Source organism: Sanguibacter sp. TS_SC_8 (assembly GCF_055361235.1).
The window spans coordinates 570,970-686,312 of the sequence record NZ_CM143955.1 but is presented as its reverse complement, the minus strand read 5'-3'; the positions used below and the strand labels follow the sequence as shown (position 1 = coordinate 686,312).

At 71.1% G+C, this 115,343-nt stretch carries 92 protein-coding genes and 3 pseudogenes (2 of these 95 only partly in view); 38 read left to right on the top strand and 57 right to left on the bottom strand.

Annotated elements, in window-relative coordinates; translation table 11 throughout:
- Both ACWA15_RS02990 and ACWA15_RS02985 read left to right on the top strand, forming a co-directional pair.
- A protein-coding gene (locus tag ACWA15_RS02990; protein ID WP_464057977.1) for a tRNA (cytidine(34)-2'-O)-methyltransferase crosses the window boundary here: on the top strand, positions 1-131 show its final stretch. 358 nt of this gene lie to the left of the window's left edge; the window shows 131 of its 489 coding nt (coding positions 359-489); its start codon lies off the left edge, out of view; it ends in the stop codon at positions 129-131.
- Positions 132-1,244, top strand: coding sequence for a glycerate kinase (locus ACWA15_RS02985; protein WP_464057976.1), 1,113 nt, complete (start codon positions 132-134; stop codon positions 1,242-1,244).
- 156 nt (positions 1,245-1,400) lie between these two features.
- Here the strand turns inward: ACWA15_RS02985 and ACWA15_RS02980 are convergent.
- Positions 1,401-1,652 (bottom strand): annotated as a pseudogene (locus ACWA15_RS02980) (NAD(P)-dependent oxidoreductase); the annotation flags it as partial.
- Positions 1,653-1,726: 74 nt separating this feature from the next.
- Positions 1,727-2,104, bottom strand: a pseudogene (locus ACWA15_RS02975) (hypothetical protein); the annotation flags it as partial.
- Between the two features lie 322 nt (positions 2,105-2,426).
- On the opposite strand from ACWA15_RS02975, the gene ACWA15_RS02970 reads away from it, so the two are divergent.
- Positions 2,427-3,779: an L-fuconate dehydratase gene (locus tag ACWA15_RS02970; RefSeq protein WP_464057975.1), complete on the top strand. Its 1,353-nt coding sequence runs from the start codon at positions 2,427-2,429 to the stop codon at positions 3,777-3,779.
- Between the two features lie 93 nt (positions 3,780-3,872).
- Here ACWA15_RS02970 and ACWA15_RS02965 read toward each other — a convergent pair whose 3' ends face one another.
- The 9 genes from ACWA15_RS02965 to ACWA15_RS02925 all read right to left on the bottom strand — a co-directional run bounded on the left by ACWA15_RS02965 (position 3,873) and on the right by ACWA15_RS02925 (position 12,234).
- Positions 3,873-4,625, bottom strand: a complete 753-nt coding sequence (locus tag ACWA15_RS02965; RefSeq protein WP_464057974.1) for an SDR family oxidoreductase — start codon at positions 4,623-4,625, stop codon at positions 3,873-3,875.
- On the bottom strand, positions 4,622-5,689 hold the full coding sequence (locus tag ACWA15_RS02960; RefSeq protein WP_464057973.1) for a zinc-dependent alcohol dehydrogenase: 1,068 nt from the start codon (positions 5,687-5,689) through the stop codon (positions 4,622-4,624). Before ACWA15_RS02960 ends, ACWA15_RS02965 begins: the two co-directional genes overlap by 4 nt.
- A gap of 1 nt (position 5,690) precedes the next feature.
- On the bottom strand, positions 5,691-6,698 hold the full coding sequence (locus tag ACWA15_RS02955) for a C-terminal binding protein (protein ID WP_464057972.1): 1,008 nt from the start codon (positions 6,696-6,698) through the stop codon (positions 5,691-5,693).
- 55 nt (positions 6,699-6,753) lie between these two features.
- Positions 6,754-7,542, bottom strand: a complete 789-nt coding sequence (locus ACWA15_RS02950; RefSeq protein ID WP_464057971.1) for an SDR family oxidoreductase — start codon at positions 7,540-7,542, stop codon at positions 6,754-6,756.
- A 45-nt stretch (positions 7,543-7,587) separates the two neighbouring features.
- Positions 7,588-8,394, bottom strand: a complete 807-nt coding sequence (locus tag ACWA15_RS02945) for an IclR family transcriptional regulator (RefSeq protein ID WP_464057970.1) — start codon at positions 8,392-8,394, stop codon at positions 7,588-7,590.
- Between the two features lie 34 nt (positions 8,395-8,428).
- Entirely contained in the window at positions 8,429-9,268 is an 840-nt protein-coding gene (gene kduI / locus ACWA15_RS02940) for a 5-dehydro-4-deoxy-D-glucuronate isomerase (RefSeq protein WP_464057969.1), read from the bottom strand.
- A gap of 64 nt (positions 9,269-9,332) precedes the next feature.
- A complete protein-coding gene (locus ACWA15_RS02935; RefSeq protein ID WP_464057968.1) occupies positions 9,333-10,643 on the bottom strand; it encodes a TRAP transporter large permease in 1,311 nt (436 codons plus the stop codon).
- Between the two features lie 13 nt (positions 10,644-10,656).
- Entirely contained in the window at positions 10,657-11,163 is a 507-nt protein-coding gene (locus tag ACWA15_RS02930) for a TRAP transporter small permease (RefSeq protein WP_464057967.1), read from the bottom strand.
- A 30-nt stretch (positions 11,164-11,193) separates the two neighbouring features.
- Positions 11,194-12,234 carry a TRAP transporter substrate-binding protein gene (locus ACWA15_RS02925; protein WP_464057966.1) on the bottom strand — a complete coding sequence of 347 codons (1,041 nt, stop codon included), beginning with the start codon at positions 12,232-12,234 and terminating at the stop codon, positions 11,194-11,196.
- Positions 12,235-12,430: 196 nt separating this feature from the next.
- Between ACWA15_RS02925 and ACWA15_RS02920 the strand changes: the two genes are divergently transcribed.
- From ACWA15_RS02920 to ACWA15_RS02905, 4 genes are read left to right on the top strand one after another with little or no spacing between them, the layout of a single operon-like run.
- Complete coding sequence (locus ACWA15_RS02920; protein ID WP_464057965.1) at positions 12,431-13,387, top strand: DUF4862 family protein; 957 nt, start codon at positions 12,431-12,433, stop codon at positions 13,385-13,387.
- 59 nt (positions 13,388-13,446) lie between these two features.
- The gene (gene nhaA / locus ACWA15_RS02915; protein WP_464057964.1) at positions 13,447-14,688 is read left to right on the top strand and encodes a Na+/H+ antiporter NhaA; all 1,242 of its coding nucleotides are present in this window, start codon (positions 13,447-13,449) and stop codon (positions 14,686-14,688) included.
- A gap of 22 nt (positions 14,689-14,710) precedes the next feature.
- Complete coding sequence (locus ACWA15_RS02910; protein WP_464057963.1) at positions 14,711-15,751, top strand: LacI family DNA-binding transcriptional regulator; 1,041 nt, start codon at positions 14,711-14,713, stop codon at positions 15,749-15,751.
- Between the two features lie 57 nt (positions 15,752-15,808).
- Complete coding sequence (locus ACWA15_RS02905) at positions 15,809-17,881, top strand: beta-galactosidase (protein WP_464057962.1); 2,073 nt, start codon at positions 15,809-15,811, stop codon at positions 17,879-17,881.
- A gap of 158 nt (positions 17,882-18,039) precedes the next feature.
- Here the strand turns inward: ACWA15_RS02905 and ACWA15_RS02900 are convergent, their stop codons facing one another.
- Positions 18,040-19,134: a LacI family DNA-binding transcriptional regulator gene (locus tag ACWA15_RS02900; RefSeq protein ID WP_464057961.1), complete on the bottom strand. Its 1,095-nt coding sequence runs from the start codon at positions 19,132-19,134 to the stop codon at positions 18,040-18,042.
- Between the two features lie 276 nt (positions 19,135-19,410).
- Here ACWA15_RS02900 and ACWA15_RS02895 point away from each other — a divergent pair, with 276 nt between their 5' ends.
- The 4 genes from ACWA15_RS02895 (at position 19,411) to ACWA15_RS02880 (ending at position 24,879) form a co-directional block, all read left to right on the top strand.
- Entirely contained in the window at positions 19,411-20,376 is a 966-nt protein-coding gene (locus ACWA15_RS02895) for a carbohydrate ABC transporter permease (protein WP_464057960.1), read from the top strand.
- On the top strand, positions 20,373-21,317 hold the full coding sequence (locus ACWA15_RS02890) for a carbohydrate ABC transporter permease (protein ID WP_464057959.1): 945 nt from the start codon (positions 20,373-20,375) through the stop codon (positions 21,315-21,317). Before ACWA15_RS02895 ends, ACWA15_RS02890 begins: the two co-directional genes overlap by 4 nt.
- An 87-nt stretch (positions 21,318-21,404) precedes the next feature.
- Positions 21,405-22,760: an ABC transporter substrate-binding protein gene (locus tag ACWA15_RS02885; RefSeq protein ID WP_464057958.1), complete on the top strand. Its 1,356-nt coding sequence runs from the start codon at positions 21,405-21,407 to the stop codon at positions 22,758-22,760.
- Between the two features lie 64 nt (positions 22,761-22,824).
- Positions 22,825-24,879, top strand: a complete 2,055-nt coding sequence (locus ACWA15_RS02880; RefSeq protein ID WP_464057957.1) for a beta-galactosidase — start codon at positions 22,825-22,827, stop codon at positions 24,877-24,879.
- A gap of 20 nt (positions 24,880-24,899) precedes the next feature.
- Here ACWA15_RS02880 and ACWA15_RS02875 read toward each other — a convergent pair whose 3' ends face one another.
- The 4 genes from ACWA15_RS02875 to ACWA15_RS02860 all read right to left on the bottom strand — a co-directional run bounded on the left by ACWA15_RS02875 (position 24,900) and on the right by ACWA15_RS02860 (position 29,136).
- The gene (locus tag ACWA15_RS02875) at positions 24,900-25,634 is read right to left on the bottom strand and encodes a glycosyltransferase (protein ID WP_464057956.1); all 735 of its coding nucleotides are present in this window, start codon (positions 25,632-25,634) and stop codon (positions 24,900-24,902) included.
- Entirely contained in the window at positions 25,631-27,055 is a 1,425-nt protein-coding gene (locus ACWA15_RS02870; RefSeq protein ID WP_464057955.1) for a PIG-L family deacetylase, read from the bottom strand. The genes ACWA15_RS02875 and ACWA15_RS02870 overlap by 4 nt, the downstream gene beginning before the upstream one ends.
- A complete protein-coding gene (locus ACWA15_RS02865; protein ID WP_464059391.1) occupies positions 27,052-28,164 on the bottom strand; it encodes an acyl-CoA dehydrogenase family protein in 1,113 nt (370 codons plus the stop codon). The genes ACWA15_RS02870 and ACWA15_RS02865 overlap by 4 nt, the downstream gene beginning before the upstream one ends.
- Positions 28,165-28,293: 129 nt before the next feature.
- On the bottom strand, positions 28,294-29,136 hold the full coding sequence (locus ACWA15_RS02860) for an aldo/keto reductase (RefSeq protein WP_464057954.1): 843 nt from the start codon (positions 29,134-29,136) through the stop codon (positions 28,294-28,296).
- An 87-nt stretch (positions 29,137-29,223) separates the two neighbouring features.
- On the opposite strand from ACWA15_RS02860, the gene ACWA15_RS02855 reads away from it, so the two are divergent.
- The 3 genes from ACWA15_RS02855 to ACWA15_RS02845 all read left to right on the top strand — a co-directional run bounded on the left by ACWA15_RS02855 (position 29,224) and on the right by ACWA15_RS02845 (position 32,239).
- Positions 29,224-30,249: a hypothetical protein gene (locus tag ACWA15_RS02855; protein WP_464057953.1), complete on the top strand. Its 1,026-nt coding sequence runs from the start codon at positions 29,224-29,226 to the stop codon at positions 30,247-30,249.
- A gap of 130 nt (positions 30,250-30,379) precedes the next feature.
- Positions 30,380-30,670 (top strand): YtxH domain-containing protein, encoded by a 291-nt coding sequence (locus ACWA15_RS02850; protein WP_464057952.1) that lies wholly within the window; start codon positions 30,380-30,382, stop codon positions 30,668-30,670.
- A gap of 405 nt (positions 30,671-31,075) precedes the next feature.
- Positions 31,076-32,239, top strand: a complete 1,164-nt coding sequence (locus ACWA15_RS02845) for a Gfo/Idh/MocA family protein (protein WP_464057951.1) — start codon at positions 31,076-31,078, stop codon at positions 32,237-32,239.
- Positions 32,240-32,260: 21 nt separating this feature from the next.
- Here the strand turns inward: ACWA15_RS02845 and ACWA15_RS02840 are convergent, their stop codons facing one another.
- Entirely contained in the window at positions 32,261-32,623 is a 363-nt protein-coding gene (locus ACWA15_RS02840; protein ID WP_464057950.1) for a hypothetical protein, read from the bottom strand.
- Positions 32,624-32,738: 115 nt separating this feature from the next.
- Between ACWA15_RS02840 and ACWA15_RS02835 the strand changes: the two genes are divergently transcribed.
- Complete coding sequence (locus ACWA15_RS02835) at positions 32,739-33,194, top strand: GNAT family N-acetyltransferase (protein ID WP_464057949.1); 456 nt, start codon at positions 32,739-32,741, stop codon at positions 33,192-33,194.
- Positions 33,195-33,197: 3 nt separating this feature from the next.
- Here the strand turns inward: ACWA15_RS02835 and ACWA15_RS02830 are convergent, their stop codons facing one another.
- The 6 genes from ACWA15_RS02830 to ACWA15_RS02805 form a co-directional block, all read right to left on the bottom strand.
- On the bottom strand, positions 33,198-34,055 hold the full coding sequence (locus ACWA15_RS02830; protein WP_464057948.1) for an ABC transporter ATP-binding protein: 858 nt from the start codon (positions 34,053-34,055) through the stop codon (positions 33,198-33,200).
- Positions 34,034-35,107, bottom strand: coding sequence for a FecCD family ABC transporter permease (locus ACWA15_RS02825; protein ID WP_464057947.1), 1,074 nt, complete (start codon positions 35,105-35,107; stop codon positions 34,034-34,036). The genes ACWA15_RS02830 and ACWA15_RS02825 overlap by 22 nt, the downstream gene beginning before the upstream one ends.
- A complete protein-coding gene (locus tag ACWA15_RS02820; protein ID WP_464057946.1) occupies positions 35,104-36,144 on the bottom strand; it encodes a FecCD family ABC transporter permease in 1,041 nt (346 codons plus the stop codon). The genes ACWA15_RS02825 and ACWA15_RS02820 overlap by 4 nt, the downstream gene beginning before the upstream one ends.
- Positions 36,144-37,199 (bottom strand): iron-siderophore ABC transporter substrate-binding protein, encoded by a 1,056-nt coding sequence (locus tag ACWA15_RS02815; RefSeq protein ID WP_464057945.1) that lies wholly within the window; start codon positions 37,197-37,199, stop codon positions 36,144-36,146. Before ACWA15_RS02815 ends, ACWA15_RS02820 begins: the two co-directional genes overlap by 1 nt.
- A gap of 144 nt (positions 37,200-37,343) precedes the next feature.
- Positions 37,344-39,530 (bottom strand): FAD-binding protein, encoded by a 2,187-nt coding sequence (locus ACWA15_RS02810; protein ID WP_464057944.1) that lies wholly within the window; start codon positions 39,528-39,530, stop codon positions 37,344-37,346.
- Positions 39,531-39,578: 48 nt separating this feature from the next.
- The gene (locus tag ACWA15_RS02805; RefSeq protein ID WP_464057943.1) at positions 39,579-40,373 is read right to left on the bottom strand and encodes a 3-ketoacyl-ACP reductase; all 795 of its coding nucleotides are present in this window, start codon (positions 40,371-40,373) and stop codon (positions 39,579-39,581) included.
- Positions 40,374-40,601: 228 nt separating this feature from the next.
- On the opposite strand from ACWA15_RS02805, the gene ACWA15_RS02800 reads away from it, so the two are divergent.
- A complete protein-coding gene (locus ACWA15_RS02800) occupies positions 40,602-41,507 on the top strand; it encodes a sugar phosphate isomerase/epimerase family protein (protein ID WP_464057942.1) in 906 nt (301 codons plus the stop codon).
- Between the two features lie 105 nt (positions 41,508-41,612).
- Here ACWA15_RS02800 and ACWA15_RS02795 read toward each other — a convergent pair whose 3' ends face one another.
- The 7 genes from ACWA15_RS02795 to ACWA15_RS02765 form a co-directional block, all read right to left on the bottom strand.
- Complete coding sequence (locus tag ACWA15_RS02795; RefSeq protein ID WP_464057941.1) at positions 41,613-45,134, bottom strand: hypothetical protein; 3,522 nt, start codon at positions 45,132-45,134, stop codon at positions 41,613-41,615.
- Between the two features lie 43 nt (positions 45,135-45,177).
- Positions 45,178-46,347: a glycoside hydrolase family 1 protein gene (locus tag ACWA15_RS02790; RefSeq protein ID WP_464057940.1), complete on the bottom strand. Its 1,170-nt coding sequence runs from the start codon at positions 46,345-46,347 to the stop codon at positions 45,178-45,180.
- A gap of 58 nt (positions 46,348-46,405) precedes the next feature.
- A complete protein-coding gene (locus ACWA15_RS02785) occupies positions 46,406-48,133 on the bottom strand; it encodes an ABC transporter ATP-binding protein (RefSeq protein ID WP_464057939.1) in 1,728 nt (575 codons plus the stop codon).
- A complete protein-coding gene (locus ACWA15_RS02780) occupies positions 48,130-49,086 on the bottom strand; it encodes an ABC transporter permease (RefSeq protein ID WP_464057938.1) in 957 nt (318 codons plus the stop codon). The genes ACWA15_RS02785 and ACWA15_RS02780 overlap by 4 nt, the downstream gene beginning before the upstream one ends.
- Positions 49,083-50,063, bottom strand: a complete 981-nt coding sequence (locus ACWA15_RS02775) for an ABC transporter permease (RefSeq protein WP_464057937.1) — start codon at positions 50,061-50,063, stop codon at positions 49,083-49,085. Before ACWA15_RS02775 ends, ACWA15_RS02780 begins: the two co-directional genes overlap by 4 nt.
- Positions 50,064-50,170: 107 nt before the next feature.
- A complete protein-coding gene (locus ACWA15_RS02770; protein ID WP_464057936.1) occupies positions 50,171-51,832 on the bottom strand; it encodes an ABC transporter substrate-binding protein in 1,662 nt (553 codons plus the stop codon).
- Positions 51,833-51,988: 156 nt separating this feature from the next.
- Positions 51,989-53,086, bottom strand: a complete 1,098-nt coding sequence (locus ACWA15_RS02765) for a LacI family DNA-binding transcriptional regulator (RefSeq protein WP_464057935.1) — start codon at positions 53,084-53,086, stop codon at positions 51,989-51,991.
- 188 nt (positions 53,087-53,274) lie between these two features.
- Between ACWA15_RS02765 and ACWA15_RS02760 the strand changes: the two genes are divergently transcribed.
- The gene (locus tag ACWA15_RS02760; protein WP_464057934.1) at positions 53,275-54,219 is read left to right on the top strand and encodes a hypothetical protein; all 945 of its coding nucleotides are present in this window, start codon (positions 53,275-53,277) and stop codon (positions 54,217-54,219) included.
- An 18-nt stretch (positions 54,220-54,237) separates the two neighbouring features.
- On the opposite strand, the gene ACWA15_RS02755 is transcribed toward ACWA15_RS02760, so the two are convergent.
- Positions 54,238-54,894: an SGNH/GDSL hydrolase family protein gene (locus tag ACWA15_RS02755; protein WP_464057933.1), complete on the bottom strand. Its 657-nt coding sequence runs from the start codon at positions 54,892-54,894 to the stop codon at positions 54,238-54,240.
- Positions 54,895-55,075: 181 nt separating this feature from the next.
- Between ACWA15_RS02755 and ACWA15_RS02750 the strand changes: the two genes are divergently transcribed.
- Entirely contained in the window at positions 55,076-55,528 is a 453-nt protein-coding gene (locus ACWA15_RS02750) for a MarR family winged helix-turn-helix transcriptional regulator (RefSeq protein WP_464057932.1), read from the top strand.
- 25 nt (positions 55,529-55,553) lie between these two features.
- Positions 55,554-55,976, top strand: a complete 423-nt coding sequence (locus ACWA15_RS02745; RefSeq protein WP_464057931.1) for an organic hydroperoxide resistance protein — start codon at positions 55,554-55,556, stop codon at positions 55,974-55,976.
- 74 nt (positions 55,977-56,050) lie between these two features.
- Here ACWA15_RS02745 and ACWA15_RS02740 read toward each other — a convergent pair whose 3' ends face one another.
- The gene (locus tag ACWA15_RS02740) at positions 56,051-57,598 is read right to left on the bottom strand and encodes an FGGY family carbohydrate kinase (protein WP_464057930.1); all 1,548 of its coding nucleotides are present in this window, start codon (positions 57,596-57,598) and stop codon (positions 56,051-56,053) included.
- Positions 57,598-58,782, bottom strand: coding sequence for a xylose isomerase (gene xylA / locus ACWA15_RS02735; protein WP_464057929.1), 1,185 nt, complete (start codon positions 58,780-58,782; stop codon positions 57,598-57,600). The genes ACWA15_RS02740 and xylA overlap by 1 nt, the downstream gene beginning before the upstream one ends.
- A 104-nt stretch (positions 58,783-58,886) precedes the next feature.
- Here xylA and ACWA15_RS02730 point away from each other — a divergent pair, with 104 nt between their 5' ends.
- Positions 58,887-60,098, top strand: coding sequence for an ROK family protein (locus ACWA15_RS02730; protein WP_464057928.1), 1,212 nt, complete (start codon positions 58,887-58,889; stop codon positions 60,096-60,098).
- Positions 60,099-60,114: 16 nt separating this feature from the next.
- On the opposite strand, the gene ACWA15_RS02725 is transcribed toward ACWA15_RS02730, so the two are convergent.
- Positions 60,115-61,551 carry an MFS transporter gene (locus tag ACWA15_RS02725; protein WP_464057927.1) on the bottom strand — a complete coding sequence of 479 codons (1,437 nt, stop codon included), beginning with the start codon at positions 61,549-61,551 and terminating at the stop codon, positions 60,115-60,117.
- A 77-nt stretch (positions 61,552-61,628) separates the two neighbouring features.
- Here ACWA15_RS02725 and ACWA15_RS02720 point away from each other — a divergent pair, with 77 nt between their 5' ends.
- Positions 61,629-62,213, top strand: coding sequence for a helix-turn-helix domain-containing protein (locus ACWA15_RS02720; protein ID WP_464057926.1), 585 nt, complete (start codon positions 61,629-61,631; stop codon positions 62,211-62,213).
- Here the strand turns inward: ACWA15_RS02720 and ACWA15_RS02715 are convergent.
- Entirely contained in the window at positions 62,210-62,572 is a 363-nt protein-coding gene (locus ACWA15_RS02715; RefSeq protein ID WP_464057925.1) for an STAS domain-containing protein, read from the bottom strand. The genes ACWA15_RS02720 and ACWA15_RS02715 overlap by 4 nt on opposite strands.
- A gap of 168 nt (positions 62,573-62,740) precedes the next feature.
- On the opposite strand from ACWA15_RS02715, the gene ACWA15_RS02710 reads away from it, so the two are divergent.
- From ACWA15_RS02710 to ACWA15_RS02690, 5 genes are all read left to right on the top strand, one after another.
- A complete protein-coding gene (locus ACWA15_RS02710; protein WP_464057924.1) occupies positions 62,741-63,184 on the top strand; it encodes an ATP-binding protein in 444 nt (147 codons plus the stop codon).
- A gap of 22 nt (positions 63,185-63,206) precedes the next feature.
- Positions 63,207-64,169 (top strand): DUF2207 family protein, encoded by a 963-nt coding sequence (locus ACWA15_RS02705; protein WP_464057923.1) that lies wholly within the window; start codon positions 63,207-63,209, stop codon positions 64,167-64,169.
- Positions 64,170-64,194: 25 nt separating this feature from the next.
- Positions 64,195-66,054: a DUF2207 domain-containing protein gene (locus tag ACWA15_RS02700; RefSeq protein ID WP_464057922.1), complete on the top strand. Its 1,860-nt coding sequence runs from the start codon at positions 64,195-64,197 to the stop codon at positions 66,052-66,054.
- Between the two features lie 63 nt (positions 66,055-66,117).
- Positions 66,118-66,627, top strand: coding sequence for a sigma-70 family RNA polymerase sigma factor (locus ACWA15_RS02695; protein ID WP_464057921.1), 510 nt, complete (start codon positions 66,118-66,120; stop codon positions 66,625-66,627).
- The gene (locus ACWA15_RS02690) at positions 66,624-67,712 is read left to right on the top strand and encodes a hypothetical protein (protein ID WP_464057920.1); all 1,089 of its coding nucleotides are present in this window, start codon (positions 66,624-66,626) and stop codon (positions 67,710-67,712) included. Before ACWA15_RS02695 ends, ACWA15_RS02690 begins: the two co-directional genes overlap by 4 nt.
- Positions 67,713-67,843: 131 nt before the next feature.
- Here the strand turns inward: ACWA15_RS02690 and ACWA15_RS02685 are convergent, their stop codons facing one another.
- Together ACWA15_RS02685 and ACWA15_RS02680 are read right to left on the bottom strand one after the other, a co-directional pair.
- The gene (locus ACWA15_RS02685) at positions 67,844-68,563 is read right to left on the bottom strand and encodes a ThuA domain-containing protein (RefSeq protein WP_464057919.1); all 720 of its coding nucleotides are present in this window, start codon (positions 68,561-68,563) and stop codon (positions 67,844-67,846) included.
- A 4-nt stretch (positions 68,564-68,567) separates the two neighbouring features.
- Entirely contained in the window at positions 68,568-69,581 is a 1,014-nt protein-coding gene (locus tag ACWA15_RS02680; protein ID WP_464059390.1) for an aldo/keto reductase, read from the bottom strand.
- Between the two features lie 703 nt (positions 69,582-70,284).
- Here ACWA15_RS02680 and ACWA15_RS02675 point away from each other — a divergent pair.
- Positions 70,285-71,280 carry a ParA family protein gene (locus tag ACWA15_RS02675; protein ID WP_464057918.1) on the top strand — a complete coding sequence of 332 codons (996 nt, stop codon included), beginning with the start codon at positions 70,285-70,287 and terminating at the stop codon, positions 71,278-71,280.
- The gene (locus tag ACWA15_RS02670; RefSeq protein ID WP_464057917.1) at positions 71,277-72,140 is read left to right on the top strand and encodes an SIR2 family protein; all 864 of its coding nucleotides are present in this window, start codon (positions 71,277-71,279) and stop codon (positions 72,138-72,140) included. Before ACWA15_RS02675 ends, ACWA15_RS02670 begins: the two co-directional genes overlap by 4 nt.
- 391 nt (positions 72,141-72,531) lie before the next feature.
- Here the strand turns inward: ACWA15_RS02670 and ACWA15_RS02665 are convergent.
- Together ACWA15_RS02665 and ACWA15_RS02660 are read right to left on the bottom strand one after the other, a co-directional pair.
- Positions 72,532-73,915, bottom strand: a pseudogene (locus ACWA15_RS02665) (IS1380 family transposase).
- A 119-nt stretch (positions 73,916-74,034) separates the two neighbouring features.
- The gene (locus tag ACWA15_RS02660; RefSeq protein ID WP_464057916.1) at positions 74,035-74,700 is read right to left on the bottom strand and encodes a class II aldolase/adducin family protein; all 666 of its coding nucleotides are present in this window, start codon (positions 74,698-74,700) and stop codon (positions 74,035-74,037) included.
- 260 nt (positions 74,701-74,960) lie between these two features.
- Here ACWA15_RS02660 and ACWA15_RS02655 point away from each other — a divergent pair, with 260 nt between their 5' ends.
- From ACWA15_RS02655 to ACWA15_RS02640, 4 genes are all read left to right on the top strand, one after another.
- Positions 74,961-76,595, top strand: a complete 1,635-nt coding sequence (locus ACWA15_RS02655) for a peptide chain release factor 3 (RefSeq protein WP_464057915.1) — start codon at positions 74,961-74,963, stop codon at positions 76,593-76,595.
- A gap of 89 nt (positions 76,596-76,684) precedes the next feature.
- Entirely contained in the window at positions 76,685-78,355 is a 1,671-nt protein-coding gene (locus ACWA15_RS02650) for a ribonuclease J (RefSeq protein WP_464059388.1), read from the top strand.
- 203 nt (positions 78,356-78,558) lie between these two features.
- Positions 78,559-79,371 (top strand): AzlC family ABC transporter permease, encoded by an 813-nt coding sequence (locus ACWA15_RS02645; RefSeq protein WP_464057914.1) that lies wholly within the window; start codon positions 78,559-78,561, stop codon positions 79,369-79,371.
- Positions 79,364-79,702 carry a branched-chain amino acid transporter permease gene (locus tag ACWA15_RS02640; protein WP_464057913.1) on the top strand — a complete coding sequence of 113 codons (339 nt, stop codon included), beginning with the start codon at positions 79,364-79,366 and terminating at the stop codon, positions 79,700-79,702. Before ACWA15_RS02645 ends, ACWA15_RS02640 begins: the two co-directional genes overlap by 8 nt.
- Positions 79,703-79,978: 276 nt before the next feature.
- Here the strand turns inward: ACWA15_RS02640 and ACWA15_RS02635 are convergent, their stop codons facing one another.
- From ACWA15_RS02635 to ACWA15_RS02615, 5 genes are all read right to left on the bottom strand, one after another.
- Positions 79,979-80,479 carry a GNAT family N-acetyltransferase gene (locus ACWA15_RS02635; RefSeq protein ID WP_464057912.1) on the bottom strand — a complete coding sequence of 167 codons (501 nt, stop codon included), beginning with the start codon at positions 80,477-80,479 and terminating at the stop codon, positions 79,979-79,981.
- A gap of 176 nt (positions 80,480-80,655) precedes the next feature.
- A complete protein-coding gene (locus ACWA15_RS02630; RefSeq protein ID WP_464059386.1) occupies positions 80,656-82,272 on the bottom strand; it encodes a rhamnulokinase in 1,617 nt (538 codons plus the stop codon).
- 96 nt (positions 82,273-82,368) lie between these two features.
- Positions 82,369-84,453, bottom strand: coding sequence for a bifunctional aldolase/short-chain dehydrogenase (locus tag ACWA15_RS02625; protein ID WP_464057911.1), 2,085 nt, complete (start codon positions 84,451-84,453; stop codon positions 82,369-82,371).
- 1 nt (position 84,454) lies between these two features.
- Positions 84,455-85,630 carry an L-rhamnose isomerase gene (gene rhaI / locus ACWA15_RS02620; protein ID WP_464057910.1) on the bottom strand — a complete coding sequence of 392 codons (1,176 nt, stop codon included), beginning with the start codon at positions 85,628-85,630 and terminating at the stop codon, positions 84,455-84,457.
- A 62-nt stretch (positions 85,631-85,692) separates the two neighbouring features.
- Positions 85,693-86,049 carry an L-rhamnose mutarotase gene (locus ACWA15_RS02615; protein ID WP_464057909.1) on the bottom strand — a complete coding sequence of 119 codons (357 nt, stop codon included), beginning with the start codon at positions 86,047-86,049 and terminating at the stop codon, positions 85,693-85,695.
- Positions 86,050-86,214: 165 nt separating this feature from the next.
- Here ACWA15_RS02615 and ACWA15_RS02610 point away from each other — a divergent pair, with 165 nt between their 5' ends.
- The 6 genes from ACWA15_RS02610 to ACWA15_RS02585 all read left to right on the top strand — a co-directional run bounded on the left by ACWA15_RS02610 (position 86,215) and on the right by ACWA15_RS02585 (position 93,878).
- A complete protein-coding gene (locus ACWA15_RS02610; protein ID WP_464057908.1) occupies positions 86,215-87,258 on the top strand; it encodes a LacI family DNA-binding transcriptional regulator in 1,044 nt (347 codons plus the stop codon).
- A 31-nt stretch (positions 87,259-87,289) separates the two neighbouring features.
- Positions 87,290-88,522: a Gfo/Idh/MocA family protein gene (locus tag ACWA15_RS02605; protein ID WP_464057907.1), complete on the top strand. Its 1,233-nt coding sequence runs from the start codon at positions 87,290-87,292 to the stop codon at positions 88,520-88,522.
- A gap of 11 nt (positions 88,523-88,533) precedes the next feature.
- A complete protein-coding gene (locus ACWA15_RS02600) occupies positions 88,534-89,643 on the top strand; it encodes a family 43 glycosylhydrolase (protein ID WP_464057906.1) in 1,110 nt (369 codons plus the stop codon).
- Positions 89,640-92,258 (top strand): glycoside hydrolase family 78 protein, encoded by a 2,619-nt coding sequence (locus ACWA15_RS02595; protein WP_464057905.1) that lies wholly within the window; start codon positions 89,640-89,642, stop codon positions 92,256-92,258. Before ACWA15_RS02600 ends, ACWA15_RS02595 begins: the two co-directional genes overlap by 4 nt.
- An 88-nt stretch (positions 92,259-92,346) precedes the next feature.
- Entirely contained in the window at positions 92,347-93,150 is an 804-nt protein-coding gene (locus tag ACWA15_RS02590) for an alpha/beta fold hydrolase (RefSeq protein ID WP_464057904.1), read from the top strand.
- Positions 93,147-93,878 carry an esterase/lipase family protein gene (locus tag ACWA15_RS02585; RefSeq protein ID WP_464057903.1) on the top strand — a complete coding sequence of 244 codons (732 nt, stop codon included), beginning with the start codon at positions 93,147-93,149 and terminating at the stop codon, positions 93,876-93,878. The genes ACWA15_RS02590 and ACWA15_RS02585 overlap by 4 nt, the downstream gene beginning before the upstream one ends.
- Positions 93,879-93,894: 16 nt before the next feature.
- Here the strand turns inward: ACWA15_RS02585 and sigJ are convergent, their stop codons facing one another.
- The 13 genes from sigJ to ACWA15_RS02520 all read right to left on the bottom strand — a co-directional run.
- A complete protein-coding gene (gene sigJ / locus ACWA15_RS02580) occupies positions 93,895-94,785 on the bottom strand; it encodes an RNA polymerase sigma factor SigJ (protein ID WP_464057902.1) in 891 nt (296 codons plus the stop codon).
- Positions 94,782-95,930, bottom strand: a complete 1,149-nt coding sequence (locus tag ACWA15_RS02575) for an NAD(P)/FAD-dependent oxidoreductase (RefSeq protein WP_464057901.1) — start codon at positions 95,928-95,930, stop codon at positions 94,782-94,784. The genes sigJ and ACWA15_RS02575 overlap by 4 nt, the downstream gene beginning before the upstream one ends.
- A gap of 69 nt (positions 95,931-95,999) precedes the next feature.
- Complete coding sequence (locus ACWA15_RS02570) at positions 96,000-98,351, bottom strand: transglutaminase TgpA family protein (RefSeq protein ID WP_464057900.1); 2,352 nt, start codon at positions 98,349-98,351, stop codon at positions 96,000-96,002.
- Positions 98,348-99,583, bottom strand: coding sequence for a DUF58 domain-containing protein (locus ACWA15_RS02565; RefSeq protein ID WP_464057899.1), 1,236 nt, complete (start codon positions 99,581-99,583; stop codon positions 98,348-98,350). The genes ACWA15_RS02570 and ACWA15_RS02565 overlap by 4 nt, the downstream gene beginning before the upstream one ends.
- 1 nt (position 99,584) lies before the next feature.
- Positions 99,585-100,580 carry an AAA family ATPase gene (locus ACWA15_RS02560; protein WP_464057898.1) on the bottom strand — a complete coding sequence of 332 codons (996 nt, stop codon included), beginning with the start codon at positions 100,578-100,580 and terminating at the stop codon, positions 99,585-99,587.
- 66 nt (positions 100,581-100,646) lie between these two features.
- The gene (locus tag ACWA15_RS02555) at positions 100,647-106,745 is read right to left on the bottom strand and encodes an Ig-like domain-containing protein (protein WP_464057897.1); all 6,099 of its coding nucleotides are present in this window, start codon (positions 106,743-106,745) and stop codon (positions 100,647-100,649) included.
- Positions 106,742-108,661 (bottom strand): serine/threonine-protein kinase, encoded by a 1,920-nt coding sequence (locus ACWA15_RS02550; protein ID WP_464057896.1) that lies wholly within the window; start codon positions 108,659-108,661, stop codon positions 106,742-106,744. Before ACWA15_RS02550 ends, ACWA15_RS02555 begins: the two co-directional genes overlap by 4 nt.
- Positions 108,658-109,884 carry an FHA domain-containing protein gene (locus ACWA15_RS02545; RefSeq protein WP_464057895.1) on the bottom strand — a complete coding sequence of 409 codons (1,227 nt, stop codon included), beginning with the start codon at positions 109,882-109,884 and terminating at the stop codon, positions 108,658-108,660. The genes ACWA15_RS02550 and ACWA15_RS02545 overlap by 4 nt, the downstream gene beginning before the upstream one ends.
- On the bottom strand, positions 109,881-110,735 hold the full coding sequence (locus ACWA15_RS02540; RefSeq protein WP_464057894.1) for a PP2C family protein-serine/threonine phosphatase: 855 nt from the start codon (positions 110,733-110,735) through the stop codon (positions 109,881-109,883). Before ACWA15_RS02540 ends, ACWA15_RS02545 begins: the two co-directional genes overlap by 4 nt.
- Positions 110,736-110,738: 3 nt before the next feature.
- Complete coding sequence (locus ACWA15_RS02535) at positions 110,739-111,128, bottom strand: FHA domain-containing protein (RefSeq protein ID WP_464057893.1); 390 nt, start codon at positions 111,126-111,128, stop codon at positions 110,739-110,741.
- A 123-nt stretch (positions 111,129-111,251) separates the two neighbouring features.
- Positions 111,252-113,648: a VWA domain-containing protein gene (locus ACWA15_RS02530; protein WP_464059384.1), complete on the bottom strand. Its 2,397-nt coding sequence runs from the start codon at positions 113,646-113,648 to the stop codon at positions 111,252-111,254.
- Between the two features lie 2 nt (positions 113,649-113,650).
- The gene (locus ACWA15_RS02525; RefSeq protein WP_464057892.1) at positions 113,651-114,988 is read right to left on the bottom strand and encodes a variant leucine-rich repeat-containing protein; all 1,338 of its coding nucleotides are present in this window, start codon (positions 114,986-114,988) and stop codon (positions 113,651-113,653) included.
- Positions 114,988-115,343, bottom strand: the end of a protein-coding gene (locus tag ACWA15_RS02520) for an outer membrane protein assembly factor BamB family protein (RefSeq protein ID WP_464057891.1). 1,657 nt of this gene lie beyond the right edge of the window; 356 of the gene's 2,013 nt are visible here — the last part of the coding sequence; the start codon falls outside the window, past its right edge — the gene reads right to left on this strand; the stop codon is at positions 114,988-114,990. Before ACWA15_RS02520 ends, ACWA15_RS02525 begins: the two co-directional genes overlap by 1 nt.

Sequence of the window (115,343 nt, the reverse complement as noted above, 5' to 3'; positions counted from 1 at the left end):
GGCACCCGCGGATCACCGACGAGGTGAAGATCCCCATGCTGCCCAGCCGCCGCTCGCTCAACCTCACCTCGAGCGCGTCGATCGTCATCTACGAGGCGTGGCGCCAGGTGGGCTTCGCCGGCGGGGCCTGAGTGCGCGTCGTCGTCGCCCCCGACTCCTTCAAGGGGACGGTCGGGGCGGCGGCCGCCGCCGCGGCGATCGCCCGCGGCTGGTCCTGCGTGCGCCCCGGCGACGAGGTCGTCGTCGTCCCCCTCGCCGACGGCGGCGAGGGGACCCTCGCGGTGATCGCCTCGGCGGTCCCGGGCGGGTCGGTCCACGAGGTCCCCGGCTGCACCGGGCCGGACGGGCGACCGGGCATGGGGCGGTGGCTCTCGCTGCCGGGCGGCGGCGCCGTCGTCGAGCTCGCGCAGGTCTCCGGTCTCGCCCTGATGGCTGCCCCCGACCCGCTCGGGGCGACCACCCGCGGGCTGGGTGAGGTGATCTCCGTGGCGCTCGACGCCGGCGCGGTGTCCCTGACCGTCGCCCTGGGCGGGTCGGCCTCGACCGATGCCGGGGCTGGCGCCCTGAGCGCGCTCGGGCTCGTCCTGCGCGACGCCGCCGGCGCGGTCCTGCCCGACGGCGGGGGTGCGCTCGGCCGGCTGGCCACCGCAGACCTGTCGCGGCTGCGGCCCGCCCCGCCCGGTGGGGTGAGCGTGCTGACCGACGTCACCAACCCGCTGATCGGGGACCGTGGCGCGGCCCGGGTCTACGGCCCGCAGAAGGGCGCCTCGGCCCGGGACGTCGCGCTCCTGGAGGCCGGTCTGGAGCGCTTCGCTCAGGTGCTGGGCGGGGATCCGCACGCCGCCGGGGCCGGCGCCGCGGGCGGGACGGCCTTCGGACTCATGCGCGCCTGGGGTGCGCAGGTCCTCCCCGGGGCGGCGCACGTCGCCGCCCTCGTCGGGCTGCCCGCGCTGCTCGCCGGTGCGGACGTGCTGGTCACCGGGGAGGGCCGGTTCGACGCGACCAGCCTGGAGGGGAAGGTGGTCGGGGAGGCGCTCCGGCTCGCCGACCGGGCGGGGACCCGGGCCGTCGTCGTCGCCGGGGCGATCCCGGACCCGGGGCCGCTCGAGGAGCGCGGCGTCTGGCACTGCGCACTCGCCGAGCTCGCCGGGGCGGCCGGGGTGGCTGAGGACGCCGGGGCCCTGGCCGACCCGGAGCGCTGGCTCGCCGACGCCGGTGCCCGCGCCGCCCGCGCCCTCAGTTGAGGGGGTGGGCCGGGGGCGGCCGGCGGCGACGTCGATGAGGGCGTCCATGACGCTGCCCGAGACGTCGCGGACGAAGTCGGCCGTCCAGCACAGCGCGTGCGGGGTGACGATGACGTTGTCCATGCTCAGCAGCGGCTCGTCCGCCGCCGGCGGCTCGGTCTCGAGCACGTCGAGCCCGGCCCCGGCGATGCTGCCGGTGCGCAGCGCCTCGGTGAGCGCCGCCTGGTCGATGAGCGGACCACGCCCGACGTTGATGACGTAGGAGGTCGCGGGCATCCGCGCGAGGAAGTCGGCGTCGACCAGGTGGTGGGAGGACGGGGTGAGGGAAGCTGTGAGGATGACGTAGTCGCTGCGGGCGGCGAGCTCGTCGAGGGTGACCAGCTCGACCCCCGCGAGCTCTCCGGCCACCTGGCGCGCGCGCACGGGCGGTCGACGGTGACGATCCGCACCCCGAGCGGGGCGATGAGCTCGGCCAGCTCGGTGCCGACGCTCCCGGCGCCGATGATCCCCACCGTGCGTCCGGCCAGGCCCAGCCCGCGGTAGCTGCCGCGGTCCTGCCAGCGGCCGTCGGCCGCCCGCCAGTTGTCGAGCAGCCGGTGGCTGAGCGCCAGGAGCAGGGTCATCGCCGCGAGGGCGAGCGGGCGACGCACCCCGTTCGGGGTGTTGGTGACCACGACGCCCTCGGCCGCGAGTCCGGCGAGATCGATCCCGTCGAAGCCGGCCCCGAAGCGGGCCACGTGCCGCAGCCTCGGGGCCGCCGCGACCACGTCACGGGAGTAGCCCCAGTGCCCGAAGGACAGGACGGCGTCGTAGGGTGCGAGCTCGTCGGCCGTGGGCGCGTGTCCGGCGATCGGCGCCATGACCTCCCAGCGCAGGCCCGCGTCGGTGAGCCGAGCGAGGCCGACGTCACCGAAGATCGTCGAGCCGTCGGGGGCTGCGATGTCCGAGCTCAGCCCGACGACGTACGCGTCGCCGGGGGTGCGTTCGGCGCGCTCAGCGCGGGGGCGGTGGCCGGCCATGGTAATGATCCGATCTCTCAAGATGATTTCTTGTGAACCCTGTCCGTCACCGGTGGCGCAGCCGCTAGTCATCGGACAAATGCTAGTGTGGCACCGATTGTGCCCCTCCCCGAGCCACCACCGACCCACCACCGACCCACTACCGACGAAGGCGACTCCGATCATGGCCCGCATCACCAGCATCGAGATCGACGACGTCCGGTTCCCGACCTCCCTGACCGCCGACGGCTCGGACGCGATGAACAAGGACGGCGACTACTCCGCCGCCTACGTCGTGCTGCGTACCGACGGCACCGCCGCGGACGGCTCCCCGCTCGCCGGCTTCGGCCTGACCTTCACGATCGGACGCGGCAACGACATCGTCGCCGTCGCCGCTCGCCAGCAGGCCGAGCAGCTCGTCGGGCGGGACGTCGAGGAGATGGCTGCCGACATGGGCGGGGTGTACCGCGCCCTCACCGCGGACTCCCAGATGCGCTGGCTCGGACCGGAGAAGGGGGTGGTGCACCTGTCCCTGTCCGCGGTCATGAACGCGGCCTGGGACCTCGCCGGGCGCCTGGCCGGGAAGCCCGTGTGGCGCCTGCTCGCGGACATGACCCCCGAGCAGCTCGTCGACGTCGCGGACCTGCGCTACCTCTCCGACGCGCTCACCCGCTCCGAGGCCGTCGATCTGCTCCGTGCCCAGGAGTCCGGCAAGGCCGCCCGGATCGCCGAGCTCGAGGCCACCGGCTACCCCTGCTACACGACGTCGCCCGGCTGGCTGGGGTACTCCGACGAGAAGCTGCGCCGGCTCTGCCAGGAGGCGATCGACGAGGGCTACCACCACATCAAGCTCAAGGTCGGGGCGAACCTGGAGGAGGACATCCGCCGCTGCGCGATCGCCCGCGAGGTGATCGGACCGGACCGGGTGCTCATGATCGACGCCAACCAGGTCTGGGACGTCGACCAGGCGATCGAGTGGACGAACGCCCTCGCCCAGTTCGACCTGCTCTGGATCGAGGAACCGACCAGCCCCGACGACGTGCTCGGCCACGCCGCCATCAGGCGCGGCGTCGCTCCGATCGGGGTCGCGACCGGGGAGCACTGCCACAACCGGGTCATGTTCAAGCAGTTCATGCAGGCCGGTGCGCTCGACTTCTGCCAGCTCGACACCGGCCGCCTGGCCAGCCTCAACGAGATCGTCGCGGTCCTGCTGCTTGCCGCGAAGTTCGGTGTGCCGGTCTGCCCGCACGCGGGCGGCGTCGGGCTGTGCGAGATGGTCCAGCACGTGTCGATGCTCGACTTCGTGGCGGTCTCAGGCTCCCGCGAGGGACGGGTCACCGAGTACGTCGATCACCTGCACGAGCACTTCACCGACCCCTGCATCGTCACGGACGCCGCCTACACCCTGCCCAGCCGGCCCGGGTACTCGACCGAGATGCACCCGGCCTCCGTGGCCGAGTACCGCTTCCCGGACGGCTCCTACTGGCGCGAGCGCCACGCCCCCGCCGCGAGCCCCACCCAGCCCACCGCCGTCTGACACCCCACCACCACCCCGCTGAGTGCGGTCGAACGGCTGCCCAAACCGGACATCGGGCAGCCGTTCGACCGCACTCAGCGGGGGTGGGGTGGGTCAGCGGGCGAGCCAGCCGCCGTCGACGGCGAGCACCTGGCCGTGGACGTAGGCCGCCGCCGGGGAGGCCAGGAAGACGACGACGTCGCCGATGTCCTCGGGGGTGCCCCAGCGCCCGGCCGGGATGCGGACCGAGAGCTGGGCGAGACGGTCCGGGTCGGCCAGCAGCGCCGCGTTCATCTCGGTGGCCATGTAGCCCGGGGCGACGGCGTTGACGTTCACGCCACGGCCCGCCCACTCGTTGCACAGCGCCTTGGTGAGCTGGGCGACCGCGCCCTTGCTCGCCGCGTAGGCCGGCACTGTGAACCCGCCCTGGAAGCTCAGCAGCGACGCGAGGTTGACGACCTTGCCGGCGCCCCGCTCGAGCATCGGCCGCCCGAAGAGCTGGCACAGCTGGAAGACCGAGCGCAGGTTGACGTTGATCACCGCGTCCCAGGCCTCGAGCGGGAAGTCCACCGCCGGGTAGCGGTCCTGGGTCCCGGCGTTGTTGACGAGGATGTCGACCCGGTGGGCGGCAAGCACCTCACGGGAGACCGCCTCCACCTGGTCCGGGTCGGCGAGGTCCATCGGATAGAAGTGCACCTGCCGGCCCAGGGCCGCAGCGTGCTCGGTCAGGTCGGTGGGCACACCGCTGCGCCCGAAGACGACGACGTCGGCCCCCGCCTCGACCAGCGCGCGGGTGATCCCCACACCCAGTCCGCGCCCACCCCCGGTGACCGCGGCCACCTGACCGGTGAGGTCGAAGGCGCTCACAGTGCCGCCTCCGCTGCGCCGTCTGATGCTGCGCCGTCTGCGGCCCCGGCGAGCGGGGTGATGAGCACCTTGAGGCAGTCCTGCCCGGAGGTCGCAGCCTCGAAGGCGGCTGCGGTGTCCTCGAGCGCGAACGCCTTGGTCGGGAAGTTCTCCAGGCCGAGCGCGCCGGAGGCGATGAGCTCGATCGCGCGGGTCATGTCCGCGGTCGTGTAGACCCGCACACCCACCATCGACTGCTCCTTGAAACAGATCGCCTGCAGGTCGACCGGGGTGGGCTGCTTGTAGACGCCGACGACGACGATCCGCCCCAGCACCCGCGTCGCGGCCGTCACCTCCGCCGCGACCGAGGGATGCGCCGCGGAGTCGAAGGTGGTGTCCGCCCCTTCCCCGCCGGTGAGGTCACTCACGACGGAGGTGAGCGTCGACCCCTCGGGGACGACGGTCAGGCCCAGGCCCTCGGCCACCGTGCGGCGCCAGGGGCTGGGTTCGGTGATGACGACGCGGGCGGCGCCCTCGTGCCGGGCGACCAGGGCGACGAGCACCCCGATCGGTCCCGCACCGAAGACCGCCACGGTGTCCCCCGCCTCCATGCCCGAGCGGGCGACCGCGTGCACCGCGACCGCGAGCGGCTCGGCGAGCGCGGCGGTGCGCGGGTCGACCGAGTCCGGCACCACGTGCAGCACGTGCGGCGGGAGGGCCACGACGTCGGCCATCGCGCCCGGGGCGTCGATGCCGTAGAGACCGAGCCGACTGCACACATGGGTGTTGCCGCCCCGGCAGGACAGGCACTCTCCGCAGGAGATGAGCGGCTCCACGACGACGAGCGCACCCACGGCGAGGCCGCTCTCCCCGGGCTCCTCGATCCACCCAGACATCTCATGACCGGGGATGAGACCGTGCTCGGCGCGCGGATGCCTGCCGTGCAGGATCGCCAGGTCGGTCCCGCAGATCCCGTTGTAGGCGACCTTCACCAGGGCCCAGCCTGCCGGGACGCCGGGTCGGGGCACCTGGGTGACCTCGACCGTATCGGTGGCTGTCCAGCGTGCCGCGTGCATCGTGCTCATCTCAGACTCCTGTGGTGCGGGGGAGGTGCTCGAAGGTGCGTCCCGGGGCCCCCAGGACCTCGGGGTTGAGGATGTTGCGCGGCATCCGGCCGGCGCAGACCTCGACGACGTTCTCGATCGTGCGCTGCTTGAGCTCGGCGTAGGACTCCTCGGAGTACCAGGCCAGGTGCGGGGTCAGCACGACGTTGTCGAAGTCCATCAACGGGTGCCCGGCGGGAACGGGCTCGTCCTCGTGGACGTCGATGCCGGCACCCACGATCGTCCCGGCGCGCAGGGCCGCCACGAGCGCCTCGGTGTCGAGGACTCCCCCGCGGCTCGTGTTGACGACGATCGCGTCCCGGCGCATCGTGGCGAGCTCGGCCGCACCGATCATGCCGCGTGTCTCGTCGGTGAGAGGGGTGTGCAACGAGAGGACCTGGGACTGCTCGAGGACCTCGGCGAGGCTCACCGAGCGCACACCGTGGAAGGTCTGCGCCCCGGGTTCGGCCCGCACGTCGTACCCGATGACCTCGTAGCCCAGACCCGCGGCCTTGCGCGCCGTCGCCGAGCCGATGAGACCCACGCCGATGATGCCGAAGACCCGGCTCCCGGTCGTGTAGAGCGGGCGCACCGCCGCGAGGTCAAAGCTCCCTGCCCTGACCCCGCGGTCGAGGCGCGGGATCCCCCGGGCCACCGCGAGCGTCAGGCCGATCGCGTGGTCCGAGACGGACTCCGTGCCGTAGTCGGGCACGTTGCACACGGCGATGCCGCGCGCGGTGGCGGCGGCGATGTCGACCGAGTCGACGCCGACCCCGTAGCGGCCGATGACCTTGAGGTCTGGGAGCCCGTCCATGACCTCGGCGGTGATCGACGCGTACTGGACGAGGATGCCGTGCGCACCCTCGCAGGCCGCGATGATCTCGGCGGACCCGCGGGCCTGGGCGATGCGCAGCTCCGCACCTGCGGAGGCCGCGACGGCCTCCTCGATCGCGAATGAGTCGTGGTCGCACTCGGTGACGGTGATGCGCATGGTGGTCCTCGCAGGTCTCGGGGTGGTCAGGCCGCAGTCAGGGCGGGCAACGCTGTCAGCGGGCCAGCCAGCCGCCGTCGACGGGCAGGATCGCGCCGTTGACGTAGTCGGAGGCCGGTGCGGCGAGGAAGAGGACGGCTCCGGCGATGTCGGAGGCGAGCGCCCAGCGTCCGGCCGGGATGCGGCCCAGGATCGCGTCGCTGCGCTCGGAGTCGCCGCGGATCGCCTCGGTGTTCGCCGTCGCGACGTAGCCGGGGGCGACCGCGTTGACGTTGAGGCCTGCGCCGGCCCACTCGTTGGCGAGCGCCTTCGTCAGACCCGCGATGGCGGACTTCGACGCCGTGTACCCGGGGACGTTGATGCCACCCTGGAAGCTGAGCATCGAGGCGGTGTTGATGATCTTGCCGTGCCCGCGGGCGATCATGGCGCGCCCCACCTCGCGGGACAGGACCCACGCGGTGCGCAGGTTGACGTCCATGACGTAGTCGAAGTCCTCGTCGGAGTGGTCGACGGCGGGGGTGCGACGGATGGTTCCGCCGTTGTTGACGAGGATGTCCACGGGGAGGGCCGCGAGCTCGACGGCCAGCTCGGAGACGGCGACCCGGTCGGAGAAGTCCGTCTGGATGGCGGTGAAGGTGCGTCCGGCTGCCTCGACGGCGGTGCGGACGTCGCTCTCGCCCTGGGGCATCGCGTAGCTGACGCCGACGATGTCGGCTCCGGCCGCGGCGAGGGTCGTCGCGATGGCGAGGCCGATGCCCTGGTTGGCGCCGGTCACCACGGCGAGGCGGCCTTCCAGACCGAAGAGTGAGGTGGTGAAGGTGGCGGTGGCTGCGTTCGTGGGCATGAGGTCAGAGCTCTTTTCGTGTGGGTGCCCGGCGAACGCCGGGCGTCAGTGCGGGTTGTACCCGAGTGCTTCGGAGATCGCGTCCGCCGTGGCGATCGCGTCTGGGGACATCGCTTCGATCTGTTCCTCGGTGTGCTCGAGGGTGATGGTGGAGATGGAGACTCCGTACCGGACGGAGCCGGTGTGGTCCCGGACCGGCGCCGCGACGCACACCACCCCCGGGACGTTCTCCTGGAGGTCGAGCGCGTACCCGGTCCGGCGCACGACGGCGATCTCCGCACGGAGCGCCTCGATCGTCGTGATCGTGCGGTCCGTGCGGCCCGGCAGCCCGACCCGGGCGACGAAGCGCTCCAGCTCGTCGTCGGAGTACGACGCGAGGATCGCCTTGCCGATCCCCGAGGAGTGCATGGGGATCGAGTGCCCGACCCGGGACGGCATCCGGTACGGCTTGTCCGAGTCGGTTCTCACGAGGTAGAGGATCTCGTCGCCGTTGGCGACCCCGACGTGAACGGTGCAGTGCACCTTCTCGACGAGGGCGTCGACGAACGGCTGGGCGATCGCCGAGACGTCGATCCGCTCGAGCGCCCGGCCGGCCAGCGACAGGATCTTCGGTCCTGGCAGGTAGGCACCGTCCTTGTCGAGGGCGACGAAGCGCCGCTCGAGCAGGGTCGCGAGGATGCGATGGGTCGTGGCCTTCGCCAGGCCGGTGGCCTCGACGATGTCCGTGAACCGTGAGTGCGTGAACGCCGCCTCCAGGACGAGCAGCGTCTTCTCGCTCGCGCTCGCCGTCCCGTCGACTCGACCGATCGTCCTTGTGCCAACCTCGGATGTGCCGCTCGTCCGCGTGGTCATGGTGGGTGTCCCGTTCCGCGCGGACCGTCGTCGGTCAGCGCATGTCTGCGATGGCGAAGCCATCCATGTCGTCGAAAGACTGATTCTCCCCGGCCATGGCCCAAACGAACGAATAGCTCGCCGAACCGACACCGGAGTGGACGGACCAGCTCGGTGAGATGACCGCCTCCTCGTTGGCGACGACGAGGTGGCGCGTCTCGGTGGGCTCTCCGAGGAGGTGCACCACGCGGGCCTCGGCCGGGAGGTCGAAGTACAGGTAGGCCTCCATCCGGCGGTCGTGGGTGTGCGCCGGCAGGGTGTTCCACATGCTGCCCGGGTGGAGCGTGGTGACGCCCATGACGACCTGGCAGCTCTTCACGCCGTTCTCGTGGATGTACTGGTTGAGGGTGCGCCGGTTGGACGTCAGCTGGTCGCCGAGCTCGCGGACCGTACCGGCCCCGGGCGCGACGAGCGTCGTCGGGTAGGCGGTGTGCGCCGGTGCGGAGAAGACGTAGAACCGCGCGGGTCCGGCGTCGCCCGCGGCGTCGGCGGACTCGAAGGTCACATCGACCGCGCCGCGCCCGACGTAGAGGCACGCGCCGTGCTCGAGCGAGTACGCCGAGCCGTCGACGGTCACCGTGCCGGTGCCACCCACGTTGACGATGCCGGCCTCACGGTGCTCGAAGAAGACGGTGCTGGCGATCTCGGGGAAGGTCTCGAGACGCAGCGTGGCGGTGACGGGGACGATGCCCACGAGGACGACGCGGTCGTGGTGGGTGTAGACCGCGGTCACCTCGTCGGAGACGAAGAGGTCGCTGACGAGATACCGGCGACGCAGCTCCGCTGTGTCCATGCCCGGGACGTGCTCGGGGCTGGTGGCGTAGCGCAGATCCATGATGAGCCTTTCAGGTGTGGCGGGGGTGCAGGCCGGGGCGCCGTGGTCAGGCGCCCCGGACCTGCTACGGGGTGAGGAGGTCGAGCTGGGTCGGCAGCCAGAGCGAGAGGCTCGGGGTGAAGATCACGACGAAGAGCACGACGACGAGGGCGGCGAAGAACGGCATGAGCCGTCGGACGACGGGTTCGATGCCGACACCGGCGATCTTCGCTCCGACGAAGAGCACGGTGCCGACCGGCGGCGTGATGGTGCCGATGCAGAGGTTGAAGATCATGATGATGCCGAAGTGGACCGGGTCCACCCCGAAGCTCGTGACGATGGGCAGGAAGATCGGCGTGAAGATGAGCACGGCCGGGGTCGCATCCATGAAGCAGCCGACAAGGAGAAGCACGACGGCGATGAGGATGAGAAGGATCACCGGGTTGTCGCTCACACCGAACATGAGGTCCGAGACGAGCGCCGGGATCTTCGCGAACGACAGGACGAAGCCCATGATCGTGGAGACGCCGACGAGGAACATGACCACGGCGGTGGTGCGTGCCGCGTCCATGAGGATCGCCGGCAGCTGACGCACACGCACCGTCTTGTAGATGAACGACAGGACGAGCGAGTAGGCGACCGCGATGACGGCTGCCTCGGTCGCGGTGAAGAAGCCGAGAAGGATCCCGCCGATGACGACGACGATGAGGAAGAGCGCGGGGACTGCGACGAGGACGGTGCGCGCACCTTCGGCGAAGCTCACTCGTTCCGTCACCTTGAGCTCAGGGCGCTTGCGCGCGTAGAGCCAGACGACGACCATGCACGCCCCGGCCCAGAGCAGGCCCGGGATGTACCCGGCGACGAAGAGTGCCGCGATCGACGAGCTCGAGACGAGTGCGTAGACGATCATGAGGTTGCTCGGCGGGATGAGCATGCCCGAGGGCGCCGAGGCGACGTTCGTGGCGGCCGCGAAGGCCTTGTCGTACTTCTCCTTGGCCTGCAGCGGGCCGATCGTCGACCCGACCGCGGACGCTGCGGCGATCGCGGAACCGGACACTGCGCCGAAGAGGGCGTTGGCCGCGACGTTCGTCTGGGCGAGAGAACCGGGAACCCGGCCGACGAGGACCTTGGCGGCGTTGACGAGCCGCAGGGCTATCCCGCCGTGGTTCATGATCACGCCCGCCAGGACGAAGAAGGGTATGGCCAGGAGGGCGAAGGAGTTGATCCCTCGGAACATCTGCTGAGCGGCGGTGAGGACACCGTTCTCGACGCCGAGGATGACGAACATCGCGAGGACGCTCGAGAGCCCGACGGCCACGCTGATGGGCGCCCCGATGACAAGGAGGACGGCGATGCCGATGACAAGGATGAGCCCTGCCAGTGATGCTGGATCCATGGTGCAGTCCTCCTTACGAGAGGTCGAGCTCGGCGTCAGGTTCGATGGGCGCCTCGGCGCCCGTGACGATCCGCACGAGGTGGTAGAGGGTGTACAGGACGATCAGCACGCCGGAGATCGGCAGCGCCGTGTAGAGCCAGCCCACGTTGACGGGGAGCCCGGTGAGGTTCTGGTCCCAGGCGAGGCTCGAGACGCGGTACCCACCCCAGACGAGGACGAGGATCGCGAAGGCGAGGATGGAGAGCTGCACGAGGACCATGAGGACGAGCTGGACCTTGCGGGGTGAGCGCTGGACGAGGAGGTCGACGGCCACGTGGCCGCGCTCCCCGAAGACGAGCGCCGCCCCGAAGAGGCCGAGCCAGATGAACAGGTACTTGGCGAGCTCCTCGGACCAGGCGCTCGGGTTGTTGAGGATCTGTCGGGTGATGACCTGCCACATGACGTCGAGGACGAGTGCTGCGAACAGCACCACGCACACCCATGTCAAGACTTTGTCGATGCCGTTCTTCACGGTGGTCATGTCGGGTTGTCTCCTGTGGGGCCGGTCGACCTACTCGGCCGCCGCCCGCACCTTCTCGTGGATGCCCCGGACGAACTCGTTGTTGAGCTTGCTCTCGGTGAGCGGTGCGATGACGGTCGCGAACGCCTCGGCGTCGACCTCGTTGAACTTGGCACCGGCTGCCTCGGCGGCCTCCTTGGCGACGGTGATCTCCGTCTTCCACAACGCGGCCTCTTCGCCGATCGTGATGGCGATCTCCTCTTCGAAGATGGTGCGGATGTCGTCCGGGAGACCAGCCATGACCGCGGGGTTGGTGATGAGGTAGTCGGGGAGCATGAGGTGCTTGGTGTAGCTGAAGTACTGCGCCACCTCGGAGTGCTTGGCGTTGGCGTAGGTGAGCTCGTTGTTCTCGGCGCCGTCGAGCACACCGGACTGCATCGCCGTGTAGACCTCGCCCATGCCCATCGGGGTGCCGCTGGCGCCCATGAGGCTCATCATCTCGATGTTCGTGTCCGACTCGATGACGCGGATCTTCATCCCCACCATGTCCTCGGGGGTGTTGATCGGCTTGATGGAGTTGTACATCGAGCGCACGCCGCCGTGGAACGCGGCGAGGACGTGGAGGTTCTGGTCGTCGAGGGAGGAGTACAGCTCAGAGACGATCTCGGGGTCGTTCGCCGTCGTGCTCTGGTGCTCCTGGGAGTCGAACGTGAACGGCAGGTTGAACACGACGAAGTCGGGGTTGTAGTTCTCCATGAGCGGGCTGGCGACCATGGCGAACTCGAGGGCACCGGCCTGGACGAGCTCGATGGTCTCCTTCTGGGCGCCGAGGGTCTCGTTGGGGAACACCTCGACGTCGTAGGCGCCGTCGGTGCGCTCCTTGATGCGGTCGCCCATCGCGTCGAGGGCGATGTACTGGGGGTGGTTCACCTGCTGGTTGAACGCGAGCTTGAAGACCGTGTCAGCCTCGGCGCCCGAGTTGCTCGAGCCGCCTCCGGCGGCCGGTGCTCCGCTGCCAGCGCTGCACCCGGTGAGGGCGAGGGCTGCAACACCGATGATGGCCGTGATCGAAACAACTGTGTTCCGCTTCATGTGAATGACTCCTTCGTCAGCCCACGTCAGTGAGCTCTGGGGTGGTGTCGCGACGGCTCGGGACCCCTGCGTCCCACCGACGTTCAAGATGGAACTCGGTTCCGTCCTGTGGAAAAGGTAGCTACACTCGGGGCACACGTCAAGCACAGATACCCACGGCTCAGACGTGCAACGACGCACACAGACGGAGGATCTCTTGTCCAAGAACCCAGGAATTCTGCTCGCGGGCTACATGATGGCCCCCGCCGACGCCGCCGGGGAGGAAGCCTTCTTCGCAGGGCTGACCAGCCTCGACATCGCCGGCCTCGAGTACGCCATGCCCGTCGAGGGCACCCGTAGCCTCGAGCCCGGATGGGTCGAGCGCAACGTCCAGCCCGGCTGGGACCTCATGGTCACGCTCGTCCCGTCGATGATGGTCCGCCTCTCGACCGACCCGGCCTACGGCCTGTCCTCGACCGACGAGTCGTCGCGGGCACGCGCCCTGGCGGACATCGCCCGGGCCCGCGACCTCGCCGTCAGCCTCGCCGAGACGCACGGCCACCGCCGCGTCGTCGCGATCGAGCTGCACAGCGCACCCGGCCCCCGCGGCGGCTCCGCGGACGCTCTCGCCCGCTCCATCGAGGAGATCCTCAGCTGGGACGTCGCCGGCGCCGAGATCCTCCTCGAGCACTGCGACGCCGCCGTCGAAGGACGCCCCGCGGCCAAGGGATTCTGGAGCCTCGAGGACGAGATCACCGCGGTCCGCTCCGTGGGCCTGGCCCCCGACGTCTTCGGCATGAGCGTCAACTGGGGCCGTTCGGTCATCGAGGGGCGCAGCACCGCGACCGCGGTCGAGCACGTCCAGGCCGTCGCCGAGGCCGGGCTCCTGCGGGCCCTCGTGTTCTCCGGTGCGACCGGCGAAGAGACTCCCTGGGCACCCGCCTGGGCCGACACGCACATCCCGCTGCGCGGCGACGACCCCGCGCTCGCGATCTCCTCGGCGTCCCTCCTCGGGGCGACCGAGATCGCCGAGACGCTCCGCGTCGCCGGCGACGTCCCGCGGATCGGCCTCAAGGTGGCGGTCCGCCCCGACGACGCCGACCTCGCGACCCGCCTCGCCGTCGCGAAGGCCTCGATCGCCCTCATCAACGCCGGCTACGAGACGATCGCCTGACCCACCCCTCCCGGCGCCCCGACGACGAGCGCCACCCTCACCTCACGTCAAGGACGACCATGAGCAAGCAGGAACGCACCTTCTTCGGTCCGCTCACCCCCGGTGGGCTCCGAAACTTCACGGACACCCTCCGTGCCGAGAACACGGGGGCGATCCTGCTGCTCGTGGGGGCGGTGGTGGCGCTCGTCTGGGCGAACTCGCCCTGGAGCGAGGCGTACCGCGACCTCAGCGCAGTGAGCTTCGGGCCGTCGGCGCTGCACCTCGACCTCACGGTCGCGCAGTGGGCGACCGACGGTCTGCTGGCGATCTTCTTCTTCGTCGTCGGCCTGGAGCTCAAGCGGGAGATGGTCGACGGCGAGCTCCGTCGCCCGGCGACCGCGATCGTCCCGATCCTCGCGGCAGTCGGCGGCATGGCCGTCCCAGCACTCCTCTACACGGTCCTCAACACCCTCAGCTCACAGGGCGACGCGAACGGCTGGGCGGTGCCCGTCGCGACGGACATCGCCTTCGCCGTCGCCGTCCTCACGGTGTTCGGCAAGGGGCTGCCGACCGCGCTGCGCGCGTTCCTCCTCACCCTCGCGGTGGTCGACGATCTCCTGGGGATCGTCGTCATCGCGATCTTCTACACGGCTGGAACGAGCCTGGCGTGGCTGGCCGCCGCACTGGGCACGATCGTCGTCTTCGGCCTCGTCGCCCGACGCCTCGGTGGCGGCTCGCCGTGGCTGCTCGTCCCGCTCGCCGTCGCGGCCTGGGGCTTCATGCACGCCTCGGGGATCCACGCCACGATCGCCGGGGTGCTCCTCGGCTTCGCCGTCCCGGCGCTCGCACGCACCGGTGAGCGGCAGAGCATCGCCGAGCGCTACGAGCACATCTGGCGTCCCGTGTCCGCGGGGTTCGCCGTGCCGGTCTTCGCCCTCTTCGCCGCCGGGGTCGTCATGAGCCCGTCGGCGCTCGCCGACGCCGCGAGCAACCCGACCGCACAGGGCGTCTTCCTCGGCCTCGTCGTCGGCAAGCCCGCCGGCATCCTCCTGGCGACGTGGCTGCTCGTGTCGTTCACGAAGGCGTCCCTCGACTCCTCCCTGCGATGGCTCGACATGCTGGCCGTCGCGTGCGTGGGCGGCGTCGGCTTCACCGTCTCCCTCCTCATCGGGGAGCTCTCCTTCGACGCCGGGACAGTCAACAGCGAGGCGGTCAAGGCGGCCGTCCTGGTCGGGTCGGTCACCGCCGCGGCGGTCGGCGGGACGCTCCTGACGTGGCGGAGCAGGGTCCACCGGTCGACGCTCGTGGATGTCACCGCGTAGCGCCACCCCTAGGATGTGCCCTATGACCGTCACCCTGAGCGACGTCGCCCGCGCGGCTGGTGTGTCGTTGGCGACCGCCAGCCGCGCGATCAACGGGAGCACGAACCGCACCGTCCGACCCGAGCTGCGCGAGAAGGTGCTCGCCGCGGCTGCCCAGCTGCGGTACTCCCCCGACGCCAACGCCCAGGCCATGGCCCGGGGACGGACGACCGCGCTCGGCCTGGTCGTCCACGACATCGCCGACCCGTACTTCTCCACGATCGTCTCCGGGGTGACCGCGGCCGCCGAGCGCGCCGGGCTCATGGTCACCCTCGCGAGCACCGACCGCGACGCCGAGCGCGAGCTGGCCTTCGTCGACCTCATGCAGCGCCAGCGCGCCCGGGCGATCATCGTCGCCGGTGGGCGCAGCGACGACGCCGATGCCAACAGCGCGCTGACCGAGGCCCTCGCGGAGTACCGCTCGCACGGCGGCGGAGTGGCCGCCGTCGGGCAGGCGCTGCTGGGGGTGGACACGGTGACCATCGAGAATGAGGCCGCCACGAGCGAGCTCGCGGACCAGCTGCACGAGCTCGGCTACCGCCGCTTCGCGGTCCTCGCCGGACCCGAGGGGCACCTCACCGCCCGGGCCCGGTTCACCGGTTTCCGGGACGGGCTCGCCGCCCACGGCGTCGGGTTGGACGAGGCGCACGTGGTCCACTGCCCGTTCACCCGCGACGGCGGCTTCGACGGCATGAACGAGCTCATCTCGCGCGGGCTGGTCGGGGCCGGTGGGGTCGGTACGGTCGAGGCGGTGTTCGCGGTGAACGACGTCATGGCGGTCGGCGCGATGGCGGCCGCACGCGCAGCCGGGCTCCGCGTGCCCGACGACGTCGGCATCGCCGGATTTGACGACATCATCACGCTGCGGGACATCACCCCCTCGCTCACCACGATCCGGCTGCCGCTCGCCGACATCGGCGCGCTCGTCACCGAGCTCGCGCTGTCCCCGGCCCGGGACACGCCGCGGATCGTGCCGGTCGACGGCGAGGTCATCCTGCGCGACTCCACGCCGCGCCGGTACTGATCCCCGCAGGGTCCTCGGGGCTTGGGTTTCCCGCACGGCTGGAATACGCTTACCGGCATGGCTCCCACCGATGTGAACCCGTCCGTCAACACCCTCGCGACCACCTCCCCGGGCGGCGTCCCCGGCTGGCCGACCGGCCTGAGCGGCCTCGGCTACGGCGGCGACTACAACCCCGAGCAGTGGCCCCAGGCCACCCGGCTCGAAGACGTCGAGATGATGATCGAGGCAGGCGTCAGCATCGTCTCGGTCGCGATCTTCGCCTGGGCCACGCTCGAGCCCGCCGAGGGCGAGTACGACTTCGACTGGCTCGACGAGATGATGGACCGGCTGCACGCCGCGGGCATCCGGGTGGCCCTGGCCACCGCGACCGCGAGCCCGCCGCCGTGGCTGACCGCGCGCCACCCCGAGATCCTCCCCCAGCTCGCCGACGGGACCGTGCTGGGCCAGGGCGGGCGCCAGTCCTACGCGGTGACCCACCCGCTGTTCCGCGAGTACGCGCTCACGATGGCCACCGTCATGGCCGAGCGGTACAAGGACCACCCGGCGCTCGCGCTGTGGCACGTCGACAACGAGATCGGCTGCCACGTGCCACGGGACTACTCCGACGCCGCGGCGAGCGCCTTCCGCTCCTGGCTCGCCGAGCGCTACGGGTCGATCGACGCGCTCAACACGGCCTGGGGGACGGCGTTCTGGTCCCAGCGGTACAGCGCCTTCGAGGACGTGCTCCCCCCGCGGTCCGCGCCCACCTACGCCAACCCCACCCAGCAGCTCGACTTCGACCGGTTCAGCTCCCGCGCGCTCTTGGGCTACTACCAGGACCTGCGCGAGACGCTGCGCGCGATCACCCCGTCCGTGCCGATCACGACCAACTTCATGGCGTCCTCGGGCACGAAGGGCATGGACTACTTCGACTGGGCCGGTGACCTCGACGTCATCTCCAACGACCACTACACCAGCGCCGACAGCCCCGACCGCCACATCGAGCTCGCCTTCTCGGCCGACCTCACCCGGGGGATCGCCGGCGGGCAGCCATGGATCCTCATGGAGCACTCCACCTCGGCGGTGAACTGGCAGCCGCGCAACCGGACCAAGGCGCCCGGGGAGATGCTCCGCAACTCCCTCGCCCACGTGGCCCGCGGCGCGGACGCCGTCATGTTCTTCCAGTGGCGCCAGTCCCAGGCCGGCGCGGAGAAGTTCCACTCGGCGATGGTCCCGCACGCCGGCCGCCAGTCCGACGTGTGGACCAACACCGTCTCCCTGGGCCAGGCGCTCAAGGACCTCGCCCCGGTCCAGGGCTCGACGGTGCGCTCTCGCGTCGCGCTCGTCATGGACTACGAGGCCTGGTGGGCGAGCGAGCTCGACTCCCACCCGACCCAGTCGCTGCGCTACCTCGACCAGGCCCTGGCCCACTACAAGCAGCTCTGGCTGCGCGGGGTGAGCACCGACGTCGTGCACCCCGGGGCGGACCTGGACGGCTACGACCTCGTCATCGTGCCCACGCTGTACCTGGTCAGCGACGCCGACGCCGCCAACATCGCCGCGGTGGCGCAGCGTGGGGGGACGGTCCTGGTCACCTACTTCTCCGGGATCGTCACCCCCGACGACCACGTGCGCCTGGGCGGCTACCCCGGCGCGTTCCGGGACCTGCTGGGGGTGCGGACCGAAGAGTTCTACACCCTCCAGGCCGACGAGACGGTGACCGTCTCCGGGGCGGGACCCCTCGCGGGGAGCTTCGCGGCGGACCTGTGGACCGAGAAGACGCACCTGGCCGGCGCGCAGGCGGTCGCCGTGTACGACGACGGCGCGCTCGCCGGGCTGCCCGCCGTCACCCGCAACGCCGTCGGCTCCGGCGCGGCCTGGTACGCCGCGACCCGCCTGGAGGAGGCCGGAACCGCCGCCCTCGTCGAGGCGGTGCTGGCAGACGCCGGGCTGACCGGGGAGGTCGAGGTCCCCGCAGGCGTCGAGGTGGTCCGTCGCCACGGCGACGGCGCCAGCTTCCTGTTCGTCATCAACCACACCGGTGACACCGTGAGCGTCAAGGCCTCCGGCCGCGAGCTGCTCACCGGGTCCACGGTGACCGGCGACCTGACGGTCCCCGCCGGCGCGGTCGCCGTCGTCCAGGAGTCCTGACCACCCCGGGGCCGGCCCGTCTTGGCCCGTCTCGTCCGCCGGTCCGGTCCGCCGACCTCGTGAACGGCCCGCCGAACTCGTGAGCCACGGTCGCCTCGGCGCCCAAGACCCCCCACGCTCACGAGTTCGGCGACTGTTTCACGAGCTCGGCGGCCGGCTCACGAGGTCGGCGGCCGGGCCACCGAGGTCGGCGGGGGGACTCCGGAGCTGTCTCGGACGACGAGGTCGACCGGGACCACCCGGACCTGGTCGACGGCGCGCACGCCGGCCGCGATCTGCTCGAGGAGGGTCTGCACGCAGAGCGCTCCGAGCTCCTCGAAGCGCTGGCGGATGGTGGTGAGCGGCGGCCACACGTACTCCGCCTCGTCGATGTCGTCGAAGCCCACGATCGACACGTCCTGAGGGATCCGGATGCCGCGTTCGTGGAAGGCCCGCATGACGCCCAGGGCCATCTGGTCGTTCGCGCAGAACAGCGCGGTGAGCTCGGAGCGCGGCACGTCGGCCAACTGCTGACCGATCCGGTAGCCGGAGGCTGCCGTCCAGTCCCCGCGGTGCACCGGACGCAGCTCGACGCCCGCCTTGCGCAGCACCTGCTCCCAGGCGCGCAGGCGCTCCTGGGCCGCGCTCGACGTCGTCGGACCGGCCAGGTGCCACACCGTGCGGTGCCCCATCGTCAGCAGGTACTCGACGGCGCGGCGCACGCCGTCCTCCTGGTCGGTGTCCACGATCGGGTAGTCGGGGTGGATCGAAGGGTAGGTGTCGGTGATGACCACCGGCAGGTTCGGGGCGATGACCAGCGACGGGACGTCAAGGATCTCGGCCTGGATGATGACGAGCCCGTCGACGTTCTGGCCGGCGAGGTTGGCGATCGCGGCGCTGATCCCACCGATGGTGGGACGCTCGAGGGTCATGAGGTTGATCGAGTAGCCGGCCGCGCGGGAGGCCACCGCGATCGCTTCGATGGTGCGCGCATCCCCGATCCGCGCGACGGAGAAGGAGATCACCCCGAAGGCACCGAAGCGCCCGGTCGCCAGCGCCCTCGCGGCACCGTTGGGCTGGTACCCGACCACCCCCATCGCCTTGAGCACCTTGGTGCGGGTGTCCTGATCGACGTTCGTGCGGCCGTTGGCGACCCTGGACACCGTCTGGGCCGAGACCCCGGCGATCTTCGCGACGTCGACCATGGACGGCGCGCGGCGGCGCGCGGACGGGCGCGTGCCCTGGTCCGTCTCGTCTGTGCGTTCGCCTGACATCGTCATACCTTCCCACACGTCCTCAGGAGTGCAGGACGCGATCGACTGTTTGCGCAATCATAGCGAGCGCGCGGCAGCACCCCGTCCACCCCGGTTCGAGAATTGCGCCGAATCTCGCCGTTATTGTTCTGCAACCCCCTCCGGTTGACCAGAACCCTCCCCGAGTGTGATGCTCGTCGAAAGACAACGATGTTTGCGCAAACACGGCGACGCGGCTTGCGGCCCCTACCAGGGACGCAGCGCTGAACCTGACTGCCGACCGGAAGACGAGAGACGATGACGTCCGCACCTGAGCACCTGGCCTCAGCGCCACCCGACCCGGCCGGCTCCGCGCGCTCGCGGCGCCGGACCCGGACCCGCTACAAGCCCCAGGACTGGGCCGGAGCCGGGTTCGTCGCCCCGTTCCTCGCAGTCTTCTTCTTCGCGATCGTCGCCCCGCTGTGCTACGCCATGTATCTGTCCTTCTTCCAGGACCGGCTCATCGGGGGGAACTTCTTCTCCGGCGTGGCGAACTACACCAAGGCGATCGTCGACCCGCTGCTGCACGCCGGCCTGGGCCGGGTGCTCCTCTTCCTCGCGGTGCAGATGCCCATCATGATCGGCCTGGCGCTGTTCGCGGCCCTCGCGATCGACTCCGGGCGGCTGCGCGGATCCAGCGGGTACCGGATCGCGCTCTTCCTGCCCTACGCGGTGCCCTCCGTCGTGGCTGCCCTCATGTGGGGCTACATCTACGGCAAGGACTTCGGGCTGGTCGGCCAGGTCTTCGAGTTCTTCGGAGCCGCTCCCCCGGACCTGCTCTCCGGTTTCTGGTTGCTGCCCGCGATCGGCAACATCGTCACGTGGTCCTTCGTCGGGTACAACATGCTCATCCTGTACTCCGCGCTGCGGGTGATCCCGACCGAGCTCTACGAGGCCGCCGAGATCGACGGGGCCGGCTCGATGCGCACGGCGTGGTCGATCAAGCTGCCCGCGCTGCGCCCGGCGCTGCTGCTCACCGTGACCTTCTCGATCATCGGCAGCTTCCAGCTCTTCAACGAGCCCAACGTGCTCCAGCCCCTCGCACCCACCGAGCTCACCACGTACTACACCCCGAACATGTACGCCTACAACCTCGCCTTCAACGGCCAGCAGTACAACTACGCCGCCGCCGTCGCGATCCTCGTCGGGCTCGTCACCGTGCTCGTCGCCTACGGCGCCCAGCGGGTGGGCAACCGCGCCGACAAGGCAGGGAAGAACTCATGACCGCCGAAGCAACACCCTCCGCCCCCGCCGTCGCCCCGCCGTCGCCCCCGCGCAAGGGCTCCGTCGGGCGTGGACGACGCCGCTCGACCGTCCCCCGGGCCAAGCCCTCGATCAGCCTCACCGTGATCATGGTGGCGATGTTCCTCTACGTGCTGCTCCCGCTCGTGTGGCTGGTCATCAACTCGACCAAGACCAACGGTGGGCTGTTCAGCTCCTTCGGCCTGTGGTTCGCCGACGACTTCGCCCTGTGGGACAACATCCAGGCGCTGTTCACCTACCAGAACTCGGTGTACCCGCGCTGGCTGGTCAACACGGTCCTCTACTCCGCCGTCGGCGGCATCGGGGCGACGGTGCTGGCCACCCTGGGCGGCTACGGCCTCGCGAAGTACAACTTCCCAGGCCGGCGCGCCGCCTTCGCGATCGTCATCGGTGCGATGACCGTGCCGATGACCGCCCTCGCCGTGCCGACCTTCCTCATGTTCTCCCAGCTCGGCCTGACCAACACCGTCTGGGCCGTCATCATCCCCTCGCTCGCGAGCCCCTTCGGCCTGTACCTCATGTACGTGTACTCCCAGGACTCCGTGCCCGACTCCCTCCTCGAGGCCGCCCGCCTCGACGGCGCCGGCGAGCTGCGGACCTTCCTCACCGTCTCGGCGCGCCTGCTCACCCCAGGGTTCGTCACGGTCCTGCTCTTCACGGTCGTGGCCACGTGGAACAACTACTTCCTGCCCCTGATCATGCTGTCCGACCCGAAGCTCTACCCGCTCACGGTCGGCCTCAACCAGTGGAACGCCCAGGCCGGGTCGTCCGGGCAGGGTGACCCCGTCTACAACCTCGTCCTCGCAGGGTCGCTCGTCGCGATCATCCCGCTGGTCCTCGTCTTCCTCTTCCTGCAGAGGTTCTGGCAGTCCGGTCTCGCCGCCGGAGCCGTCAAGCAGTAGCCCTCACGCAGCAGCCGTCACGCAGTCCCCATCACCACCCCCTCCCGCGTCCAGCCGGCGCAGACAACGCAGTCCCCAAGGAGAATCATGATGAACACCAAGACCCGCTTCCTGCGCGGAGCGGGGATCACCGCCGCCCTGGCGCTGACCCTCGGCCTCGCGGCTTGTGGTGGAGACGACGACGGAGGGTCCGGCGATGTCGAGGTGACCGCGGCCGACCTCGACGCCGCGCTCACCGCGACGGAGGAGGTGACGCTCGAGTACTGGACCTGGGTGCCCGACATCCAGCAGACCGTCGACCTCTTCGAGGCGGAGTACCCCAACATCAAGGTCAACGTGACCAACGCCGGTCAGTCGGCTGACCAGTACACCAAGCTCCAGAACGCGGTGAAAGCCGGGACGGGGGCGCCCGACGTCGCGCAGATCGAGTACTTCGCCCTGCCGCAGTTCGCGCTGAGCGAGTCCGTCGTCAACCTCACCGACGTGGGCCTGGAGGACCTCGAGTCCGACTACACCGGCTCCGCCTGGGACCAGGTCACGGTCAGCGGCGCGCAGTACGGCTTCCCCCAGGACACCGGCCCCATGGTCATGTTCTACCGCACGGACATCCTCGAGCGCCTCGGCCTCGAGGTCCCCACCACGTGGGACCAGTTCACCGAGGTGGCCCGCGCCATCAAGGCCGACAACCCCGCCAACTTCATCACCTCGATCGACCCGGGCGACGCGGGCGGCGTCGACTCCCTCATCTGGCAGGCGGGTGGACGTCCGTTCAGCGTCGAGGGCACGAACGTCGGCGTGGACTTCACCGACGAGGGCACCACGCAGTGGACCGCGCTCTTCGACACCCTCATCCAGGAGGACCTGGTCGACGTGGCGCCGGGCTGGAACGACGCGTTCTGGCGGTCCTTCGCCGACAACAAGTACGCCATGTGGCTGACCGGGGCCTGGGCTCCCGGATCCATCCGCAGCAACGTCCCCACCACCGAGGGGCTGTGGCGCGCAGCGGCGATGCCCACCTATGAGGAGGGCACCCCGATGAACGCCGAGAACGGCGGATCCGGCCTCTCGGTCCTCGAGCAGAGCGAGAACAAGGCCGCGGCACTCGCCTTCTCCCGCTGGCTGACCACCGATCCCGCGTCGGTGCTCTCCCAGTCCGAGGCGGGTCTCTTCCCGGCCACCACCGCGATCATGGAGGACGAGGCCTTCCTGGCCACCGAGGACCCGTTCTTCGGCAACCAGAAGACCAACGAGGTGTTCGTGGAGTCGTCCATGTCCGTCTCCTCCGGATGGCAGTACCTGCCCTTCCAGGTGTACGCGAACTCGGTCTTCGGTGACACCGCCGGACAGGCGCTGAGCGGCAAGACCGCCCTCGCCGACGGCCTGGCCACGTGGCAGCAGGAGATCATCTCCTACGGCTCCGGCCAGGGCTTCACCGTCGAGTAGCTCCCCTCCCCGGGGCCGGGCGCGCACGCGCCCGGCCCCACCTCCCGTCCACAGGAGTGATCACATGGCTTCCCGCTGGATCCGCTGGCCCCACCCCCTGGCCGACGCCGCGCCCACCCCCCGCGGCCCGCTCGCCTACGGCGGCGACTACAACCCCGAGCAGTGGCCCCGCGAGGTCTGGCTCGAGGACGCCCGCCTCATGAACGAGGCCGGGGTCAACCTCGTGAGCATCGCGATCTTCTCCTGGGCCCGGCTGCAGCCGGCCCCCGACCGGTGGGACTTCGCCTGGCTCGACGACGTGCTGGAGATCCTGCACAGCCACGGCATCGCCGTGGACCTCGCGACCGCGACGGCGAGCCCGCCACCCTGGCTGACCACCGCGCACCCCGAGATGCTCCCGGTCGACGTGGACGGTCACACCCTCTTCCACGGCTCCCGCCAGTCCTGGAGCCCCAGCTCGCCGGTCTACCGCGAGCACTCCCTCGCCCTCGTCGAGCAGATGGCCCTGCGCTACGGCGACCACCCGGCGCTCGCCATGTGGCACGTGTCCAACGAGCTCGGCTGCCACAACGCCCTCGACTACTCCGACGTCGCCGCGGTCGCCTTCCGCGGCTGGCTCGAGGCCCGCTACGGCACGCTCGACGAGCTCAACCGCGCGTGGGGCACGGACTTCTGGTCGCAGCGCTACACCGGGTGGAACCAGATTCTGCCCCCGCGCCGCTCGACCGCCTTCGTCAACCCGACCCAGCAGCTCGACTTCGCCCGGTTCAGCTCCCACCAGCTCCGCGAGCAGCTGCGCGCCGAGCGCGAGATCCTCACCCGGATCACCCCCGACGTGCCGGTCACCACGAACTTCATGGTCATGGGCGACACCAAGAACATGGACTACCCCACCTGGGCGGGTGACGTCGACCTGGTCTCCAACGACCACTACCTCACCGTCGCCGACCCGCACTCCGAGATCGAGCTGGCCTTCTCCGCCGACTTCACCCACGGCATCGCCGGTGGCGAGCCGTGGATGCTCATGGAGCACTCGACGTCCGCGGTGAACTGGCAGCACGTCAACCTCGCCAAGCGCCCCGGGCAGCTGCGTCGCAACTCCCTGAGCCACGTCGCCCACGGCGCCGACGCGGTGTGCTTCTTCCAGTGGCGCCAGTCCCAGGCCGGCGCAGAGAAGTTCCACTCCGCGATGGTCCCCCACGCCGGGACCGACTCGGTGCTGTGGCGCTCCGTCGTCGGGCTCGGCGCGGACCTCGTCGCCCTCGGTGAGATCGCCGGGTCCTCGGTCGCGGCCCAGGCCGCGGTGCTCTTCGACTGGGAGTCCTGGTGGGCGAGCGAGATCGACTCCCACCCCTCCAATGCGTTCCGCTACCGGACCCGGGTGCTGGCCTGGTACCGCTCGCTGTGGCGGGCGCAGGTCGGCACCGCCGTGCTGCCCGCCCACGCGGACCTGACCGGCTACCGCCTCGTCGTCGTGCCGCACCTGTACCTGGCCGACGACGCGCTCGTGGCCCGGCTGGCAGCCTTCACCGAGGCCGGCGGAACGGTGGTCATCACGTACTTCTCGGGTATCGCCGACGGCGACGACCACATCCGTCTCGGCGGCTACCCGGGCGCCTTCCGCGACCTGCTCGGGGTCCGGGTGGAGGAGTTCGCCCCGGTCCTGCCCGGCGACACCGTCTCCCTCGAGTCACCGCTGCTCGGCGCGGAGCCCACGGGCTCGGGCTGGTCGGAGCCGGTCGGGGTGACCGACGCCGTCGCGCAGGCGAGGTTCGCGTCCGGACCGAGCGCGGGCTGGCCCGCGATCACCCGCGCCGCCCGCGGGGACGGCGCGGCCTGGTACGTCGCCACCGACCTGTCCGACGACGCCCGCGCAGCCTTCGTGGCCGCGCTGCTCGCCGAAGCCGACGTCGCGCCGCTGGCCGCCGCGCCCGCCGGGGTCGAGCTCGTGGTGCGCCGGACGACCGAGGGCGCAGAGTTCCTCTTCGTGCTCAACCACACCGATGCGGAGGTGGTCGTGGAGGCGTCAGGAACCGATCTCCTCACCGGTGCGGTCCACACCGGGACGGTCACGGTCGAGGCAGCCGGTGTCGCGGTGCTGCGCCGCACCACCGCCTGAGAGCCGCCCGACCACGCCGCTCAGCTGCTCGGGACGAGGTCCTCGCGAAGGTATCGGGCGTATCCCCCCGGGGTGCGCCCGACCGTGCGGCCCGACGTCAGCACCCAGCACGCGTCGGTCGCCCGGACCCGGGCCCCGGCGCGCCTGGCGTTCTCGACGAGCGCGACGTCCTCGTGCTCGGGGAGGGCGGGGTACCCGCCGGCGGCGAGGTACACGCTCGCCCGGATGCCGAGGTTGGCGCCGTGCACGTGACCGTTCGCCCGTCCCGGGACGTGCCGGGCCGACCAGGCGGCACGCTGGGCGTCGTCGAGGTCGCGCGGATCGGGACGGACGGTGCCGATCATGAGGTCGGTGCCCCGCTCGGCCAGGCGCAGCTGCTCGGTCAACCAGTTCTCCGGGACCGCCGAGTCCGCGTCGGTGCTCGCGATCCACACCCGGTCCAGCCGGTCCGGAGACCACCGCAGCGCTGCGAGCGCCGCCTCCACCCCCGCCGCGCGAGCGGCCCCCACCTGGGCGAGGGCGGTCTGCACGACGGTGACCGGGTGCGCCCGGGCGATCCGCTCCGAGCCGTCGGAGCACGCGTCGAGCACCACCACGACGACCACCCTGGGCGCCGGGGGCTGTCTGCCGGCGCCCGTCTGCGCCGCAGAGACCGCCGCCGAGACAGCCGCCGTGAGCGCCGCCAGGCAGCGCGGCAGGAGGTCCTCCTCGTCGTGCACCGGGACGACGACGGCCACCGCCTCGACCGCGCTCATGCCAGTCCCGCCTCGACGGCCACCGACCGGGCCGGTGGCCGGGAGTAGACCTCGAGCAGGAAGTCCTCCTCCTCGTGGCGCACGGTCCGGGCGAGCTCGGTGCGGGCGGCGAGCTCGGCGTGGACCTCGTCGCCGCCCAGCGGGTGCTCCACGACCGGGTGACGCCAGTGGCAGGCCAGGACCACGCCGTCGGGCGTGAGCGAGCCGATCACCTTGGTGAGCATGAGGTCGAGGTCGGCGGCTGAGCAGTAGTAGCCGACCTCAGAGAGCACGATGAGGTCGAAGGCTCCCTCGGGCCACTCCTGAGGGGTGGCCAGCTGGGTGAGGGTCACGGTCGCCGGGGTGCGGCTGCGGGCCTGGGCGAGGGGCGCCGCCGAGATGTCGATGCCGAGCACGCGGTCGCACCGCTCGGCCAGGGCGGCGGTCAGCACCCCGATCGAGCAGCCGACCTCCAGCCCCGACACGAACCGGCGCCGCGGCAGCGACGCGAGCGTGATCGCCCGCTTGCGTTCCTCGTACCAGCGGGTCTGGAATCCCCACGGGTCGGTGCGTCCGGCGTAGAAGTCGTCGAAGAACGCGGCGTCCAGGGACCCGCCGGGCTGCTCGACGGCGCCGGCCGCCGGGCGGGGGGAGACGGAGCCGGCCGCCGGGCGGGGCGTGACGACGAAGGTCTCGAAGGTGCGCTCGAAGTGGGCGAGCACGTGCTCGCCGAGCATCACCTCGTCGCCCGGTGCCGGGGACAACGGCTCGGTCTGGCTCGTGTGCGCTGCGAGCGCCCACGCCTTCGCGTGCTGTTCCTGCGCGCTCAGCTCGACCCGCTGCACCTGCGACCAGGGCAGGTCCTCGGCGGTCTCAGCGGCGGTCGCACCGGGAGCACCCCAGTGCCAGAACCACACCGGGTACTCGAGCAGGTCCAGTCCGTGGCTGGCGGCGACCTGACGGGCACACTCACCGGCCACGCGGTGGTCACGATGACCGTCACCGGTCCATGGGGCGACGAGGGTGATCGGCAGCTCGGACGCCTCGACCACCTCCTCGACCCGCCGGCGCACGACGTCAGCCTGCTCGCGCAGCCCGCCGTCCCCGAGGGCCAGGAACTGCACCTCGGCACGGGGGGCGACCCTCCCGACCGCGGTGACGAGCTCGGCCCGGCGCAGGGTCGCGAGGTCGTCCGGGCGCCAGGTCGGCGACTGCGGGTGGGACGCCTCGCCGTCGGTGAGGACGAGGATCGTGACCGGGGTCCCCCGGGCCGCGCAGCGCGCGACCAGGCCGGCCGCCCCGAGCGTCTCGTCGTCGGGATGGGCCGCCACCACGAGCAGGGCGGTGATCGCGGTGTCGTCGAGCGCGCACCGCCCACCCAGAACCTCCGAGTCGGCCCACGCCGCCTCGGGCGTTCCTGCGTCGCGGTGGTCGAAGGTCACCACGGTGCACCGTCGAGACGCACAGGGGAGGTGGGGTGGGTCGTGGCGAAGTGGGCCGCCCGGGCCAGGAGGTCCCGGCCGAGCGAGGCGTCGTCGCGCTCGGCGTGGTGCTGGCGGACGTAGAGGGCGAGGTCGGCGACCCGGCGCGCGTGGGTCTCGTCCAGCGCGAGAGGCGCAGGGCCCCGGGCGTGGGCGGACCGCTCGAGGACCTCCTCGACGCACCGGGCAGCCACCTGACGGCACTGCCGGGCGAGGATCGCCGGATCGAGCCAGCGCGGAGCGTCGTCGACGAGCGTGGCGGCCTCGCGCAGCACCGCTCGCGCAGCATTCAGGGAGGCGTCCACCGCGCCCAGGTGCGCCAGCCCGATCTGGTCGTTCTCGCGCGCCTGGGCGGCGTCGAGCATGTCCCGCCCGACCCCGAGCGCCCCGCCCCACCAGCACGCCGCGACCCCGATCCCGCCCCAGGCGAACCCCGGGCGGGTGAGGTACCACCCGGCCGGACCCACCGGGACGGCGACCGCGTCCTCGAAGCGGACCGGCGCGCTGACCACGTCGCGCAGGCCGCGCGCCGCCCACGGGCCGTCGTCGGGCAGCACCCCGGTCGAGCGCAGGTCGACCGCGAACAGGCGCCGGCCCTCTGGCGTCCATGCCGTCACGAGCGCATGGCTGAGCCGCTGCGCCAAGGAGCACCACGGCTTGATGCCGTCGAGGCGCCACCGCCCGGCGGACTCGTGCGCCTCGAGGCGCACGCCCGGCCCCTCGGCCGCGAAGACTCCCCAGGTGGTGCTCCCGCTGCTGGGATCGGCGTCGATCGCCGCCAGGTCCACGTCACCGCCGGCGGGGTCGACAGCGGCGGTGTCGGCGGCCTCGGCCAGGATCGACAGCGCGTCCAGGTGCGGCTCGAGCACGCGCGCGACGGTCACGTCGACGGCGGCAGTGCCGGCCAGCAGGTTCCACAGCTCCTCGGTCCGGCCGGTGCCGGGCGTCGGTGCGACGCGGCCCACCTCGACCACCCAGTCCAGGACCGCACCCAGCCCGTCGCCGGCTCCCGGCGCCGGGGGAAGCCGATCGAGCAGCTCACCCTCCCGGGTGTCACCGTCCAGCACCATCACGGGTCTCCTTCGTCGTCCACGTCTGATCACGTGCGGTCCACGTGTGGACGCACTGTCACGCACTCGCGTCACTGAGCGAAGACACTAGATGACAGGTTGTCGCGGCGCGCGGTGGGCGATGCGCGCTCAGGACTCCTCGTAGACGGCCGGGTCCTGGTCGTTGTTGCGTCCGCCAGGCCGCCCGAGTGCGGTGATGCGCGCCATCTCGTCGTCGCCGAGCGCGAAGTCGAAGATCGCGAGGTTCTCGCGCTGGCGCTGCGGGCTCGTGGCCTTGGGCAGCGGGACGCTGCCCAGCTGGACGTGCCAGCGCAGGATGACCTGCGGGACGGTCCTGCTGTGGGCATGCGCGATCTCACGGATCACGGGCTCGTCGAGCACCGTGCTCGCGCGACCCAGCGGGCTCCAGGACTCGGTCCGCACGGCGAGCCGCACGTCGGCCGCGCGCTGCTCGACCTGCGGGAAGTAGGGGTGCAGCTCGATCTGGTTGACCACGGGGGTCACGCCGGTCTCGCGCACGAGCCGGTCGAGGTGCTCAGGCAGGAAGTTGCTCACACCGATCGACCGGACCACCCCCTGCTGCTGCAGCTCGACGAGGGCACCCCACGCCTCGACGTAGAGGTCCTTGCTGGGGTTGGGCCAGTGGATGAGGACACGATCGAGGTGGTCCAGCCCCGTGCGGAAGAGCGACTCGTAGACGGCGTCGATCGCCTCGTCGTGCGCGTGGTGGCGACCGGGGAGCTTGGTCGAGACGACGATGTCCTCGCGCGGCACCGACGACCGACGCACCGCCTCGCCGACCGCGCCCTCGTTCTCGTAGTTGAACGCGGTGTCCAGGAGGCGGTACCCCGCGTCGAGGGCGCTGACCATCGCCTCGACACCGCGCGTGCCGTGGAGCTGCGCCGTGCCGAAGCCGATCATGGGGAGAGACGTGCCGTCGTTCAGGGCGTGCGTGGGAGCTGGTCCGGTCATGCCCCCACGCTAGGACATCGCGGCACGCGGGGTGGTGACCGGCGCCGATGCGCTGACGGCCGAGCCCGGTCCTTGTACGGTCGGCACATGACACTCCGAGGAGCGCAGACTCCAGCCGCTGCGTGGGCATCCACGGTGAGCCACCGCCGCTACACGACCCATCGTCACGAGCTCGACGCCCTCCTCGTGGCGATGGACCCGGGGTACGAGCGGCTCGTCGAGGACGAGCTGGCCCGGTTCGAGGCGGTCGTCGCCCGGGCGGCTGTGCGGGACGTGGAGAGGCACCCCGACCCGGAGACCGGGCGACCACCCCGCCCTCGGCGCCATCTCACGCTGTTCTGGGTGTTCTTCCTGGGGGTCACCGTCGGGTTCGGCATCATGGTCCCCGCCGGACGCGGAGGGGCTGCCGACTTCCCCGATTCCTGGTGGCCATACGGCGTCGCCCTGTCCTCGGTGCTGGTCGTCATCGGCGTCGGCGCCCAGCTCCTCCGGGGAGCGCCGCTGCGCCGGCGGACACCGCCGGTCACGGACGTCGCGTGGCTCCCCGTCGTCCTGGGTGTCCCGACGGTCGCGGTCATGGAGGCGCGCCTGCGCCTGGACATCGGCGTCGATCGGGTCTGGGTGGTCCTGACCGGCGCCGCCGTCGCCGTGAGCCTCGGCTACTGCCTGCTGCGGTGGGTCCAGCGCCGACGGAATCCCCAGCACACGCGCCAGATCGACGCGAGCGAGGTCGTGCGGATACGGGCCCTGCGCGACGACATCCACCGCCACGCCGACGTGTCCGGGGAGCGCATCGCCCGGGGGTACGCGGCGCTGCCCGACGCCGACCGTGACCGGATCGACGCGTCACTCGCCGACGCGCAGGCGACGCTGCGTCGACGTGGGATCCTCCGGGAGCTCGTCCCGGGCGAGAGGCGGGCGCAGTACCGGGGCCAGACCGCACACCGTCGACTCATGGTGCCCGGCTTCCTCCTGCTGTCGCAGAAGGTGCCGAGCGTCTGGCATCCGCGCAGCTCGGTCCCCAGGAGACCGCCGGCGGCCCGCTGGATCGTCGGCGAGATGGAACCGGAGCCGGTGCGGCGCGCGCGCACGGGGGCACCGCGGTCGAGCTAGCGCTCTGCGGGCTGCGGGTTCGCGCAGGCCGACGTACGCTCGACGACGTCGGGGCACCCGTTCCTGCAGGCAGCACCGCTCGCTCAGGGGGCGCCCCGGTGATCTCCCGACCACGACTCAAGGAGCGTTCATGAAGTCCAAGGCAGCTTTCATCGTCGGAGCCGGCATCGGCTACGTCCTGGGCACCCGCGCCGGACGGCGCCAGTTCGAGTCGATCAAGTCGCACGCACAGGACCTGTGGAACAGCGAGTCCGTCCAGTCGACCGTCTCCACCGTCCAGGGCAAGGCCGCCGAGGTCGCCAAGGAGCAGGCCGGAGCGCTCAAGGACAAGGTCACCGAGGCCGTGAAGTCAGCGACGTCGCACGAGGGCGCAGGGGACACGCCGCCTCCCGCCCCCGGCACCGGTGACCACCAGATCTGAGACGTGCTCTATACGTCGACTTGACCGAGCCCCGCTCTTCACCGCGCGCGCTTGACCAACCACTGGTATAAAGGAGACATGCCCGGGCGTCTGCAACGGCACCTGGGCAGTCCTTCGATGACGCGTTTCGCTCGACGAGAGTCGGGCACCCCTACGGGGGGCGGTGGGTGCCACGTTCCGTGCGAGCGAGGCGCCCACCGGCGCCAGGAGTGACGCTCCGGCGACTGCGAAGCGGCGAACGAGCCCCCAGCCCCCAGCGAGCCCCGTCCCTGATCCTCCGCCGTGCGCGCGAGCCCTTGACTCGGGCACCCTCGTTCCCTATTGTGGAAAGCGCATTCCACAGGTGTTGTGTCGCCGGAGTGCGCCCGCACTCGCCGCACCGGAAACGACCCACGGAGACCTTCGATGACCACTCGCACCCTGCGCATCGCCATGAACGGCATCACCGGCCGCATGGGCTACCGCCAGCACCTCGTCCGCTCCATCCTGCCGATCCGCGACGCGGGCGGGTTCACCCTCGAGGACGGCACCAAGGTGCAGGTCGAGCCGATCCTCATCGGCCGCAACGAGGCCAAGGTCGCCGAGCTCGCCGCGCTGCACGGCGTCGAGCACTGGACGACCGACCTCGACGGTGCGATCAACGACCCGACCATCGACATCGTCTTCGACGCGTCCATGACGAGCCTGCGCGCCGCCACCCTGAAGAAGGCCATGGCCGCCGGCAAGCACATCTTCACCGAGAAGCCGACCGCCGAGACCCTCGCCGAGGCCATCGAGCTCGCCCAGATCGCCCAGGACACCGGCGTGACCGCCGGCGTCGTGCACGACAAGCTCTACCTGCCGGGCCTGGTCAAGCTGCGCCGCCTCGTCGACGAGGGCTTCTTCGGCCGGATCCTGTCCCTGCGCGGGGAGTTCGGCTACTGGGTCTTCGAGGGTGAGGTGCAGGAGGCCCAGCGCCCGTCCTGGAACTACCGCAAGGAAGACGGCGGCGGCATGACCACCGACATGTTCTGCCACTGGAACTACGTCCTCGAGGGCATCATCGGCACGGTGAAGTCCGTCAACGCCAACACCGTCACCCACATCCCGGTCCGCTGGGACGAGAAGGGCGAGGAGTACAAGGCGACCGCCGACGACGCGGCCTACGGCATCTTCGAGCTCGAGACCCCCGGCGGCGACCAGGTCGTCGCCCAGATCAACTCCTCCTGGGCGGTGCGCGTCTTCCGCGACGAGCTCGTGGAGTTCCAGATCGACGGCACCCACGGCTCCGCGGTCGCAGGCCTGCGCAACTGCGTCGCGCAGCAGCGCGCCCACACCCCCAAGCCCGTGTGGAACCCGGACCTGCCCGTCACCGAGCCGTTCCGTGACCAGTGGCTCGAGGTCCCCGCCAACGCCGACCTCGACAACGGCTTCAAGGCCCAGTGGGAAGAGTTCCTCCGGGACGTCGTCGCCGGCCGCGAGCACCGCTTCGGTCTGCTCTCCGCCGCCCGCGGCGTCCAGCTCGCCGAGCTCGGTCTGCAGTCCTCGGCCGAGCGCCGCACGATCGACATCCCGGCGATCTCACTCTGACCTGAGCTGAGCTGAGCTGAGCTACCCCTGGGGCGGGTCGACGAAGGCGACCCGCGCGCCGGCCCGCTCCAGGCACTCCCGGGTGGGCCCGTCGGCCCCCACGCACAGCAGGCAGCCGTCGCGGGCGTCGAGCACAGCGGCAGCCCGCCCCACGACGTCGGCCACCCGGGCGCTCTCGATGCGTGCCGCCTGCAGGTCGAGGACGACGACCGAGGACGCGCCGGCGAGCGCGTCGAGCATGGCCGCCAGCCGGTCGGCGTCGCAGCGGCAGATCATGCCCACCGGGCGGATGCTCGCGGTGAGCCAGGCACCACCGGCTTCGGCGCCACCAGGCAGGCATCCGGTGGTGGTCTGGGCTGCGGGTGCGGCGAGTGCAGGGTTCATGATCGTTCCTCCTCTTCGACCCCGGCGGGGCGATGACTCCAGGGAACACGTCGTGGCTGTGACGGGCCTGAGGGAATCGACCGAGCACCCTGTGGCCGGGTTCTAGAGTTGGGTCGTGCCCTCCACGATCCACCACGCGCCGCTGGCCGACGTCCCCCCGATCACCCTCTACGCGATCCTCAAGCTCCGGGTCGACGTCTTCGTCGTCGAGCAGGACTGCCCCTACCCCGACCTCGACGGCAAAGACGACGCACCCGGCACGCTGCTGGTGTGGGCGGCCGACGACGACGGGCGGGTTCTTGCGACCTCGCGCATCCTCGACTCAGCAGGCGGGCGGCGCATCGGCCGGGTCTGCGCGGCGCAGGACGCCCGGCGGGGCGGGACGTCGTCGGCCATGATGGTCGCGGCTGTCGAGCTGTGCGGTCCGGTGGGCATCGTGCTCGACGCCCAGGCCCACCTGGAGGGCTGGTACGAGCGCTTCGGCTTCGTGCGCGACGGCGCGGACTTCCTCGAGGACGACATCCTGCACGTGCCCATGCGACGCACCCCCGACGCCGCAGCCCACGCCTGACCCTCAGGTGCGGGCGACGCGCCCGGCGAGCGGGACGACGAGCGGGGTGCCCGTCTCCGGGTCTTCGATGATGCGGCAGCGCAGCCCGAAGATCGCTTCGACGCTCTCGGCCGTCATCACCTCGTGCGGGGTCCCGCTCTCCACGATCACGCCGTCGCGCATGGCGATCATGTGGGTCGCGTAGCGGGCCGCGAAGTTGAGGTCGTGGAGCACCGCGACCAGGGTCCGCCCGGCCTCGTGCATGCGGGCGCACAGCTCGAGCACGTCGACCTGGTGGGCGATGTCGAGGAAGGTCGTCGGCTCGTCGAGCAGCAGCAGGTCGGTGTCCTGGGCGAGCACCATCGCGATCCACACCCGCTGGCGCTGCCCGCCGGAGAGCTCCGCGACCCGGCGTTCTGCCAGGTCGGTCGTCCCGGTCGCCGCCATCGCCTCCCGCACGGCCACGCCGTCGCTGGCTGACCACTGCCGCAGCAGGGTCTGGTAGGGGTAGCGTCCCCGGCCCACGAGGTCGCGCACGGTGATCGCCTCGGGGGCGATGGGCGACTGCGGCAGGAGGGCGAGCCGGCGGGCGACCTCCTTGTTGTTCATGGCGGTGATCGCCCGGCCGTAGAGCTCGACCGTGCCGGCCTTGGGCGTCAAGGTCCGTCCCAGGGCGCGCAGCAGGGTCGACTTGCCGCAGCCGTTCGGTCCGACGATGACGGTGAAAGATCCCGCCGGGATGTCCACGTCGAGGCCGTCGACGACGACGCGCTGGTCGTAGGCCAGCCGCAGCCCGCGGGCGCGGACCGGCGGCGCCGGCGTCTGCGCGGCGGTCGACGCGAGGTCGGTGGGGCGTGCGGTCACAGGGTTCCCCGTCTCCATTCGTGGGTGAGCAGCGCGGCGAGGTACACCCCGCCGATCCCGGCGGTGAGCACACCGACGGGGAGGGTGGACGACCAGGGCTGATACTGCGCCACGAGGTCGGCGACGGTCATGATGAGCGCGCCGAAGACGCCGGCGGCGACCATCCCCGGCCCGGCCGAGCGGGTCATCCGGCGGGCCAGCTGGGGTGCGACGAGCGCGACGAAGGCGATCGGCCCGCACACCACGACCGCGGCCGCGGCCAGCACGACGCCGACGGCCACCGCGGTCAGGCGGACCCGTTGGGTCCGCACACCCAGGGCGAGCGCCGACTCGTCGCCCATCTCCACGAGCTGCAGCCCCCGGGTGAGCAGCAGCGCGGCCGTCCCGAAGACCACCAGCGCGACGAGGATCGTCCCCACGTGGTCCCAGCCCCGCGAGGCGAGGGACCCGTTGAGCCAGGCCGCCATCTCCTGGGCCTGCTCGCGCCGGGTGCGGGTGACCGCGAACTGCACGAAGGCGAGGGCCATGGCTCCCACGCCGATGCCGATCACGACCATCCGGTGCGGTGCGTGGAGGCCGCGCCCTGCGCCGAGCAGCACGAGGGTCACCGCGATCGCCCCACCGAGCAGGGCACCGACGGGGGCGGGCAGCAGACCGGGCCAGACGAGGGTGACCGCCGCGGCTCCGGCTGCCGCGCCGCCGTTGAGGCCGATGATGTCCGGGCTGCCCAGCGGGTTGCGGGTGACGGACTGGAAGATCGCCCCGGAGATCCCCAGGGCCGCGCCCGCGCCGACGGCCACGAGGGCCCGGGGCAGGCGGTTGCTGAAGACGACCCAGTGCTGGGTCTTGGACCCGTCGCCGGCCAGGACGGTGAGCAGGTCGGGCAGCGCGATGCCGAGGGTGCCGAGCATGAGGGACGCCACGACCGAGGCGAGCGTGGCCAGGGCGGCGACGGCGACGGCGAGCGTCGCCCGCCGGTTCCACGGCAGGACGAGGCCGAGCACGTGCAGGTGCGTGGGGACGGGGGTGCGGGCAGGGGTGTGTGCGGGGGTGCGGGTCGGTGCGGTCACATCCCGCTCCCGGACCGGCGGACGGCGACGTAGAGGAACGGGGCGCCGACGAAGGCCGTGACCACCCCGACCATGAGCTCGCCGGGGCGGGCCACGATGCGCCCGACGACGTCGGCTCCCAGCAGGAGCACCGGGCCCAGGGCGACGCAGTAGGCGATGAGCCAGCGGTAGTCCGAGCCGGTGACGGTGCGCACGATGTGCGGGACGGCGAGCCCGACGAAGGCGATCGGTCCTACGGCTGCGGTGCACGCGCCGGCCAGGACGGTGGCGACCAGCGCGCCGAGCAGCCGGGTCCGGCCGGCGTTGCCGCCCAGCGCCCGGGCCGTCTCGTCGCCGAGGGCGAGGGTGTTGAGCGGACGTCCGAGCAGCAGGGCGACCGCCAGGGCGACGACGACGACGGGCCAGATCATGTCGACGACCTCGCTCGGACGACCGGCGAGAGAGCCGACGACCCAGAACCGGTAGCTGTCGAAGACGTCGGGGTTGGTCAGGGTGATCGCCTGGATGCCGGCCATGAGGACCGCGCTGATGGCCGCCCCGGACAGCACGAGGCGGACCGGCGTCGGGCCGCTGCGACCGGATCCGATCGCGTAGACGACGACCGCGGCCAGGAAGGCACCGGGGATGGCCACGAGGATCGCGCGCTGGCCGAGGGAACCGAGCAGCATGGTCCCCACGACGACGGCGGCGGAGGCCCCCGCGTTGACCCCGAGCAGCCCCGGGTCGGCCAGCGGGTTGCGGGTGATCCCCTGCATGAGGGCGCCGGCGACGGCGAGACCGGCGCCCACGAGCAGGCCGAGCAGGGTCCTGGGCACGCGGGAGGCGATGACGGTCGAGGCGAAGGTCTCGTCCGGGGCGACGAGGCCGGACCAGACGGTGCTCAGCGGTAGCTGGTTGGTGCCGACAGCGAGGCTGAGGCCGGTGACCAGCGCGGTCGCGGCGAGCGCCAGGACCAGGCCGGCGCCCAGACCCCAACGCCGCGCAGGGCCGGACGTGGACGTCCGGCCCTGCGCAGGTGCTTCGACGGCTGTGGACATCAACCGACCTTAGCGACTGCCTCAGCGATCATCGGCACGTAGCGGTCGATGGCCCACGGCACGCTGAGCGGCGTGCCGACGGTCACGGCCATGCCGAGCTGGCGGTCGACCATGGGCACGTAGGCGCCCGCGGCGTAGGCGGGGATGGCCGCGAACAGCGGCTGTGCCTCGGTGGCGGCCTGCTCGTCGGTGTCGTTGAACCACGTAAACAGGACGTCGACGTCGCTCAGGGTGTCGGAGTTCTCGAGGCCGAACGGCGCGACGAACTGGCCGGCCGGGGCTTCGAGGTCGGCGACCGAGGGGGCCAGCACGAAGCCGAGCCCGAGGAGGGTGTCGACCCGCGGGTCGCCGGGGACGTAGACGTCGAGGCTGCCGAGCGTCTGGGCGGCGACGTAGGCGACGGTCTTGCCCGCGAACTCGGGGTGCTCGGCGCTCGCGTCGGCGAGGGTCGTGGCGACGTCGTCGATGAGGGCCTGGGCCTGGTCGCTCTTGCCGAGCGCGGTGGCGGCGATGGTGATCTGCTCGTCGAGCGGGGTGATCCAGGGGCCCTCGGGGTAGGCGACGACGTCGGTGAACTCCGAGAGCTGGTCGAAGGTCGCCTGGTCGATGCCGGACTGCGGGGCGAGGATGAGGTCGGGCTCGAGGGCGATGATCGCCTCGACGTCGAGCTCGGGGTACATGGTGATGGTCGTGGGCAGCTCGGCGCCCTCGGCCTCGACGGCCTCGCGGAACCACGGCTGGTAGCCGTCGTCGTCGCCGGCCCAGTCGTCGGACTCGGTCCCGACCGGGACGACGCCGAGGGAGAGGGCGATGTCGCCGGATCCCCAGCCGAGGGTGACGACGCGCTCGGGCGCCTCGTCGATGACGGTCTCCCCGAGGGCTCCGGTGATGGTGACCGGGAAGGCGTCGCTGCTCGCCGCCGCGTCGGACCCGCTCGGCGCGGCGTCGGTGTCGGCGTCGTCGGCGCAGGCGGCGAGCGTGAGCACGAGCGCGGCGGTGGTCGCCGCGACGAGGGAGCGTCGCGCGCGGGTGAAGGGCAGGGATGAGGCGGCCACGAGAGAGCCTTCCGGTGTGGGTCGTCCGAGGCACAGGCCCCGCTGAGGTACTTTGGCAAGCCTAACCTCAGATGGACCGGCAGCGGCAGGTGTGACCGGATCGTGACGTGTGACCTGGACGACAGTCCACGCCGGTGCCGGGGGTCAGAAGATGTTCTGGTTCTCCCGGTAGGCGCGCCAGACGTTCTCGAAGAAGTCGTCGTCCTCGGGGATCGGGCGCACCGGGCGCCAGCTGAAGGTGCACTCCCCCGCGGCGTCGGCTGCACTGTCCCCATCGCCGTCCCCCGCCGCGCCACCCCACGCGGCCTCCTGCACGACGTCGTCCAGCGCCCCGGCGTCGAGGGCGAAGCGGAAGATCTCCGGCAGGGCGAGCTCGGCCGACGGCGTGTCCCCGAACCCCACCTGCGGCAGGTCGCCCGAGGCGTCGGTGTAGAGCACCGACCCGCGGCTGCGGCCGCCGTGCGCGACGTAGTCGGCCATCGCCGACAGGTACACGTACTGCGTGGTGATGATGTCGCGGACGAGGAAGGTGCGGTTGACCGCGCGGCGGCTCGTGGGATCGGCCACGACGAGGTCGTCGTAGGTCGCCAGCCACTGCGTCACCTGGGCGAGCGCCTGGGTGATCGACTCGGTCGAGCGCACCGGGCCGGCCTTCTCGCTCATGAGCGAGCTGGCCGCGCGCAGCAGCTCCCCGGTGTTGTCGGGCGCGCCGGCGGCCACGCGCGCCGCGGCGCCGGCGAGGAGGGCGACCGCGGACTCCACGACCGGACCGGCGACGTCGGCGAAGGGCGCCAGGTCGAGCGGGGCCTGGGTGCGGCGGGCCGCGATGAGCTGGGAGGCGCGGGTCGCCCCGACCTGGCCGGAGTTGAGCGCCGCGCCGCCGGGACGGTAGACCCCGTGCGCGCCGCCGGCCTCACCGACCGGGAAGAACCCCGCGACGTTGGACTCCCACCAGGTGTCCACGACGAGCCCGCCGTTGTTGTGCTGGGCGCACACGTCCACCTCGAGCCAGTCGGTGGCGAGGTCGACGTAGGGGTTCTTGCCGAGGTAGAGCTCGTAGGAGGGCAGGTTCATGTGCTTGAGCCGCTCGATGGGCGTGCCGAACAGCGCGCCGCCCTTCTCGAGGTAGGCGTGCGCCTCGGGCGAGATCTGCGTCGGATCCAGCTCGGCCTGCATCGGGTTGCGGGTGAAGTCGAGGTACACCTTGCGCCCGCGCAGCACGGTCTCCTGGTAGACGAGCAGGTCGATGAGCGAGGAGCCGTCGAGGGCCTTGCGGATGTCGAAGGGCCACTGGTAACCCTTGAGGAAGATCATCGACAGCTGGCGCCCGTAGTCGGGGATCGTCTCGGTGAGAAACTCCCGCTCGTCGCCTCCGTCCGCGTCCGTCGACACGAACCGCGGCATGACCTGCATGTACGTCCCCGACACGTTCCACCGCGGTTTGGTCGAGGCGAGCCCGAACTGCCACTCGGTGAGGTTCTTGCCATGCACCCCCGCGCGGTAGGCGGCCCCGGAGGCGCCCCACTGCCCGTTGGGGAAGACCGACGTCGCGTACATCCCGGCCGGCCCGCCGGTCGCGTACACGAGGTTGGTGGCGCGGAAGAGGACGTAGGGGCTCTGCGCGCCGTCGTGCACGACGTCGGTGCGCAGGCAGAGCAGACCCACCACCTCCCGCCGGGGCTCGCCGGGCGCGCCGGCAGCGCCGGGGACCTCACGGGTGAGGACGTCGACGACGCGGCACTGGTCGTAGATCCGGGTCCCGTTGCGGTGCACCTTCTTCTCGAGCTGCTCGACCATCGAGCGCGAGGTGTACGGGCCCACCGAGGTGGCCCTGCGGCGCGGGTCGTGGTCGGTCTTGTAGCCGATGAACTCCCCGAAGCGGTTCTGCGGGAAGGGCACCCCGAGCTCGCACAGGCGCAGGAACCCGCGGGCGGACAGCGCCGCCTCGCACAATGCGTTGTCCCCGTCCATCGCCCCGCCGGAGAAGAGGGTCTGCGCCATCTCCCGGACGGAGTCGCCGTCCCCGCCGGACAGCGTCATCTTGTAGTAGGTCTGCTTGTCCGAGCCGGCGTTGCGCGAGGACCCGGCGTTGACCTTGTCGGCCACCATGACGATGTCTTCCTGGCCGAACTCCCACAGCCGGTCCGCGGCGCAGAAGCCGGCCGAGCCGGTTCCCACGATGACCGTGTTCGCCGACACCACGGGCACGTCGAAGCCGGCGATCCGCACGGTCTCCACGTCGTAGCTGGCGTTGACCGAGTGGTCACCGGCGGGCTGCGAGGGTTCGGGCCGTGCGGCTGCGGGCTGCGGCGAGGGGGTCTGGTCGGACATGGGATTCTCCTGGGGCTGACGCTGGTGGGGCGGGACGGCGAGGCCGGGCTAGAGACGCGGGATGTGCAGGCCGCCGTCGACGTGGAAGATCTCACCGGTCGAGTACGGCGTCTGGCCCGAGGCGAGGATCGCGACGGCGCCGGCGACGTCGGAGGGGCGGCCCCAGCGCGGGTTGGGGGCGAGGCCGTCGGCGAGCAGCTTGTCGTACTTCTCGGTGACGCCGGCGGTCATGTCGGTCGCGACGACCCCGGGGCGCACCTCGTAGACGACGATGCCCTCGGGGGCCAGTCGGACGGCGAAGAGCTGGGTCCCCATCGACACCCCGGCCTTGGAGACGCAGTACTCGCCGCGGTTGGTCGAGACGGTCGTCGCCGAGATCGAGGAGACGTTGATGATCGTGCCGACGGGCTCGTCGCCGGTGACGCCGTCGTGCTCGCCGCGCAGCTCGATCATCGCGTTGGCGACCCGCTGGGTGAGGAAGTACGGGCCACGCAGGTTGATGCCCAGGACCCGGTCGAAGCTCTCCGCGTCGGCCTCGAGCAGGTCCGCGCGGACCGTCGGCGCGACGCCGGCGTTGTTGACGAGCAGGTCGATGCAACCCCAGGCCTCCAGCGCCGCGGCGACGTAGCGCTCGTGGTCGGCGAGCTCGGCGACCGAGCCCTGGACGTAGATGACCTCGGCAGGTCCGCCGTCCGGCCCGCAGGTGCGGAGCTCGTCGAGGAGCTCGACGGGCTCGGGGCGGGTGGCCAGGATCGCGACGGCGTAGCCGTCGGCGAGCAGCCGGCGGGTGATCCCCAGCCCGATTCCGCGGTTTCCGCCGGTGACGAGTGCGACCTTGGGCATCGTTGCCATCCTTCGTGGTGTTCTGGTCCGACGACGCGACCGCGCCGTGTGCTGCCCGCCATCGTCCCAGAGTCCCGAGCATTCGGCAAGCGCTTTCCGCGCCTGGCCGAGGTGTGTCGCGACTTGTTGACGCACCTGTCGCGGCGGTCCTATGCTCGACGGAAAGCGCTTCCAGCGCTGGCCGGCGCCTCGATCCGGTACCCCACTGCCACCGAAACGGACTCGACGATGACCTCCGGCGCTCCCGACCTCTCCCGCCTGTCCCTGAACACGGCGACGACCAAGCTCCTCACCCTCGCCGAGGCGGTCGACGGCGCGGCCCGCGCCGGGTACGGCGCCGTCGGGCTCTGGCGCGACCGGGTCCAGGAGGTCGGTGCGGACAAGGCCGCCAAGATCGTGGCCGACGCCGGGCTGCGCGTCTCCTCGCTGTGCCGCGGCGGCTTCCTCACCGCCTCCGACCCCGACGGCATCGCCTCCGCCCTGGCCGACAACAAGGCGGCCATCGTCGAGGCCGCCACGGTGGGGACCTCCGAGCTCGTGTTCGTCGTCGGCGGGCTGGGCGCCAACCCGGCGCCCGGCGAACCGGCCCGCAGCTCCTCCGACCCCGCCGAGCGCGACGCCGCCAGGGACCTCGTGGCCACCCGGGGGCGCGTCGCCGACCGCATCGCCGACCTCGTCCCCTTCGCCGCCGAGCACGGCGTCCGCATCGTGCTGGAGGCGCTGCACCCGATCTTCGCCGCGGACCGCGCGGTCATCTCGACGCTGGGTCAGGCCCTCGACCTGGCCGCCCCGCACCCGGCCGACGTCGTCGGCGTCGTCGTGGACACCTATCACGTGTGGTGGGACCCCGAGCTCGAGGGGCTCATCGCCCGCGCCGGGGCGGAGGGACGTCTGGCGTCCTACCAGGTGTGCGACTGGATCCTGCCGCTGGCCGCCGACCCGCTGCTCTCCCGCGGGTACATGGGCGACGGGTACATCGACTTCCCGACCATCACGCGGTGGGTCACCGCCGCCGGGTACACCGGCGACATCGAGGTCGAGATCTTCAACCAGGAGATCTGGGACACCGAGTCCGACCTGGTGATCTCGACGGTCGCCCAGCGCTACGCCCAGCTGGTCGCACCCCACCTCTGACTCCGACCCTACCCACCCGTACGGGGCGTGCTCTCGACGACGGAACGTGCTGTTGAACGCACGCCCCGTCGTCAAGAGCACGCCCCGTCGGGCTGGACGGACGGGTCAGGCGCTGAGGGTGCTGCGGTCGACGCCGACGTGGACGTCGAGGACCTTCACCCCGGCGAGGTCGGCCGCCGCGAGGGACAGGCCGCCGCGGCGGTAGTGCGCCGACGTCTCGACGCCGGTCAGCGGGGCGCCGTCGGCCAGCACGGTGACGCCTGCGCGGCCGGGCTCGACGTGGAAGCGCACCGTGCGGTGCGCGCCGGCGAGGTCGATGCCGATGGTCAGTCCGTCGTCCTCGAGGGCGAGGACCGGGTCGACGACCACGGCGCCGGCCTGCTCGACGAGGCCGAGCGCGCCCTGCACGAGCTGGCGCAGGTAGATCCCCGGGCCGCTCGAGTACACCCGCCAGCCGCCCTTGACCCCGACCGTGCCGTCGCGCAGCCGGTCGAAGTTCGCCGCGGCGTCGTACCGGTCGGTGAAGGCCGCGTCGGAGGAGGAGTAGTAGCAGTTGCGCTGGCGCGGCAGGCTCGTGCTCAGCCGGTCGAACTGGCCGACCGGGCTGATCCGCAGCAGCTCGGTGACGAGCCGCTCCCGGCCCAGCGTCGCGAGGGCCTGGGTGTAGCGGATGTGGGCGTGGGTGTACATGAGCCCGACCTCGCGGCCGAAGTTCGCCGCCTGCTCCCCGCGCCGGAAGAACCGCGTCTGCCCGTCGTGGAAGGGCGCGGGCCGGTCCATCAGCCGCACCCCGTCGGGGAAGTGCAGGTGCTCCTCGACGAGGGCCTCGTGGCGCAGCACCTGCTCGGGGGTGAACAGCCCGGCGATGATCGACCGGGTCATCGGGATGAGCCGGTAGGACAGGCCGGTCCGGTCGTCGCTGGGGTGCAGCACCGGCCACGGGCCCTCGGGCGCGAACACGACGTAGCCGGCGAGCACGTCGTCGATGACCAGGCGGTCGGTGAACTCCCCGGCGATCGTCGCGGCCTCGGCCACGAGCTCGGTCGCGAGGCCGTCGTGGGAGGTCCCGCGCAGCTGGGCACCGAGGGTGCCGGCCGCCTGGAAGAGCAGCGCGACGGTCCAGGCCGAGGCCATCTCACGGCTCATCGAGGCCTGCGCGGGCTGGAGGGTGTCGTCCCAGTCGCCCTCCCCGTAGGAGAGCAGCTCGGTCCCGGGGGCGCGGTGGCTGCGGATGTAGTCGAGGGAGGCGCGCACGTGGTCGGCGATCGGCGCGGTGCGGGTGCCGGGGCGGCGGTGGTCGCCGTCCCAGAAGGGCACCTCGACGTCGAGGATCGCGGTGTCACCGGTCGCGGACAGGTACTCCCCCAGGGCCATGAGCGGCCAGACGACGACGTCGCCGTGCGCCTCGTCGGAGTACCGCTCGCGGTAGGCGTCGAACATGAACCACTGCGGCAGCGTGCCGTCGGGGAGCTGGTGGGCGAACACCCGGCGGACGATGTCCCCCGCCGCGTCGAAGTGACCGAAGGCGAGGTTGAGCTCGAGCGGTCCCTGGCAGACGTCGCGCGTCCCCCAGGCTGCGCCGGAGTACTGCTCGAGGCCGTGCGGCACGAGGAAGTGGATGAGCGCGTTCTGCGTGAACCACGGCAGCAGGAGGTTGACCTCGGCGAGGCGACCGTCGCCCTCGACCCGCAGGTTGCGGGTGTAGTCGGCGACGTAGCCGCGGTGGGCGACGAGCTCGGCGGCGACGTCGAGGGCGGTGGTGAGCACCGTCTCGGCGGCGGCCAGCGCAGCCACCGCGCCGTCGAGGTCGCCGGTGAGCACGAGCGAGGCTGAGGTGGTCGCGTCGAAGGCGACGGTGGTCAGGCTCGTGCCGCGCGGGCGGCCGTCGGCGAAGAGGGACGCGTCGTCGCCGAGCCGCCCTGTCGCGCTGGCCAGCACGTACACGAGGTCGGGGCAGTGCTCGGCGACGTCGGTCCCGGCGTCGGCGGTGAAGGTCAGGGCCCGTCCGTCGAGGGCACCGGACGCGGTCCAGGACTGCTCGCCGAGCTCGATGTCGGCGGTGAGGAGGATGTCGAGCGGGTGCTCGGCATCGACCCGGACCTCGATGGCGCGCCCGTCGTGGCTCGCCGTCGTGCGCACCTCGATGCGGCCGTGCTCGGTCGCGTAGACCCAGCGGACACCGCCGAGGTCGAGGACGAAGGCCGAGGGCACCCCGAGCAGCTGCCACTCGTCGCCGGCGCGGACGAGCGCGCGCACCCCGGAGGAGCGCAGCAGGTTGAGGTGGTTGCGCTGGACCGAGACGAAGCGGTTCGCGGTCGTGTTGCCGACCACGACGTGCGAGGCGAACACGCCGTAGGCGTAGGCGGTCGCGGAGAGGATGTTGTCGTTGGGCGAGACGTCGGAGCCGGCCTTGAGGACGTGCCCGTGCGGTCGCTCGACCGCGAGCTCCTTGGCGCGGCTGACGACGTGGGTGGCCTCGGGGGTGAAGTAGGACAGCAGACGCCCGGTCGCGTCCCGCTCGGGCTGGAGGACCCGGGTGGGCGCGGGCGCGTCGGCGGGTGCCGGTGCGTCCCCCAGGGCGACGAGCTCGGCGTCGGACAGGTCGCGGCCGGACAGCAGCGGGGCCGAGACGAGCAGGGAGCGCGCGGCCGCCGCAGCGTCGGGTGCTGTGAGCTCGGGTGCTGCGGCGTCGGGCAGCGTGTCAGAGAGCGCGAGGGCACGGTCGAGGAGACCGGGGAACACGTCGAGAGCGTCCCCGAGCTCCCCGCGGTAGTCACCGACGACGGCGGTCACCGCGTGCACCGTGCGCGGAGCGGTGAGGTCGAGCTCGGGGCTGAGCAGCACCGGGAGGGCGAACTCGTATTGGTAGACGAGGGAGTCCCAGTCGGGGGCGTCCAGGAGGTGGGGACGGCCGTCGACCTTGGCCTCGAGGCCGTAGAAGGAGAAGCCGTCGGTGAGGTGGGCACGGGCTCCCTCGACGAGGGCGGTCACCGCGAGCGGCAGCACCGGCGCGGTCGCCATGGTCTGCCGGCTCGCGACGACAGAGCCGGCCCGGGCGTCGTCGAGCACGTGGTGCACGACGTACTGGCTCACGTAGGGCTCGTTGTTGAGGGCCATCGAGAGGGGCGCCAGGGCCAGGTCCTGGGCCACGACGACGTCGAAGACGGCGCCCTCCGACCCGGGCTCGGCGGCCTCGAGGTCGACCCGCCACACCCACAGCTCACCGCTCGGGTCGAGGGCGAGGGTCACCGCGTACCGCGCCCCGAGCACCTGCCCCGACCAGCGCGCGCCGCCCGGGTCCACCGCGAAGTCGCCGGCTGCGCGGGAGCCCACGAGCGGTGCGCTCGTGACCACCCGCGCGCCTGCACCGTCCACCCCGTGGCGGCGCAGGAACACCCCGCCCACCATGGAGTCGTGCTCGCTCGGCACGTACTGGCTGACCATCATCGAGTCACCGTGCGTGATGGCGCGCACGTCACCGGCCGTCGTCAGCTCGATGCGGGTCGTCCCCGCCGCGAGCACCCCCGCCGACGGCGCGGGCCGCGCAGGGCTGCGCGGCGCGGACAGGACAGCGGTCCCCGCCGCGGCGGGCTCGGTGGCGGGCGGGTGGGCGGTGTGCGTGGTCACGGTGAGGTCCCTCGGTTCAGGCGTCGGGTGGGAAGGAGCAGGGTCAGACGGCGAGCGCGTTGGCCGCTGCGACGTCGCCCAGCCAGCGGGCGCTGGGCTTGACGGTCCGCGCGAAGGTCGCGCGGTCCACGCTGACCAGGCCGAAGGTCGGGCCGTAGGAGCCCCACTCGTAGTTGTCGAGCAGGCTCCAGTAGAGGAAGCCCTCCACCTGGATCCCGTCGGTGATCGCCGCGTGCATCCCCTCGAGCGCGCCCTGCATGTAGGCCACGCGGCGGGTGTCGTCGTCGGTCGCGATGCCGTTCTCAGTGACGAACACCGGCACCCCCGGTGCCATCTCGTGGGACAGGCGGATGCCGTCCTCGAGGGCGCGCGGGTAGAACTCCCAGCCGGTCAGGGTCTTCTCGGCGCCGTCGGCGATGGGCAGCGGCCCGTCCGGGCCGATCTTCGTGCGGGTGTAGGCCTGGACTCCGACCCAGTCGTCACCGCGGGCCATCTCGAGGTACCAGGCGTCGCGGTGGTAGCCGTAGTCGCGGGCGATCTCCTCGCAGCCGGGCTCGGGCTGGAAGTCCTGGGTGGCGACCGTCCATCCGGTGCGGAAGTCGCCCGCCTCGGCGAGCACCGCCCGGCAGGCGCGGTGCGCCTCGAACAGGGTCTGGCCGACGTTGACGTCCGGTCCGGGCTGGCCGAAGGCCTGCAGAGTGGTGCCCTGGCCGTCACCGCCGGCCATCATCGCGACCATGTTCGGCTCGTTGATGGTGCACACCCACTCCACACCCTCGAGGACGGGGAGCACGGTCCGGGTGTAGAAGGCGAAGCGCTCGACGGCGTCGGGCGCCCGCCACCCGCCCTCGTCCTCGAACCACTGCGGGATGGTGAAGTGGTGCAGGGTGATCATCGGCTCGAGGCCGAGCTCGCGCGCGGTGAGGACCATCCGGCGGTAGTGGGCGAGCTCGGCCTGGGAGACGAATCCCTTCTCCGGCTCGATTCGGGCCCACTCGATCGAGAACCGGTACATGCTCAGGCCTGCGTCGACGAGCACCTGCATGTCCTCACGGAAGCGGTGGTAGCTGTCGCAGGCGTCGAGGCTCGGCTCGGCGATCGTGGTGCCGGTGAGGTGCTCGCGGCGCCACCAGTCGGAGCGGGTGTTGTTGCCCTCGATCTGGTGGGCGGCGGTCGCGGATCCCCAACGGAATCCTTCCGGGAAGTTCAGCATGAGTGCCTCGCTCGGTAGTCAGGTGGCGGTCAGGAGAGGGCGTGGGTGGCGCAGCCGGTCAGCGGCCGGCCCCCGCGCGCTGGGGCTGCGGGATCGCCTCGAGCAGCTCCATCGTGTAGGGGTGCTCGGGGAAGCGGAGCACCTGCGCGGTCTGCCCGGACTCCACGACCTTGCCGTGGTTGAGGACCATGATCTGGTCGGTCACCAGGCGCGCGGAGAGCAGGTCGTGCGTGATGTAGAGCATCGAGACACCGAAGGTGACCCGCAGGTCGTCCAGCAGCGCGAGCACCCCGGCACGCAGCGACACGTCGAGCATCGAGACGGGCTCGTCCGCGATGATCACCTGCGGGTCGCAGGCGAGCGCCCGGGCGATGACCACGCGCTGGCGCTGCCCGCCGGAGAGCTGGTGCGGGAGCTTCGCCGCGAACTGCTCGACGGGCGTCAGGCCCACGGTCTCGAGGAGCTCGAGGACGCGGGTACGGGCGGCGACGCCGCGCAGCCCCGTGTAGTTGATGACGGGCCGCATGAGCGCGTACTCGACCGTGTGCAGCGGGTTGAGCGCGGAGTACGGGTCCTGGAAGACCATCTGCACCTCACGGCGCAGCTCGCGCAGCCCCTTGCGGCGCAGCGTGTCGACGCGGGCGTCACCGAAGTGGATGGTCCCCGACGTCGGCCGCTCGACGCCGGTGATGAGCTTGGCGAGGGTCGACTTCCCCGAGCCGCTCGCCCCGACCAGCGCCATGGACTGGCCCTGCTCGAGGGTGAAGGAGACGTGGTCGACGGCCGTGACCGGGTCCTGCCCGCGGCGCGGTGCCGGGTAGACCTTGGTCACGTCGTCCACGACGATCGCCGTCGCCTCGGGCCGCCCTGCCCGACGCCGGGGCGTGCTGGGCGCGGACGTCACCGGCGCGCCGACCGGCGCGACGGCGTCGGCGACCGAGCTGTGCCCGGTGGTCTTGATCGTCGAGCCGCGCACGACGAGCCCGGGCACCTCGACGACCTCGGCGCGCGGGTCGGCGTAGTGGCTGAGCAGCATCTGGGTGTAGGCGTGCTGCGGGGTCTGCAGGATCTGCTGCGACGTGCCGTCCTCGACGATGACCCCCTCGCTCATGACCATGACCCGCGACGTCGACTCCAGGACGATGCCGAGGTCGTGGCTGATCAGCAGCGCCGTGAAGTTCTCGGACTTCTGCAGGTCGCGGATAGTCCCCATGACGGAGTGCTGGACGAGGACGTCCAGGGCGGTGGTCGGCTCGTCGAAGACCATGAGCTGGGGCTCGAGCGAGAGGGCGAGGGCGATCGAGACGCGCTGGCGCATGCCGCCGGAGAGCTCACCGGGGAAGCGGTCCAGGACCGTGCGGGGCAGCTCCACCTTCTCCACGAGCTCGTAGGCCCGCGCGAGCCGCTTGCTCTTGGGCACGTGGCCGTGAGCGGCGAAGATGTCGCCGAAGTGCTTGCGGATCGAGCGCACCGGGTTGAGCGCGTTCATGCCCGACTGCAGCACCATGGCGAACCCGCCCTGGCGCTGGGTCCGCAGCTCCTCCTCCTTCATGGACGCGATGTCGCGGCCGTCGAAGAGGATGGTGCCCGCGGAGATCCGCGCCGGCGCCTTGGCCAGGCGGGTGACCGCGAAGCCGAGGGTCGACTTCCCGGATCCGGACTCCCCCACGAGGCCGACGAACTCGCCACGCTCGAGGGAGAAGGACGCGTTCTTGACCGCGTAGGTCGGCTCGGCGCCGCGCGGTTCGTAGACGACCGACAGGTCGTTGACCTCGAGCAGGCTCATCGGCCCGATCCTTCCCGTAGGCGAGGGTTGGACAGTCCGTCCACCCCGAAGTTGATGAGGGTGAGCGACGTGGCGAGCAGCGCGATGCACAGACCGGGGGCGAAGAGCAGGACCCACTGTCCGGTGAGCAGCGCGTTGGAGTTCGACGCCCAGAAGAGCATCGAGCCCCAGCTCACGGTCGTCGTGTCGCCGATCCCGAGGAAGGACAGACCCGACTCCGCGAGGATCGCCGACGTCGCCGCACCGAAGAAGCTGCCGGTGATGAGCGAGGTCATGTTCGGCAGGATCTCGCGGAAGACGATGCGCGCCGCGCCGTCCCCGGAGAACTGCGCCGCGGTGATGAAGTCACGACCGCGGATCGACTGCGTCTGGGAGCGGAGCACACGGGCCCCGTACGCCCACCCGGTGAGCACGACGACGAAGATGATCATCGTCATGCCGCCGTTCTGCAGGTAGGCCGCGATGACGATCATCAGCGGCAGCCCCGGGATGACGAGCACGAGGTTGACGATGAAGTTGATGACGTCGGCGAGCGGGCCACGGATGTACCCCCACGACAGGCCGACGACGACGGCGATGAGCGTGGAGAGGAACCCGGCGATGAAGCCGACGGCCACGGAGATCCGCGCGCCGAAGACCACCTGGGAGAAGACGTCCTCGCCGGCCGCGGTCGTGCCGAACCAGTGCGCCCCGGAGGGTGCCTGGTTGCGGCCGAAGCCGTTCTCGGTCGCGCCGTAGGGCGCGATGAGCGGCGCGAAGACCGCCATGAGGACGAACACGGCGAGCAGGATCATCCCGATCCGGGCCTTCTTGTTGCTCCAGATCGTCGAGGCGCCGCGGGACAGGACCCGCAGCGGCGAGGCCGGTCCGTGCGCGGGCGCGGCTGGTGGGGTCCCCGTCGAGGTCGTGGGGATCGAGCCCGTGGGCTCGGTGAGCTTCGCTGGAACGGTCATCGGCGGGTCCTCGGATCCAAGAGTCCGTACAAGATGTCGACAAAGAAGTTCGCCAGGAGCACGCTGATGGTGATCATGAGGAACAGGGCCTGCATGAGCGGGAAGTCCTGGTTGGTCACCGCGTTGAAGAGCAGATAGCCGACGCCGGGGTAGTTGAACACCTGCTCCACGAGCAGGGATCCGCCGACCACGCCACCGAGGGCGAGGCCGAAGCCGGTGAGGTTCGGCAGGATCGCGTTGCGGGCCGCGTACTTGACCGCCACGGTGTGGCTGCGCAGACCGTTCGCCTCGGCGAAGGTCACGTAGTCGTCACCGAGAGTGTTGATCATGTTGTTGCGCATGCCCAGGATCCATCCACCGAGGGAGGTGATGAGGATCGTGATGGCCGGGAGCCAGGCGTGCCCGATCGCGTCGGAGACGAAGGCCAGGGACATGTTGGGGGTGGTCTCGCGCCCGTAGGCCCCCGAGGTGGGGAACCACCTGAGCTGGTAGCCGAGGAAGTACACGAGCAGCAGCGCGGTCCAGAAGTACGGGAAGGCCGAGGTGAACGTGCCGCCCAGGGTGGGCAGCGTGTCGAGCCAGGTCCCGCGCTTCCAGGCGGCGAGCACCCCGAGAAGGGTTCCGCAGATGAACGCCACGACCGTGACGAGCCCGACCATGATGAGCGTCCAGGGCAGGGCGTTGAGGATGAGCGAGGAGACGCTCTGCGGGAAGAACGTGTACGAGACCCCGAAGTCGAGGCGGAACACGTTGCCGAGGTACTGGATGTACTGCGACCACGCGTCACCGGTCGGGACGCCGAGCTGGGCCTCGATGGCCGCGCGGGTCGCGGGGTCGACGGGGCCGTTCTGCGCCAGCTTCGCGATGGCCGCGTCGGCTGGGGTGCCTGGCATGAGCCGAGGCAGCAAGAAGTTCAGGGTGATGGCGGCCCATGCCGTCAGGAGCAGCAAGCCGAGCTTGCGCAGGAAGAACCACACGAGGTGCTCGCCTTCGTCGGGGGGAGGTGGGGACAGCCCAGGGGTGGGGGCGCAGCTGTCGTGCGCCCCCACCCGGGGTGGTGATCGAACCGGTCAGCCCGGACCGGTCAGCTGTCCACCTTCGTGATGGTGGTCAGGACGACGAGCGCGCTGGACGTGTACGGCGTCGGCGTCATGTACGGGTTCTCCGCGCTGGGCCAGCCGGTGAAGCTCTTGTCGGAGAAGAGGCCCCACAGTCCCGCGTAGTACACGGAGACGACCGGCACCTCGTTGTACATGACCTCCTGGAGCTCGCCGGCGATCTCCTTCTGGCGGGCCTCGTCGACGGTGGCGCGGAACTCGGTGAGGAGCGCGTCGACCTCAGGGTTGGTGTAGCGCTGGTAGTTCGACGGCGCGGTGCTGCCGAGCGGCTGGTAGAAGTCCGAGCTCAGGAGGTTGTAGTAGCCCTGGAAGACCGAGCCGTTGCCACCGAAGGAACTCATCGCGACGTCGAAGTCGCCGTTCTGGATCGCCTGGAAGTAGGCGGCCGGCTGCGGCTGGTTGATCTTCACGTCGATGCCGATGGCGGTGTACTGCTTCTGGATCTCCTGGACGGCGCGCAGCCAGTCGGTCCAGCCGTTCGGCGTGGTGATGGTCATCGTGGCCTGGGCGCCGTTCGCGTCGACGAGCTTGCCGTCGGAGAGGGTGTAGCCGGCCTTGGCGAAGGCGGCCTCGGCCGCCGCGGCGTCCTGGGTGACCATGCCCTCGTCGGGGATGGCGTCGGTGAGCCACTCCTCCTGGGTGGGCAGCAGCAGTCCCTGCTGTCCGGACGCACCGACGGTGCCCTCGGAGGCGTTCTCGGCGATCGCGTCGCGCTTGAGCGCGAGGGACATGCCCTGGCGGAAGTTGACGTCGCTGTAGGGAGCCTTGGTGAGGTTGGGGAGGATCGCGACGGTGCCGCCGGCCGGGAACCAGAACTCGTTGCCCTCGGAGGACGCGACCCAGGTGTTCTCGACGTCGGACATGAAGGCGTAGGCCCAGTCGTAGCCGTTGTTGACGATGTCGAGCTGAGAGTTCGCGGCCGGGAGCACGAGCTCCTCGGCGGCGACCTTGTCGGCCTGCCAGTAGTCGACGTTCTTCACGAGCTTGTACTGGTTCGCATTGAAGTCACCGAGCGTGTACGGACCGGTGCCCACGGGGGTCTCGTTGGTGAACGTGACCGGGTCGGCGACCCCCTCCCAGAGGTGCTTCGCGACGATCGGCACCGCCAGGACGACGAGCGGGGCGGAGGAGTCCTCGGCGATGAGCTTGAAGGTGACGGTCTCACCCTCGGCGCTCACCGAGGCCACGCGGGACCAGATGCCGGTCGTGTCCAGGGCGGGGAAGTCCTTGAGCAGGTTGTAGCTGAACACGACGTCCTCGGCCGAGAAGGCCGTGCCGTCGCTCCAGGTGACGCCCTCGCGGATCTCAGCCACGATCGTGCTGGCGTCGGGCTGGGAGTAGTCGCTGGCGAGGAAGCTGGTGGCCTTGCCGTCGAGCGCGTTCACGACGATGAGCGGCTCGTAGATGATCGCCGCGGCGTTGCGCTTCTCGATCACGAAGGGGTTGAAGTTCTTGACGAACGTCGGTGAGCCGTTGTCGGCCGCGAGCATGAGCGAGCTGGATCCGCCGGCGGTGCTCGCGGCGCCACCCTCGGGTGCTGCGCAGGCGCTGAGTGCGAGGGCCGCTGCGAGGCCCAGTCCGAGCGCGGAGGTCAGGCGCTTACGCGTCTGACGGGTGCCAACGATCATGGCGATGTTCTCCTTCGTGTCATCTTCGTCACGTCGACCGGGCGGTGCGCACCTGTGCGGATCGTCTCGGTCAGCAAGTGTTGTCCCCATGAATGTATGCGCATACATCCGTTCGCGCAAGTAGCTCGTGGCAGATGCCGTCGGGGGGCAGATCGGTCAGGGAAGGCAGCCGCAGCTGCCGCGGAGCAGCACCTTGACCGGGAGCATGCGGGTCTGGGGCGGGAGCTGGGGTTCCCGCAGCCGGTGCAGCAGGGTGTCGACCGCGGCCCGGCCGAGGTCGCGCATCGGCTGATAGACCGTCGTCAGTCGCGGCCGGGACATCTCCGACGCATCGATCCCGTCGAAGCCCGTGACGATGACGTCCTCGGGGACCCGGACGCCCGCGTCGGTGAGGGCGTCGAGCACTCCGAGGGCCGTCTGGTCGTTGGAGCAGACCAGCGCCCGCGGGACGGTGCCTCCTGAGAGGAGACCCCGACCGATCGAGCGGCCGTGCGCCCGGGTGAAGTCGCCTCGGGCGATCGGCGCCGCCGGGGCCGGGAGGCCCGCGGCACGGAGCGCCGCGCAGAAACCCCGGAACCGTGCGTCGTCGTCCGGGGAGTCCGCCGGCCCTCCCACGAACGCCAGATCGGTGACCCCGTGGACGTCGAGGACGTGCGCGGTCATGACCCGCATCCCCTCGACGTTGTCGGTCGTGATGTGGTCGTACTCGTCGCCGGACCGCGGCCCGGCGAGGACGACCACGGGGATGCGCCGAGCGAGGTGGGCGAGCTGCTGGTCGGGGATGGTGCGTGCGAGCGTGACGATGCCGTCGACCCGGCCCGCGAGGTTGTCGAAGATCTCGGTCCCCCGAGACCCGCGCGCCACGGCGATGGTCACCGCCATGCCGTGCTGCCACGCCTCGATCTCGGTGCCGAGCATCACCTCGGAGATGTAGAGGTGGTCACCGGCCTCGACGTCCTCGGGAGGGTCGAGGACGGTCGAGACCGACCCGTCGGAGAAGGTGACAGGTGCGAGCTGCGCCTCGTCGTCGATCCCGTCGAAGTCCGGCAGGCACAGCCCGATCGCCCCGGCGCGCCGCGCAGCCAGGCTGCGAGCGCTGCCGCTCGGGACGTAGCCGAGGTCCAGGACGGCTGCATGCACACGGTCCTGGGTCGGCTGGGCCACCTCGTGGGGCTTGCGGAACACCCGTGAGACGGTCGCGATCGACACCCCGGCGAGTTCTGCAACGTCGTAGACGGTGGGAACCTTCTGCATCAGATCCCCCTTCTCGTCACGGCATCGATCCTACGACACACCCGCCCGCCCAGCCCCCCGGATCATCGCTGAGCAGGCCCGATGCCCACCGACCCTGCGCGTCGCGGGCCCGCCAGGCTGTGGAGCGCGCCTCTCCCCCTACTCTGTAGGCCAGTCGTCCCCGCCGGGGATCCGTCCGAGGAGCCACCATGAAAGACTCCCTCGCCTTCGCCATCCGGATGCGCCCCGAGGACATGACCGTCCACGGCCTGGCGCGTCTGGAGCGCGAGGTCCTGCGCGACCACCCCGGCGTCGTCGAGGCCATCGACCGCGTCGTCGCCGACTTCACACCGGTCGCCCAGCGGATCGAGGAACAGCACTCCGGGCGCACGCTCATGGCGCCGGTGACGGCCCGGCACAGCGCGGACTGGCGGCAGTCGAGCCATCCGCTGCTCGCCTTCGTCTCCCTGCTGGTCGTCGTCCTGCCCACCTTCGCCTTCGCCACGAGCGTGCGGGGCATGTGGGAGTTCGCCGGGAACGCCCAGGTCATCGCTGTCCTCGTCGCCACCACCGCGGTGCTGTGCCTGGTCAAGACGCTCTCGACGCTGCGGGACCGGGTGTGGGCGGGGGTCATGCTCCACTGGGCGGTCAGCGCAGCGGTGCTCTGCTCGATCACCGCCCTCGTCATGGCCTCGCTCGGCGAGTCGCGACCCGACCACGGCGCGGACACCCAGCTTGGGGTCATCAACGCGGGCACCGTCGTCGTCATCGCCTTCGCCGTCCACGCCCTCGTGCGTCACCGGGGCGCCATCACCCGCCGGCGCGCCGACCTGGCCTCCGTGCAGCCTGCGGTGACGTCCTACCTGGGCGAGCTCGCTCCGGTCTACGCGGCGGCGCTCGCGACGATCCGGGGTGCCGTCGCGACGATCGACCCCTCAACCCTGAAGACGCTCAAGAATGACCGTGACAACGCCATCAGTCACCTGGTCGCGTCCAAGGGGCTCACCCTGGGCCGCGTCCCGCTGTTCATGAACAAGAAGGAGCTCGGTGAGCTCGCCCTGTTCGCCGCCGCGGAACCCCTGCTGTACGGCGGGGGCCCTCACCCGCACCGGGGCAGGGTGCGCCCACCTCACCAGCTGGCGCAGCTCGACTGAGCCGCGCCTCAGACCGCCTCAGACCGCCTCGGTCTGTCCGAGCCACGCCGCTGCGAGCACGGCTGCCCCCTCGTCGGTGAGGTGGACGCCGTCGTCGGCATAGCGGGCGAAGCCGCTCGCCTCGCCACCGGTGTTCCCACCGGCGTTCACCGCGAGCCCGGTGAGCAGGCCGTCCGCGGCGAGCAGCGTCGCCCCGGTCTGTGCCGCGAGCCGGCGCACGACGGCGATGCGCGCGTCGAGGTCCTCGCGCCACTCCCACTGGCCCGGCAGCACCGGCAGCACGAACGGTTCGATGAGCAGCACCTGGGCGGAAGTCTCGGCGGCCAGCCGGTTGAGGACGAAGCTCAGGTCGGCCTCGAAGGACGCGGTCGACGTCGTCTCGCCGGTGTCGAAGCGGCGCCAGGTGTCGTTGATGCCGACCATGATCGTGACGACGTCGGGCGCCACGTCGATCGCGTCGCGGGTCCAGCGCTCGCGCAGGTCGACGGCGCGGTTGCCGCCGATCCCCTTGTTGACGACGGTGATCGGGTGGTCCGGGTGCGCGGCGGCCCAGCCGTCTGCGGCCATCCGCACGTAGCCGTGCCCGATCGAGCCGGCGGCGTCGTCGCGCCCCCACTCGGTGATCGAGTCCCCGATGAACAGCGCGGTCGAGCCGGCCTTGAGAGACAGCGTCATGTCACGTCCTTGTGTCGTTGCTGAGTGCTTGCGCCCCAGGATCCCAGACCCCCGCTGAGTGCGGCCAACCGGCTGCCCATAACGGACATCCGGCAGCCGTTCGCCCGCACTCAGCGACTGGGACCGACGCCCGGCGGGTCGGTAGGTTGTGCACAACTCAGTTGCGCAGTACCGTCATGGCATGAGCCCCGATCAGCCAGCGACCCAACTCCACCTGGACGCCCAGCTGTGCTTCCGCCTCTACCGGGGCGAACGCTCGGTCCTGGGCACCTACCGCGAGCTGCTCGACGAGCTGAACCTCACCTACCCGCAGTACCTCGTGCTGCTGGTGCTGTGGGAGGAGGACGACCTCCCCGTCTCCCAGATCGGGGCGCGGCTCTCCCTCGACAGCGGCACGCTCTCCCCGCTGCTGCGCCGCATGGAGACCGCCGGTCTGCTCAGCCGCACCCGTGACCGGGCCGACGAACGTGTGGTCCGGGTGGCGCTGACCGAGGCCGGGATCGCGCTCAAGGCACGGGCCACGGGCGTTCCCCGCGCCCTCGCCGAACGCTCCGGGCTCGACGCCGAGGAGGCGGTCACCCTCGCCAGGCTGCTCGACAAGCTCTGCACCAACCTCACCGGCGACGTCCGGTGACCCTTCAGACGATCGGAGATCGCCCATGAACGCCCTCTACACCGCCGAAGCCCTCGCGACCGGCGGAGGCCGCAACGGCCACGTCACGACGTCGGACGCCCGGGTGGACCTCCCGCTCGCGATCCCGACCGAGATGGGCGGGTCCGGCCTCGGCGCCAACCCCGAGCAGCTCTTCGCCGCCGGGTACGCCGCCTGCTTCCACTCCGCGCTGCAGAGCGTCGCCCGTGCGGGGAAGATCTCCATCGCCGACTCCAGCGTCGGGGCGCGCGTCTCCATCGGCACCCTCGAGGCCGGCGGCTTCGGCCTCGCGGTCACCCTCGAGGTCGTGCTCCCCGGGCTTCCCGCCGACCAGGCGCAGGACCTCGCCGACCAGGCACACCTCGTGTGCCCGTACTCCAACGCGACCCGCGGCAACATCGTCGTCACGATCAACGTCGTCGAGGACTGACCTCCGCGAGCACAGACGGCCGCCGGCCTCCCCGAGAGGGGTGAGGCCGGCGGCCGTCTGTCGTGCGGGCCGTGTCAGACGAGGTCGCGGACCGCCGCGTACTGCGCCCGGATGACCGGCTCGCCCGGTGCGGTGTGCACCGTGGTGCCCGACGCCGCGGCCCAGGCCGGAGCCTGCCCCCCGCCCGCCAGCACCCAGGCCGCCTGACGGGCTGCGCCGTCGGCCACGTACTCACCGTTGGGCGGGACCTCGACGGGCAGCCCGAAGACCTGCGGAGCGATCTCGCGCACCGCCTCGGACTTCGCGCCGCCGCCGATCAGCAGCACCCGGTCGACCTGGGCGCCCTGGGCGACGAGCGCGTCGAGACCGTCGGCCAGCCCGCACAGCATGCCCTCGACCGCGGCCCGGGCGAGGTGTGCGGGCGTCATGGTCGCCAGCCGCAGGCCGTGCAGCGTGCCGGTGGCATCGGGACGGTTGGGGGTGCGCTCACCTTCGAGGTAGGGGACGAGGACGAGGCCGTCCGCGCCGGGGGGCGCGCTGAGCGCGAGACGGGACAGCTCGGCGTGGTCCACCCCGAGCATCCGCGCCGCGCCGTCGAGCACCCGGCTGGCGTTGAGCGTGCAGGCGAGGGGCAGGTACGCCCCGGTCGCGTCGGAGAACCCGGCGACCAGGCCGGACCCGTCGGCGGACGGCATGGCCGAGATCGCCGAGACGACCCCTGACGTGCCGATCGAGACGGCCACGTCACCGGTGGCCATGCCCAGCCCGAGGGCTGCGGCGGCGTTGTCACCGGCGCCGGCGCCAAGCGCGATCCGCACCGCACCGGTGGAAGCGGCGGGCGTACCGAGCGCCTCGCCGAGCACAGACGAGGAGACCGACCCGCCCGACTCCCCCGGTCCCAGCACCCGCGGCAGGGTGATCCGCGCCGCGGCGCCCTCGCCGAGAGCCAGGTCGAGCAGGTCGGAGCGGTACTCGCCGGAGGTCCCCGAGAAGTACCCCGTACCCGAGGCGTCGGAGCGGTCCGTGGTCAGTGCGCTGAGGTCGCGGGCGGCGCCCGGTACCCCGCCCGCACCGGAGATCTGCCAGGTCAGCCAGTCGTGCGGCAGGCACACGGCGGCGATCCGGGCGGCGTTCTCCGGTTCGTTCTGGGCGACCCAGCGGAGCTTGGTCACCGTGAGGGAGGCCACCGGGACGGTGCCGATGGCATCGGCCCAGGCCTGCTCCCCGGAGCCGCCCGTGAGCGCGCCGAGCTCGGTGATGAGGTCGGACGCCGCGCCGGCGGACCGGGTGTCGTTCCACAGCAGAGCGGGGCGGATCACCTCGCCGTCCGCGTCGAGCAGCACCATGCCGTGCTGCTGCCCACCCACGGCGAGGGCAGCGACGTCGTGCAGGCCGCCGGCGGCGGTGGCCGCGGCGGTGAAGGCTGCCCACCAGGCCGAGGGGTCGACCTCGGTCCCGGCGGGGTGCGACGCGGAGCCGGAGCGAAGGAGCGCCCCGGTCCCCGCGTCACGGATGACGACCTTGCACGACTGGGTCGAGGAGTCGACCCCGGCGACGAGTGCACCGACAATGACGGCGGACGGATCTGCTGCGCCGCCCAGGGACGGCAAGGTCGCGGTCATCAGGACCCGATCAGGTGGCGCAGGGCCAGCTGGTTGAGCCGCACGAAGCCGAAGTCGCGCTGTGCGGCGGCGTCGGCGTCGAAGTCCTCGAAGGAGGAGGTGTCGGCGCGCAGGTCGGCGACGGTCTCACCGACGGCCATCGTCGGGGTGGCGAGCTCGAAGATGCCGGCGGTCTTGAACGCCTCCTGCACCTCGGGGTCGGCGCGGTAGGCCGCGGACTTGCGCGCGAGCATCTCGTAGGACTCGATGTTGGCGCGGGCGGAGTCCCAGACCCCGGCCGAGGTCTCGGTGCGTGAGGGCTTGTAGTCGAAGTGGCGCGGGCCGGTGTAGCGCGGTCCGTCCGGGGTTCCGGGGAAGCCGTTCTCGACGAGGTCGACCGTGAAGAAGGCGGAGAGCAGGTCGCCGTGGCCGAACACGAGGTCCTGGTCGAACTTGATGGACCGCTGGCCGTTGAGGTCGATGTGGAAGAGCTTGCCGGCCCACAGCGCCTGGGCGAGGCCGTGGGTGTAGTTCAGGCCCGCCATCTGCTCGTGGCCGGTCTCGGGGTTGAGGCCGACGATGTCGCCGTGCTCGAGCTCGGCGATGAAGCCGAGGGCGTGGCCGATGGTCGGCAGGAAGATGTCCCCGCGCGGCTCGTTCGGCTTGGGCTCGAGGGCGATCCTCATGTCGTAGCCCTGGTCCTTGATGTACCCGGCGAGCAGGTCGACACCTTCGCGGTAGCGCTCGAGGGCGGCGTGCAGGTCCTTGGCGCCGTCGTACTCGGCGCCCTCACGCCCGCCCCACATGACGAAGGTCTTGGCGCCGAGCTCGGCCGTGAGGTCGATGTTGCGGAGCACCTTGCGCAGCGCGAAACGGCGCACGGAGCGGTCGTTGGACGTGACGCCGCCGTCCTTGAAGACGGGGTGGGAGAAGAGGTTCGTGGTGACCATCTCGATGGTCAGGCCGGTCTCGGCGGCCGCGGTCTTGACCTCACCGAGCAGGCGGTCACGGGTGGCGTCGTCGGAGCCGAAGGGCACCACGTCGTCGTCGTGGAAGGTGAAGCCCCACGCGCCGGCCTCGGCGAGCTTGTGGATGGACTCGGCGGCGGGCAGCGGCGCGCGGCTCGCGCCACCGAACTGGTCCTGGCCCTGCCAGCCCACGGTCCAGAGGCCGAAGGAGTAGTTGATACCTGAGGTGTTCGTCACGTGAGTTCTCCTCGTCGAGAGCTGGTCCGTCGCGGGGGGCGATTCCCACCCGACGGATTAGTTGTATGGATGAACTTATCCTTGGAAGCCGGTAAGGTCAACACATGGCCGCTACTCCCGCCCTCGGGCAGCACTCGCTGCGCGAGCAGAACATCGCGCTCGTCGCACGGGAGATCTTCAGCGCCCCGACCCCTCCCTCCCGCGCCGACGTCGCGGCGTCGACCGGCCTGACCCGCGCCACCGTCTCGGTCCTGGTCGACCGGCTCATCGAGGCCCGGATCGTCACCGAGCTCGCCCCCGCGCCGTCGCGGCGCGCCGGCCGCCCGGCCGTCCCGCTGGTTCCGGCCGCCGGGACGATGATCGGCCTCGGCCTCGAGGTCAACGTCGGCTACCTCGCCGGCACCGTGCTCGACCTCACCGGCGCCACGCTGGCCACCCGCACCGTCCCGGGCGACTTCCACGCGAGCGACCCCGCGGCCGTGCTCACCGAGCTCGCCGCGCTCACCGCCGACCTCCTGGCCACCGCCCGCTCCCTGCACGACGGCGCGCGCCTGGCCGGCGTCCGCGTCGCCCTCCCAGGGCTGGTGGACTCCGCGACCTCGACGCTGCGCGTCGCACCCAACCTCGGCTGGGCCGAGCTCTCCCCCGTCGACACCCGCGCCATCGCCGCGCACACCGGGAGTGCGCCGATCACGATCGCCAACGAGGCCAAGCTCGCCGCCCTGGCCCAGGTCCCCGCGCTCGGGGCGACCACCACCGCGGCCGACTCCTTCCTCTACGTCTCCGCCGACGTCGGCATCGGGGCCGCGATCGTGCTCGAGCGCGAGCTGTTCCTCGGCGGGCGCGGGTGGAGCGGGGAGCTGGGGCACGTCGTCGTCGACCCGGCCGGGCCGCCGTGCCAGTGCGGGGCGACCGGGTGCCTCGAGCAGTACGCGGGCACGGACGCGGTGCTGCGCGCCGCCCGGCTTCCCCGTGGATCATCGGTGACCGACCTGCTCGACGCCGTCGCGCGCGGTGACGGCCCCGCGTCCGCCGCCCTCGACCGCGCCGGCCATGCCCTGGGCGCCGCGCTGGCCGACTTCGTCAACCTCATCGACGTGCCCGACGTCCTCCTCGGCGGGGCGTACTCCGAGCTCGCCGACCTCCTCGAACCGGTCATCCTGGCGGAGCTGGGCACCCGGGTGCTGTCGGCGCCGTGGTCGTCGTTCACGGTGCGCCGCGCGCCCGTGGGCGCGGGCGCGGCGACGCTCGGGGGGGCCCGGGCGTGCCTGGCCGACGTGCTCGACGACCCGACGCCGTGGCTAGCCGGGGCCTGAGCCCGCCGGCTCCGGATCACGCCCGCGCACTCCGACCACGCGTGACGACCGACACCCCGGTCGCGGCCACCAGGAGCAGCGTCGCCACGGCGAAGGTCGTCTGCATGCCGGTCGTGGCGGCTGCGGCGGTGCCGTCGCCGCCCGCGGGCCCGGCCGCCGCAGCGAACAGGGCGCCCATGACCGACGCCCCGGTGATCAGCCCGAGGTTGCGGGACAGGCTGAGCATGCCCGACGCCGTCCCCCGTCGCTCCGGCGACGCCCCCGCCATCGCGTGGGTGGTGTTCGCGGCGAGGAAGAGCTGGTAGCCGGGGGTGAGGACGACGAGCGCGAGCGCGTACCCGGCCAGGCTCCAGACTGCCGGGAGCAGGGTGAGAGCGAGGGCACCGACGACCATCACGACGAGCCCGACGGTGGTCGACCCGGGCGCGCCTGCCCGGTCGACGATGCGCCCGGCGAACACTCCCGAGAAGGCGGAGACGACCGGCCCGATGGCCAGCGTGAGGCCGATCGCCCCCTCCCCGAGCCCCAGCCCGCCCGCGAGGTAGAACGGGCCGACGACGAGGGTGCTCATCATCACCGTGGCGACCAGGACGTTCATGGCCATGCCACCCCCGAGGGTCGGCGAGCGGAGCATCGCCGGCGGCACCAGCGGGGCCGCAGCCTTGCGCTCCACCGCGACGAACACCCCGAGCAGCACCGTCGCGGCGAGCAGCAGCCTCCCGGTGCTGGCGCCCGGGAGCGTCTCGGGCGACGTCAGGGCGAGCGCATAGGCGAACAGGGCCGCGGTGAGCACCGCGGCACCCAGCCCATCGAAGCGCTGCCCGCGCCGAGCGGGTGCGACGTCACCGGGCACCGCACGCCAGGTGAGCACGAGCGCGCCGATGGCGAGCGGGACCATCGCCACGAAGATCGCCGGCCAGCCGAAGGCACCGATGAGGAGCCCGCCCCCGGCGGGCCCGAGCGCGGTGCCGACGGCCGACGTCGTGCCCAGGAGGCCCATCGCCGATCCGGTGCGCCCCTCGGGCACGATGTCCCGCACGAGGGCGAGGGGCAACGCCATCATCACGGCCGCGCCGACACCCTGCAGCGACCGCGCGGCCACGAGCAGCCCGAGCGTCGGCGCGAGTGCGCAGGCCACAGTGGCGACCGTGAAGACGGCGAGGCCGGCGACAAGCACGCGCTGGCGCCCGACGGCGTCGCCCAGGCGGCCTACCGTGACCGCGGTGACCGTCATGGCCAGCAGGTACGCGAGGACCACCCACTGCACGTGCCCGATGGGCGCGGAGAAGGTGTCGGCGAAGGTCGGCAGGGCGACGTTCGCGACGCTCGTCCCGAGGGAGGCCAGCAGCATCGCCAGAGCGAGGGCGGCGACCAGGCGCCTGCGCGCGAGGGCGGCGGCGGTGGACGGCTCGTCGGCGAGGGCGGTCGTGATCGGGTTCGCAGGTGGTTGCATGCGGCCAGCCTGCAGCTCAACCCTCGATCTGCGCAACGCTTGTTGCCAATACTGGGACGCCGTGGTGGGGTGGGCCCATGGACAGCGACGTGTCAGCGATCACTCAGGCCCTCGACCAGGTCGGGCCGAGGCTCAACGCCCTCCGCCGCCAGCGCGGGATCACCCTCGCAGCACTGGCCGAGGCGACCGGGATCTCCACGAGCACACTCTCCCGGCTGGAGACCGGTGGGCGGAAGCCGAGCCTGGAGCTCCTCCTGCCGCTCGCCCACGCCTACCGGGTACCGCTCGACGAGCTCGTCGGCGCGCCCGAGACCGGCGACCCCCGGATCCGGCTCAAGCCCCGACGCGTGAACGGGCGCACCGTCGTCCCCTTGACCCGGCAGCCCACCAGCCAGCAGGCCTGGAAGATCCTCATCCCCCGCACCGCAGCGACTCCGGTGCTCAAGACGCACGAGGGCTACGAGTGGCTGTACGTGCTCACCGGCCGGATGCGGCTCATCGTGGGCGAGCGGGACATCGTGCTGGGCAGCGGCGAGGTCGTCGAGTTCGACACCCGCACCCCCCACTGGTTCGGCAGCACCGGTGAGCACGACGCCGAGGTGCTCAGCCTCTTCGGGCCCCAGGGCGAGCGCGCCCACACCCGGATCGACGACGTCTCCTAGGCAGTCTCCGAGGCTGTCTCAGCGAAGTGGAACAGGTCTGTGAGACCCGTCACCTCGATGACCCAGCGGGGCTGCTCCGGGACGCCGGTCAGCGTCGCCAGCGTGCCTTCAGGGGTGGCCGCTCGCGCGGCGTAGAGGACGCGCAGACCGCTGGAGTCGATGAAGGTCACCGCGCTCATGTCGACCTCGACGGGGGCGGAGGCACGCCGGTCCGACGGCCATTCCACACGGAACCTCTCGTGCACCGAGATGTCGATCTCGCCGGTCAGCACCCAGCGGTTGTCGAACTCGTCGTCGATCGCGAATGCGCCGACCTCAGCGTTGCCCATGATCTCCTTCACCCTGTCGGTCGTGCTCAACAGCCCACTATCTCAGACGTCGGCCGCTTGCTCCACAGCGCCCGACCGAGCGCGGGCGCCCACACGTCGAGGGACGCCGGACTGGCCCGGCGCGACAGGCCCGGCGATGGCATAGTTCAGGTCCTGTCCCACGAACCCCAGAGACGACTTGGATGAGAGGTTCACCGCGTGAGCGAGATCAAGGCAGCCCGACCCCCCGCAGACTTCGTGACCAAGCGGACATGGGCCCTCGACTCGACCGAGGGTCTCAGTGAGCTGAGAGGCTCGCTGTTCGAGGAGCTCACCGGCAACGCGTACGTCAGGAGCTCGACGCTCGACGACATCCCCGAGAAGATGGTGCTCGTGGTGAGCGAGCTCGCGACGAACGCCCAACGCCACGGCAAGCCCCCCACGATCGTCACCCTCATGTCCAACGAGACCGAACAGCTCCTGGACGTGGCCGACCACGACATCTCGGGCACGCCGCAGATCGCCCAGGGACGCGAGCCTGGGGAGGGCGGCTTCGGCCTCCTCCTCGCGCAGCGGCTCGCCCTGCACGTGGGCTGGTACGTCACCGACCGGACCAAGCACATCTGGGCCCGGTTCCCCATGTGCACGGAGGCGACTCCCTGAGCCTCGATCCCGGCGGACCGCGATGCTGATCATCGTCGTCGTGGTGGTTGCCTGGGTGCTCGGGGTGGGCCTGCGCCGTCGGGCACGACGCGACCGCTTCTTCGTCGGCCTGCCGCCCGGGTTGGTCCCCCCGACCGGCGCGGTGGTCCCCACGGCGCCGGTGACGGCCGACCCCGTCGTCGCCGTGCGGTTCACCCCACCTGAGGCCTTGTGCGTCGCCGAGGTCGGTGCGCTGTGGTCGAAGTCCCTGCGCCCACGTGACCTCATCGCGACGGTCATCGACCTCGCCGTGCGCGGGTACCTGCGCATCGAGGCCCTTCCGCTCTCCCGTGACGGGCACGCGGACTGGAAGCTCGTGGCGACGACGCCCCCCGCCGGGCACCCGGTGCACGACCGCCCCGTGCGTGACTACGAGATGTCGCTCCTGGGTCACCTGTTCGCCGGGCGGTCGACCGTGCGGCTCTCGAGCCTGCGGGCCACCCGCATCACCGGTCGGCGCGAGATGCTCGCGCTCGTCGACGCGGGGCTGCTCGCCCAAGGGCTGCTCGTCCACTCCCTCACCCGACGCCCCCGGCGCGCGCAGCGCACCGCGCTGGGGCGCGCCTATCACGAGCAGGCGCGCAGCTTCGAGCGGTACCTCGCCACCGTCCGGCCCCACCAGCTGCCCGACGACGCGACCGCGGCCTTCAGCCGCTACCTTCCGTACGCGATCGCCTTCGACCTCTCCGACCGGTGGGTCGGTCTGTTCTCCGAGCTGCTCGCGCGCCCGGCCGGGTCCGCCGCGGTGGACACCGCGTGGTTCGTCGGCGCGGACGACAGATCCTTGCCCAGCGGCCTGGCCGGGATCTCCGAGAGCCTCGACGCGTTCACCGACACCGTGACCGACTGGTTCGCCCACGACAGCTTCGGTGACGGTGGGGACGGGAGCGGGGACAGCGGCGGGGACGGCGGCGGCGGCGATGGCGGCGGCGGCGGCGGGGACTGACGCCCGGCACGACTAGGGTGCAGGCATGCCTGTGGAACCCGCTGACCTCCTGCGTGACCTGCCTCGATCCCGTCGCGGCGAGCATCCCACCGTCGCCACCGCCCGACGTCGCGTCCTCGTCACCACCCTCGTCGCCTCTGCCCTGACCGTCCTCCTGGCGGTGCTGCTCGTCCTGGCAGCCCCCGCGAGCGCCCGGGCCGACGCCGACGACGACACGGTTCGCCACCTCGGCGTCGACTTCCAGATCGAGGCCTCGGGCGACGTGCTGGTCACCGAGACCTACCAGTGGGACTTCGGCACCCGTGAGGGGCGCGGCTTCGCCCGCGAGCTCGCGGTCCTCTTCGAACGTCCCGGTGGCGGGTACCGCGAGTACCTGTACTCCGACTTCGAGGCGTCCAGCCCGTCGTTTGCGCCGTCGGACATCACCGTGATCGACCGCGGCGCAACCCTGGAGGTCCAGGTCGCCTCCCCCGCGGGTTCGGGGGACCGGGTCACCGGCGTGCAGACCTACGTGCTCACCTACCGGATCATCGGTGCCCTCAACCAGATCCGCGACGACCCCGACGCCCCGGACGGGGAGGAGCTGTACTGGAACGTCACCGGCGACTCCCACGTCGTGATGGACCAGGTCAACGTCACGGTCACCGCACCCGTCCCCGCCGAGCGCGTGCGGTGCACGCAGGCCGGTGACGGCACACCCTGCGACCCGATCTCGCCCCCTGGCCCGGTCGTCACGGTCGGCGCGACCGCGCTGGCCGCGGACACCGACCTCACCCTCGCCGTCGGCTACCCGCTCGGCACCTTCGACCGCACCGACCCGATCCTCGTCTCTGCGGAGTCCTATGGCTACAGGACGGGGTCGGCGCAGGGCGCCGGCGACGTCGGACCGATCCTCATCGGCGCGGGAAGCCTCGCGGTCGTCGTCGGTGCCACCATCGGCGGCAGCATCCTCGGGGTGCGCCGCCGGCGCCGCGACCTCGCCTTCACCGGCGTCGCACCCGGAGTCATCCCGCCGGCTGGGGCCGGCGCGCCGGTGGCCGTGGTCACCGAGGAGCCTCCGGTCGCGGTCCGGTTCACCCCTCCCGACGACCTCAGCGTGGCCGAGGTCGGTGCCATCCACACGAAGGTGCTGCGCAACCGCGAGGTCACCGCGACCATCATCGACCTCGCCGTCCGTGGTCACCTGCGCATCGACGAGGTCGAGCGCAGGAGCGGGAAGCCGGCCAACAACTGGATCCTCATCGCGACCCCAGCGACCTCAGCGGCGCAGTCCGACCTGCGTCGGCACGAGACGGCGCTGCTCCAGGCGCTGTTCCGGGACCGGACGTCGGTCTCGATGAACGAGCTCGAGGACACCTTTGCCAAGGACCTCGCGGCCGTCATCGTCGAGCTGGGGGCCGAGGTCCACGACCGAGGCCTGGTGACCCAGAAGCTCGGGCGGGACGGCTGGTCCATGGCCTCCTTCAAGCAGCGCACCGCCCTCGGCCGCGCCTACTACGAGCAGTCCCGCGGCTTCGAGCTGTACCTGAGCGTCGCCGAGGCGAACCAGCTGCGCTTCGAGGAGGGTCAGGACCTGTTCAGCCGCTACCTGCCGTACGCGATCAGCTATGACCTGGCCGACCGCTGGGCGCAGATCTTCGCCGACCTCGAGGCCCAGGGGATCCCGGTGCAGCGGCCCGACTGGTACTCCTCCACGTCCCGCAACGCCTTCGCCTACGGCGCCTTCGCGACGTCGATCACCCGCTTCACCGAGACGTCCTCGTCCACGCTGGCCTCGACGCCGTCCAGCTCGACGACCGGGTCGAGCGGCGGGTCCGGTTTCTCCGGCGGCGGCTCGAGTTTCTCCGGCGGAGGCGGTGGCGGCGGCGGCAGCCGCGGGCTGTAGGCGCGGGCTGTAGCCGCGTCGCGCACAGATAAACATTCCGTCCCACTCGCGACTTGTACGGGTATGACAACCACATCAGATCCCCCCGCGGAGCTAGTCTTCGCCGAGTGGTACCGGGAGGAGTTCCCGCGGGTCGCCCGCGCCCTCGCGCTGGCCTGCGGCGACCCGCTGCTCGGTGAGGAAGCCGCGGCCGAGGCCTTCGCTCGCGCCCTGGCGACGTGGCCCCGGGTCCGGGCGATGGAGTCACCGGGCGGGTGGGTGTACTCCGTCGCGCTCAACGAGCTGCGGCGCTCCTGGCGCCGCCGGCGCCTCGAACGCCTCTCCCTGGACCGGCTCCACCTCGAGCACGTCCCGGCGCCGTCACTGCCCGACGACGCTTTGTGGCGGGCAGTCTCGCAGCTCGCCCCACGCGCTCGCACCGCCATCGCGCTGCGCTATGTCGCGGATCTGCCCGAGGCGGAGGTCGCCGCCGTCATGAACATCGCCCGCGGCACCGTCGCCGCAACCCTCTTTGCCGCGCGCAAGAAGCTCGCCGTCGCGCTCGCCCCTGCCCTGACTGGAGAGAACTCATGAACGACGATCTGCTCGCCCGCCTGGCCGACGTCCACGTGCCCGTCAACCAACCCGCCCTCGCCGCGGTCGAACGCCGCTCCCGGGCGATCCGGCGCGCCCGTCGTGCTCGTCGTTCCACCTTCATCGGCGCCGGCGCCGCGGTGCTCGTGGCAGGTGGGTTGTTCTGGCCGACCACCACCACGCCAGGCGGACCCGTGGCCGCAGGCGGACCACTCCCCTTCGGGGCGATGCCGGCCGCGGCCTCCCAGGACGTGAACTGCTCGATCGGCTTCGGGTCGTGGGTGAGCCGAGAGCACTGGGCCGCCGCCCCGGAGATCGTCGCCTCGGCCAGCCTGATCGCCGCCTCTCCGCTGCCGTTGACGGGCATCGGGGTGCACCAGGACGAAGCCAACTGCACTCGATCCGTCCCGGCAGCGGTCTTCTACTCCACCGACCCGGTGCGAGGCATCTCCATCTGGCCCGATGTCGCCGATCCGTTCGCTGGTGTGAACGACACGACGCCGCAGACCGTCCGGGGGTACGCGGGCCAGGTGCGCACGTTCGAAGGCCAGAGCCTGCAGATGAGCTGGGTCGACGCCGACGGCATCCGGTGGATGGCGTTGGCCTCAGGCGTTGACCAGGCCACGGTGGTGTCCGTCGTCGACGGGTTGGCCTTCACCGGTGAGGAGGGTCGGACCCTCGACCCCGCCTCGGCGCCGTCCGGATTAGTCAGTGCACCGGTCATAGAACCTTCAGACAGCACCACGACGAGGGTGTGGGAAGTGAAGTACGGGGACGAGTCCCTTGTTGAGACTGACTTCCGAGGGAAGTTCATCGGCCTGTGGGCATCGTCGTCGCCTCGGGAGTCCGTCGCGGTGTCAGCATCGGCATACGCTGCAGGGACGACGTTCACCGAGGTCAACGGTGAGCTCGCAGTCTTCACCAGCATGGGGCTCAACTGGCAGAAGGACGGCGTGGACTACCGGCTGTTGTCTGGCGGCACCCTCGAGGAGGCTCTCGCCCTGGCCCGCGCGGTCGAGCAGATCCCAGTGACCGACCCCCGCGTCTCCGCAGCCCCCGACTACCCCGGACTAGACCTGGACTAGCCCTGGACCAACCCCGCCGAGCCCCGCCCGCCCCTCCGCCGCCCGTCCCCGACTTCCGCTGAGTGCGGTCAGATGGCTGCCTGATGTCCGGTTTGGGCAGCCATTCGCCCGCACTCAGCGGAGGGTGGGGGTCAGCTGGGGTCGGTCGCCCGGTTCGTCAGTTCGTCGAGGAGCCAGGCGACCTCGGTGCGCAGCAGCGCGCACCGGGAGGCGGACTCGTAGGAGCGCACGTCGTGCCCGAGCCCGTCGTAGACCACACGCACCCCGCCGCCCTGGTGGGCCCACACGACCGGGTGCGTCACGTCGTCGTGCACCTGGGTGAGGATCACCTCGACGTCCGGGGACACCCGCAGGTAGCTGTACCGCTCGTCGAAGGCGGTGACCGCGCCGGTCGGACCGGCCACGAGCGTGGCTCCGATCGGGTGCTCGGGACCGGCGACCGTGAAGGTCGCTGGCCCGATCGTCGGGTGCATCGAGGTGCCGTCCACCCACCGCCCGCCGAGGATCCGCTCCCAGTGAGGGCTGTCGGCGAAGGTGTTGGCCCCCTGGTGCAGGGCCAGGACCGGCCGACCGGCGTCGGCGAATGCCCGGACGGCCTCGTGGAAGGGCGCCCACGCCGCGTCGTCGCCGTCGTGGGCGGGGTCGGGGCGACCCGAGGCGGTGTTGACCACGAGCAGGCCGACGCCGTCCAGGTCGTCTGCGGCGTCGGGGAAGGACCCGCGCACCACGACGTCGTGGCCGGCGCCGGCGAGGAGGGTCGCGACCCGGTGCGAGGTGGCCGCCATGTCGTGCCAGGGGTCCTCGTACCGGCCGCGGCCGGACAGCACGAGGACCCGCTTCGGCGCGCTCACGTCGTCAGCGGTTCGTGCCGTCGACGGCGAACGGCTCGATCGCCGCGATCTCCTCGGCCGACAGCGGCGCAGCGTGCGCCGCCTTGACGTTGTCCTCGAGCTGGGCGACGCTGCTCGCGCCGATCAACGCGGAGGTGACCCGCTCGTCGCGGAGCAACCAGGTGAGCGCCATCTGGGCGAGGGTCTGCCCACGCCCCTCGGCGATCGCGTTGAGCCCGCGCGCCCGCTCCAGGTACGTCTCGCTCAGCGCGGTCTCGGCCTTGAGGAAGTGCCCGACGGCGGCCCGCGAGTCCGCGGGGACCTCGCCGGAGAGGTAGCGGTCGGTGAGCATGCCCTGGGCGAGCGGGGAGAACACGATCATCCCGACGCCGAGGTCGCCCACCGTCTCGAGCAGCGACTGGCCGGTGGCCGACGGGTCGTCGGAGCGGCCGGCGTCGGGCAGCTCGACGTGACGGTTGAACATCGAGTAGCTGGGCTGGTGGATGAGCAACGGCGTGCCCAGGTCCGCCAGGACCTGGCTGGCGACGCGGGTCTGCGCGGGGCTGTAGTTCGAGATGCCGGCGTAGAGCGCCTTGCCGCTGGTCACAGCGGTGTGCAGGGCGCCCATGGTCTCCTCGATCGGGACCGAGGGGTCGGGGCGGTGGGAGTAGAAGATGTCGACGTAGTCGAGGCCCATCCGGGTCAGGGACTGGTCGAGGGAGCTCAGCAGGTACTTGCGCGAGCCGCCGTCGCCGTACGGTCCGGGCCACATGTCGTAGCCGGCCTTGCTGGAGATGACGAGCTCGTCGCGGTACGGGCGGAAGTCCTGGGCCATGTGCCGGCCGAAGTTCTCCTCGGCCGAGCCGTAGGGCGGTCCGTAGTTGTTGGCCAGGTCGAAGTGGGTGATCCCCAGGTCGAAGGCGCGGCGCAGGACGGCGCGCTGGGTCTCGAAGGGCGTCGTGTCGCCGAAGTTGTGCCACAGTCCCAGCGACAGTGCGGGGAGGTCGAGTCCGCTGCGTCCGCTGCGGCGGAACGGCATAGAGGAGTAGCGGTCGTCAGATGCAAGGTATCGAGTCACCCATCGATCATCCCAGACGCCGCAGCGGCAGGGAAGCGGTTGCCCGGGCGGACCCGTCCCTCCCCCGGGCGTACGGTGCGTGCTCTTGTCTACGGGGCGCGTGTTTGAACGCACGCCCCGTCGACAAGTGCACGCACCGTCCGAGGGGGACGACCCCTACGGCAGCCGCGCCCCGACGTAGATGCCAATCTCGTCGTGGACGAGCATGCAGGTGTCCCGGCGACACAGACCCCCTCGCCCGAGCGCCAGCGTTGAGCCAAACCGGAACATCCACGCTTCGACCATTCGGCACAAACTGCCCAGGGTCGACTGGCGTAAGGACCGATTCATGCAGGACAGCGGGCCGGTGCATGCCGGCGTCCGACGCAACTCTGAACTCCAACTCCCACCCTGCAGATGCATCCTGCAGTAGTCAAAGGCCTCCAGCATCCAAAGAGAGTCGCGCACCTTGTGCACACAACCTGCGTTCATCGCAGGTCGTGCCCTGCATCGTCACACTCGTAGCGGAGCTCCCCCGGCCCCGTGGGCGCCCCCGTCCCCTGTTTCTTCCGTTCAGGCTACGAATGCCGCTCCACCCGACACGCGAGCGATCGAGCGTGCCGGATTATCATCCACACGCGACTAGGATCTGGACAACACTTGCCACGAATCGGAGACATAAACAGTGAAGTCAATTGCGGTATTCAACAACAAGGGCGGGGTAGGAAAGACCACTCTCCTAACAAACCTCGCCGCCCATCTCGCACTCAAGCACCAGAAGAAAATCCTGGTAATCGATGCTGACCCGCAGTGCAACGCTACACAGAGCCTGTTTCACGACTACCAACTAGACTCATTCTACGAAAAGCGCTCGACGGCGACTACAATTCATAGCGTAGTGGCGCCCCTCTCAAAAGGACGCGGCTTCGCAAACGACATCTCTACCACGTATAGTCCGAACTTTGGTCTAGACGTACTTATCGGTGACCCAAATCTAGGACTAACCGAGGATCTCTTGGCGACCGACTGGGTGCAGGGAGTGGCCGGCGATGTTCGCGGACTACGAACAACCCTCCTATTCTCCCAACTTCTCGAGAGGTTCGGCGATTACGACTTCGCCTTCTTCGACGTGGGGCCCTCGCTCGGCTCAATCAATCGTGCCGTACTCCTGAGTTGTGACTACTACCTCACGCCGATGTCGCTCGACATATTCAGCCTTCGCGCAATCGAGAACATATCGAAATCGCTGGAAAATTGGAAAACTCGGTATAGCCGAGGTCTGGAACTCATCAGAAACCCTGCAGAAGACCTGGAAGTGGTCTCCCCCGACTGGGACCTTGACTTCATCGGATATGTAACGCAACAGTACACGTTCAAGCGCGACTCGACGGGAAAAGCCCGTCCGGTGAAAGCATTCGAAAAGATCATGGCAAAAGTTCCCGAGGTCATTAATGCCAACATCGCCAATCCGCGAATCGCCCTTGATGAACTGCATCTCGGATCAATCCCCACACTTCATTCGCTCATCCCTCTTAGCCAGATCAGTCGGAAGCCAATATTCACCCTTCAGGGTTCCGATGGCGTCGTAGGGGCGCACTTTAGCAAGGTGAAGGAGTTTGAATCGACTATCGCTGGAATCTCAAGCAAACTCCTTGCAAACATCGCTGAGGCCGAAAAGTGAATGTACCCCCTGAACTCCTTGATGACATCGTTCGCCGGCGCGCAGTCTTGTATATCGGCGCCGGCGTTTCGAGTTCAGCTTCCACGGGGGACGGGAAACGGCCCCCAAACTGGAAGGAGTTCCTAAACGAGGGCATTGTTCGACTAGGTGGACTGCCACCGACAGGAACGGTAAAACGACTGATTAGGGCGAACGATCTCCTAACCGCGTGCGAGGTCCTAAAGGATGCGCTTGACGAGTCCTGGCCCACGCTTCTGAAAGAGAAGTATCTGCAACCTCGGTATACGCCAAGCAACCTTCACAGAGCGCTTCACAACTTAGATCTACCAATCGTTCTCACTCCAAACTTTGACTGCATTTACGACAACTTCGCGAAAAGTGAGACTGGCGGGTCAACTGTCGTGAAGAATTATTGGGACTCCGACGTCCCACTGACCCTTCGGAGGGAAAATCGAGCAGTCCTCAAGGTCCACGGAACTATCGAAGAGCCAAGCAGGATGGTATTTTCGCGAGGCGACTACGCGAGGCTTCGCGCAGAATACAGACAGTTCTCAGAAATTATTGGTGCTCTCTTTGTGACCAACACCTTCTTTTTTGTTGGAACCAGTCTTAACGATCCGGACTTGCGACTCTTTCTCGAGAGTTACCACTACTCGCATCCAAATTCACCGCCTCACTATATGACCAGCCCCACCGGAGAAATCCACAAGGATGAAGACGCGTCCATCCGTAGGAACATGAATCTCAAACTGATTCGGTACTCGAATAGGAACGGACACGCGGAACTCATAGAGATGATTCGTAAGATTGGTGAGGATGCAGAAGCCGGAAGAGCCCTTCTAGCAGTGACCAGCGTCTGAGTAGCACGAGTACGGATGAGGGATTGGGGCACACATGAACTGGCACGACGTAGCGGTTCCCTCGCAGATGGCGGAGATCCGCTAGCAGCGCCGAGATCAGCGGACATCCTTAGCCTCGATCTTTCATCGACCTGACTCGTGCCACGGGCCCGTGAGCGAGGATGCTCCAAGGCTGTGACCTGGCGGTTTGCTCGTAGGATGGGCGTGTTGTGGTCACTAACCTCGATCCTTCGTCGAGCAGGTGAGTTCGGTTGCTCGGGCATCGGCGCGCCTGCTTGAGGTGTGATTCTGCCGCGTGGGTATGACCAGGCGCCCGTGTCGCAGGGTTGGGCGCCGGCTCCGGGCCGGGTAGTCGCGCTGGGAGTCGTCGGGGCAGGGGCCGTTCTGGTGATCAGCCGGGTGCGGCCCGAACTCTCAGAGCGGAGACTGCTCGTGCGGCCAGGGGCGCCCAGGGTGCGCGCTGGCCCAGGCGGAGCCAGGTGCGCCGGCCGGCGAGGGCCAGGACCGCCGGGAATCGTGGACAGGCGCAGCCGGAGTCGTCTGGGTTCCCAACGCCGGGCCTCGTGAATGGGGAGGGCGAGCATCCCCATCCAGGCGAGCAGGTCGCAGACGAGTGCGACGATGGCGCACCAGATCTGGTTCTGGGCGAAGGCCTTCAGCGGCAGGTTGCGCAGCCCGGTGTCCTTGGCGATCCGGATCCGGTCTTCGCATCTGGCCCGGCGGCGGTGACGTAGCTCCAGGTCAGGGAGCTGTCCGGTTCGGGTGTTGGTGACGAAGGCGGTGATGCGCATCCCGTCGACGTCGTCGAAACGGAGTTGCGCCCCGGGGTGGGGGCGTTCTTTGCAGACGATGACGCGCATGCCCTTGGGCCAGCTGGTCAGGTCCATGAGACCGGTGAGCTCGGCGACACAGGCGCCGTCGCGGATCTCGTCGTGGGCGTCCAGGGCCGGGGCCGGGGCCCTCGGCGGGATGAGGGCGAGCAGGTCCAGGGCGAGATCGGGCAGGGTGAACCCGATCGAGTAGGCCAGCTGCTGGGCGGTCAGCCACGCGATGAGGGTCTTGGTGCCGCCGGCCCCCGTCTTCTTGCTGCCCCGGGTCCGGCCGTGGTGGCTGGGAAGTTGAGCGAGAGTGTCAGCGACGACCGCGATGTGATCGGGCGCCGTGTTGGATCCCGCGTTGCCCGGGCGCAACAGGATCGCCAACGGCTCACCGGTGCCCTTTCCACCGTGGTCGAGGAAGGCGCAGAGCGGGTGGAACCCGAACCCGCGCTTGAACGTCGGTGCCGCCTGCTCCTTCTCCGAGTGCGCCGTGACGAGGGTGGCATCCGGGTCGATGACCAGTGGCGCCTTGGCATCGCGGGCGTGGTCAGGGGCGTGGTCGTCGGCCAGAGCCCACGCTGCCGAGCGGGCTGTGGCGCGGGCGGTGTTGATCGCCCGCAAGGCCGCTGGGGCGTCGGCGGCCAGCGCCGCGATCACCCCCGAGACGGTCGGGTCTGAGGCGACCGGGCCGTAGAGAGCGGGCTCGGCGCGCAGCACCGCGATATCGGCCAGGGCGTCCCCGCCCAGCGCCAACGCGACCGCCAAGTCCAGGATCACCTTGCCCGGGTCGTGCACCGCGTTCGGCTTGCGCCACCGGGCCAGGCCCTCGCCGAGTGCCCGATCCAACCCGGTCGCGCGGATCGTCTCGGTCAGCAGCACCCCACCAGCCTGGCCGACTGCGGCGGTGCTCGACGTGGCGATGTTCAGACGGGGATAGACGACGGTACTCAACACCAAAGAAGGTGCTCCTCGAACTGGCTCAATGTGTTTCTAGACAATCCACATCATCCCAGGTCAGGGGCACTTTCTTGCGTCACGACACAGCCGTCAGACCACCCCGCCACGAAAGCCCGAGGCTACGGCAGCCGGGCCCCGACGGGGATGTCGATGTCGGCGTAGACCAGCACGTTCGGGACTCCGGCCCCGCTCGCCCGGTGCAGCACCTCGGCGTTCTCCTCGACCGCCACAGCCACCTTGAACGCGAGCTTGAGCGAGGCCCCGACGGCGAGCAGGCCGTGGTTGCCCCAGACGACGGCGTTGACGTCGTCGCCCATGAGCTCGGCGCTGCGACGGCCGAAGTCGCCGTTCGTGGAGAACTCGAAGGGCATGATCTCGACCGGGCCCTTGGCGTAGAGCACCATGTTCAGCAGCACCGGGTCGATGCGCCGCCCGAGCGCTCCGAGCACGTTGACGAAGGTCGACTCGGTGTGGACGATCGCCTGCACGTCCGGGCGCCGGCGGTAGTGGGCCAGGTGCACCGGCAGCTCGGTCGAGGGGAGCAGCGTCCCCTCGAGCACGGTCCCGTCCAGCCCGACGACGACCATGTCCTCGGGCCGCATGGCGTCGTAGCGCACGTCGGAGGGGGTGATGACGATCGCGTCGGCCCCGTCGTAGGCGCCGGGGAGCCGGACGCTGATGTTGCCCTGGGTGTTGAAGTTGAGCCCCGTGCGCACCGACTCGAGGCAGTAGTAGAGGATCTCTTCCCGAATCTCACGGGTCGCGCGGCTGGCGGCTGTTTGCATCGTTCCCACCTCATCGTGTCGGACACTCTCGAAGCGAGTGAATCGTTTCAATGCAGCCATCCTCTCAACGACCGCATCCGATTCCGCGGGACGTTGGTCCCCAGTCGCCGCGCCCGCGAACCCGCTCACAGCACCCTCCGCGCGCACCCCAAAGCCCCCGCCACGCCGCTCATGTCGACCAGCACTCAGTTTTCGCGGGACAATGGACCGCTGGGGGCATGCCCTCACCACCGACTTGTCGAACTAGCGCAGGAAGTTCAGTGCCTCAGGCCACCCACGAAAGCACCGCCGTCACCGCCACGGAGCCCTCCCCCAGCCGGGACGGCGCCGTCGTCGTCCTCGCAGAAGCCGCCCGGCGACGCTCTTTCGCGGTGATCAGCCACCCTGACGCCGGGAAGTCCACGCTCACCGAGGCTCTCGCGCTGCACGCCAAGGCGATCCGCGAGGCCGGCCGCGCCGACGGCAAGGGCGGCAAGCGCACCGTGTCGGACTGGATGGACATGGAGCAGGCCCGAGGGATCTCGATCACCTCTGCGGCCCTGGAGTTCACCTACCGCGACGCCGTCATCAACCTCGTCGACACCCCCGGCCACGCCGACTTCTCCGAGGACACCTACCGCGTGCTCTCCGCGGTCGACGCCGCCGTCATGCTCGTCGACGCCGCCAAGGGCCTCGAGGTCCAGACGATGAAGCTGTTCGCCGTCTGCAAGCACCGCGGCATCCCGCTCATCACGGTCATCAACAAGTGGGACCGCCCGGGCAAGGACGCCCTCGAGCTCATGGACGAGATCCAGGAGCGCACCGGGCTCATCCCCACCCCGTTGACCTGGCCGGTCGGCATCGGCGGCGACTTCCGCGGCGTGCTCGACCGCCGCACCGGGGAGTACACCCGGTTCACCCGCACCGCGGGAGGCACCACGATCGCTCCCGAGGAGCACATGGGGCCCGACGCCGCGCTCGAGCGTGAGGGCGACGCCTGGACCACCGCGGTCGAGGAGGCCGAGCTGCTCGAGGCCTCGGGCGCCGACCACGACGACGAGACCTTCCGCTCCGGTCTGACCACCCCGGTCCTGTTCGGCTCGGCCGTGCAGAACTTCGGCGTCCACGCCCTCCTCGACGTGCTCGTCGACGTCGCGCCGTCGCCCACCCCGCGGATGACCATCACCGGGGAGCCCCGCCCGGTCGAGGCGCCGTTCAGCGCCTTCGTCTTCAAGATGCAGGCCGGGATGGACACCGCGCACCGCGACCGGCTGGCCTTCGCCCGGATCTGCTCGGGCGTCTTCGAGCGCGGCATGGTCGTCACCTCCGCGCGCACCGGCCGCCCCTTCGCGACCAAGTACGCCCAGCAGGTCTTCGGCCGCGAGCGGTCGATCGTCGACGTCGCCTACCCCGGCGACGTCATCGGCCTCGTCAACGCCGCGAACCTGCGCGTGGGCGACACCCTCTACCTCGACAAGCTTGTCGAGTTCCCCCCGCTGCCGACCTTCGCTCCCGAGCACTTCGCCGTCATGCGCGCCAAGGACGTGTCGAAGTACAAGCAGTTCCAGCGCGGGGTCATGCAGCTCGGCGCCGAGGGCGTCGTCCAGGTGCTGCGCTCCGACCTGCGCGGGGACCAGGCGCCGGTGCTCGCCGCCGTCGGGCCCATGCAGTTCGAGGTGGCCGAGCACCGGATGGGGACCGAGTTCAACTCCCCCGTCTCCCTCGACCGCCTGCAGTACGAGATCGCGCTGCGCACCACCTCCGAGTGGGTCGCCGACCTCAATGCCCAGCTCGGCGTCGAGGTCCTGCAGCGCGAGGACGGCGAATACCTCGCACTCTTCCCCGACCGGTGGCGCGTCACCTCCGTGCGCAACCGCCTGCCCGACGCCGTGCTCGAACCCCTCGTGGCCACCTGACCTGGCCGCACACACACCTCTGTTTTGACCGAACGGCCCTTCCGGGCCATCAGTAGTTTGAAGGTAGCAACTTGCTCAACTCCATGAAGATGAACCTCGGCGCACCGCCCGCACTGCCTCGCGGCGCGCTCCGCATCACCCCCCTCGGCGGTCTCGGTGAGATCGGCCGCAACATGACCGTCTACGAGTTCGAGGGCAAGCTCCTCATCGTCGACTGCGGCGTCCTCTTCCCCGAAGAGCACCAGCCGGGGATCGACGTCATCCTCCCCGACTTCACGTCGATCCGGGACCGGATGAAGGACGTCGTCGCGATCGTGCTCACGCACGGCCACGAGGACCACATCGGAGGGGTCCCGTACCTGCTCCGCGAGCGCGCGGACATCCCCGTCATCGGCTCCAAGCTCACGCTGGCGTTCATCACCGCCAAGCTCAAGGAGCACCGCATCCGCCCGCGCACGATCGAGGTCGAGGCCGGGGGGAGCTCCAACCAGGGTCCCTTCGACCTCGAGTTCGTCGCGGTCAACCACTCCATCCCCGACGCCCTGGCCGTCGCGATCCGCACCCGTGCGGGACTCGTGCTCAACACCGGCGACTTCAAGATGGACCAGTTCCCCCTCGACGCGCGGATCACCGACCTCAACCACTTCGCCAAGCTCGGCGAAGAGGGCGTCGACGTGTTCATGACGGACTCGACCAACGCCGAGGTCCCCGGGTTCACGATGTCCGAGCAGGACCTCATCCCGGCGATCGACAGCGTCTTCCGCACGGCCCCGCGCCGCGTCATCGTCTCGAGCTTCGCCAGCCACGTGCACCGCATCCAGCAGGTGCTCAACGCCGCGCACGAGTCCGGCCGCAAGGTCGCCTTCGTCGGGCGCTCGATGGTCCGCAACATGGGCATCGCCGAGGAGCTCGGCTACCTGAAGATCCCGCAGGGGCTCGTCGTCGACCTCAAGAAGCTCGAGTCGATGCCGCCGAACAAGATCTGCCTGGTCTGCACCGGATCCCAGGGCGAGCCGATGGCAGCACTGTCCCGCATGGCCAAGGGCGACCACGTCATCAAGGTCGACGAGGGCGACACCGTGCTGCTCGCCAGCTCGCTCATCCCGGGCAACGAGAACGCGATCTACCGCGTCATCAACTCCCTGACCGACCTGGGCGCAAACATCGTCCACAAGGGCAACGCCAAGGTGCACGTCTCCGGCCACGCCAGCGCCGGTGAGCTCGTGTACTGCTACAACATTGTCAAGCCGAAGAACGTCATCCCGATCCACGGTGAGGCCCGCCACCTGCGTGCCAACGGTGAGCTCGCGGTCAAGACCGGGGTGCCGGCGAACAACGTCGTCATCGCCCAGGACGGGACGGTCATCGACCTCGTCAAGGGTCGCGTCTCGATCACCGGGAAGGTCCCGGCCGGCTACGTCTACGTCGACGGCCAGACCGTGGGCACCGCGACCGAGGACACCCTCGCCGAGCGCCGCGCGCTCGGTTCCAAGGGAATCGTCACCGTCCTCGCGCTCGTGGACCTCGACCTCGGTGTCCTCGCCGAGACCCCGGAGTTCATCACCCGCGGGTTCGTCCACGACGGGCACACCTTTGACGACGCGGTCACCGAGATCGAGAAGTCCCTGGCGCAGATCCCCAAGAAGGACGTCGGAGACATCGACCGTCTCGAGGCCACCATCGCCCGCGCCGTCTCGCGGTGGCTGCAGCGCAAGTACCGCCGTGAGCCGTTGGTCAACGCGATCGTCGTCGACGCCTGAGGTTGCCCGACCTGCCTGACCTGCTTGACGTGACCGGCGTGAGCTGACCAGCTCCCGCTGAGCACCCCTACGGGGCGTGCTCTTGTCTACGAGACGTGCCGTTGAACGCACGCCCTGTCGACAAGAGCACGCCCCGTACGTGTTCCTGCAGTCCGGGCAGCACCCGTCGTCGATGGCTGGCCGGGGGCGGGTAGCGTTGGTCCATGCCCTCCTCTCGACCGCTTCTGCGCGCCCTGCGGGACACCGCGGGGGTCGGGGTGGCGCTCGTCCCGCTCGGGACCGCGTTCGGGCTGCTCGTCGTCCAGGCCGGGCTCGCCTGGTGGTGGGCCCCGCTGTTCTCCGTGTTCATCTATGCCGGGTCCCTCGAGTTCCTCGCGATCGGTCTGGTCGTCGCGATGACCCCGCTCGCTCAGATCGCCCTGGCGACCGTGCTGGTGAACTTCCGGCACGTCTTCTACGCATTGTCCTTCCCTCTCCAGGCGGTCCGCGGCCCGGTGGCGAAGGTCTACAGCATGTACGCGCTCACCGACGAGGCCTACGCCCTCGCCCACCACGTCCCCGTCGCCGAGCGCACGACGGCCCGGATCGTGTGGATGCAGCTGCTCTGCCAGGGGTACTGGGTGCTCGGCGGGCTGCTCGGAGCCCTCCTGGGCACCGCGCTGCCGTCGATCCCCCGCGGCCTGGAGTTCGCCCTGACGGCCCTGTTCACGGTGCTCACCATCGATGCGTTCCGCGTCACGAAAGACGTGCCGTCCCCGGTTCTGGCCCTGCTGTCGGCGCTGGTGGCACTCCTCGTCGCACCCGGTCAGATGCTCGTCGTCGCCATGGCGGTCTTCGTCGCCGCGCTCACCGTGAGGTTCCTGCTCGACCGGCGCCGCGCCCCTGGTGCTGCGGCGCCCGCGGCTGACCCGGCACCCATGGCTCCCGCAGCGCCCGTGGTTGCCGCAGCGCCAGTGGTTCCGGCAGCGCCGGTGGTTCCCGCAGTGCCCTGCGCCGAGGTGGGTCCGCGTGCCTAGCACCGGCTACATCCTCGCCTCGTTGACGACGATCCTCGTCATCACCTTCGCGCTGCGCGCGCTGCCGTTCGCGGTGCTCGAGCCGCTGCGCGCGTCGCCGTACATCGGGTCCCTCGGCCGGTACATGCCGGTGGGGATCATGCTCATCCTCGTCGTCTACACGCTGCGGGCCGTGCCGCTCACCTCCGGGTGGCACGGGCTGCCGGAGGCGCTGGCCCTCGCCGTGACCGTCGGCGTCCACCTGTGGCAGCGCAACGCCCTGCTGAGCATCGTCGCGGGGACGGGGACCTATGTCGTCCTCGTCAACACCGTCCTGACGACCGCCCCCTAGCCCCCGGCCAGTGGCCGTCCCAGCCGGTGGCCGACCCCCCATACGGTGCGTGCTTTTGTCGACGGGGCGTGCTGTTGAAGGCACGCACCGTAGTCAAGAGCACGCACCGTACCTCGGCGTCGGGGTCGGGGTCGGCATATCGGGGTCGGCATCGGCGTCGGGGTCGGGGTCGGCATCGGCATCGGCATCGGGGTCGGCGTCGGCGTCGGACGGACTTGAGGGTCCACAGGCCGACGGATGCGCCGACGGGTGGGCACCCCCGGACGGAATGCGGCCTCAGGCCAGCTGGAGCAGGTACTCCTCGACCATCTCGCCGCGCCCGTTCGCGAAGTCCTCGTTCTCGCCGACGATCTGGAAGCCGCACCGCTGCAGCACCGTGAGCGATCCGACGTTGTCCTTGGCGGTGCGCGCGTTGAGCGGGCGCTCGGTGACCTCGTCGAGGAAGAGGGCCAGCGACGCGCTGGCGACCCCGGCGCCCCAGTACTCCCGGGCGATCCAGTAGGTGATCTCGGTCTCGCCGTCCTCGATGTAGGACATGACGCTCCCGGCGATGAGACCGTCGGCGCAGATCGTGCGCGCGGTGACCTGGTCGTCGTCGAGCAGCAGGGCCCAGCGCGCGTCGAAGAGCACGCGGTCGGAGGGGTCCTTGGCCGTGAAGGCGGCCATCCGGTTCGCCTCGGGGTCCCGCTCCATCACGAAGAAGGAATCGATGTCAGTCCCGCGAACGCGACGCAGAGTGACTTTGGGGCGCGGAACAGCCACAGGTTGCGTTGTCATGACTTCACGGTAAACGAGCGGTACCCCTATCACCCAGCCCGCACCTGCCCCCGTCCTCCCGTTGACGCTTCGCAGTCCTCCCACACACCTCCCACACCCCCCGCGCCCCCCAGCACTCACGTGAGTGCGGGCGAAAGGCTGGGTTTTCGGCCGAAAACCCAGCCATCTGCCCGCACTCAGCGGAGGTGGGGGGCGGTGAGGAGGCCCTCGGCGCGGGCGGCGGCGAGGCGGTGCTCCGCGGCCTCCCAGTGTGTCGCGGGGACGTGGCCAGGGCCGTCGCCGGGCGTGTACCGGGCCAGCGGGACGCCGCGGGCACCGACGGCGCGCAGGGCGGGCAGGTCGCCGGTGAGCACGCCCACGGCGCGCGCCTGGACGAGGACGTTGCCCAGAGCGGCGCCCTCGACCGGGCCGGCCACGACCGGCAGGCCGGTCGCGTCGGCGGTGAGCTGGCACAACAGCTCGTTGCGCACCCCGCCGCCCACCACGTGCACGACGTCGACGGCGCGCCCGGACAGCTCGCTCGCCTGGTGCACCGCGCGCCGGTAGGCCAGCGCCAACGAGTCGAGGATGGCGCGCACCGTCTCGGCCTGGGACTGCGGGGGCGTCTGTCCGGTCCGAGCTGCCGCGTCCGCGATCCGGGCGGGCATGTCACCGGGGGCGAGGAACTCCGGGGAGTCGACGTCGATCACCGTGGTCAGCGCGGGGACCTGGGCCGCCGCCGCGAGGAGGTCGGGCAGGTCGGCGGGCAGGCCGGCCGCGTTCCATGTCCGGATGGACTCCTGGAGCAGCCACAGACCCATGACGTTGCGCAGGTACCGGACCGTGCCGTCGACACCGAGCTCGTTGGTGAAGTTCGCGGCCCGGCTGGCCTCGCTGAGCACGGGCTCGTCGAGCTCGAGGCCGACGAGCGACCAGGTGCCGCAGGAGATGTAGGCGAAGTTCTCACCGGTAGCCGGCACCGCAACGACGGCCGAGGCGGTGTCGTGGGACCCGACGGCGATCACCGGCACGCCTGCGGAGATCCCCAGCACCTGCGCGACGGCGGGGCGCAGCGGACCCACGATCGTCCCGGGCTCGACGACGCGCGGGAGCAGACCCGCGAACGTCACCCCGGACGGTGGCACCGTCCGCTGGGGCCCCGGGGGCGCGCCGTCCCCGCCGAAGGCCTCCTCGAGCCGGGTGAGCAGCTGCGCCGACCAGTCGCGGGTGCGGACGTCGAGCAGGCCCGTGGTCGAGGCGTTGGTGACCTCGGCGACCTGCTCGCCGGTGAGCCAGTACCCGAGCAGGTCGGGGATGAGCAAGAGTGACGCCGCGGCGGCCTTCAGGGCGGATCGGGCCGCCGCGACGAGCTGGAACTCCGTGTTGAACGGCTGCGTCTGCAGGCCGTTGACGGAATAGTGGTCTGCCGCGCTGATCTGTGCGAACACGCGGTCAGGGACCCCGGCGGTGCGGGAGTCCCGGTAGTGCACGGGGTTGGCGAGCAGGGCGCCGTCGGCGTCGAGCAGGCCGTAGTCGACGGCCCAGGAGTCGATGCCGATCCCGGCGAAGACGTCCCCGCGGGCGTGGATCTCGCGAGCAGCAGCCCGCAGCCCGTCGGTGATGCCCTGGTAGAGGCGCAGCACGTCCCAGTGCAGGGTGCCACCGACATCGACCGGCCCGTTGGGGAACCGGTTGACCTCGTGCAGCTCGATCCGCTGCTCACCGGAACCGAGACCGGCCCCGCCCAGCACCCGCCCGACGATCACCCGTCCGCTCGAGGCACCGAGGTCCACGGCCACGAAGGCCGTGGCCACCGGGGTGGCCCCGGCCGCCCCGGCAACCGCCCCGGGGACCTCGACGCCCGCGTCGTCCTGCTCGTCCACTGTTATCCCGTCCGTGAAGAGCTGGTGCTACCGCAGGAACGCGGCAGCCACACCCGAGTCCACCGGGATGTGCAGCCCGGTGGTCTGGGAGAGGTCCGGTCCGGTGAGGGCGTAGACCGCGGCCGCGACGTGCTCGGGGAGCACCTCACGCTTGAGCAGCGTGCGCTGGGCGTAGTAGGCACCCAGGTCCTGCTCGTCGACGCCGTAGACGGCGGCGCGCTTGGCACCCCACCCCCCGGCGAAGATCCCCGAGCCGCGCACCACACCGTCGGGGTTGACCCCGTTGACGCGGATGCCGTGCTCGCCGAGCTCGGCCGCGAGCAGCCGGACCTGGTGGGCCTGATCGGCCTTGGTCGCGGAGTAGGCGATGTTGTTGGGACCGGCGAAGAGGGAGTTCTTCGACGCGATGTAGATGATGTCCCCGCCCATCCCCTGCGCGATCATCGCGCGGGCGGCCTCGCGGGCCACCAGGAACGATCCCTTGGACATGACGTCGTGCTGCAGGTCCCAGTCCTGGGAGGTGGTCTCCAGCAGCGGCTTGGAGATCGACAGCCCGGCGTTGTTGACCACCAGGTCGACCCCGCCGAAGGCCAGCGCCGCGGCGTCGACCAGGGCGGCGACGTCGTCCTCGCTCGTCACGTCGGCGCGGATCGCGATCGCGACGTCCGGCCCACCGAGCTCGGCGGCGACCGCCTGGGCGCCCTCGAGGTTGAGGTCGGCGATGACGACGCAGGCGCCCTCGGCGGCGAGCCGCTCGGCGATCGCCCGCCCGATCCCGGAGCCGGCCCCGGTCACCAGCGCGATGCGGGTGGCGAGCGGCTTGGGCGCGGGCATCCGGGCCAGCTTGGCCTCCTCGAGCGCCCAGTACTCGATGCGGAACTTCTCCGCCTCGTCGATCGGGGCGTAGGTGCTCATCGCCTCGGCGCCGCGCATGACGTTGATCGCGTTGACGTAGAACTCCCCCGCCACCCGCGCGGTCTGCTTGTTCTTGCCGTAGGAGAACATCCCGACGCCGGGCACCAGCACGATCGCCGGGTCGCCGCCGCGCATGGCCGGGGAGCCGGGGACGGCGTTGCGCTCGTAGTAGCCCGCGTAGTCGGCCCGGTAGGCCGCGTGCAGCTCGGTCAGACGGGCCGTGATCTCCTCGAGGGTGGCCGTGGCCGGCAGGTCGACGACGAGCGGCTTGACCTTGGTCCGCAGGAAGTGGTCCGGGCAGCTCGTGCCGAGCTCGGCGAGCAGGGCGAGGCGTTCCCGGGACAGGAAGTCCAGGACCACGTCGTCGTCGCTGAAGTGGCCGACCTGGGCCGCGTCGGTCGAGGCGAGCCCGCGGATGACGGAGGCGAGCTTGGCGGCCTTGGCGCGGCGGGCGTCGTCGGGCAGGGCGGCGCGGTCGGGGACCAGCGCGCCGAAGGGGTGCGTGCCCTGCTCGGCGAGGCGGGCGGTGCGCTCGGCGATGAAGGCCTCGGCCTTGGCGATGATCTCCAGGCTCCGGGCCTCGGCCTGGCCGCTCGTGGCACCCCAGGCGGTGATCCCGTGACCGCCCAGGATGCAGCCGATGGCCTGCGGGTTCGCGGCCTTGATGGCGGCGATGTCGAGGCCCAGCTGGAAGCCGGGCCGGCGCCAGGGCACCCACACGACCGAGTCGCCGAAGCACTGCGCGGTGAGCGCCTCGCCGTCGGCGGAGGTGGCCAGCGCGATGCCGGAGTCGGGGTGCAGGTGGTCCACGTGCTCGGCGTCGACGAGGGCGTGCATGGCCGTGTCGATGGACGGCGCGGCGCCGCCCTTGCCGTGCAGGCAGTAGTCGAAGGCCGCGACCATCTCGTCCTCGCGGTCCACGCCCGGGTACACCGCGGTGAGCGCGCGCAGGCGGTCCAGGCGCAGCACGGCGAGGTTCTTCTCGGTGAGCGTGCCCAGGTCCCCGCCGGAGCCCTTGACCCAGAGCAGCTCGACCGGCTCGCCGGTGACGGGATCGGTCTCGGTGCCCTTGGCGGAGGTGTTGCCGCCGGCGTAGTTGGTGTTGCGGGGGTCCGCGCCGAGCCGGTTGGAGCGGGCGACGAGGTCGGCCGCGGCCGGGTTGGTCGTCGGAGTCGTCGTCGTGGTGGTCTCGGTCATGTCAGGCTCCCCATCCGGCCTGCGCGCCGCCGACGCGCTCGGCCACGATCTTCTCGGTGTAGCCCGACGCCGCGAAGGCGGCCATCGGGTCCGGGTGCAGTCCCTGCTCCTCGCGCAGACCGGCGAGCAGCCCGCGGACGTCGGTGTTGTAGGCGTCCATGAGCGCGCCGTTCGCGGCGAGCACGTCGCCGGAGCTCTGTGCGGCCTCGAGCGCCGCGGTGTCCACGAGCAGCGCCTTGGCGGTGGCCTCCTGGATGTTCATCACGGAGCGGATCTGCGCGGGGATCTTCGGTTCGATGTTGTGGCACTGGTCGAGCATGAAGTTCACGCCCGAGTCCGGGGCGAGCGCTCCGCCCGAGACGATCTCGTGCATGATCCGGAACAGCTGGAACGGGTCCGCCGCACCGACCATGAGGTCGTCGTCGGCGAAGAAGCGGGAGTTGAAGTCGAAGGCGCCCAGGCGACCCTGACGCAGCAGCTGCGCGACGATGAACTCGATGTTCGTGCCCGGGGCGTGGTGGCCGGTGTCCAGCACGACGACGGCCTGCTCGCCGAGGGCGAGGCAGTGCAGCAGCGCCGTCCCCCAGTCCGGGATGTCCATGGAGTAGAAGGCCGGCTCGAAGAACTTGTACTCGATGACGAGGCGGTGCTCGGGGTCGAGCGCGGCGTAGATCTCGGCGAGGCCGTCGGCGAGGCGGTCCTGACGGGCCCGCAGGTTGTCCTGGCCGGGGTAGTTGAGGCCGTCCGGCAGCCAGAGCTTGAGGTCCGTGGACCCGGTGGCGCGCATGACGTCGAGGCACTGCAGGTGGTGGTCGACGGCCTTCTTGCGCACGATCGGGTCGGGGTGCGTGAGGGAGCCGAGCATGTAGTCGTCGTCCTGGAAGAGGTTCGAGTTGATCGCACCGATCGTCACGCCGTTGTCGTGGGCGTGCGCGGCGAGCGCCTCGTAGTCGTCGACCAGGTCCCACGGGATGTGCAGGGACACCCGAGGAGCAGCCTGGGTGTATCGATTCACCTGCGCGGCGTCGGAGATCTTCTCGAAGGGGTCACGAGGGACACCTGCCTGGGGGAAGACCTTGAACCTCGTCCCTGAGTTCCCGAAGGCCCAGGACGGCAGCTCGATGGTTTGGGACAGGAGCGCTGCGCGCGCTCCAGGGCTCAGCTCGTGTGCCGGCATTGTGGTCTCCACCTCGTTGTGAATCGTTTCAAGATGACAGTACGGAGTCTTCCCGGCATCGGTCAAGCGCGGACTGTCGCCAGTCCGGCCGCCGCGAGCTGGCCTTCGAGGTGGAAGACCTCGTCCAGGCGCACCATCCCCTCGTCCGGGCGGGTCTCGTCGGAGACGAAGAACTCCCCCATCTGCGCCTGCCACCGGGCGTTGACCTCGGTCAACGCCATCGCGGCCTGCGCGCCGTCGTAGTCGTCGGTCTCGACGAACCCGACGAGCAGGCCGCTCGGGGACAGGAACAGGTGATAGTCGGACCAGCCGGTGTCCCGCAGCGCTTCGAGCATGTCAGGCCACACGGCAGCGTGCCGCTCGCGGTACTCCTCGAGCCGGTCCGGACGGACCTGCGACACAAAACACACACGGGACATGAGTCCTCCTCTGGCGGGCCGCCATCTGCGATACCCTGAGTGAATCGGTTCATTGCTGTGCGTGGGACGGTACGGTGACCATCCCAGGCAGGTCAAACGCCGATACGATCATGTCGCTCCCGGCTCAACGTCGAACCCGGAGCACCCCTCCTCGAAAGGCCCCTCGTGACCACGACCACCCCCCGCCGGCGGAGCTCGATCAGCGATGTCGCACGCACGGCCGGGGTGTCCGTGGGCACCGTCTCCAACGTGCTCAACCGCCCCGACCGGGTCTCCCCGACCACCCGTGAGCGGGTCGAGGACGCCATCGCCAAGCTGCAGTTCGTCCCCAACGGGTCCGCCCGCCAGCTGCGCGCCGGCACGATCACCACGGTCGGGGCGATCGTGCTCGACATCGGGAACCCCTTCTTCACCGAGGTGGCCCGCGGCATCGAGGACCGCCTCGCCGAGGACGACTTCACGCTCATGCTCGCCAGCTCTGACGAAGACCCCGAGCGTGAGGCGCGCTACCTCAAGCTCTTCGAGGAGCACGGTGTGCAGGGTGTGCTCGTGGTCCCCTCCGGAGACGACATCGAGCCGCTGCTCGAGCTGCGCGCCCGCGGCGTCAACGTCGTGCTGCTCGACGCGACCTCCCCGGTCCCGGACATCTCCTCGGCCGCGGTCAACGACGTGGTCGGCGGCCAGCTCGCCGGCAACCACCTCATCCAGGAGGGCCACACCCGGATCGCCTTCGTCAACGGGGTGCACAGCATCCGCCAGTGCGGTGACCGGTACTCCGGCCTGCTGCGGGCCTTCGAGTCCGCCGGCATCGACGCGACCACCCACCTCGTCGAGGTGACCGCCTCCTCCCTCAACGCCGACGGCGGCGAGGCCGCGATGACGCACCTGCTCGCCACGACCACCGCGGGCGTCGACCGGCCCACCGCGGTGTTCTGCGTCAACGACCTCGTCGCCCTGGGTGTGCAGCGCACGCTGCGCCGGGCCGGGATCGAGATGCCGGGCCAGATGGCCGTCGTCGGCTACGACGACGTGAACTTCGCCGGCGAGCTCGCCACCCCCCTGACCTCCGTCCGCCAACCCACCCACCAGCTCGGCTACCGCGCCGCCGACCTCCTGCTCCAGGAGCACCTGCAGGGCGACAAGTTCCGCCCCGAGCAGGTCCAGTTCCAGCCCGAGCTCGTCATCCGCGCGTCGAGCAGCTCGACCTGACCCGTCCCCGACCAGACCGGAGCACACGACGATGTCTGACTCTGCACGCCCTGACCTGCCCTTCGACCCCTACGCCCAGGCTCCCGCCGACGCACCGACCGCACCCGCGCCCTGGCCGGCGATCGGCTACGACCGCCCGATCCGCGCAGCCATCATCGGCACCGGGGCCGTCGCCCACCTGCACGCACAGGCGATCGCCCTGGACCCGCTCGCGGTGACCGTCGCGTGCTCCAACCGCAACGCCGAACGTCGCGCTGCCTTCGCCGACGCCTACGACATCCCCGGGCGCTACGAGACCCTCGCCGACCTGCTCGCGAACGAGGACGTCGACGTCGTGCACCTGTGCACTCCCCCCGACCTGCACCGCGAGCAGACCCTGCAGGCCGTCGCAGCGGGCGTGCACGTGGTGTGCGAGAAGCCCCCGGCGCTCTCCCTGGCCGAGCTCGACGACATGCAGCAGGCCTGCGACGACGCCGGGCTGGCCTTCGGGATCATCTTCCAGCAGCGCACCGGGACCGGTGCCGCGCACGTGCGCGCCCTGCTCACCTCCGGCGCTCTGGGCCGCCCGCTGCTCGCCCAGTGCGAGACCCTCTGGTACCGCGGGACCGGCTACTACGCCGTCGACTGGCGCGGGAAGTGGGCCACCGAGGGTGGCGGCACGACGCTCGGGCACGGCATCCACCAGATGGACCTGCTCGCCCACCTGCTCGGCGACTGGGCCGAGATCAGCGCCCAGACGTGGCGCCTGGACCGCGCGACCGACATGGAGGACGCCTCGACCGCGACCATCCTCTTCGCCAACGGCGTCGTGGCCACCGCCACGTCCTCGACGTTGTGCCCGCGCGAGACGAGCCACGTCCGCATCGACTGCGAGAAGGCGACCATCGAGGTGGAGCACCTCTACGGCCACTCCGTCCCCGACTGGCGGATCACCCCGGCCCCGATCGTCGACCCCGCCGAGGCCGCGACCTGGGCCTTCCCCGGCCACGACGAGCCCAGCGGGCACACCCCGCTGATCCGCGAGACGTTCCGGTCCCTGCGCGAGGGCACCGTCCTGCCCGACGTCGCAGGCTCAGCCCGTCGCCCGCTCGAGATCGTCACCGCGATCTACGCCTCGGCCGACGCCGGCGGGCGCCGGATCACCGCGACCGAGCTGCGCGAGCAGGCCCTGCTGGCGACGTCGCTCGAGAGCGCGGTCCGCGACCCGCGCGCCGAGCTCGGTCTCGGTCTTGGACTCGGTCTCGGCGCGACGACGTCGGCGTGAGCAGTCCCGGCGTGAGCAGCCCTGGCGTGAGCATCCACGCCCCGGCTCCCTCCCCTGCACCGCTGTTCCGCGACCCGATCTTCGACGGCGCGACCGACCCGGTCGTCGTCTTCAACCGTGAGCTCGGGCAGTGGTGGATGTTCTACACCCAGCGGCGCGCCACGGCGGAGGGGCCCGGCGTCGCCTGGGTGCACGGCTCCGACATCGGTGTCGCGGTCTCGGTCGACGACGGCGCGACCTGGCTGTACCGGGGGATCCTTGACGGTCTCGACTTCGAGTGGGGGCGCAACACGTTCTGGGCCCCCGAGATCGTCTGGGCCCGGGGCCAGTACCACATGTACGTCTCCTACATCCAGGGCGTACCGACGCAGTGGCCCGGTCACGACCGCGACATCGAGCACTACACGAGCCCGGACCTGGTCACCTGGACCCACGTCAGCCGACTCGACCTCGGCTCCCGTGCGGTGATCGACGCGTGCGTGTTCCCGCTCGCGGGCGCCCTCGACGCGTGCGTGTTCCCGCTCGCGGGCGCCCTCACCGGCACCGCCGGCGCGCGCGCCGCCGCGCCCGAGGGCACACCCACCTACCGGATGTGGTTCAAGAACGAGGCTGCTGACTCCCACACCTACGCCGCCGACAGCGACGACCTGTTCACCTGGACACCGGTCGGTGCGGTGATCACCGGGCGTCCGCACGAGGGCCCGAACGTCTTCGCCCTCGCCGGTCATTACTGGATGATCGTCGACGAGTGGCAGGGGCAGCGGGTCTACCGCTCGGACGACCTCGAGACCTGGGAACCGCAGGGCCTGATCCTCGACACCCCCGGTACCCGCCCCGACGACGCGACGATCGGCCTGCACGCCGATGTCGTCGTGCCCGGATCGGTCTCCGTCGACGTGCCTGCCGGCGCGGACGACCCCGATGCGGTCGCGTTCGTCTTCTACTTCACGCACCCCGAGCGCCACGCCGAGCTGCGCGGCCCGGTCGGGTACGGCGAGCGGCGGACCTCGATCCAGGTGGCCACCCTCCGCGTCGTCGACGGGCGCCTGGCGTGCGACCGGGACGAGGCCACGACGCCGCGGCTCGGGTCCGGCGGACCTAGGGGAGCCGTCAACGGATGACTACCATCGACCACAACCATCCCCTCAGCGCGGCTGGTGCGGATGCCCGGTTCTCCGTGACAGCACCGAGAGTCGAGCACCATGAATCTGCGATCGGCATCGACAACCCGACGCCTCGACTCTCCTGGACCACCACCGCGCCCGCCGGGTGCCCCGTGGCCGGCTATGAGATCGAGGTCGAGCAGAGCGGGGTCGTCCGAACGACGGCGGTCACCTCCGACCAGTCGGTCCTGGTCCCGTGGCCCGGCACGCCGTTGCGCTCCCGAGAGCGCGCGGAGGTCCGTGTCCGCGCGCTCTCGACACAGGGCCCAGCGTCCCCCTGGTCACCGCCGAGCCCGGTCGAGGCCGGGTTGCTCGACCCTCTCGACTGGGTCGGGATGGGTGTGCAGCCTGCCTGGGAGGACCTGACGCTCGACGATCGCCGCCCACCGATCTTCAGGCGCTCCTTCACGGTGCGCGGCGCCGTCGAGAGAGCGCGACTGTATGTCACGGCCCATGGGGTGTACGAGATCGAGCTCAACGGTGAACGCGTGGGCGCGGACGTGCTCAATCCCGGTTGGACGGTCTACCCGGAGCGCCTGCGCTACCACACCTACGACATCACGGAGCTGATCGGTGCAGGCGAGAACGTCGTCGGCGCCTGGCTCGGCGATGGGTGGTGGAGGGGTCGATACGGCTTCGGAGCCGGCACGGCGAACATCTACGGCTCCGACATCGCTCTTCTGGCACAGCTCGAGATCGACTACGTCGACGGCACGCGGACCGTCGTCACGACCGACGACGACTGGCGCTGCACTCGCTCAGCGATCCTGCACTCGAGCCTCTACACCGGTGAGACGTTCGACGAGCGTGAGTACCCAGACGGCTGGAGCGCACCGGGATTCGACGACACCGGGTGGGAGCCGGTGCGCGTCGCGCTCTTCGCGAACGGGACGCTCGTGGCTCCCGACGGCCCGCCTGTCCGGTGCACCGACGAGCTCTCCCCTGTCGCGATCGAACGCACGGCACCCGGGGTGGTCCGCATCGACTTCGGTCAGAACCACAGCGGACGGCTCCGCGTGCGGGCCCGGTCCGGGGTGAGCTCCGAGCTCCTCATCCGTCACGCGGAGGTGCTGCAGGACGGAGAGCTGCACGTCCGGACACTGCGCGGAGCCACCTCGATCGACCGCTACCTCGGATCGAGCGGCGCCATCGACTGGGAGCCCCGCTTCACGATCCACGGGTTCCGGTACGCCGAGATCACCGGATACGAGGGCGACCTCGAGCAGCTGGACGTCGTCAGCCGGGTCTACCACTCCGACATGCGCCGGACTGGTTGGCTCGAGACCTCGGACGCGTCGCTGAACCGGCTCCACGAGAACGTGCTGTGGAGCCTCCGGAGCAACTTCGTCGACATCCCGACCGACTGCCCGCAGCGTGACGAGCGGCTCGGATGGACCGGCGACATCCAGGTCTTCGCTCCCACGGCGTCCTATCTCTACGACGTCTCAGGCTTCCTGACCTCGTGGCTCAAGGATCTCGCGACCGAGCAGCGACGGTACGGCACCGTGCCGTGGTTCGTGCCGGTCATCCCGGGCGGCGGGATGTGGAATCCCGCACGCCCCGGTGCAGCGTGGGGGGATGCGGCAACCCTGACCCCGTGGACGCTGTGGGAGCGCTACGGAGACCGGGACGTCCTTGCCGCCCAGTACACCAGCGCCAAGGCCTGGGTCGACCAGGTGGAACGCCTCGCGGGACCCAGCCGGCTCTGGGACAGCGGCTTCCAGCTCGGCGACTGGCTCGATCCGAACGCTCCCCAGGAGGATCCGGCAGCGGCGCTCACGGACAAGTACCTCGTGGCGACGGCGTTCTCCGCCCGGTCGGCGAGGTGTGTCGCGGACATGGCCGGCCAGCTCGGAGACGCACCGGCACGCGCCCACTACGACCGGCTGGCCGACGAGATCGGGCACGCGTTCCGGGCAGAGTGGGGCACAGGCTCGGGAGAGCTGACGAACGAGACGCAGACGGCGTACGCACTCGCCATCGCGTTCGATCTCCTGGTCGACCCCTCGGAGAGACAGCGTGCGGGCGAGGCCCTGGCGAAGCTGGTGATCGGCAACGGGTACCGCATCGGGGCCGGTTTCGCCGGGGTGAACCTCGTCGCCGATGCACTGACGACCACCGGGCACATCGATGTCGCGTTCTCGCTCCTGCTCGAGGACAGCACGCCGTCCTGGCTCTCCATGGTGCACAAGGGCGCGACGACCATCTGGGAGCGATGGGACAGCCTGCTGGACGACGGCACCGTCAACCCTGGCGACATGACCTCGTTCAACCACTACGCGCTGGGCTCGATTGCGGACTGGATGCATCGGACGATCGGAGGGATCCAGCCCACCTCCCCCGGCTACCGTACGGTGCGGATCGCGCCCCACATCGGTGGCGGACTGACCTGGTCCAACGCCCGGCACGACAGCCCCTACGGGACGATCCGCTGCGCGTGGGTGCTCGACGGCTCTGCCGTGTCGACGACCGTGGAGATCCCCGCCGGGGTCAGGGCCGTGCTGCAGCTGCCTGGATCGGCAGCGGAGACGACGTTGGAGGCGGGCGTGTTCACGTTCCAGACTGAGATCTGACGTCCCGGGGCCCGGGGCAGACCTCCGCCGGCGGGGGTGACGAGGCCAGGAGGCTACGCTCTGGGTCGGACGATCAGAGAGGTCACCTGTGCCGCACACCCTTCGCGCGTCGAGCGCACCGAACGGTCTCAACGTCCGCGTCACCCGGGTCGTCCACGACGGGCTGTGCCTGCGGGTGTGGCGGGCGAGCGTCGACGAGCTCATCGAGGCCGACTCCGCGCACCGCCGCGACTTCGTCCTGATCCACGGGATCGGTGTCTCCTCGGAGTACTTCGAGCGGCTGGCGCTCGACCTGGCCGCGGTCGGCAGGGTCTACCTGCTCGACCTCCCCGGCTTCGCCGGCGTCCCCCGGCCCGGTCGCCCGCTCGAGATCGAGGAGTTCGGGGCGCTGGTGGCCAGGTGGATCCTGGAGGAGGGCCTGGTCGCCCCCGTGCTGGTGGGTCATTCGATGGGCGCCCAGATCGTCACGGAGGTGCTGGTCCAGGAACCGCAGATCGCCACGCACGCGGTGCTCATCGGCCCCCCGGTCAACGCCGCGGAGCGGTCCACGATGCTCCAGGTCCTGCGGTTCCTGCAGAGCTCGGTCTGGGAGTCCCCGCGCACCCGGGCGGTCGCGATGAGCGGGTACCTGAGGTGCGGCCCGTGGTGGTTCCTCCAGGTCCTCCCCCGGATGATGCGCTACCCGATCGAGGAGCGCCTGCCGCTGGTGAAGGCCTCGACGCTGGTGCTGCGCGGCACCCACGACCATGTCGCCCCCACCGGCTGGATCGACCTCGTCGCGGCGCTCCCGGCCGACGCCCGCGCGGAGGAGATCCCCGGGGCGGCGCACGCCGTCATCTACGACCATTCCGACGAGGTCGCCGCGCAGATCCTCGACCACCTGTCGCGATGACCCGGCGACCTCTGGCGGTGTGCGCGGTGCACGCCGTGCGGGCCGGCTGGGCCTGGGGGACGGACTACGTCTACGTCGGCTGGCGCCAGGCCCGCGGGCTGGCGCGCCGCGGCGCCCCGTCCGGAATGGGGTCCGGCTCGCGGATCCCGGTGGTGCTCGTCCCGGGCATCTACGAGACGTGGTTCTTCCTCGAGCCGCTCGCCCGGGCGCTGCACCGGGCCGGGCACCCGGTGGTCACCGTGCCCGCCCTCGGGCTCAACGCCTTCGACCTGGCCACGTCCGCGCAGCTGGTGGCGGACAGGATCGCGCAGGTCGGCGCGGAGCGGGTGGTTCTCGTCGCGCACTCCAAAGGTGGGCTGATCGGCAAGCACCTGCTCACCCGGCCGGACCTGGCCGGGGCCGTCGTCGGCATGGTCGCGGTCAACACACCCTTCCGCGGGTCCGCCTACGCGACCCACTTCCCCGCGCGCTCGGTCCGGGCCCTGTCCCCGCGGTTCCCCGACATGATCGACCTCGCCCACGACGTCGCCTCCCACGGACGGATCGTCAGCGTCTACGGCGACTTCGACCCGCACATCCCGGGTGGCAGCGCCCTCGAGGGCGCCGTCAACGTCCACCTCCCGGTCATGGGGCACTTCCGCACCGTGGCCCGTCCCGAGGTCATCGAGGCCGTGACGACGCAGGTCGCCCGGCTCGAGGCGACTCCCCCGCCGCCCGCCCAGCCGTAGCCCGACGCCGGCTCCGCTACGAGGCCGTCGATGGTCGCAGCTTGTCCGGGTTGCGCACGAGGTAGACGCCGGTGACCCGGCGCGCGTCGTCCACCGCCAGCGCCAGGGTCACCTCCAACCGGTCCCCGGCGTAGATGAGCACCCCCGGACCCCCGTTGAGCGCGGCGACCTCCACCCGCGCCTGAGGGACCGGCGTGCGCGTGATCGCCAGCAGGAAGCTCGCGACCTGCTCCGCGCCGACCACGGGCCTGCGGGCGGCGATCACCTTGCCACCCCCGTCGGAGAGCAGGACCGCGTCCGGGGCCAGCACGTCCATGAGCCCCTGGAGGTCGCCGCTGACCACGGCGGCCAGGAACACCTCGAGCACCTCGGCCCCTTCCTGGGTGGCGGTCGCGGGGCGGTCCCCGATCCGGGTCCGCGCCCGGTGGGCGATCTGGCGGACCGCGGCCTGGGTCTTGCCCAGGGCGGCGGCGACGGCCGGATACGGCAGGCCGAAGACGTCGTGGAGCATGAACACCGCCCGCTGCTCCGGGGTGGCCTGCTGGAGCAGGACGGAGAGGGCGTAGCTGAGCCTCTCCTTGACCAGGACCTGGTGCTCCGGGCTCGTGGAACCACGCACCAGGGGCTCGGGCAGCCAAGGCCCGGGGTAGTCCTCACGACGCCGGGTCACGGTCCGCGCAGCGTTGAGCGCGGTGCGGGTGGCGATCGTGGCGAGGTAGGCGCGCGGCGCGCGCACCGTCGTCGGGTCCACCTCGGCCCAGCGCAGATAGACCTCCTGGACGACGTCCTCCGCGTCCGCTCGGGTGCCGAGGATCTCGTACGCGATGGCGAAGACCATCCACCGGTGGGCGTGGAACTCGTCCGCGACCGTCGTGCTCGGGGTGGTCGTGCTCGCGGTGCCGCTCACCGGAGGGACACGGCCGGGCCCGACGGCCAGGTGTAGGACCCTGGCCTGCGGGCCTCCTTCGCCAGCCAGCCCACCGTCATCCGGCAGACCTGCTCCTTGGCCCAGCCGCCGGCTCGACCGGTGAGCGCCCACGGACGGGTGACGTCGTCCGGGCGGACGACCTGCGCGTGCCCGTGCCCGGCCCCCAGGTCGAGGGCCTGGACGAGATAGCCGATGTCGATCACCGACGGTGCCGTGCCGGCCAGTCGGGCGAGCACCGTCCCGGCCGCGTGGGCCCCCAAGGGGATCGCCGCGGCGCACGAGGCACGCAGGTGCGCACCGGCGGGACCCGCCACGGCCACGGCGTCCCCAGCACCGATGATGCGCTCGTGCCCGGGCACGGTGAGGGTCGCGTCCACACGCAGCCGGCCGTCCTCGGTCACCGGCAGCCCGCTGTCGGCGGCCAGCGACGGGACTGCCAGGCCCACCGTCCAGAGCGTCGCCGGAGCGGCCGGGCGGGGCACCCCGCCTGCGGGGGTGATCGCGCCACTGGCCGGATCCACCGTCCCGTCCTCGACACAGATGCCCAGGCGGCGCAGGCGGCGGCCCACGCCTGGGCGACCGGTCAGCGGACGAGCCCCGCCGCCAGGCGCGACGACGGTGATCACCAGGTCCGGGCGAGAGGTCGCCACGGCGCAGGCCAGCTCGACGCCGGTCGGCCCGGCACCCGCGACCGTCACCGCGGCCCCCGGCGGCAGAGCCGTGATCGTCTCCCGGGTGGTCTCGGCAGCCCCGCGATTGGTCACCGACAGCAACGGCGTCGTCTGCTCGCCGCTGCCCACCGCACACACCAGCCAGTCGAAGGGGACCGGTTCCTGAGCCTCCCCCTCCAGGACGACCACCCGGTCCGGGGAGTCGATGCGAGCGGCCCGAGCCGCGAGGCGCCGCACCCGAGGGTGCAGCACCTCTGCCCAGTCCACGCCCGCTGTGTCGCGGATCCCGGCGCCGACCTGGTGCAACCGGATCCGCTCGGAGAACTGCGGCCCCGGATCCACGAGGGTCACCTCCACCGCAGGTGCGGCCCTGCTCCCCGCGAGGCGGTTGGCCGCCATCACTCCGGCGTACCCGCCACCGACGATCACCACGTGCACCAGCTCAGGCATCATGTTCCGCTCCCTCGAGTCGTCTTGGTGCCATGAAGACACCGCCCGGACGCCGGTTGTGACACCCGCACCCTAGGGACGGCTCGCGATGCTCCCTCGTCCGGAACCGGACCGGGCCCGACGCCGCGACCGCGGCGCGCGCTCCGTCCGGAGCGACGCCCGCGAGACCCTGCCGCGCATCCGTGTCCACGCCGTCCCGGCCGAGCGGATCGCGGTCACCGATTGATCGACGGTCTGCCAGTACTGCGTGACGACCATCTCGGTCGGGATCGCCCCGGAGAACACCGCGGCGTCGGCGTGCTCGGCCAGCGCCGTCGCAGGGAGCCGCGGGTACACGGCGGACAGCGCCCGGGCCGCCTCGCGGCGGGTCGCGTCGGCGGGCGGCACGGTCCCGTGGTCGCGGGCGGTGTCGAGCACCTCGGACCACCCGCCGCTGATCCGGGCGACCGGGTGGGGCGCGCGCTGCCGGCGGCGCCGACGACGCCGCTTCGCCGCGACCACGAGCAGCGGCGGCAGCAGCAGGACGAGCAGCGGGACCCCGATCGCGGTCGAGATGAGGACGATCCGGCGCACGTCGACGCCGGTCTCCTCGGGCTCGTCGTTGGCGTCGACGTTCGGTTCCTCGGTGTCTTCCTTGGGGGGCACGACCGGGTCGACCGGGGCCGGTGGCGGCTGGATGACCTGCGGCTGCGGCTCCTTCTCGACCGGCTCCTCGTTCTCCTGGGGGGTCTGGTTCGTGGGCGGTGTCGGGTAGTAGGGCACCCAGCCGACGCCGGCGTAGTTGACCTCGACCCAGGCCTGGACGTTGTCCCCGGTGAAGGTGATCTCCTCAGCGCCCAGCTGCTCCTCGGTGGGGATGAAGCCGAGGACGACGCGGGCGGGGAGCCCCTGCTGGCTGACCATGAGCGCCATCGCCGAGGCGTACTGCTCGGCGTCGCCGACCATGACGTCGGCGCCGAGCAGCTCCCCGATCCGGCTGGCACCGTGCCCGGACAACGACGGGTAGTCCCCCGAGGCCTCGATGCCGTGGCTGAAGAACCCGGTCTCGTGCAGGTAGGTCTCCAGGTTGCGGGAGACCAGCGCGGCGGCCGCCGCGCTGGCTGAGACCTCCGAGGACCGGGTCACCACGAGGTCAGGCACACCGACCGGGGCCGGCTGGATGACGTCGCCGGGCTTGGCGGCACCGATCTCTTCGTCGGAGGGCACTGCGGGGACGACCGCGTCGAGGGTGTACGTCGCACCCGGCGTCAGGCCGGTGCTCAGCACCGCGGTGCCGGTCGCGTCGTTGAAGCGGAAGGCGTTGCGGGAGCGCACGGCCCCGCTGCCGCTGAAGGAGATCTCGGTGGTCTGCCCGACGGTGGGCAGCCACACCCCGTCCAGGGCGAGCACCTCGACGCCGACGGTGACCGTGTCTCCGGAGACCGAGGTGGGGATCACGTCCCCGACCTTGCGGAAGGACCCGGACGCGGCCGGCTCGCCGTCGCCCAGGACGTTCCACACCACCCCGTCGAAGCTGTCCATGGTCGCCAGGCGCACCACGCCGCCCTCGGGCAGGCCGGTCACCGTGAGCAGGTCGGTGTCCTTCGTGTCCTTGATGAACGCGCGGTAGGCCGACAGCGGGCTGGTGTGATCACGCGGGTCGAAGGGCGGCACGACGACGCTGCGCAGCACGAAGCGCGGGACGTCGCCGGCCACGACCGGCGCCACGGCGACGCCGCCGCCGATCGCCAGCACCGCCAGCACCGCGAGCGAGGCCGCACGGCGCGGCTTCCACTGCCCGCGCCGCCAGGCCGCCCACACGACGAGCAGGGTGGCCAGGGCGGCGCCGATGACGGTGGCCAGCATCCGGTCGACCGTGCCGAAGAGGATCGACAGGACGAGCACACCGGCGGGGATGACCGGGGCGAGGAGGATCCGCAGCGGGTGCGTACGCCCGGCCGTCACTCCGCCGGCCGCCACCCCGCCGGCGGCCACGACCGCGATGAGGCCCAGCACGTACGGCATGACCAGGGCGTTTCCGGTGGAGCCGAGCGGCGGGTCGAGGGTGAGGACCTGCTTCCAGCTGGTCACGACCCCCTCGGCCAACGCGGTCAGCGTGTCCAGGCCGGGCACCACGCGGGAGGTCGTCGTCGACGGCGCCGCCAACGCACCGCCGAACGCCACGTAGACGACGAGGGTCGCGGCGATCGTGGTGACCACGGGCCACCGCCGCACCGCCGACGCCGCGGAGATCCCGGCACCGAGGACCACGCCACCGACGATCGCCGGGGCGGCGGCCGCGAGACCGAAGACGGGCACGAGCGGGATCAGCGCGAGGAGCACCGCGAAGGCCATGACCAGGACGTCGAGGACCTGGTCGCGGACCGACCGCCGGGCGGTCGTGGTCGTGGTCGTCCGCAGCGGCGCGGGCGGGGTGCGGGTCACTGGGTCACCAGCCGTCGCAGGAGCCGGGGCAGGTCGGTGAGCGCGCCGAGGGTCGCCACGGACAGCGACCCCTGGGTCCGCAGGCCCACCTCGGCGCCGGGGTCGCACTGCACGAACACGGTGCGCACGCCGGTGGGGATGGCGGCTGCGGAGGTGCGCAGCGTCGTCGGGCTGGCGACGGAGCCGGTGACCAGGAGCGCCATGGAGGCGCCCGGGACGGCGCGGGCCACCGTCTGTGCCAGCTCGCGGGCGTCGCTCGCGCGCGGAGCCCGCTCGATCGCGGAGCAGTCGTCGAGCAGCACGCGCGGGCTGCGGGTGCGCACGTCGGTGGTCGAGGTGAGGGCGGTCAGGTCGAGGCCGTCCCGGATGAGCTGGGCGCCGATCGAGGCGAAGGCGCTCACGGCCAGCTCGAACTCCTCGTCACCGGCGTAGTCGGGCCGTTCGCTCGACAGCGCCAGGGCGGTGTGGGTGCGCCGGGTGTCCTCGAACTGGCGGACCATGAGCGTCCCGGTGCGCGCGCTCGTGCGCCAGTGGATATTGCGGCGGTCGTCGCCGGGGATGTACTCGCGCAGGGCGTGGAAGGACATGTCGTTGTCGGAGATGGTCCGGGTGGCCTGCCCCTCCAGGTCGCGCAGCAGCCCCGCACGGGTGCCGGCGAGGGTGACGATCACCGGGTGCACGTAGAGCTCGACCGGGTCGGTCCAGCGCATCTGGCGGCGGGCCACGCCGAGCGGGTCGGCCCGCACCGACCGGACCGGGCCGACGATGACGACGGCCCGCTGGGCGGTCGGGATCGCGTAGATCTCCTCGTGGACCGCTCCGGGAGCCATGCTCGGCAGCGCGAAGCTCGCCGCGCCGGCGCCGACCGGCAGCTCGATGTGCGCGGGCAGCAGACGGCGTCGTCCGGCGTTGCGCACCTCGATCCGGCCCATGGCGCGCTCGCCGACGGTGACGAAGTGGTCGGCGAGGTCCACGTCGACGGCGTAGCTCGACCGGCCCACGGTCATCACCAGGGCAACCACGAACGTGATGACCAGGACGCACCCGGCCACGACCAGCTCGGCCCAGCCGTAGCGGCGCCCCAGGACCAGTCCGGCGACGCCGGCCAGCAGCACCGCCCAGCCGAGCCCGGAGAGGACACCGGTGCGGGTGCGCAGGGTCTGTGCGACGGCGCGGGCCCGGTTCACCGCCCTGCCTCTGGGGCCCGGCGGGGCGAGTGCTGCGTCGGTCATCTCAGGCGACCCGCTCTGACGGCGGGGCGGTCGTCGCCATGATCCGCTCGATGATCTCCTCGGGGGTGACGCCGGAGAACTCCGCCTCGACGTCGAGCACGAGGCGGTGCGAGAGCACCGCGACCGCGAGGTCCTTGACGTCGTCGGGGATGACGTAGGCGCGGCTCTGGGCCGCAGCCCACACCTTGGCGCAGCGCACGAGGGCGAGGCAGCCGCGGACGCTGACCCCCAGGCGCGTCTCGGCGTCGGAGCGGGTCGCCTCGGCGAGACGGGAGATGTAGTCGTTGATCGAGTTGTCGACGTAGACGGTCGCCGCGAGGTCGGCCATGTCGGCGATCGCCGCAGAGGTGATGATGTGCGCGAGGTTCGAGGTGCGGTCGCGGGCGGCGGACCCGGCGAGGATCTGCACGGTCGAGGCGTGGTCGGGGTAGCCGAGCGAGGTCTTGATGAGGAAGCGGTCGAGCTGGGCCTCGGGCAGCTTGTAGGTGCCCGCCTGCTCGATCGGGTTCTGCGTGGCGATGACCATGAAGGGGCGCCCGACGGGGTGCGTGACGCCGTCGACGGTGACCCGGGACTCCTCCATCACCTCGAGCAGCGCGGACTGCGTCTTCGGCGAGGCGCGGTTGATCTCGTCGGCGAGCACCACCGAGGCGAAGATCGGGCCCTTGTGGAACTCGAAGGCTGCGGTCTTCTGGTCGTAGATGGTCACCCCGGTCACGTCGGAGGGCAGCAGGTCCGGGGTGAACTGGATGCGGTGGTGGGTACCGTCGACCGTCGCGGCGAGGGCCTTGGCCAGCATCGTCTTTCCCGTCCCGGGCGCGTCCTCGAGGAGGATGTGCCCCTCGGCGAGCATCGCCGTCAGGGCCAGCCGCACCACGTGCGTCTTGCCCAGGACAGCCTGGCCGACGTTGTCGACGAGGGCGGCGAAGGACTGGGCGAACCAGACCGACTGCTCCTGGGTCATGGTCGCCGTGGCGGTCATCGGTTGCGATGTCATCGGGTGGGCTGCTTTCTGTCTTGGCGTGCCGTGCGGGGAGGACGGGGAGCGGGAGTGCGGGTGGTGTCAGCCACCGCCGCCTCCCCCGGGATCGGGCGTCGGGGTGGGTTTGGGACCGACGTCGAACTCCCGGACGTTGGCCGTGCTCTCTCCCACGCTGTTCCGGGCAAAGACCTGGATGCGGAACTTGCCACCGTCCGTCAGGTCGTCGCGGGAGAAGGAGAGGTCCGTGGACCAGTTCCGGCTGTCGAAGTCGCGCCAGTTCCCCGAAGGGTTCTTTGTCTCCACGACGACGCGATAGTCCTGGACCGCCGCTCCGTTGGCAGCCGGCACGGCCCACTTCGCGACGAAGGCGCCGTCGGTCGTGGTGACCTGGACGTCGGGAGCGGCGGGAGCCTCGGGGAGGTGGGGGTATCCGGTCTTGCTCTCCGAGGCGCTCGCACCGACACCGCTGATCGCCCTCATCTCGACCGTGACCTCCGAACCGGAGACGTCCAGCTCGAAGGGGGATGCACCTGCGGCGATCCAGGCGCCCTTGTCCGTGCGGTAGGAGTAGCCGGTGATGGGTGAACCGCCGTCGCCCCGTGCGGTCCACGAGACGCGGACCTTGCGGTAGGTCCCGTCCTCGGCGAGGACCGAGACGGACGGAGCCGCCGGGACCGTCTGCGGTGTCGCCGAACCCAGCGCCGTGGCGGGCCCACAGATGTCCTTGGTGTTGCAGGCGACGACCGAGTGGGCAGGGCTCGCGGACCCACCCTGCAGCCCTCCCTTGACGACGCTCGTCCCGTACACCCGTTCCGAGCCGTCCAGCAGGTAGTACGCGATGCCGACTCCACCGGTCTCGGTGGGAGCCGACCAGTTGAGCTGCACCTGCCCGTCGCCGAAGTCGCGGCCGTTGATCGGCGTGGTCGTCCCCGCCACCGGCTCCCCGGGTGTCCCGTAGGTCTGTGCGGTCGCCGTCCCGGCCGGACCCGTGCCGGCCTTGTTCTTGGCCACCACCGAGAAGGTGTAGGTCACGCCGTTGACGGCGGTGAACTCGGCGGACGTCGCTCCTGGCCCGACGTCGCGCGTCACCGTCCCCTGCCCGGTCATCGTCACGGTGAAGAGGCCCGTGTCGTCTCCGTTCCACGAGCCTGCTGTCCACGTCACATCGATGTAGCCACCGCGCGGTTCGCTCCGGCGCTGGGCAGTGACCGTCGGTGCTCCGGGAAGACCGGCCGGGGTCGCGGTGGCCGACTTCGGGCTCCACGCTCCGCCCTCCGGCGGTGTCGCCTTGTTGTGCGCGCGGACCTGGGCGGTGTACGCCGAACCGTTCGCCAGCCCGGTGAACGTCGCCGTCGTCCCGCTGACCACGGTCGACTGGGTGCCGGGTCCGGACAGCATGACCGTGTACTGGGAGATCGGCGTCCCCTGGTTCGCCGGTGTGTTCCAGCTCACCGTGATCTGCCGGTCACCGGCGACCAGGGTCGGGATTCCGGGTGCGTCCGGCACGGCGTCGGGCGTGGCCTTGGCGCTGGCCGGCGACTCGCCCGACCAGCCGACCGCGTTCTGGGCCGCGACGGTGAACGTGTAGTCGGTGCCGTTGGTCAGCCCGGTGACGGTGCAGGTCGTCGTCGCGCAGGCGGTGGTCTGCCCGCCGTTGCGGGTGAGGCGGTACCCGGTGATCGGGGTGCCGTTGTTGACCGGGGCCTCCCACGCGAGGATCACGGTCTGGCTGGTCACGTCGCCGACGCGGGGGGCGAGGGGGACGCCCGGCTTGTCCCGCACGACGACGACGATCCGGCCCTCGACCTCGCGGAGCGGGTCGTCGGTGGCGTCGCGCAGCCGGTAGCGCACGGTGAGCTCACCGACGAATCCCTCGGCCGGGCGCACGAGCACCGAGCTCCCGGACACCACGGCGGATCCCGTGCCGGCCGTGACCGTGGCACCGGCCACGGTCAGCGGCTCACCGGGGAACGGGTTCGAGGAGCCGGTCAGCACGTCGACGCGGGTCTCCTCGCCGGCGTTGCCGACGAGCGCGAAGGGGCTGGCGGTGGCCAGCACCCGACCGCTCGCGGTGACCTTGAGGGACACCTGGACGTCCATGGTCCCCGCGCGGCCGTAGCCGAGGGTGATCGGGACGGAGCCCACCGTCCCGCGCGGGACGTCGGGGGCCACCGACACGCTGAGCTTCGTGCCGTCGATCGCCACGACGAACCCGGCCGTGGCCGCACCGGCCAGCTGGTAGGTGTAGCTCTGGTCGGCGTCGGCACCCTGGGGGCCGGTGGTGTAGGCGAGCAGGTTGACCGTCGTGCCGAGGTCACCCTGGCCGACGTCCAGGGTCGACGGGGTGAAGGTCGGTGGGAAGTCGTCCTCGGTGAAGACCGTGATCGGCAGGGTGAGTGTGGCGCGGCGCCCGCCGGCGTCGTCGCGGGAGGCCCCGTCGGTCACCTGGAAGGTGATCGAGGCGGGCCCGGCGTACCCGGGCGCGGAGACGAACCGCAGCGTCGAGTCGTCGACGATGAGCTCCCCGCCGTCCGACCGGGTCGCGCTGACCTGGGTGGCAGCGCCGATCCGGGCCGTCTTGCCCGTCCCGACCTGCACGAACTCCGCGATCGGGATGACGAGCTCGGTCCCTGAGGCGACCCGGAGCTCACGCGCCTTGGGCCGCAGGATCGGCGGGAAGTCCCCGAGGGCCGGGACGGAGATGAAGGCGTAGGCCTTGACCCCGTCCGCCTCTGGCCGGGTGTTGGTCAGCAGGTACGGGATCGTCTGGGCGTCGTCGGTCAGCGTCACGAGGACCCCGCCCGACGCCGTGACGGACGCCACGGACGCGTGCGAGGCCGGCACCGAGACCGCCACGTCGCTCATCGGACCGGACGGGTTCTCCGCGACCGCGAGCACGTTGACCTCGACGGTCGTCTTGTCGACCACCTCGAGGGGGGCGACGGTCACATCTCGGGCGACGGGCGGTGAGATGACGGCGTCCTCGACGATGAACAGGGTGAGCACGGCTGTGGCCCGCCCGCCCCGCTCGTTGGTCACGGTGTAGGCGATCGTGATCGGGTCGGTGACCGTGGCGGGGGTGTCCACGACGATGCGCCGGCCGTCCACGAGGGCGGTGACGCCGGCGGGGACCCCGAGCTCGGGGAGGAGGGTGAGCTCCTCACCGGAGGGGTCAACGTCGTTGCGGAGCACGCGGACCTCGACGCGCTGCCCGGGCTGGACCGTCACCTCGTCGTTGCGGGCCACGATGGGCATGGCCTCGACCGGGCGCGTGGCGATCCCGACGCGGATGCTGCCGAGCGCCCGCTGCCCCACCCAGTCCTCGACCGCGTAGGTGAACGTGTCGGTCCCGGTCTCCCCGGGCAGCGCCTCGTACTCGATCCAGTCCGCGCCGATCGCGACGATGCGTCCCTTGAGCGGGGCGGTGTCGCCCTGCCCGAGCAGCGTCACCCCGTCGCCGTCGCCGTCGATCCCGGTCAACGGCACGGGGATGCGCACCGTCTCCCCGGCGAAGGTCCGGGCGGTGAGGTCCTTGGGCTGCGGGGGCGCCTTGCTCTCGGGCGCAGAGGCGTGCACCGAGATGGTCACCTGCCCGGAGCCGATGTTGCCGGAGGAGTCCTGCACGCTGAACACCGCGCGCACCGTCATCGCGGAGTCGGGAGCCTGGTAGCGCAGGGTGTCGCCGGAGGCGAAGAGCAGTCCTTCACCCTCGGCGAGGGGCTCGGGCAGCTCCGGGACGAGGGTCATGACGTCGCCGTCGGCGTCGAAGGCCGCGGCGAGAGCCCCGATGGTCACGACGCCGCCGGTGCGGACCGACACGGCGAGGTCGCGGACCACGGGAGCGCGCTGCTGGCTCGAGGGCTGCACGGGGACCACGAGGATCTCCCCGCGGGCCTCGGCGACGCCGTTGGAGATCACGTAGCTGACCGTCTCGGGGACGGTGAGCGCGAGCCGGGAGGTGATCCGGACGAGGCTGTGGTCGAGCACGGCGACCTGCAGCGGCGACCCGTCCTGCGTCGTCATCGAGGTGAGCACGAGCACCCCGCCGCCGGGGTCGACGTCGTTCTCGAGCGGGTTGGTCGTCACCTCGCCGCCGGACGGGAGCAGCGCGATGTCGCGGACGGCGACCGGGGGCAGCGGCTCGCTCGGCCACTCGCGCACGTCGATCCGCGCGAGGCCGACGGCCTGCTGCGGCGCGGCGACGACGGTGAAGCCGACGTAGTACGTGCCCGGGTTGGTCGCGGTGAAGGTGAAACGGCCGTCGTCGAGGTTGGCGGCGATCGTCGTCCCGGCGACCTCGTCGACCGTGGCCAGGCGGGCCGGTTCGCGTGAGGCGCTGTGCACGGAGGCGAGGACGTCGACGTCGACCGGGGAACCCACGTACGTCACCGCGTGCACCGGGTCGATGGTGGGCGGGAGCGACCCTGCGGCGCGCACGTCGACCGTCATGGTCCCCGGCACCTGCGCGACGCCGTCGCTCACCACGAGCTGGAGGGTCTGGCGGCCGAGCTGGTCGCCCTCGGCGATGAAGGTGACGACGCCGTCCTGGCGGGCGCGGACCGTCCCGGTCCCGTCGGTCGTGGCCGAGACGAGGACGAGGTCGTCCCCGTCCGGGTCGGTGAAGTTGGCGAGCGCGTCGTACTCGATCGTGGCGTCCTGCTCGACCTCGGCAGCACCTGTCCGGAGCTCGACGGGGTCGTTGTTCTCCGACGCGTCGCGGGCGGTGAGCGTGACTGTGGCGGTCGAGGGCGGGTTCTGCCCGCGGCCGTCGGTGATCGTGTACGTGAAGGTCGCGGAGCCGCGGGCGCCGGCGGCGACCTCGAGCTGCAGCGCCCGGCCCCCGTAGATCGACTCGATCCGGCCGAACTCGGCGGGGATCGGCTCGAACTCACCGATCGCGATGATGCCGCACTCCCCCGCGGTGTCGTTGCTCAGCACCTCCAGGATCGTCGTGCGCCCGGGGCGCACCCCGATCTCGTCGTCGGAGGCGCCCGGGGGCAGGGACTGCTCGGTGCACTGGGACAGCAGCTGCTGGGCGGTCTCCATGGAGTCCGACTCCTCCTGGCGGTCCTCCGGCTCCTCTTCCTGCTGGATGTCCTCCCAGTTGGGGTTCTGCACCTGCGGGAGGTCGTCGGGCAGCCACATGCGACCCGCCGTGGTGTCGTTGAGCACGATCACCGACCGGTTCACCCGGAACACCAGGGTGTCCGCGGTGGTCATCTCGGCAAGATCGGCCAGCTCGGGTTCGGCGTCGCCGCACTGGCGGACGTAGTTCCCGGTGGGTGAGGCCCAGGCGCCGTAGATGCACGCACCGAGCGCGACCGGGCGCGCGGGAACGCCGTTGCCCGTGGTCTCGATCGCCGACGAGCTCCCCTCGTCGAGGTCGATCGAGAGCAGCCGCGTGGCGGTCGCGGCGAGCACGACGTCGCTGGCCGGTCCGGTCTGCTGGAGCACCAGGGAGGCCCCCTGGTCGGCGAGGTCACGCGTCCAGCCGTCGCCGTGGAGGCGGGACCCGGCCCGCACGACGAGCGTCTCGCCGACGGCGGTCACCTCCTCGGGCACCACCCCGGCGGCGTCCGTGAGGCTGCCCACCTCGCTGGTCGTCAGTCCCTCGGGGGTGAGCTCGGCGCGGTGCACGGTGCCGTCCGTGGGATCGAAGGCGAGCACGACGCCGGTCGAGGTCACGACCGCGCGGGCGCCGTCACCGAGGTCGAGGTCGGCGTCGGTCGCGGCGTCGATGGACTGGAGGGAGTCGGTCGTGCGGACCCAGACGGCCCCGTCCGGGCCGACCACGGAGATGACCCCGGCGCCCAAGGAGACGTGGGACCCGGCGGGGATCTCAGCCTGGGTGGTGAGGGTGACCGTGGCCGGGTCGACGACCGAGAGCTTGGTCGGCTCGCTGAGAAGGATCGACTGGGCGTCCTGCAGGACGTCGAAGCTCGGGTCGCTCGCGATGAGGCCGCCGTTGAGCTCCTGCACGGTGGCGTTGTACCGGCCGAGCTTGAGGCCCTGGGCGTTGGTGACCCAGACCGCGCCGTCGTTGAGGTCGACCTCGGCGATCTTGACGCCCGGGTTGATGATCGCCAGCAGCGCCAGGACGGCTGGGACGGTGATACCGGCCACGACCGTCGAGAGGGAGCGGAGCTTCTCCTTGCGGGTCTCCCCCGCGAAGAGCCTCACTGGCTGCAGCCTTGCGCGGGAGTCGACGACGCGCGTCCGTCCGACCGGACGAGGGACACCTCGATGCACACCACGTCTGCCCCCGGGGGAAGGTCCACGATCACCGAGGCGTCGTCGATCTTCTCGGCTCGCGCCGTCTCACCGGCCGCGACGACCTGCCAGAGGTACGCGTCACCGTCGAAGGCGTCCGGGTTGGTCCACGTGAACCGGGCGGTGCCGTCGCCAAGATCGGCCCCGACGAGCTTGGTCGGTGCGGGCACGGTGTCCCCGCCGATCAGCGTCGGGGTGGAGGTCGCGGTCGGGTCGTCGTCCGGTCCGGCGGTCCCCGCGTCGCGTCCCAGCGTGAGGTAGGCGACCAGGCTGAGCCCCACGAGCACGACGACGGTGCTCACCACCATCGTGATGGTGCGGCCCGTCGAGCGGCGCCCCGCGGATCCGTCGTCGGCAGGCGCCAGCGACGGGCCGTAGTGGCTCGAGCGACGCTCGGCGCGGGACGGCGCGAAGGCCTGCTGCCCCGGCTGACCCGGGTACTGCTGGCCCTGGGGCTGCTGACCCTGCGGGTAGGGCGGGCCTTGCTGGTAGGGCGGACCTTGCTGGTAGCCCTGCGGGGGCGGCCCCTGCTGGTAGCTCTGCTGGTAACCCTGCTGGTAGCCCTGCGGCGGCGGGCCCTGCGGGTAGCCCTGCTGGTAGCCCTGCGGCTGGGGATAGCCCTGCTGGTAGCCCTGCAGGCCCTGCTGGGTGGACTGCGGGGTGGGCTGCGTCGGCGGCAGCTGCGGCGCGGGCGGCGGGCCGGTCTGGGCGTTGATCGTCGTGATCGGTCGGAGCCGGGTGGCGTTGTCGTCGACCTCCGCCGCACGCTGGCTCGCCGCCGCAGCGACGGCGCCGCCGGGGTTGATGCTCACGACGGGCCGCAGCCGCGTCGCCTGGTCCGCAGGCTGCTCACCGGCGTGCGCGGAACCGCCCGGCCCCGGGGGCGCGAAGGACGACGATCCTGTCGCCCCTGTCGCCGCGGCGTCGGACCGGGGGACGGCGAGGTCGGGGAGGGAGTCCTGGGACAGGTCGATGCTCGTGACCGGCAGCTGCATGCTCCGCTCGACCGTCTGCAGCGCGTGGGCGAAGGCGAGGGCGCTGAGGAACCGTCGGTCGGGATCCTTCGACATCGCCCGGGCGAGCACGGCCGCCAGACCGGCGGGCACGTCCTCCCGGTCGATCGGCGGCAGCGGAGACCGCTCGATCCGCGAGAGCAGGTCGGCCGGGGTGTTGGGCTTGCCGGGGATCTCGAAGGGCGAGCGCCCGGCGAGCAGGGAGTAGATCGTCGCGCCCAGGGAGTAGACGTCGCCGCGGGCGTCGCCGGTGGGGTGCTCGGCGAGGAGCTCGGGCGCGGACCACGGGATGGACATCCCGGTCGCCGCCATCGAGGAGCCGAGGGTCGCAGCGATGCCGAAGTCGGTCAGCGCCGGCCAGCCGAAGTCGGTCGCCAGGATGTTCGCGGGCTTGATGTCCCGGTGCAGGATCCCCAGGTGGTGGGCGGCCTCCACAGCCGAGGCGACCCGGATGCCGGTCCGCAGGACCTCCGCCACGGTGAACCGCTCCATCCGGTACCGCGTGCCGAACCCGGGCCGGGAGCAGTACTCCATGACGAGGTAGGGGCGCCCGTCCGAGGCGATGTCCGCGTGGTAGACCGTGACGATCGAGGGGTGGTGGGACAGCTGTGCCATGACGTTGGCCTCAGCGAAGAACGCCTCCCGGGCGTCCTGCTCGAGGGACCCGCTGAGCAGCACCTTGACCGCCACGGAGCGCCGCGGCAGCTCCTGGCGGTACTCGAAGACGTCCGCGAATCCGCCCATGCCGAGCAGGCGGACGTACTCGAATCCGGGGATCCGCGGGGGGATCGAGGGTTGGCGACGAGCGCTCACGAGTCACTCTCCAGGGTGAAGGTCACGTCGTCGCCGAGGTCGACCACGGCTAGCGCGCGCAGCGGCGTCGGCTCCCCCGAGCGCAGCCGCCGCGGGGGCAGGCCAGGCTCGATGAGGAACATGCCGTTCGTCGAGTTCAGGTCCGTGACCAGCACGTCCTCGCCGTCGACACGCACCTGGGCGTGCGTGCGGGAGATGTCCTGGTTCGGGCTGACCACCGTGACCAGGCGCGGCAGGTCCCGGGCAGCGACCCGGGAGACGACAGGGGCGCGCCCGATGAGGACCGCACGGTCGAGGGGGACCGAGAGCCCGGAGGACATCCGGATCCGCGGCACCCGGGTCGGCACGGGCGGGACGGCGAAGGGGCCCGGGATGGGGTCCTCCTGCCAGCTCGGCATCTGCCGGCGGATCTCCACGAGGCTCGTGCTCAGCACGGTGCTGGCGTAGGGGTCCTCGCCGGCGTCCGGCGCCGCGGGTGTCGGAGCAGGGGTGGATGGCGGAGCGGGTGTGGAGGGCGGTGCGGGAGGCCCGGGCGGGGGCGGCGGCGGGCCGACAGCGGGCCGCAACGCGGGTGCGGGCGTGGCGGGTGCGGGCGTGGCGGGTGCGGCTGAGCTCACCCGCACGACCTCGAGCGGTCGAGCAGCCTGAACGGGCTCGGCCCGCAGCACCCGGCGTGCGACGGGAGCAGGCAGGTCGAGCTCGGAGTAGGTGGTGGTCTCGGCGGCCGAGTCGTCAGCCAGCGCCTTCGCCGGTGCCGGTGAGGGCGCCGCGATCGCGCCGTCGCGCAGCCGGACCTCGACGCTCGACGCCTGCACCACGGCCGCGAGCGCCGGCATCCGCACGGTGCGTCCGGTCGGGGCGAGGGCGGCGGGGATGGCGACGGTGAGCGACGCGGCGTCGGGCACGTTGATCTCGGCCCACGTCGCGACGTGCTCGGCCGTGTGCTCGCGGGTGCCGAAGCTGTCGGTGATCAGCAGGCGCACGTCCCCGCGCAGGAACCCGCGCACGTGCCCGTCCATGACGGAGACCAGGGCGAAGGGCGGCAGGCCCACCAGGCCGCCGCGGGCCAGCACGGTGAGGGAGTGCGTGAGGTCGGTGCTCTCCCGGAGGGCGTCCCAGACCTGGGTGAGCTTGGCCTCGGAGATCGTCGGTGGCAGCAGCGCGACGGCGCCGTCGGTCACGACGGCGTACCAGTCGCCGGAGACGTACATCGGGATGATCATGCGTCGCCGCCTCGCAGCCGCGGCAGGGTGACGCCGTGCATCTGCTCTTCCCACTCCGGGTCCACGGCCGCCTCGTGGTGGCCCTGTCCGTTCGTGCCTGACGGGTCATAGCTGTGCGTCTGGTCCGCGGTCAGCCCGTTCCAGACGACGACGACGTCGACGACGACGACGCTGACGTTGTCGCGTCCGCCGGCGTCCAGCGCGGCCGCCACGAGGGCCTCGGCGGCGTCCTGCGCGTCCGTCACGGCCAGCAGGATCTCCTCGACCTGGGCGTCGGTGAGCTCGTCGGTCAGCCCGTCGGAGCAGATCAGCAGGCGGTCGTCCCGGGTCGCCGGGATCATCCAGTAGTCCGGCTCGGAGGCGGAGTCGGTGGCCAGGGCGCGGGTGACGACGTGCCGGTCGGCGTGCACGGACGCCTCGACGGCGCTCAGCTCACCGGCCTCGAGGAGCTCCTGGACCACGGAGTGGTCCACGGTCACCTGCTCGATCTGGGAGTCGACCATCCGGTAGACCCGGGAGTCGCCGATGTTGAAGACCAGCCAGTACGCGGCGTCGTCGTGCATGGCGATCGCGGCACCGGCGACCGTGGCGCCCCCGTTGCCACCCGTGAGCACCTCACGCATCCGGGCGGAAGCCTTGGTGAAGCACAGCTGGAGGTCCTCGATCGTGACGAACGGTCGCCCCGCGAGCACCGAGCACTCCTCGACGACGATGCGGCTGGCCACGTCGCCGGAGTCGTGCCCGCCCATCCCGTCGGCCACGAGGAAGATCGGCGCGAGCGCCACGAGCGCGTCCTCGTTGAGGGTGCGGACGCGCCCGGTGTCTGTGGCCGATCCCCACGCGGTGTACATGCGTCAGCCGTTCTGGTGGAAGTCGGGGATGCAGCTGAAGTCACCGAAGGAGACCGTGGCCCCGTTCGGGACGCGGATCGTCTGACCAGGGGCGCACAGGATCTGCTGGCCGTCCGGGAGGGTGACGATGGTGCCGTTGGTCGAGTGGCGGTCCTGGACGTAGAGTCCGCGCGCGTCCATCCCCACCAGCAGGTGGGTCTTGGACACCGATCGTCGGGGATCGTCCAGGCTGACCAGGTCGGTGATGATCTCCTCGGGCGCTGCCTGCGGGTGTCGACCGACGAGGGTCATCCCGCGCAGCGGGACACGCCGCCCGTCGGAGAAGCGCAGCACGACGTGGGGACCGGTGACCGATCCCGTCGAGCGGCTCTCGCCGCTGCGCACCTCACTCACGTCGGCCCCCCTCATCCCTCGCTGCGCGTCCGCTGGTCACGCCCAAAAAAGGGCACGGCCCCGAGTAGGATACCCCGCACGTCGAGAGCAAATCGCCCAGATCTGCTGGTACCGGGTGAGGTTTCACCCGGAGCGTCGCCGAGCGCCGAGAAACACACCGACGGCGCCGAGGACGAGCACCACGCTCAACCCGGTGGCTGGCCAGAACCACCAGGGCTGGTGCTGGACGACGGTGAGCGGCTGCTCACGGACGAGGACGTCCAGCGCCTCGTCCAGTCCGGAGGCGACGAGGGTGTGCGACCCTGCGGACAGGTCCGGTGGGACGTAGGCCACCCCGCGGACCGTGCCGGCGTCGTCGGCCACCCAGGAGGCGATCGCCCGGGGCGAGGACCGGACGGTGATCGTCACGGTGGTGCCGGGGGCCAGGCCCTCGAGGGTGATGTCGACCGCCGCGCCTGCTTCCACCCGGAGGCTCTGCTCGGCTGCCGTCGACAGGTCGATGGTGGCGCTGGGCGCCGACGGTCCCACGGTGATCGGCGCGTGGCCGGGGACCAGACCGGCGCGTGACGGCTGGGCCGCATCGGTCTGGGACCACGCGACCAGGGAGTTGGCCATGGCCTGGTAGCCGGAGGTGTTGGGGTGCATGAGCTCGACCTTGGACCCGGTCACGCTTCCCCACGCCCCGCTGACGAGATCGACCCCGTTGATGAACGGCTCGTCCGAGCAGGACGTGTGGTCGGGGAGCACGGCCTCCTGGACCTGACCGGCGAAGTACACCGGGACACCTTCGCCCGCGACAGCGGAGACAGAGTCCGCGATCACCTCGTCGAGGGCCGTGACGACGTCGTTCGCGAACTTGACCTCCGCGGCCGAGAACCCCCCACAGGATGCTCGGCGCCAGTCCGGCAACGCCTGGGGGTAGGCCAGCACGACGATCGGGGCTGGAGTCCCGGACCGGTCCGAGAGCTGGGAGGCGGAGTTGACCGCGCCGTGGATCGCCCGATAGCTGTGCTCGAGGCTGGCCTGGAGGCTGGCGATCGAGGTGAAGGTCTCGGCGACGAAGGCCTCGTCGCTCGAGCAGTCCCCGGGCATGACGCACGTGGACACGATGGCGCCGAACCCCATGTCGTTGCCGCCGATCGTCATGAGGACCAGGCCAGGCGCTGCATCGAGAGCGTTGACCTGACGCAGCTGGGCCTCGACCTTGCGCTCGGCGTTCGGGGAGAACAGGTCACCGGCCACGGCACCGGAGCAGGCGATGATCGTCGACGACGAGGTCCCGAAGAGCGCGGTGCCGTACGTGTTGTTGCTGCGGTGGCAGCCCTCCTCGGCGCCGGTCGCAGCGGACAGGTAGTCGCCCGACCCCTCCCCGGAGGAGTAGGAGTCACCGAGGATGACGACCGGTCCCGCGTCGATCGCGTCGGTCAGCAGCGGACCTGCCTGCGTCAGCCCGAGAGCCGAGCCGGTCACCTCGGTGTCTCCGGTGGCACTCGTCGCGCCGACGTCCGGGGTCCAGGCCGAGACCCGCCAGCTGGCCACCCCGGTCTGGCCGCCTGCCGTCGACAGCGTCCAGGAGCGGGTGACAGACGCTCCGGCGGGGAGGTTGCCCAGCCGGTAGCGCGGCGGGACGACGGCCGGGAAGAGGGTCCGCGATCCCGCATCGGCGAAGGACAGGGACACCGAGACGTCGTCGACCGCCTGGGCGGACGGGTTGGTGACCACGGCCGTGAACGTCATCGACGACCCGGACGGGACGGACTTGACCGCGGTGACGTCGAGCGTCACCGCCGGGACCGAGATCTCGTCGAGCATCGTGCCCAGCTGGGTGGAGTCCTCGACCCCGTAGTAGCGGCCACCGGTCGCCTCGGCGATGCACTCGAGCTCCTCGCGGCCGGCGTCGGAGATCTGGAAGCCCATCGCCTGGACGGTGATGTCGAACCCCTCGTCGACGATCTGCTGTGCGACCTCGCACGGTGGCACGCCGCAGTTGCTCTCCCCGTCCGAGACGAGCAGGAGGGTCGCGGAGGTGTGGCTGCGTGCCACGAGGTCGTCGGTGACTGCGCGCAGCGCGTCACCGGTGGGGGTGTTCCCGTAAGCAGCCAGGTTGCGGATCGTCGCCGCGAGCGTGGACGGGTCCGGGACCGTGCGCAGCTCAGCTCCGGGGACATAGCTCCCCGAGGAGCAGTCCTGCGCCGGGGAGGGGTAGGTCCACAGGCCCACGGACGAGCCGGCCGCCTGCCCACGGACGACGTCGATGAGCGCGGCCTTGGCGCCGTCGAGCTTGATGGTGCCCGCCCCGTCGTCCTCCTCCATCGAGCTGGACAGGTCGAGCACGATGACGATCGGCTCGGCGGCCGCCGTCGAGGAGGTGGTGACCTGGGCGCTGCCGGGGTCGCTCGGGGCCGGCGTGGGGTCGGCCGAGGGGTCCGCGCTGGCCGTCAGGCTGGTCAGCGCGACGAGCAGCACTGCGGCCAGGGCCGCCGCGGCGGTGCGCAGCGGCCTGCTGCTGCCCGGGTGCATGCTCACGTGTCGAGCGCCGTGATCGCGTCGGCTCCACCGACCACCCGCACATCACCCAGGATCGCGTTCTCGCTGTTCCAGCCCGTGGGGTCCTCGCCGAGCAGGATCGTGCGGATGGTCACCCGCAGCGCCCCGGTGACCGGTGCGACGAGCGTCGCTGGGGCGCCGTAGCCGGCCTCGATCGAGCCGACGAGAACACCGTCCGCCAGCACCTCCACCCGAACCCGGGCGGCAGGGTCTCCGTCGTCGGACACCCCGACCGTTGCCTCGAGGGAGTCGGCCACGCGCGAGACCACCCAGGAGGTCTCCTTGCCGTCGGCATCGGCTGAACAGCTCAGCGAGTTCGCGTAGGTGACTCCGTTGAGCTGCGCGGACGTGGAGGAGCACTGACCGTCGACGATGTCGAGAGCGTCGAGATAGATCGAGGACGACGCCTCGGCGACGGTGAGCGTCACGTGGGTCGGCAACGGTTCGCCGGGGGCGGGGGTGATCGAGAGGGCGGTACCTGCTGCGGCGCCCGGGACGTAGGCGGTGACGAGCTCGACATCGGCCCCGAGCACACCCAGGGACGCGACGAGCGTGGCCGCGTCGACACCGTCCACCGGGGGGACCAGGGCCGGCGTGGACAGCACGAGGGTGACCGCGGTGGGGTTGGTCGTCCCGAAGGCCGGCGTCTGCTCGACGACGACGTTCTCCTGACCTGCGGCCTCCCGCGTGGAGACGACGACGACCTCCGGCGGGATCCCGGCGTCGGCGAGGACCTCGCGGGCGGCCGCCTCGTCCAGACCGCGGATGTCAGGCATGGGCACCTGTCCCAGGCTCGAGTAGCTGGGCACCTCGACCTCGACGACGGTGTTCTCCGTCGCGGGCTTGCGGGCCTCGATCTCACCCGAGAGCGTCCACCCGGCCACGAAGCCGCCGCCCGCGGCGCCCAGCACCAGGGCCGCGATCGTGCCGGCCGCGAACAGGACGCGCCGTCGGCGCCGGCGCGCGGGGGCAGGGGGTGAGGTGGAGACGGCGGCTGAGGTGGGAACGGGGGCGGGGGTGGGAACCGGGACCGGGACCGGGACGGGGACTGCAACCGGGACCGGTGGGGCCGCCGGACGGGGTGCCACCGTGGCGTGGACCGGCTCCACGTAGACCGGCGCCCTCGCCCCGGCTGCCTCGGCGGCCTGCGCCGCCTGCATCCAGCTGCGCAGCTCGTCCGGGCACGCGGGGTTGCTCCAGAGGACCGGCCGCAGGTCAGGGCGCAGGCGAGCCATCTCCGCCAGGAGCGACGGCGAGTTCGACGGGTCCGCCGCCTCGTCCGGGGTGTAGTCGCGTGCGTCCCGGAACGCCATCACTCGACTCCGAGTCCGCTCAGTTCCTCAGACATGTAGTTCCAGATGGTGAGGTGCCGTCCGATCTCGCTGACATACGCATCGTCGTCGATCCCGTAGGACCACAGCTTGCCGTCCTCGGCCAAGGAGTACGCCAGCAGGCTGCCGCCCGCCGAGATGTAGACGTTCTCGGTTCCGAGCCAGGCCTCCACGCCGTCGTCGGCGCCCTTGATCTTGTAGCTGGCCGTCTCCTCACCGGTCCGCAGGTCGAGCAGCACGAGCTGTCCGTCCGCGATCGTGACCACGGAGTCCTTGTTCACCCCGAGGATGGAGCTCACCTCTGCGGCCGCAGCGTCCCAGAGCTCCTCACCCGTGG

What these genes read in the sequence shown, in the direction of transcription:
- ACWA15_RS02970 (WP_464057975.1), top strand. Translation starts at nt 2,427, where the DNA reads ATGGCCCGCATCACCAGCATCGAGATCGACGACGTCCGGTTCCCGACC.
- ACWA15_RS02960 (WP_464057973.1), bottom strand. Translation starts at nt 5,689, where the DNA reads ATGAGCACGATGCACGCGGCACGCTGGACAGCCACCGATACGGTCGAG.
- ACWA15_RS02955 (WP_464057972.1), bottom strand. Translation starts at nt 6,698, where the DNA reads ATGCGCATCACCGTCACCGAGTGCGACCACGACTCATTCGCGATCGAG.
- ACWA15_RS02950 (WP_464057971.1), bottom strand. Translation starts at nt 7,542, where the DNA reads ATGCCCACGAACGCAGCCACCGCCACCTTCACCACCTCACTCTTCGGT.
- ACWA15_RS02945 (WP_464057970.1), bottom strand. Translation starts at nt 8,394, where the DNA reads ATGACCACGCGGACGAGCGGCACATCCGAGGTTGGCACAAGGACGATC.
- kduI (WP_464057969.1), bottom strand. Translation starts at nt 9,268, where the DNA reads ATGGATCTGCGCTACGCCACCAGCCCCGAGCACGTCCCGGGCATGGAC.
- ACWA15_RS02935 (WP_464057968.1), bottom strand. Translation starts at nt 10,643, where the DNA reads ATGGATCCAGCATCACTGGCAGGGCTCATCCTTGTCATCGGCATCGCC.
- ACWA15_RS02930 (WP_464057967.1), bottom strand. Translation starts at nt 11,163, where the DNA reads ATGACCACCGTGAAGAACGGCATCGACAAAGTCTTGACATGGGTGTGC.
- ACWA15_RS02925 (WP_464057966.1), bottom strand. Translation starts at nt 12,234, where the DNA reads ATGAAGCGGAACACAGTTGTTTCGATCACGGCCATCATCGGTGTTGCA.
- nhaA (WP_464057964.1), top strand. Translation starts at nt 13,447, where the DNA reads ATGAGCAAGCAGGAACGCACCTTCTTCGGTCCGCTCACCCCCGGTGGG.
- ACWA15_RS02910 (WP_464057963.1), top strand. Translation starts at nt 14,711, where the DNA reads ATGACCGTCACCCTGAGCGACGTCGCCCGCGCGGCTGGTGTGTCGTTG.
- ACWA15_RS02905 (WP_464057962.1), top strand. Translation starts at nt 15,809, where the DNA reads ATGGCTCCCACCGATGTGAACCCGTCCGTCAACACCCTCGCGACCACC.
- ACWA15_RS02900 (WP_464057961.1), bottom strand. Translation starts at nt 19,134, where the DNA reads ATGTCAGGCGAACGCACAGACGAGACGGACCAGGGCACGCGCCCGTCC.
- ACWA15_RS02895 (WP_464057960.1), top strand. Translation starts at nt 19,411, where the DNA reads ATGACGTCCGCACCTGAGCACCTGGCCTCAGCGCCACCCGACCCGGCC.
- ACWA15_RS02890 (WP_464057959.1), top strand. Translation starts at nt 20,373, where the DNA reads ATGACCGCCGAAGCAACACCCTCCGCCCCCGCCGTCGCCCCGCCGTCG.
- ACWA15_RS02885 (WP_464057958.1), top strand. Translation starts at nt 21,405, where the DNA reads ATGATGAACACCAAGACCCGCTTCCTGCGCGGAGCGGGGATCACCGCC.
- ACWA15_RS02880 (WP_464057957.1), top strand. Translation starts at nt 22,825, where the DNA reads ATGGCTTCCCGCTGGATCCGCTGGCCCCACCCCCTGGCCGACGCCGCG.
- ACWA15_RS02875 (WP_464057956.1), bottom strand. Translation starts at nt 25,634, where the DNA reads ATGAGCGCGGTCGAGGCGGTGGCCGTCGTCGTCCCGGTGCACGACGAG.
- ACWA15_RS02865 (WP_464059391.1), bottom strand. Translation starts at nt 28,164, where the DNA reads ATGGTGCTGGACGGTGACACCCGGGAGGGTGAGCTGCTCGATCGGCTT.
- ACWA15_RS02860 (WP_464057954.1), bottom strand. Translation starts at nt 29,136, where the DNA reads ATGACCGGACCAGCTCCCACGCACGCCCTGAACGACGGCACGTCTCTC.
- ACWA15_RS02855 (WP_464057953.1), top strand. Translation starts at nt 29,224, where the DNA reads ATGACACTCCGAGGAGCGCAGACTCCAGCCGCTGCGTGGGCATCCACG.
- ACWA15_RS02850 (WP_464057952.1), top strand. Translation starts at nt 30,380, where the DNA reads ATGAAGTCCAAGGCAGCTTTCATCGTCGGAGCCGGCATCGGCTACGTC.
- ACWA15_RS02845 (WP_464057951.1), top strand. Translation starts at nt 31,076, where the DNA reads ATGACCACTCGCACCCTGCGCATCGCCATGAACGGCATCACCGGCCGC.
- ACWA15_RS02840 (WP_464057950.1), bottom strand. Translation starts at nt 32,623, where the DNA reads ATGAACCCTGCACTCGCCGCACCCGCAGCCCAGACCACCACCGGATGC.
- ACWA15_RS02830 (WP_464057948.1), bottom strand. Translation starts at nt 34,055, where the DNA reads ATGGAGACGGGGAACCCTGTGACCGCACGCCCCACCGACCTCGCGTCG.
- ACWA15_RS02820 (WP_464057946.1), bottom strand. Translation starts at nt 36,144, where the DNA reads ATGTCCACAGCCGTCGAAGCACCTGCGCAGGGCCGGACGTCCACGTCC.
- ACWA15_RS02810 (WP_464057944.1), bottom strand. Translation starts at nt 39,530, where the DNA reads ATGTCCGACCAGACCCCCTCGCCGCAGCCCGCAGCCGCACGGCCCGAA.
- ACWA15_RS02805 (WP_464057943.1), bottom strand. Translation starts at nt 40,373, where the DNA reads ATGCCCAAGGTCGCACTCGTCACCGGCGGAAACCGCGGAATCGGGCTG.
- ACWA15_RS02800 (WP_464057942.1), top strand. Translation starts at nt 40,602, where the DNA reads ATGACCTCCGGCGCTCCCGACCTCTCCCGCCTGTCCCTGAACACGGCG.
- ACWA15_RS02790 (WP_464057940.1), bottom strand. Translation starts at nt 46,347, where the DNA reads ATGCTGAACTTCCCGGAAGGATTCCGTTGGGGATCCGCGACCGCCGCC.
- ACWA15_RS02785 (WP_464057939.1), bottom strand. Translation starts at nt 48,133, where the DNA reads ATGAGCCTGCTCGAGGTCAACGACCTGTCGGTCGTCTACGAACCGCGC.
- ACWA15_RS02780 (WP_464057938.1), bottom strand. Translation starts at nt 49,086, where the DNA reads ATGACCGTTCCAGCGAAGCTCACCGAGCCCACGGGCTCGATCCCCACG.
- ACWA15_RS02770 (WP_464057936.1), bottom strand. Translation starts at nt 51,832, where the DNA reads ATGATCGTTGGCACCCGTCAGACGCGTAAGCGCCTGACCTCCGCGCTC.
- ACWA15_RS02765 (WP_464057935.1), bottom strand. Translation starts at nt 53,086, where the DNA reads ATGCAGAAGGTTCCCACCGTCTACGACGTTGCAGAACTCGCCGGGGTG.
- ACWA15_RS02760 (WP_464057934.1), top strand. Translation starts at nt 53,275, where the DNA reads ATGAAAGACTCCCTCGCCTTCGCCATCCGGATGCGCCCCGAGGACATG.
- ACWA15_RS02755 (WP_464057933.1), bottom strand. Translation starts at nt 54,894, where the DNA reads ATGACGCTGTCTCTCAAGGCCGGCTCGACCGCGCTGTTCATCGGGGAC.
- ACWA15_RS02750 (WP_464057932.1), top strand. Translation starts at nt 55,076, where the DNA reads ATGAGCCCCGATCAGCCAGCGACCCAACTCCACCTGGACGCCCAGCTG.
- ACWA15_RS02745 (WP_464057931.1), top strand. Translation starts at nt 55,554, where the DNA reads ATGAACGCCCTCTACACCGCCGAAGCCCTCGCGACCGGCGGAGGCCGC.
- ACWA15_RS02740 (WP_464057930.1), bottom strand. Translation starts at nt 57,598, where the DNA reads ATGACCGCGACCTTGCCGTCCCTGGGCGGCGCAGCAGATCCGTCCGCC.
- ACWA15_RS02730 (WP_464057928.1), top strand. Translation starts at nt 58,887, where the DNA reads ATGGCCGCTACTCCCGCCCTCGGGCAGCACTCGCTGCGCGAGCAGAAC.
- ACWA15_RS02725 (WP_464057927.1), bottom strand. Translation starts at nt 61,551, where the DNA reads ATGCAACCACCTGCGAACCCGATCACGACCGCCCTCGCCGACGAGCCG.
- ACWA15_RS02720 (WP_464057926.1), top strand. Translation starts at nt 61,629, where the DNA reads ATGGACAGCGACGTGTCAGCGATCACTCAGGCCCTCGACCAGGTCGGG.
- ACWA15_RS02705 (WP_464057923.1), top strand. Translation starts at nt 63,207, where the DNA reads ATGCTGATCATCGTCGTCGTGGTGGTTGCCTGGGTGCTCGGGGTGGGC.
- ACWA15_RS02700 (WP_464057922.1), top strand. Translation starts at nt 64,195, where the DNA reads ATGCCTGTGGAACCCGCTGACCTCCTGCGTGACCTGCCTCGATCCCGT.
- ACWA15_RS02695 (WP_464057921.1), top strand. Translation starts at nt 66,118, where the DNA reads ATGACAACCACATCAGATCCCCCCGCGGAGCTAGTCTTCGCCGAGTGG.
- ACWA15_RS02690 (WP_464057920.1), top strand. Translation starts at nt 66,624, where the DNA reads ATGAACGACGATCTGCTCGCCCGCCTGGCCGACGTCCACGTGCCCGTC.
- ACWA15_RS02680 (WP_464059390.1), bottom strand. Translation starts at nt 69,581, where the DNA reads ATGCCGTTCCGCCGCAGCGGACGCAGCGGACTCGACCTCCCCGCACTG.
- ACWA15_RS02660 (WP_464057916.1), bottom strand. Translation starts at nt 74,700, where the DNA reads ATGCAAACAGCCGCCAGCCGCGCGACCCGTGAGATTCGGGAAGAGATC.
- ACWA15_RS02650 (WP_464059388.1), top strand. Translation starts at nt 76,685, where the DNA reads ATGAACCTCGGCGCACCGCCCGCACTGCCTCGCGGCGCGCTCCGCATC.
- ACWA15_RS02645 (WP_464057914.1), top strand. Translation starts at nt 78,559, where the DNA reads ATGCCCTCCTCTCGACCGCTTCTGCGCGCCCTGCGGGACACCGCGGGG.
- ACWA15_RS02635 (WP_464057912.1), bottom strand. Translation starts at nt 80,479, where the DNA reads ATGACAACGCAACCTGTGGCTGTTCCGCGCCCCAAAGTCACTCTGCGT.
- ACWA15_RS02625 (WP_464057911.1), bottom strand. Translation starts at nt 84,453, where the DNA reads ATGACCGAGACCACCACGACGACGACTCCGACGACCAACCCGGCCGCG.
- rhaI (WP_464057910.1), bottom strand. Translation starts at nt 85,630, where the DNA reads ATGCCGGCACACGAGCTGAGCCCTGGAGCGCGCGCAGCGCTCCTGTCC.
- ACWA15_RS02615 (WP_464057909.1), bottom strand. Translation starts at nt 86,049, where the DNA reads ATGTCCCGTGTGTGTTTTGTGTCGCAGGTCCGTCCGGACCGGCTCGAG.
- ACWA15_RS02605 (WP_464057907.1), top strand. Translation starts at nt 87,290, where the DNA reads ATGTCTGACTCTGCACGCCCTGACCTGCCCTTCGACCCCTACGCCCAG.
- ACWA15_RS02595 (WP_464057905.1), top strand. Translation starts at nt 89,640, where the DNA reads ATGACTACCATCGACCACAACCATCCCCTCAGCGCGGCTGGTGCGGAT.
- ACWA15_RS02585 (WP_464057903.1), top strand. Translation starts at nt 93,147, where the DNA reads ATGACCCGGCGACCTCTGGCGGTGTGCGCGGTGCACGCCGTGCGGGCC.
- ACWA15_RS02575 (WP_464057901.1), bottom strand. Translation starts at nt 95,930, where the DNA reads ATGATGCCTGAGCTGGTGCACGTGGTGATCGTCGGTGGCGGGTACGCC.
- ACWA15_RS02565 (WP_464057899.1), bottom strand. Translation starts at nt 99,583, where the DNA reads ATGACCGACGCAGCACTCGCCCCGCCGGGCCCCAGAGGCAGGGCGGTG.
- ACWA15_RS02560 (WP_464057898.1), bottom strand. Translation starts at nt 100,580, where the DNA reads ATGACATCGCAACCGATGACCGCCACGGCGACCATGACCCAGGAGCAG.
- ACWA15_RS02545 (WP_464057895.1), bottom strand. Translation starts at nt 109,884, where the DNA reads ATGATCATCCCGATGTACGTCTCCGGCGACTGGTACGCCGTCGTGACC.
- ACWA15_RS02540 (WP_464057894.1), bottom strand. Translation starts at nt 110,735, where the DNA reads ATGTACACCGCGTGGGGATCGGCCACAGACACCGGGCGCGTCCGCACC.
- ACWA15_RS02530 (WP_464059384.1), bottom strand. Translation starts at nt 113,648, where the DNA reads ATGCACCCGGGCAGCAGCAGGCCGCTGCGCACCGCCGCGGCGGCCCTG.
- ACWA15_RS02525 (WP_464057892.1), bottom strand. Translation starts at nt 114,988, where the DNA reads ATGGCGTTCCGGGACGCACGCGACTACACCCCGGACGAGGCGGCGGAC.